The organism is Pantoea sp. A4 (genome assembly GCF_000295955.2).
In the GTDB taxonomy this organism is placed as follows: domain Bacteria; phylum Pseudomonadota; class Gammaproteobacteria; order Enterobacterales; family Enterobacteriaceae; genus Pantoea; species Pantoea multigeneris.
On the sequence record NZ_ALXE01000047.1, the window covers coordinates 1 to 97,424 of the forward strand.

A 97,424-nucleotide genomic window follows, 5' to 3' on the forward strand; every position below is an offset into this window, starting at 1 on the left:
TCCCTGGAGGCTCTGCCGCTGCATCCATGCAGCGGAAGCTTTACTCTACTCCCCGCCATCCCCGCCTTCATGTTAGTGAGGTGCGTGCCATTGTCCGTGCCTGAATGTGAGTGAGGTGCGTGACATAGTCCGTGCGATTTGTGGCTGCACAGCTCACAGACTTACCCACATAAAAAATGAGGAAAAGTCCGACATCGCGATGTGAAATTATCCCTGAAGGAAATAGCATTATATTCAGCAGGGATTTTTACGATTTATTCAACCTGAATGGAATATTAACGACACCTCATCAAGTGTCGGTGGTATCATGCACTTCAGGTATATTTTTCAGCAGATATTATCTGTGGCTGATATTCACCTGAGATGATAATCAACGTGTAAGCTGTGATGGCAAGGATACAAGACATGTACGATACCATTTTGTTTGATTTTGACGGCACGCTAGCCGATTCCTCTTCATGTTCGGTCATTGCGACGCAGCAAGCGTTCGTGGCTCATGGCCTTGCAGCTCCTGAGGCCGCAGCTATCACTGACTGTATGGGCATTCCCATTGAGGTTTCATTCCGCCAGATGGGGGCGGAAGCCTTTTCGGAAGCGCAGTTTACCCAGCTATTAACCACTTTTCGTGAATTGTATCGTGACCATGCGGCAACCCATATCACGGCATTTAACGGCGTTGCTGAGATGCTGGGAAATTTGAAAGCCGCCCAGAAAAAAGTGGCTGTAATTACCAGTAAGAAAACGGCCGTGGCTGAAAGTAATATCGAAAAGCTGGGTTTGAAAAGCATGATTGATATTATTATTGGCTCTGACCTGGTGAAGCAATATAAACCTCATCCTGAGGGGATCTATATTGCATTACAACAGTTGTTTACTGATGGTCCCTATTCACGCCATGCGATTATGGTCGGGGATGCCGTAACCGATATCGAGATGGGAAAAAATGCCGGTGTACACACCTGTGCCGTCACCTGGGGAGCACACAGCGAAGCGCGTTTACGCGCCAGTGAACCTGATGCTATCGCCCATGATGTGGCAGCGCTGAGTCAGCTGTTGCTGGCCTGAGGCAAAAAAAACCGCGCGATAAGTCGCGCGGTTTAATCGATTAGGCGTGAGTCATTACCAGCCTTTAATGATATCGCCTTTGTAGATCTGGTTCGCTTTTTCCAGCACTTCAGGTGACTGGAACGCTTCCTTCAGCTTCAGCACATTCGAGCTGTCTTTATTGTCTTCACGCGCCACAATTGCATTCACGTAAGGCGAGGCTTTGCCTTCCATAAACATGCCATCACGGGAAGCAGACAGGTTAGCCAGCGCGGCAAAGTTATTGTTGATCACGGAAACGTAGACCTGTGGGTCGTCTAGTGTGCGCGCTAACTGTGGGGTATCCACTTCAACAATCTTCAGGTTTTTCGGGTTTGACGTAATATCCAGCGTAGTTGGCAGCAGGCCAGCCTCTGGCTTCACAGTAATTAATCCCTGAGCCTGTAACAGCAGCAGGCTGCGGCCCAGCGTTGTGGCTTCGTTAGAGATCGTTACCGTTGCGCCATCTGGCAGATCTTTCAATGATTTGATCTTGCGAGAGTAGCCTGCGATCGGGAAGACAAACGTATTGGTCACCACGGCGAAGTGATAGCCACGCTCTTTCATCTGCATGTTCAGATAAGGCAGGCTCTGGAAAGCATTGGCATCCACATCTTTGTTGTACAGCGCTTCATTTGGCTGCACGTAATCGTTGAACGCAATCACGTCTACATCAAGATGATACTTATCATGGGCAACTTGTTTAACGGTATCCCACAACGCCTGATCCGGGCCGGTGTTAATCGCCACCTTAATGGTGTTGTCATCTTCTTTTTTACAGGCGCTCAGCAGCGTCACAGAGGCTGCTAACAGGATGGATAATACTTTTTTGTTCATGACACAGGTCCCTTCTTAACGTAGGGAACGGACTATAATACACATCTAGACGTCTGTACATCCATTCTGGTGCGACTGCCGAAAATTGCAGCGCCGGACGCGCTGCGACAAAAATCATGCTTCCAGCGTCTCCTGCACATGTCGCCAACGGACTTTTTCATTCTCAAGACTGAACAGTGCGGTAGCCCAGCGTACATTGCCGCTGTTGCCATCCCAATGCTGTAATTCGCGATAATGCACCACCGCGCCCTGATCCCATTGGTGAAGAACCGATACCCGATCAACGCTAATGTTTAGACCCGGACGGCTGGCCTGCTGCGCCTGTAAAAATGCCGCCAACCCGTTGCGGTCGAGCTGTGCACCACTGGGCACCGTCATCGAAAAATCCGCTGTAAACCGGTCAATCAGTTGCGCAAACTCCCCTTCGGCAGATCCTAACCAGTGAGCGAGTGCGTCCAGGCCTTGATGCAGTTCGGTAAGATAAGGGTTCATTTTTGTCTCTCCTCAGTAAGTAAATGCAGTTTGATCGCCTGACTGTTCAATCGCAGGCTGACGAGGGCGGGCAGCAGGGTGACACCGGCCGCGACGATAAAGCACAAGGTATAAGCCTGTGTCTGCGGGAGGTGTTGTTCCAGCACATTCAGCAACAGGCTTAACAAGGCAACCCCCAGGCAAAAACTAAGCTGGCGATTAATATTCCACAGCGCACTGGCATCTGCCATTTCTGCCGCATCAATCTCCAGCATGGCGCTGTTTTGCGCACTCGAACTGCACAATGAACCGCCAAATCCCATCAAGGCGTACGCGCAGTAAAGCACCAGATGAGGAGTTGAGAGGTTCACATCGATTAGCCAGAGAATGCCAGCGGCCTGACACAAACAACCGCATATGATCATCGGCTTAGGGCCGACGCGATTAAACCCTCTGCCGCTGGTGTGAATGGCGATAAACGCGGCGACAGACCATGCCAACATCAATGCGCCATTTGCCGCTGCACTGAGGCCAGCCATCTGCTGCAACCAGAACACCGCAATCATATTGACACCAATAAAAAAGCCTGGTGTGCAGAGATAAACCAGCATTGAGAAGCGCAGCAGTGGCATTTGCACCAGATGTAAAGCCAGCAGTGGAGCAGGGTGGCGACGGCTGCGGGAAATAAATGCAGCCAGTAGTAACAGCGCGGGAAGCAGCCATAACAGGCCTGCGAGCATCTTGTCGGGTTCGCTCAGCGCGGTGAGGCTCAGCAACAGAAACAGCAATCCTCCTGCGCTGGTCAGAACGCTGAGAACATCTAAAGTGCTGCTGGGGGAAGACGTCGGCGCATCACGCAGCCAGATAAAAGCGCAAACCAGCGCAATAATTGCCATCGGTAGGCTGACCAGGAAGACCGCATGCCAGCCAGAATGCTCGACTAGCACTCCGCCCAATGCCGGTGAGGTTGCGGGGGCTAACAGTGCCACCATCATCACCAGCGTGGAGATCCGGGTTCTCTCGGCAGGGGCGTAAAGCTGCCAGGTCAGCGCCTGACCGACCGGAATCAACAGACCACCTCCTGCGCCCTGAATCACCCGCCAGCTCACTAGGCTGGTCAGACTTTGCGCATGACCCACCGCCAGTGTCGCGAGCGCAAACAAGCTCAAAGAGAGTAAAAACAGACGTCGTGCGCCAAAGCGATGCGTCAGCCAGCGACTGAGCGGCACGACCAGCGTTAAGCCAATAATATAACCGTTACTGACCCAGGCTAACTGTGCCACTGAAGCGTGTAAATCGGCGGACATCGCGGGAAGGGCGACGCCTGAAATAAACATATTGATCAGGTCCAGAAACAGGCTCAGTAAATAGACGGTAGCCACTTTGCTGCGATAGGTCATGATTGTCTCTCCGTGAAGTGGCGACAATCTAGCGTGAACACCTGGCGGGATAAACGGGGACGGCGGTGATAGACTGTCAAAATTATTTTGACAATCATGGGCCATTTTAATGCTTAGCCTACAGCGGGTGGCGATGTTTATCGCCGTGGTGAGTCAGGCAGTTTTACCGCTGCGGCAGCGTCATTACGCCAAACCAAAGCAGCGATCAGCGTTAACATCCGTCAGTTAGAGGCCGAGCTGGGCGTCTCGCTGCTGGTGCGTTCAACCCGGCGTTTAGCGCTGACCCAGGCCGGAGAGGTCTTTTATCAGCGCAGTAAACAGCTGCTACAGCAGGCAGAGAGTCTGGTGGGGGATATCCAGCTGACTCACAGTGGATTCAGCGGGGAGCTACGTATCACCAGCACCCCGGAATATGGCCAGGCGCGGGTGATCCCTGCACTGGCGGCTTTTACGCGTCTTCACCCGCACTTGCAGGTGCGGTTTGTCTCTTCCTCTCACCATGCGGATTTAATTTCTGAGCGTTTCGACGTCGCGATTCGTCTCGGCACCCTGGCGGACTCCAGCTATCGCGCGGCGCTGATTGATCGCTTTTCGGTCTTCGCAGTAGCGGCACCGCAGTGGCTGGCCGAACATCCAATCGATTCACTCCAGGCATTAGCCACAACCCGCTGGATTATCCACAATCGCCTCGCTGATCCCCTTAACTGGACGTTGCACGGACCCGAAGGTCAGCCCGAGCCGTTGGCCATTCGCAGCCCTATCCACTATTCCGCTGATAGCTCATCTGCACTGCTCGGGTTTGCCCTGACCGGGTGTGGCGTCACACTGCTACCTGAATGGCTAGCCGGGCCACATATTGCGGCGGGGACATTGCAGCGGGTGTTACCGGAGTGGCAATTTCCGCCTCAGGGGATTTATGCGGTCTATCCGGATACCCGACATGTCCCCGCACGCGTACGCGCCTTTATCGATTTTTTACGCCATTTCCATCTGTCGCATCCGGCGATTACGCAGGGTGTTGAAAGGTAAAGAGGGCGCGCAATCTCCGCGTCATCTCACGATGCTATATTTTTCGCGGCGCATCGCATGGTCAATATTTAACCTCTTCGCTGTGTTGTGCATTCGGCGGCGTCCCAACAGATTTATCCACAGGCTTATTCGGCAGATATCCCGGTAGTTTGTGGATAACTGCGTTGATTAGCAAACGGTTGCGCGCCTGAGTAATGCACCACAGCCCTCAGCAGATGTGGTACAAAACAGTATCCAAACCAGAAGGGAGTCGTTGATGCGTACGCAAAAAAGAGCCATGGGATACATCGCAGTGGTAGTTGATGATTATGATCGTGCGATTGAGTATTACACCGACAAGCTGGGGTTTACGCTGGTAGAAGATACACCTCAACCGGGTAAACGTTGGGTTGTGGTGACGCCTAATCCTGAGAGTGATTGCAATCTTCTGCTCGCGCGCGCTTCCAATGAGAGGCAAGAGCGTTTCATCGGCGATCAATGCGGGGGCAGAGTGTTTTTATTCTTACAGACGGATGATTTCTGGCGTGACTACCAGGCGATGAAGGCGAAAGGGGTTAACTTTGTTCAGGAACCCCGTGAAGAAGAGTATGGCACGGTAGTGGTGTTTGAAGATCTGTATGGTAACCGCTGGGACCTGTACCAGAATAAGCAGCTGTAGCCTGTGGACAGGTGAAAAAGTGAGAGAACGTTATGTTCTCTCACGGTTATAGCAAAACTCAGGATTCAGTGTTTTTTTGCTGCTCGCGCATCACCTGGTGGCGATAGAGGAATTTACCAATGTCTTCACTAAACTCCGTAAATTTTTTGCGGATACCCGGTAAAAACACCATCTGCACTTTTTTACCGTTGTCCTGTTTTTCGTGGAAGTAGAAAATGACATAGGTAATGCCCAGGTTACTGTTAAAGCTTGCTGTTCTAATCGCATCCCAGCTCCATACCTTGCCATGCTTCGGCTCGGTGACGCCCTGCCAGCCAACGCTGATCGCTCTGCCTTTGCGCAGTTTGTAGGTCACAGGCGGGAAGTATTTTTCGACTAATGCAATTTGCTCTTCACCTACCGGCTCATAGCGCCAGGAGAGGCTCTCTTCGTGCGCGGAAGAGAAGTCACTTTCATAGCGTTGCCACAAGGTTTGCTCAATCTCATCGGCATGCGGGACTAAATCCACCCAGCTATGTTGCGGCATCAGAGTGGCTACGGCGGCAAAATCACGTTCATCGATCACGTGGCCAACGTTCTGCATCCTTTCACTGAGCGGTGGGTGGGAGTCAAACGGGTGTGGCACGTTTTGCTCGCGCATCATGCTGGTGAAACCGTCGGAATGGGCGTAGTCAGTTAACCCCTTTGCAATCGCGTCACGCATGTTCAGGGTTTCGTCATGGCGTTCGTTGTGCGCAAACATCTCATGTTCTACTTGCCCCCAGTAGGCGGAGTAGGCCGAGATTTTAACCAGCGATTCTACAATGGTGGCCGGCCCGGCAACTTCTGCCGCTTTACGGTCGGCAATAAACTCTCGATCGCGGCTGTAGCGTTGCCATGCCAGTTCAAACAGCATGCGATACACGGCCAGTGGATAGTAGACCGCCAGCGTGAAAGGGTTCTCGCCCATTAGTTCGATATACAGATCCAGATGGTGCAGCTTTGGTCCCAGCGCCGCGCTGGATGTGGTATCGCCTTTTTGCAGGTGAGTCAGTTCATGCACCATGACACCATCGGCCTGTTCCGGCGTAAGGTGGCGCAGTAGAGGAAGGCTGACGTAGAGTTTACGGCCACGCAGTTTCTGCTTTTTAATACTCAGCGGCGCTTCGGTAACGTAAAAGCTGGCATCAATACCGGCGATAACGTGGTCAGGTGCCGTGGTACCCAGGCGCGCGGCCAACTGATCCAACCGCGCCCACAAGGCGGGAGCATGGGTGCGAGTGACCTCAATCCCTTCGGTATCGTCCGGCGGGGGCAGACGACGGAAAATCCCTTTGAGAATGCAGAAGACGCCCACCACCACAGCAAGACCAATCAGCAGGATGAGTTTCGGGTAATAGCTGTTGGTGAAGAAGGCCGTGATCCAGAATGAGAGCCACACCAGCAGCAGCCCCTGAACCAGGACTTCAATCAGCGTTACTACAATCAGGATCGGGCGGGCCAGACGCAGGCTAATGCCCTGAATAGCGGGCCCCGCGAACGCTAAGCCACTTAACGCGGCGATCAGCAGCAGGACAAACACGCCAAAGACAATAAGCGCGACCGAGAGTTTGGTAAAGGCATGGAACTGCCACAGCTCAGAGCCCTGGGGACAGACGGAATTTTGGTAATCTTGCAGGTCAGAATCGACAGGGACACAAACACTCTGTGGCGGATGCTCATTGAGGAACGCTTGTACCTCCGTCACATCCTGATTCTGCTTACGGGCATTATCAATAATGATGCTGGCAACCTCGTTGCCAAATCTATTACTGCCGTATTCGGTGAAAATCAGGGTGATAGCAGGGATTAAAAACAGCGACAGCAGCAGGTAGATCAGGATTCGAGTAAATCCCTTTTTCATGGTGAGGTTTCCTTGTCTCATAAAAATACAAAGGCCAGAGTGGCAATGCAGGCAAGGAAAGTTCAGGTGGGCAGAAATCCTTTTCCGCATCGCCGGGGCACCGGCGTCAGGTTTTGTTATTCAGGTCCATTTCTTTCCGGGACCGCTGGTGCGCTACTTTACGGAAACCACTCCCCAGATCAACCCATACATCAGCCAAAGTGATGCATTTTTGGATTATTCCGAAAGTGGTGCGCACATTTGTGCTGGAGGTGCAGCAACGAAGAGGGGGGGGTGTGAGCCTGCTCGAGGGAAAACCTCATATTTTGCAATACGGACATAAAAAGAAAAGCATGAGTGTTACTGATGTCAGGATGGCTGCTTTTGCTGATCGGGCTCGTAGCGCTGGACCTCAATTTCCGGTAACGGTCGGGTTGAGGTGCGGCCACAGAACTCACTTTGTCCGCTGTCGGCAAAACGAAAGAAGGTGGCATCATCTTCACTGTCTTCCAGCAGTTGATCTCCGTTGACGAACGCGGTTATCGTCACGGGATCGCCATTTGCCAGGTGAGAGAATTTGGTGCCAGCCGCCATGATCATCTGCTGTTCAGGCGGCCACAGCAGGAAATTAACACCATACTGTGCCATCACCATCTCCATGGGGGGATGTCCGGCACACTGGATTTGATACTCGCCTTCGCTCCAGGCGGGGGCTAGCCAGCCACAGCTAAGCAGGCCGATGAGGATTTGCGTTTTAATTGCCATTTTATTCCCGATACCGGTGAAATATCACGCGCAGTGCGACGGTATGGCAATAAAATAGTCTGAAATATCAGCAAAACCCACGAGTAAAATGTAACGTCCACCGGAATTAAATGAAGAAAAATGAAATTTCACATATTTCATTCACACCCTGTTTGTGACGCGTTATTCAGGACAGGTGCGTAAAAAATAACAAAGATGCCTGGTGTATTTTCCACCTCTAGCGAGGTGTAGGTATAATGTTTCATCTCGCTGTTGATATCCAAAATGGCTTTATTTCCAGCCCCCATACGACTCACTTCATGCCGTTGCCACAGCGCGACAAAATCAGCACTGCGGGCACTCAAATCACTCACTATGGAGTCGAAATCGGCGGAGTTGCGTCCCGCTGCCTGATAATTGCGAAATGCCGCGATGGTATGCAGTGCCGCGCTTTCCCAGTTGCCAATACGCTGCTTGTAAGCGGGATCAATAAACATAAGTTTCAGAGAGTTACGGTCAGAGAGGGGGACCTGCGTCCAGTCAAAGATATTCTCCTGTGCGGCACGGTTCCAGTACAAAATGTCCATGTTTTCCCGCCGGACAAAAGCAGGATAGGGGTGCAGGGCATCCACCATCACCTTAACCTCTTTGGGAATGTCGGGACTCTGTTCTGAGGGCAAAGTATGACCAAAGACAATCGCGGAAAAATAGTTCTGCTCTACTGGGGTGAGTTGTAATACTTTGCCAATGCGCTGAATTGCCGCCGGGGAGATGCGAATATCCCGCCCTTGTTCCAGCCAGGTGTACCAACTGACGCTAACGGCGGCCAGTTGAGCCACTTCTTCACGGCGTAAGCCCGGCACGCGCCGCTGTTGACTGTCAATGCCATACGCTTCAGGTTTAACCTGCGCGCGATGTTTATGCAGAAAGTTTTTAACATCTTCGTTTCTGGCCATTATTTCTCCTGGGTATGAGTTTTAATCATAGGATAACCCGCCCCATTTTTACTTTTTTTCAGCCTGGTATTATTGCCGCCAAGAATACGTTAATCCAGACGAGGATAAAAAGTACAAATGTCTTCACAGCAGTTATTCACACAAACAACACAGCGGCAGTCAGCCAGCGCGTTGACAATTATGTTTACCGGCATCCTGACGTTAGTTGCGGTAATGGGTATTGGGCGTTTCGCACTGACGCCACAAATTCCTTTAATGATCCGTGACGGGCAACTGTCTCTTTCTAGCGCCGGGGTGTTAGCCGCTATGAACTATGTCGGCTACTTGCTGGGGGCAATCTATGTCAGCCGTTTACGGCAACATCATGCGCTCTATCTGAAAAGCGGGCTGGCAATCACGGTGGCCGTTACCCTCGCATCAGGGGCCACCACCTCCTTTATATTGCAATGCCTGTTTCGTTTTCTGGCGGGGGTAGGCGGCGCCTGGGCGCTGATTATCGTGACCTCCTGGACACAGCTGATGCTGGCCGAACGTCAGGCTCCGCGCCTGTCTGCTCTGGTGTTCGCCGGACCCGGAATAGGGATTACCCTGAGTGGCTTGCTGGCATGGTCAATGGCAGGATTTTCGGCCTCATCAGCATGGTACATCTATGGTGCGGTTGCATTGGTCGCGGCGATGGGGATCTGGCGGACGTTACCCGCTGCGGTTGCAACGCCTGCCGCGTCAGCGCCTAAAGCTAAGATCAGTAATAATTTAAAAGTCTTGCTGGCGGTGTACTCATTAGCGGGATTTGGCTACATCCTACCGGCGACATTTCTGGCCCAGATGGCGCATAGCCAGTTTCCTGCTGGTAGTCCGATGGTCTCTCTTTTCTGGCCGCTGTTTGGTCTTTCTGCGGTGGCGGGGGTGCTGTTGGCGGTCTTTGTTGCCGGTAAGTACCGTCCACGTTACTGCCTGGCGATAGCGCTGATTTTGCAGGGCATTGGCGTGGCAGCATCGGTGGTTTTGTCAAATACAGCAGGGCTGGTGATCTCTACGCTGCTGACGGGGTTAGGTTTTCTCGCCATCATGCAGTTCAGTATGCGCCTGGCACGTCTGTTCTCAACCGGATCGTTGGCGCGCACTGTGGGTATGCTGACCTCGGGCTACGCCAGCGGTCAGCTAATTGGACCGCTGATCTCTGCGGCCAGTGTTGCACTGCTGGGTTCGCTAGCCCCGGCGATTCTGTTGGCGGCGGCTATGTTGGTTCTGGCGGGGCTGGCCGTGCTCGGTCTGATGCGTGAACAGGCCTGACTGGGCGATATCGCTAAGCGGCGGGATTGTGATCCCGCTGTTGTATTTTGGTTATTAAATTTCAAATCGGACATTATTTGGAATAAAAACTTCAAAATTTACCCTTCAGCGATTGCTACCGGTAGCAATTGACGTTATGCTGCACGGCAGAAACACATTTTAATAATAATATAAGTAGTACCTGTAGGTAGCCGTCTTGAATGACGGCATTTTTTTGCCCGCGATTCTGCATCATCCCCGCTGTTATCCACTGGCTAAACCGGTTAATCTTTACACGGTTAACAACTGTAATTAGACTAGGTTTTGGGCGTTAACCTGAGGCAGGTATGTCTCACCTTTTGAGCGAAGTACTCCAGTGCACATGGAGGACATCATGCAACCCTATTTAAAACAACAGAAAATGCCACTACTTATCCCATCAGCTGGATTTGATGCCAAACTGAGCATTACCGACAAGAATGTTGATCACACTCAGGCCTTTATTTCATCAGGCGTAAAAGACTTTTCTCTACCGGGCTTTGTGACACCCCATGGCTATCGTTTACTGGTCTCGGTGAAAGGTGGGCAGTACCGGCTGGTGACAGCAAGTGCTACTCCTGAAACCGTGTATGCAGTCAAGCTGGAACTGCTTGACCACATTGTTCCAACCCGTAAAACCTGTACGCAAATTTTGGTATGGCGCACTGTCCAACCACAGCATGATAGGGCTGTCAGCGGCTTACCACAGGAGTTTTTCCGTTATTTCTTAACGCAATATTCCATTGTTGTTTCTGACAGTGAGCAGACAGGAGATGGGAGACGTTTTTGGGAAAGAATGATCGCCTGGGCTATTCAGTCTGAGGGGTATCATGTCTATGTCTCAGACGGGACACAGGAAGATCGGCCTCTGACATTTATGCAAAACTGGGATGAGTTCTACGGCACATGGGCTGATTTCTGTTGGGGTTATGACAAAGAGAGCCATGTCCATAGACTGTTTGTGATAAGTACAGAACGCTTACATTAACCTGGCGACTTGAATGCAAAAAATACTCAGCTTATCGGCAACGCAAATTGAAGCACGTCAGGATGAACTGGCCGAGGTGCTGCATAACTGTGTCAATCACGGGGCTTCTGTGAGTTTTATGTTGCCGTTTGAACATCAGCGCGCGGTGGCTTTTTGGCAGAAGACCCGCCAGAGTGTCGCCCGGGGTGAAAGGGTGGTACTGGCGTGTGAAGATGTTGATGGTCAGATTGTGGGCACGGTGCAACTGATTACCGATCAGCCGGAAAACCAGCCGCACCGTGCGGATGTGGCGAAACTGTTGGTGCATCAACGCGCACGACGCTCAGGCGTTGCCAGTGCCTTGATGCAGGCACTGGAGCAGGAAGCAAAACAGCACGGCATTCGCTTACTGGTGCTGGATACCGCAACGGGCAGCGGAGCCGAAACCTTTTATCAACATGCAGGCTGGCAGAAGGCCGGTGAGATCCCGGATTATGCGCTGATGCCCGACGGTGCGTTAACCCCAACTTCCCTGTTCTACAAACACCTTTCAGCCTAATCAGACTGCGTATTTGCGCGCGCCGAACACACAACCTACGGCGGCGCAGGTCACTAACAACATCGGCCAGGTGACGGCCTCGTGTAACAGCAGAGCGGCCAGTGCCATGCCAATAAACGGTTGCAGGAGCTGAAGCTGGCCAACGGCCGCAATGCCTTGCTGTGCCAGACCGTGATACCAGAAAATGAATCCCACCAGCATACTGAACACGGAAACATAGATAAATCCACCCCAGGCAGTAGCGCTCACCTGAGTGATGTCATCAGGCAGGGTGAACAGCGTCAACGGCAGCATTACCGGCAGGGAGAGAATCAACGCCCAGCAGATCACCTGCCAACCACCCAGACGGCGTGACAGGGTGGCACCTTCCGCATACCCCATGCCACACAAGATCACCGCAGCAACCATCAAACTGTCTCCGGTTAACGAGCCTTCACTGCTGTTAAACAGCGCAAATCCGCCTACAAACAGCGCGCCACTGAGGGAGAACAGCCAAAAAACCGGACGGGGTCGTTCCCCTCCACGCAACACCGCGAACAGCGCGGTGCAGAGCGGCAACAGCCCGACGAAGACAATGGAGTGGGCGGAAGTCACGTGCTGTAGCGCCAGTGCAGTCAGTAGCGGGAAGCCTACCACTACGCCTGCGGCGGTGATGATGAGTTTGCCGATATCGTGTTTTTTCGGGCGGGACTGCCTGAGTAACCTCAGTAATAATAACCCCAACACCGCCGCGACCGTTGCGCGCCCGCCGGTCAGAAAAAGCGGGTTGAGATCCGCCACCGCCACGCGGGTAGCCGGTAACGAACCGGCAAATATCACCACGCCTGCAAAACCACTCAGCCAACCATTCACTCTCATCGATACGTCCATCTGTCAGAATTGAAGCCATAAGTTAACCATTGGCGCAGGGCTCAGAGACAGATACACTTCAGTACAGTTTTATAAAACTGTATTGGTACTGTGACCAGTACAGTTAGGGGGAAACAGATGAGTGAGCACAATAAAACCGGGCAGGTCATGGCCGTTATTCGCCGCCAAATTGCGGCACGCGCCCTGACGCCGGGGATGAAATTACCCTCGGTCCGGTTACAGGCGCGACTCTCAGGCGTTTCGACTTCAACCATCGTGGAGGCCTATGCCCGGCTGGCGGCAGAAAACGTCATCAATTCACGACCGGGAGCCGGATTTTTTGTTGCCGGGCCCATCGCTCCCCTTGACCTGACGCACATGACAGCCGTGAAAGAGCGCGATATTGACCCGTTATGGATCTCGCGCCAGGCGTTAGATGCGGAAGATGGCAAACTCAAACCCGGTTGCGGCTGGCTGCCCTCTGACTGGATGTATGAAGAGGGGATGCGGCGCGCACTGCGCAAAATGGCACGCGCGCCTGCAGCTACGCTAGCAGATTACGCTACGTCGGCGAATAGCCTGCCACTGCGGCAGCTTTTAGTTCGGCGCATGGCAAATCAGGACATTAAAACCCAGGCCGACCAGGTGATGTTAACCGAATCGGGCACACAGGCGATTGACCTGATCTGTCGCTTTCTGCTGCAGCCGGGCGATACAGTATTGGTGGATGATCCCTGTTATTTTAACTTCCACGCTTTGCTGCGGGCGCATCGCGTGAATATCGTTAGCGTGCCTTACACGGCCAATGGCCCGGATGTCGTTGCATTCGCTGCGGTATTACAGGCTCATTCACCGCGCCTGTATATTACCAATTCAGCGATCCATAACCCAACCGGCGCGGTGCTGTCGCCACTGGTGGCGCACCAGGTGCTGAAAATGGCGGAAGAACACGATGTGATCATCGTTGAAGATGATATTTTTGCTGATTTTGAACATCGTCCGGCTCCGCGGCTGGCGGCGTTTGATGGCTTATCCCGCGTGATTGCGATAGGCAGTTTTTCCAAAACCGTATCAGCAGCGTTGCGTTGCGGCTATATTGCGGCCAGGGCAGAGTGGGTTGAGGCATTAATCGATTTGAAAATTGCCACCAGCTTCGGTGGCGGCAGATTAGCCGCCGAAATGATGCTGCAGGTGTTAACGGACAGTGGCTATCGTCGCCATCTGGAAGGGTTAAAACTGCGGCTGGCGCAGGCGATGAAAAACACCCACGGCCGGTTGCAACAACTGGGCATTCGTCCCTGGCTAATGCCTCCGGCCGGACTGTTTCTTTGGTGTCAGCTGCCGGATAACATCGATGCGGTTGAACTGGCGCGCCGTTGCCTGCGTGACGATGTGGTGCTGGCTCCCGGCAATATTTTCAGCCAGTCCGGCAGCGCCAGCACGTTGATGCGGTTTAATGTGTCACAGTGCAGCGACGAACGAATCTATCGCTCGCTGCAACAGGCTTTAAGCGACCAACTGCGCTAACAGCGCGGGCAGGGCAGCGGTAGTGGAGTAATGTGTCGCTTCAGCAAAATAGTCACGCTCGCCAATAAACACGGAACGGCTGGCGTTACGCAGCATCTCAAAGTCGTTGCTGTCATTGCCGAATGCCACGGTGCGGGACATATCCACCTCCAGACGCTGTAACGCCAGGTATTTGCTCTCTATCCGTGGGCTGATATCAAACACGTTGTCGTGACGGTGGTGATAAAGCGTAAATGTGAGCTGCTGTGCGGCGAGGAACGCATCAAACTCACTGCGGAAAGCGCCATCGAGGATCAGGATTTTCACCACGCCCTGGCCGATTAACCGTGACTCTTCAATTTCATGCTGTGACAAACTGCGCATGTAGTCGTGGAACGGGTGCGCCAGGCGAGAAGTCGAAAAGCTCCATGGCCCATCCAGCACATAAGGCACCTGGCTTTGTTGCAGGAAGGTGATGATCAGATCGGCGTATTGGGCATCAAACTGGCTGCTAAACAAGCATTCCCCAGCCTGCCACGCCATGCCGCCGTTACAACCAATCATCAGACATGACTTCAGTTCTGCGGGTAACAGTGGCAGCATGTCGCGCACCGGGCGGGCCGAAGCAAAAATTACGCGATGACTTTGCATCAACTGCACAATGCTCTGCGCCAGTTGCGGTTCCAGCGGCGCGCCATTGGTGATAATGGTTCCGTCGAGGTCAAACACACAGTTGGGTAATGTGTTCACGTTGCATCCTTTCTTTTCACTCTGGTTTGAAGCGCGAAACGTTAACACAACCCTCCCCCTGACGCGACTGCACAAAGCGAAGCATTTCAGATTGTTCTGAATCACGATCCATAAACATCGTTTGATATTGGGACGCTTCTTGCACAGAATGAGCCGTGATTTTTTTCAACATAAAAAGGATCTTTTATGTGGAGCACCCCTCGAGCGATAGCTTATGCTCGCCAGCACGCGTTAAGCCGTAGCCACGGTAAATGCGCCCACTTCGTGACTGATGCCTTAAAGCACGGTGGCGCGCAATTGCAACTCACCCCGTTTGCCAAAGACATGGGCCGCAATTTAATCGCGGCAGGATTCACAGCGGTTTCTGGCAATCCACAGCCCGGGGATGTTGCGGTGATTCAACCGATTCCCGGTCATCCTTATGGTCATGCCTGTATTTATGATGGGCGTGAGTGGATCAGTGATTTTGTCCAGCGCACCATGTATCCCGGTCCGGGTTATCGTGCAGTCCATCCCGGCTATGTTATCTACAGGCACAACTAATCTATGAAAAAGCTTTTGATTGCAGCGTTGCTACTTGCGCCGCTGGCTGCGTCTGCCCAGGCATCTTCACCCGCAGAACTGGCCGCACTTCATTTCAACCAGTGGTATGTGGGGCAGTTAATTGCTAAGAAAGAACCCCTGGAGGATTACGTAAACCTGGGCCGTTACGTCACGGCAGATACCGTGCAGGCCTTGAAGAAAATCTACCAGGCCGACAGCAATGACGTGGACGTGCCGGATGCGGACATGTTTATTAAAGCCCAGGACTATGCCGCAGACTGGAACAAAATCAATGTGATCTCGTCCGATTACGATGCCGCTTGCACCAACGTGTATGTTGCCTTTGGCAAGAAACAGGAGCACGTAGTCGCTGACTGCATGGTTCAGGAAGCGGGCAGCTGGAAAGTTCGCTCAGTGACGTTGATTAAGTAATGCTTTTGGCCCTCTGCACCCAGGGGGCTTCTACTTTTCCCACCTGAAAAAATCCATTCCTACCCATGCTGGACACCGCTAATTGAATGGCGGTAGCATCATGCCACTTTTGTCTTTCAGGGATTTACAATGACAACGCAGAAAATCATTCTCGATGGCGGTATGGGCCGTGAACTGGCGCGTACAGGTGCACCTTTTCGTCAGCCGGAGTGGTCAGCGCTGGCGTTATATGAAGCGCCAGAACAGGTGCGAGCCGTGCACAGCAGCTTTATTACCGCCGGGGCGGAAGTGATTACCACCAACAGCTACGCCGTGGTGCCGTTCCACATTGGGGAAACACGCTTTCAGCAGGATGGTGCCCGTCTGGCGACATTAGCCGGTACATTAGCGCGTGAAGCCGCCGATCAGGCCTCGCAACCGGTGCGTGTCGCGGGTTCGATTCCGCCAGCACTGGGCTCATATCGTCCCGATCTGTTTGAAAAGCAGGCCGCACAGAAAATCCACCAGGTGTTAATTAACGCGCAGTCACCGGCCGTTGACCTGTGGCTAGGCGAAACCATCAGTTCTGTTGCCGAAGCGGAAGCGATTGCCGAACTGCTGACCTCACACCCTCAGCCATTATGGCTCTCTTTCACCCTGCAAGATGAAGATGACGCCGCTGAGCGCGACAGCGTATTACGCTCCGGTGAACCTGTCTCTGCCGCCGTCGAAGCGGCAATTAAGCTGGGCGCAGAGGCGATTTTGTTCAACTGCAGCCATCCAGAAGTGATGCGCTCTGCGGTGCGCACAGCGAAAGCCGTGCTGCTGGCGCATAACAGCGCAATCGCGATTGGTGTTTACGCGAATGCGTTTGAACACAACAGCAACAGCGGCGAAGCGAACGATGGTCTGAGCACGTTGCGTAAAGACACCGACCCGGCAGGTTATCTGCTGTGGGCGCAAGAGTGGATCGCCGAAGGGGCTTCCATGGTGGGCGGCTGCTGTGGCATTGGGCCGGAAAATATTGCGGCTCTGGCTCAGGCGCTGAAGTAAGCTGCAAGCCCTGCCACCCGCTGCTCACGGGTGGCAAAAGTTACCCTCCCCAACGGTTGATTAACGCCTGAAGTGCCTCTAGCGTCTTTTCCGCATCGCTCATATGCTGCTGTTGGCTAGCCTGCGCTTTCTCACCCTGCTGTAACAGGGATGCATCGCCCGATGTATCCGTGTAGGAAGCGCTGGAGAACGAAGAGTCACTGCTTGCCAGACTCAAGGTTGATGTGCTGGATGACAGAGTCTCTGTTACAGGCTGTTCGATGCGATTGCCCGAGGGGTTCTCAGGTGAAACTGCAGGAAGCGATGCCTGAGCGTGCAGGCGCTGTCCCACCTGTTTTTGTTGCTGTGTTAATGCCATGCGTTCCGCCTGATAGTCCGATTGGCGCTGCGCCCGGCTGGCAGCCATGCTCTCTGCCAACTGTTGGCGGTTCTGCTCGCGTTTATGTATCGAGGCCGCATAAGCCTGATTGGCGGCGATAAGGCCACGAGCGAGGTGTTGCGCCGCTTCAATTTTAATACGTTGCTTGCTGGCACTCTGGCTGGCTTGCCATTTGGCGATCCGCTGTTCTTCCTGCTGCCACGCGATTTTTTTCTGTTGTGACGCTACAGCATCGCTGAGCTGATGCTGCATCTGACGCCACTGACGTTCATCCTGTGCGCCCAGCTTACCGGGCAATGCCATTAAGGGTTCAGACCCGGCTTGGGTAAGCTCAGGGGATGGCCATTTTCTCCGGGCAATCCGTTTTGCATAATGTGCCCGCTGCACTTTTCCCTGAAGGTTATCTAACAGCGTATCACTCAGCAGCGAAATCGCCTGTTGCCAGGGCACGATAGTGTCGCTGGAAGGCAACGCAGTAATGAAGGTCGTGAGGCGCGCATCCAGCAGTGCTTTCAGCGCATAGCCATATTGAGGCTGAGCTTGCTGCGCCTGTTGCAGAAAATGAGCGCGAAAACGCTCCGCCAAAATGAGATTTAGCTCAACGGGTGTGTTTGCACCGGTGATTGTCGCTAGCATTTTTCCACCGTGGGGCGTTTGTAGTAAAGCCACCAGCGGCAGCAGGCTATCCAGCTGTTGGATCAGATGTGGCGTCAATGCGGTGGCACTCAGGGAGAGTTCCTTGCTGGCAGGTAACATCATCAGTTTTTTTAGAGCCTCAAATGCCTGCATTTCGGCGAGTGGGGCGGGCATATCGGCAGTAATTTTCTGGTGTATTTTGTCCGAGGTGGCAGTGAGTGAAGAGCGGTACCAGAAACGAGAGAGCAGAGAAGGCTTGCTGCCGCTGCAATAGCTATCGCCACCTGACCGTTGAGGATCTTCTGGTGTGGAAACCTTATAACCCAGCGCCTGCATCGCGGCCTGTGCCTGGGCTAAATAGGGCGGATGCCAGTTGTAAAAGTGAATCTGCCCGGATGATTTCAACAGCGCATCCGCGTTTTTAATCCAGCTTTCGATATGTTGTGGAGTAAAAGGGTGTTTAGGCCCCCGACTAAGGTATTCAAATTCTATGCTATCAAAGCGGGATTTACCGTGCAGATAGATATCGCTGCCGCGCACCATCACGAAATCCATCACGCAGTCCGCCCCGGCATCTGGGCTGATATCGAGGGTGAAATCCTGAGCGTGATTGCGTTGTCGGGAGCACGGGGTGCCACCTAAACTGCCCATCGTGACGTTTTGCGGCGATTGTCCACATCCCACCACCAGCCGTTTAACGGGAATGTTGGGGTCATTCAGGTAACTCTGGATGTTTGGCCAGCGTGCTGTAGGTGTCGCGGAGCATGGCGCGTGGGCCATAGGCACGGGTAAGGCATGAGTAGAGAGACTTTTCGGCATAGGAGGCGCTTTACAGGGCAAACGCTTTGAGTCGCCCCAGCAGCGTGGAGGTTCAGTCTATTGCACGAGAAGTGTTCCCTGGCCTGAAGGCTCAGACCAGGGAGCGGAGATTAGAACAGAGCGAATGGATACTCAACGTAAACGCGGACTTCTTCACCGCCGACGTTGTAGTCAGACGCATCTGAGGAAACGCGCAGGGTAGAGAAGCGCAGTTTCACTTTCAGATCTTTCGCCGGGCCTTGTGGCACTTTATAGGTCAGCTGGTTGAAGAACTCGTGCTCGTGACCGTTATCGGTAGCGGCGGTTTTAATGTTATCACCACGCACGTAAGCCACATCGTAGCTCAGGCCGTTAACCCCGATGCCGCTCAGGTCAACAGAGTAAGCCAACTGCCATGAACGCTCATCTTCGCCGTTAAAGTCTGACCAGTAGGAGTTAGACAGCCAGATGGTATTGCCGCCGTCGCCAACGCCACCTTGATTACGGTAACCGCCGTAGTGATAGCCGGTGCTGCCACTGCTCTGCTGATAGGCAATCTTGAAGGTGTGGATACCGAAGTTATAGCTGGTCGCCAGGCTCCAGATGGTGTTGCTGCGACCGGTATCCTGTGCTTTCGCATAGTTAGGGTCGAGGCGCGAATTATAGCCGTTGAAATCGAAGTCCAGTGACTGATCGCCCGCCAGCGGCTGCTTGTAGTTCAGGCCAAGATACTGCTTGTTAAGCACGTCCTGGACGTTTGAAGCGTAGAATGCACCGCGCAGCTGGTCATTGAACTGATAGCTGGCACCGCCAAACATCAGGTTTTTCAGGCCAGAGTTATGGCTGTCATCGCTTTTACGCTGTTCATCAGTGAAGTAACCTGCGCTGACGTCCAGGCCGTCTACTTCCTGCGAATCAAGCATAAAGCCCGTATAAGTTTCAGACAGCAAGCGCGAATCATCACTGGTGATGATTGGCAGAACCGGACGCTGGGTACCATAGCTCAATACGGTATGAGAGAAGCGCATTTTGGCGGTTGCGCCAAATTTCGCGAGATCGTGCTTAGCTGTGCCGTCATTGTCCTGAGAGAAGAAGTCGATACCGCCAGCACCACTGCGCCCACGACCACCGTCCAGACGTACCGCATACTGCGCCAGACCATCAATACCAAAGCCCACTGGACCCTGGGTAAAGCCAGAGGTGAAGTTGGCAATAACGCCCTGGCCCCACTCACGGCGATCGCGGGAATCACCTTTATAGTCACGGTTAATGAAGGCGTTGCGCAGCAACACGTTCAGGTGGCTGTCATTAATAAAACCGCCATCGGTCTGATCGGCAGCAAAGGCTGCGCCAGAGGAGAGGGTCAGTGTTGTCAAAAGCGCAAATGGGAAACTCTTTTTCACGTTGTGTATGCCTGTGTTCTGTGACTTATTTTGTTTAATTATCAACCTGTATGCAGGTTACCCTTTTTGAGGGGGCATCACCTTAACATTGAAAACCTGCCATTTCGTGCGTTTCTTTAACCATTCGTGCTAAATGGCACTCTTTTGCCTGGTTTTTGACCAGGGTGTGGATTTCTTGTTGTCGCCTGTATAAGGCACCAGTTATATCGCATTATTTGTCCATAATAACAGGGATAATAACCTGCTGTTTCTGGCGAAAATTACGGGGTGAGCTATGCTGGATTTATTATCGATTTTTTGTCTGATATTGACTAAATATCCTGGCTTTTCGGGAGATGTTATTTGGATATAGGGTTGCATCATGCCGTTCTATTGGTTAAGGTGGCCCGCATCTGGCGGTCTTGCACTGTCGGAAATTAAAACAATGTAATGGCGACTTATAGCTTTCCAGCCCAGCTGTGGTGATGACGGAATTGAAAGCTATGAGCACGCTCTTCACGCAATATTGGGGAGTCTATGAGCACCAGAATAACACCTGCGCAACATCCAGATAAAAGCAATCTCACGGTGGATGATATTACCGTCGTCGACAATAAATTACTGAAGCGAGCGGTAGGAGCCGCGGCGCTGGGCAACACCATGGAGTGGTTCGACTTCGGAGTATATAGCTACCTTGCTGTGATCATCGGTAAAGTGTTTTTCCCTGATGCCAGCAATACCGCCCAGTTAATTGCTTCCTTCGGAACCTTCGCCGCAGCCTTTTTAGTTCGACCGATCGGTGGGATGGTATTTGGCCCATTGGGCGATCGCTATGGTCGGCAGAAAGTGCTGGCCTTCACCATGATAATGATGTCAATCGGGACGTTCTGTATTGGTCTGATCCCTGATTACAGCAAGATCGGTATTATGGCACCGATCCTGCTGTTATTAGCACGGCTGGTGCAGGGCTTCTCCACCGGCGGAGAATATGGCGGAGCAGCAACGTTTATCGCTGAATATTCAACGGATAAACGCCGCGGTTTCACCGGGAGTTTCCTGGAATTTGGTACGATTCTTGGTTATATCCTCGGTGCGGCGCTGGTAACGGGCATGACATCACTGCTGTCCAGTGAAGATATGCTGAGCTGGGGCTGGCGTATTCCGTTCTTCCTTGCGGCGCCGCTGGGCTTGTTTGGCCTGTTTGTGCGCCTGAAGCTGGAAGAGACCCCGGCGTTCCAGAAACATATGGAGCAGCAGGAAGCGCGTGAACACGCGAAGCCCAGCCTGACCCTGTGGCAGATGCTGCATAAATATCGCCATCAGATGCTGAAATGTATTGGCCTGGTGCTGGTGTTCAATGTGTCGAACTACATGTTGACCTCCTACATGCCAAGTTACCTCACTGGCGTGTTGCACATGTCTGAACTGACCGGCCTGTTGTTGGTGATGGTGGTGATGATCCTGATGATGCCGCTGACGCTGCTGTGGGGCCATCTGACGGACCGGATTGGTCGTCGCCCGGTGATCGGTTTTGGTGCGGCAGGTCTGGTGGTGCTGGCGATACCAAGCTTCATGCTGATTGGCAGTGGTAATATCGCCCTGGTGCTGGCGGGCCTGGTGGTATTGGGCATTCTGCACACCACTTTCAGTGGCGGTACGCCATCGACGCTTCCTGCTCTGTTCGTCACGGATATCCGCTACAGTGCGCTGGCGATCGGTTTTAACGTTTCGGTTTCCCTGTTCGGTGGGACAACCCCGCTGGTGACGGCATGGTTGGTGGATACCACCCAAAACGTCATGATGCCGGCATACTACATGATGGGGGCGGGTGCGATTGGCCTGATCACGGTGTACACGCTGCGCGAAACCGCACGCAAACCGCTGAGTGGTTCGATGCCTGCGGTGGCAACCCGCGCTGAAGCCCATAGCCTGATCAAAAAGCTGCGTGGTCAGCACGAGCGTAAGAAAGCGGTAGCCCGCGAACTGGCGCGCACCGCCGCAGACTAAGCCCCTTTTCGACGAAATACGCCGCGTTACCATTGGTAGCGCGGCTTTTTTATGCGTGTTATTTCACGGTAAACATATATTTACCCTGCGTTTTATGGCCATCTACCGACAGGGCATGCCACTCGATCTGATAATCACCCGCTTTGAGAGGGGTAGTGATTGGGATAATCAGGTTCTTCTTGTCCGCAGGTGCCAGCTCGGCTTTGCCTTCTTTCACGGTAGCACCGCTGGCGTCAGTGATTTTTACCCCACTGAAACCCACTTCCAGATCTTCAGTAAAAGTGAGCGACAGCTTGTCCGGTGACTGGGCCACGCTGCTCATATCCGCGGGTACGGCAGAAGCCAGGTGCGCATGCGCCATTGCCTGCTGGCTGCAAAGCAGACCCGCGACGACGGTTGCTGCAGTGAATGCCATCTTCATTTTGTAAAACATATCGAACTCCATTGATTAACGTGGTCCCGCACCGGGACAGGAAAAGTGTGCGTTGTGCGCAGCAGTAAGACTTCCCTCTGCATAACAGAGGTCATGCAGACGTAAAGCGGATAGCGCGCAAATAAATAACCCCGATAAGGCTGCTGAAAAATAAAAGACTCAGGGTGGACACATCCACATCGAAATAGTGGCGTGCCTGCGATGATATTTAAAAGGCGTCAGCAACCCTACACAAAGTGCAAAATGCAAATAACCATTTTCAACATCAGCATTAAAACGAAACTGATGAGCCGAAATCAGGCGGAATAGGGTGGCGCACGGGGCTGAACCAGACCCGGGAAATATAAGGGGAAAAAGGAGAGGATTTGTCGAGGCGGTGGGGAAATAGAGGCCCGGAGAGTCAGCCAGACAATGGCCGTGAAAATCCACAGCATCAGCGGCAGATGCGTCAGGACCAGGCAGTAGCCGCAGGCAATGTCATCGAGCATATTGCTTCCCGACATCATCCCTGGCATGCCAGCCATGCTTGTTGGGTGCCCGACGTTGTGCTCCGCAGAGGATGAGGCCATGGCCTGATGCGCTTCGCCGGACATATCCATACCCGGCATGTCATCGCTGTGCATCGACTCTGACGATAATGCCGCATGGTGAGCCGCGATAACGTGTGGCTGAGCCAGCCGCCAGTGCTCAAGCGTTCTCGACACTTCCGGTGCAATAAACAGCATCAGGATCGCAAGAATCGCGATCGCGGCGGGCTGTTTTTTGCGGGAGAGTCTTATCAGAAAACGCACAACGAGTGTCCGGCAAGGATATTTATGGGGTGCCAGTGTAATTAAAAGGGGCGTGCTTGTTAATGTTTTTTTAAAATTAAAATCGCCAGCGCCATCATGCCGCAATAATCAAACCGCTGCGGTTTGGTTCTTTGCAACCCTATTTATTTGGGGGTTTTACGGTAAAAGGTTCACGCTACTTACTGATTGACACATTTGTTGTTTTCCCCGCTGTTTTACATCATCTATACTCGCCGACTAAAAAAATAGCATAGCGCACCATTTTGGCATCCCTACAGCATGATTGACGGGCTGAATGTGGTTTCCACCACCGACTACGCCGCCGAGCAGTTTGATCATATTGAAAGCGGGGGAGCTCTATGGTCCGGCTAACATTGTCCCTGGCGGCCTGAATGGCTACAGCGGCGCGGGGAATGCCAGCGCTTCACTGGGCGATCCGCGCATGATTGAGCTATCAATGAAACTGGACTTTTAACATGCGTAGAGTATTAGCGTTACTGCTGGCCACCAGCTCGCTGATGTATGGCACACCCGGTGTGGCTCAAACCATTACCGATGATGTCGGCAATCAGGTGATTGTGAAGCATGCGGTGAACCGTATTGCCGATGGCTGGTTTGCCCATCATTCGCTGCTCATGGCGTTAGGCGCAGGGGATCGCATTGTTGCCACCGTCAATCACCCTGAAGATCATCCCTGGATGTTCCGTCTACAGCCCTCTCTCAATCAGGCATTGCAGGTGCGTGGCAAAACCTTTGACAGTGAGGCGCTGGTGGCACGCCAGGTGGATGCGGTCTTTGTCCCGGCAGGCGATCCTGATGCCGCCGCCTATCGCCAGGCCGGACTGCCGGTGTTTGAAATGCGCTTTGATGATTTCCCGTCGATGGAGCGCTCCATGCTCACTACTGTTCAGGTGGTGGGAGGAGAGCAGGTCGAGCAGCGTGCAGTGGCTTACAATCGCTATCTGGATCAACAGATTGCGGCCATAAAGCAAAAAACGGCAGGGCTAACGGCACAGCAGCGCCCCTCGGTGCTGCACATTGAGTCTCTGCATCCGTTGAAAGTGGACGGGCGCAATACGCTGATCGATACCTGGATTACGCTGGCAGGCGGGCGCAATGCTGCCGCCTCTGTGGATGGCAACATGAAGCCGGTCTCACCAGAGACCATTCTGAAGTGGCAGCCGGATGTGATCATTATTGGCGCAGGTGCGGGAGAACTAGCAAACTCGGATTACGCCAGCCTGCTTGCGCCGCTCAAGGCGGTACAGCTTCATCAGGTGTGGCAGAATCCGGCCGGCGTGTTTCCCTGGGATCGTTATGGGGTTGAAGCGGCGTTACAAATTCAGTGGGCGGCTCAGTTGCTGCATCCCGGGCTATTTCCACGCAGTAATATGATCGCCGAAACCCAGGACTTTTACCGTCGCTTCTTTAACTACCCCCTGAGTGCGGAAGAGGCGGCGCGCATTCTCCATGCGCAACCGCCCGCTACGCAGCCTTAACGGGCAACGTGCACCTGTGGGCGCGTATGGGGCATAAAGCGTCCCCCCATTGCGCGCTCCAGTTGCGCGGCCAGTTGCAGTAACTGGCCGTCATTCGCCTGGCGCGTCTGGAAGTGCATCCCCAGCGGCAGTCCAGAGGCCTGGCGCGCCAGAGGAACAGAGATGCCCGCCGTGCCGGTCAGGCTGGCCAGTGGCGTGTAGGAGAAGATTTCCCACAGATCGTAGAACCAGCTCAGCACATCCGGGTTGTCACTGAGCGTCAAATAGCGTTTTTCACCCATCAGCGGCGTGGGTTTGGCAAAGGTTGGCGTCAGAACCATATCCCACTGCTGATAAAACTCACCCAGCTTGCGTGACACGCTGTTAAACACATCCTGCATCTGCCAGCGCTCGCTGTAAGACATGTTCAGCCCTTTTTGCCAGATGCGGATATTGATGGGTTCGACTTTATCTTCAGGCGGTGCGGTTAAGCCTTTTTTCTCCAGCAACCGCTGAATAAACTGCGCAAAATTACTGATGTAGCAGGTGGTCTGGGCCGCAAAAGCGGTTTCGAAGTCGATATCTGGCGTTACCCACTCAACCTGATGACCTAATTCCTGCAACAGCGTCACGGTGCGTTCCAGCTCGCTGACAAAGTGCGGATCGGCAGAGTAGTTGCCCCATTCGTGTGACACTGCAATGCGTAAAGGCTGAGGATCGCGATTGATGAGCGTGGCATAGGGTTCACTGCTGTGCCAGTAAGGCATAAACTCACCCGGCGCGCCGCCGCGACAGCGATCGATAAAGTTTGCCGTGTCGCGCACGCTGCGACTGACACAACCCTGAGTCGAGACGTAGCCGGTAATATCACTGAGCGCCGGAGCGATGGAAAACACGCCGCGCGTGCTTTTCAGGCCAATTAACCCGTGTGAACCCGCAGGAATGCGGATGGAACCCCCGCCGTCCGTGGCGTGAGCTAACGGCAAGACGCCGGCAGCCACCGATGCACAAGCCCCGGCAGAGGAGCCAAAGGTGGTGTATTCCGGGTTCCACGGATTATGCGCAACATAGACCGCCGGGTTTTCTGCCGAGCCACAGACGCCAAATTCGGGTGTAGCGCTGCGACCAATGATATTCAAACCCGCTGCGCGAATCTTCTGGGTGAGAAAGCCGTCTTCCGCTGGGCGGTTACCCTGCATAAACAGTGAACCCTGCTCCTGTAAACGGCCTTTAACACCAGGGCCGAGATCTTTCATCAAAAACGGTACGCCGTTAAATCCACTGTCCAGCTGCGTGCCATCGGTGGCGGGGTTGGTAATGGCATCATCGAACAGTTCCACTACCGCATTTAGCGCAGGATTCACCTTCGCCACGGCCGCAGCGGCCTGTGCTGCCAGTTCGGCGGCAGTCACTTCTCGCTGTTGCAGGCGCTCGGCCAGTGCGGTAGCGTCGTGGGCGGCCCACTCTTCCCAACTCATCACTGTGTTCATGTTTTTCACTCCTGTGGATTGGTTTAGCGGTTAACCAGGGGCTTGAGCGTTACCGGTCTGGCAGCGCGCGGCCTTTCCCTGAGCAGGGCCACTGAAATCAGACATAAAATATTGGCGGCGATCAGGTAGTAGCCCGGTGAGACCGGATTACCGGTGGCTTTAATCAGCCAGGAGAAGACGATCTGTGCTGTGCCGCCGAACAGCGTGATACCGAAGGCGTAGGCAATCGAGAAACCGGTGGATCGGATGTAGCGTGGGAAGTTCTCACACAGCGCCACCAGGACGCCCGAGCCACTGATGCACTGTAATGCCGCAAACAGGGTGATGACGCTGAAGAATACGGCTGGCGTCGGGAAGGTATTGATAATTTCCAGCCCGGGTAGCAATAACAGCAGCAAAATCAGGCGTGGCACGATAATGGTAAACTTGCGACCAAAACGGTCGGCCATCCACCCGCCAACCAGTGAAAACACCACCACGCAGACGCCGATCAGAATGGTAGAGACCATTGCCATGCCTGGGGCAAAGTGCAATTCGCTGAGCGCGTAGGTAGTCATGTAATTCAGGAAATACTGCGTAATGGTGCTACCGCAGAGGATAAAAATACCCAACAGCACCAGGCGACGATATTTGCTAAACACCTCGGTGAGCAGGCTGCGGGTGCTGGTGGCGACGGTATTCTCCTCCACATTGAAGGTTTCATTCAGGTTACGGCGCAGATAGATAGCCATGGGCAGGACCAGCAAGCCAAAGGCGAACGGAATACGCCAGCCCCAACCGGCCAGTTGCTCTGGGGTCAACAGTTGAGTCAATGTAAAGCCAATCACCCCAGCGCTGATCCCCGCCAGCCCCTGTGCCACGATCTGCCAACTGGTATAGAACGCCCGTTTGCCCTGCGGTGCCGCTTCCATAATAAAGGTGGTCGCCGGGCCGGCTTCACCGCCCCAGGCCAACCCTTGTAACATACGCAACACCACCAACAGTATCGGTGCGGCCAGCCCTAACGTGGCATAACCTGGCAAAAACACCAGTCCACCCGTACCGATAGTCATGAAGAGCATGGTCAGCAGCATGGCCGGTTTACGTCCCACCCGGTCAGCGTAGCTGCCGATAAATATTGCGCCGAGCGGACGTACCACAAAGCCAATGCCAAATACCGAAACGGACAACATCAGGCTGACAAATGCATTGTCGGAGGGGAAAAAGGCATTGCCAATCATTACTGCAAAAGTGGCGTAGGCACTGAAATCAAAAAACTCGATTGCGGCACCAAGCACCACGGCGAAAACTTCTTTTCGCGTTGCCTGGCGGGGAACTGTTTCATTTACCATGTCGTTTTCCTCGAACGGGTGATATGGGCAATCGTGTGATGACTCTTTTTATGCCGTTATCATAATTTCCGGGAGATTTATTGTTATTGGCCCTGATGGGCGTATTCAGATATAGCAAAGCACTTTGGCAGTGACTATCACAAATCAGCTTGCCCGGTGCACACAAAATGAGTGCACTTTATATGCCCGCCTGACATAGGAAAAATCAATAAAACAACAAATTTGTTATAAATCATGGCATTATTGTTTTTTCCATCAGGGGGAAACCCAGGCTTTATGCTAGAGAGAAAACATATGCACTCAAAATGTGCGTTCTGTCATGTTTTTAGCAAATAATTTGCCGTACGAATTTGATTGTAACTTATTGATTTTAAATAGGCGTAATAAATCTGTGATCGCGCTCAGTGACTGGGAAAATAAATTGCACGCTTATGGTTCAATCATTAAACACGGCTGCGCTAATTGCCCCAATAGTGCACCAAAATGTGCCAACTGGTTTATTTCTCCCACTCCGGTTATGTTGATTATTAGATATGCAGTGTAAACAGCGGAGCCTGAAAACCTAATATGCAGTTACGAGCCTTGCGTTATTTCAGTCAGGTGGCGCAGTCCACTTCATTACGTGATGCGGCAGAAAAGCTGTTTGTCACGCCTACCGCAGTCACGCGGCAAATTGAGCAACTGGAACACTATTATGGTGCACAACTGATTGAACGCAGTCCGCGCGGGATCAAACTCACCAAAGAGGGTGAGTATCTGGCTCAGGCGGTGCAGGCGACGTTACGTGAACTGGACGTCGTTAAAGAGAAGATTGCGGCGACACAGAGTATTGTCACTGGCATTGTCCGCATCTGCTGTGCTGAGAGCCTGGTGGGGCCGTTTGTTGCCCCCACAATAGCCGATTTTCGTAAGCTGCATCCCCATGTGGGTTTCGAAATCGATGTGGGCAGCGCACCTTTAGTCGCCGAAGCGCTGGTCAATGGGCAGGTTGATCTGGCCCTCACGTTTTATATGCCGGTTACCAGCGAATTGAGCGTGACCCACAGCTGCGAACTGCAACATAAAGTGATGATGGCCGCTGACCATGAATTAGCGGGGAAAAGCTTTCTTACGTTGCGGGATATCGCACAACATCCGATTGCCATCCCCCCGGCTAACTATTCAATGCGTCAGTCGCTGGAATCCGCGGCCAGACGCGAAGGGCTACAGTTTGATTTGCGCTTTGTCACCAGCTCTCTGGATGTGCAGAAGCAGCTGGCACTGCTAGGCCAGGCGATCATTATCCAGCCGCAACTCAATGTAGATGACCATCAGGAACAGGGTCGATTGATTGCCACGTTACTGACCGATCTCCAGCTTGGCGTAGTAAAAGTCGATCTCTGCATGCCGCGTAAGCGCAGCGTGTCGATAGCCAGTCGGCTGTTTCATGACATGCTGGCGGCGCGTATCAGGCGGCAAAATCAGTAGGCGATGCGCAGCAATCGCGCTATACAGTAATGAGAATTATTATCATAATAAGGTCTGGCATAAACGGGAGACACGCGATGCAGCCACAACCTTATGAAAACCTCTCAGCAGATTGCTGTATTGTCGGCGGCGGCCCAGCCGGCCTGATGTTAGCCTATCTGTTTGCCCGCGCGGGCCTGCGCGTGGTGGTGGTAGAAAAACACGCTGACTTTCTGCGCGATTTCCGTGGCGATACCATTCATCCTTCCACCCTGGAAGTCATGCATCATCTCGGCCTGTTGCAAGAGTTGCTGCAACTGCCGCATCAAAAAGCAGAAAAATTACAGGCAGAAATCGGCGGGCAGGAAGTGACGATGGCCGATTTTTCGCGCCTGCCCGTACAATGCCGTTTTATTGCTTTTATGCCGCAGTGGGATTTTCTCAACTTTCTCGCCCAGAAGAGCGCGCAGTTCCCCGGCTTTACGTTACTCACCTCAACGCAATTTGACGATCTGATAGAAGAGCAGGGTGCGGTGGTCGGGATTAAAGCACTGCGCGCAGGGCAACCGATGGAAATTCGTTGCCCGCTGGTGATCGGTGCCGATGGCCGACATTCTCAGGTCAGGGCGAAGAGTGGGCTGGTGAGCCAGAGTTTTGGCGCATCGCGTGATGTGCTATGGCTGAAACTGAGCAAACACGCAGGCGATCCGGACTGGGGAATGGGCCACAAAGGGCCACGCCATAACTTTATTATGATTGATCGCGGCGATTACTGGCAGTGTGGCTACACCATTGATAAAGGCCAGTTTGAAAGCCTGAAGCAACGTGGCTTGCCTGCGCTGAAAGCGAGTATTGCGGCTGTTGCCCCGTTCCCGGTGGAAAAGCTTGAGGAGATCACCGCGTGGGAGCAATTAAAGCTGCTGGTGATTAAAATTGATCGGCTGGACAAATGGATGAAGCCCGGCGTGCTGTGTATCGGCGATGCGGCCCATGCTATGTCACCCATTGGGGGAGTGGGCGTGAACCTCGCCATACAGGATGCCGTTGCCTGCGCGAATTTGTTAACCGAGCCGCTACGCCAGGGCACGCTAACGTTGAATGATTTAGCCCGTGTGCAAAAGCGCCGTCATTTCCCCACCGTTGCCACGCAGTTCCTGCAAATTAAAATGAGTGGCAAGAAAAAGAGCAGTGGGAAAAAAAGCCCGATACCCGGCATCATTGCCCGTTTCCCCTGGCTGCGTTTTGTCTTTGGCCGCCTGATTGGCCTCGGTTTTCGTATGGAAACACCTCGTCTTTAAACCCCTTCGCCTCAGCATCACGCTGGGGCTTTTCCGTCTATATGCTTTTTCTGACATAAGATATAAGAAATCCATCGGTCAAAAACCCAGCGCGTCCCTTGACTGATTTCTGGCGTCAGGTGAGTATGCGGCCTCCTGTTTTTATTATGCATATTATAAATTATAAGCATTTCATCATAATCAATATGAATAATAACGACTCCCTTATTATGCTCAGTGGCGCGGCCTAAAGCGCTTTGATCAGGACATGATTGCATGAATTCATCCACCGGATTACAGGCACTGGAAGCCCGACTGCAACAGGATCTCGACTTGCTGGAGCTGCCGGCGAAAGCCTGGGTGCCGCCGCGTCAGTATCAGGGCGAGCAGGTGCGTGATGTTGTGGTGATAGGGGCGGGTATGTGTGGCCTGGCGGCAACCGCCAAACTCCTGCTGAGCGGCATTGACAACATCGTCACTTATGATGCCGCCGCAGCGGGGCAAGAAGGGCCGTGGGTCACTTTTGCCCGCATGGAAACATTGCGTTCGCCCAAAACGTTGCACGGCCCGGCTCTGGGATTACCGCAACTGACTTTCCGCGCCTGGTTTACCGCGCAGTGGGGCGTCGACGCGTGGGAAGCGCTGGATAAAATCCCGAAAGCACAATGGATGGACTATCTGGTGTGGTATCGCCAGGTACTGAACCTGCCGGTACACAATGGCGTGCGTATCACGGCTATTACGCAACAAGAGAGCCTGATTGCGCTCGAACTCAGTGGTGCTGAGACGGGACGGGTGTTAACGCGCCGCCTGGTGCTCGCCACGGGCCGTTCAGGTCTTGGTGGAGCCGCCGTGCCGGAGTTCCTGCGTCATGTTGATCGCCATCTGTGGGCGCACTCTGCCGACCCGATTGACTTCGCACAGCTTAAAGGCAAGCGGGTTGCGGTGATTGGTGCGGGGGCCTCCTCGATGGACAATGCCGCGACGGCGCTGGAAGCGGGCGCGGCCACGGTAGACTTGCTGATCCGCCGCAAAGAGATGCCGCGCATTAACAAAATGACCGGTATTGGTAGCCAGGGCGTGGTCCACGGCATGTTCCAGTTGCCTGACAGCTGGAAGTGGAAGTTTGTTGATTACACCGCAACCACGCAAACACCGCCTCCACGCGCCTCAACCCTGCGCGTGTCGCGTCATGCGAATGCACATTTCTTCCTCGACTGCGCCATTAAAGCGGTGACTCAGCAGGGCGATGCGCTGCGGATTGACACCACGCAAGGGGAGATGACCTACGATTTTCTGATTGCGGCCACCGGCTTTGCCAATGATTTTCATGGCCGATCTGAATTTGCCGCCCTTGCGCCGCATATCCGCAGTTGGGCTGATGGACGCTATCGTCCTGAGATGGGTGCACCGCGTGCCAGCCTGCTACAGGCTCCCGATCTCGGCCCCGATTTCGCCTTCCGCGAACGCCAGCCCGGCGCGTGCCCGATACTGGCCCACATTCACTGCTTCAACGATGCCGCAATGCTGACACACGGCAAGGTCTCTGGCGACATCCCGGCGGTAAGCGCAGGGGCGGATCGCCTGGTGCGCGCGCTGGCTGCCTCACTGTTTGCCGAAGATGTTGAAACGCATTTCGCCAACCTGCAAGCCTTTGATAAACCGGAATTGCTGGGTGACGAGTGGATAGATTCTACCCCCTTACTGAAACAGGAGAATGGCTTGTGATTGACGCCATTGACAAGGCTGCTGGTCTGACACCGCAGGATCAACTTTACGCCGCGCGCCGTTTCCGTCCGGAATTTGTCTCGGGAGCCGAACAGTGCCGCGACGCGGTGTTGCAACCCGCCAGCGATCAGGGGCTCTCTTCCGCGCTACGTTTGGCCCTGGCACAACGTATTGCGGCACTGAATAACGATGCCGCATTAGTGGCGGAATACCGTGAATTACTGGCAGCACAGCAGCCAGACGCCACGCTGTTAGCGCTGGCCGCAGGAGAGACTGAGCTGGCACAACCGCTGGCCGCCGTGGCTCGTCAGGCGGATCGAGTGACCTTAACCCCGTCGCTGGCGGAAGCCAACGATATGGCGCTACTGGCTGAGGCCGGGTTGAACAATCCACAAATTGTTGCGCTGTCGGAGCTGATTGCATTTGTTAATTTCCAGACGCGCGTCGCGGCTGGCCTGCGTTTGTTGAGGTCCTTATGATCCCGTCAGTGACGCTAAAACCCCTGAACTGGCATCCCTACATTACGCCAGTCAGCCTGGATGAAGCCAATCCAGAACAGTTGGAGGCGATGAAAGTCACGCCCTCCAGCAAGAAGATATCGGAGTATGTGCGCACCCTGGCGCACGACCCGGAAAGCTATGTCGCGCGGACGGTGTTGTTCAACGCCATTATGTACGTAGAGGGCGGCCTGGACCGTGCCGCACGGGAAGTGGGTGCGCTGGGCGCTTCTGTGACCAACGGTTGTAAGTATTGCGCCGTGGTGCATGCGCGCCGCCATGCGCAATTAGTGAAGAGCGATGCGCTGGTGAGCGCGCTTTACTTCAATCTGCCTGAGCGGCTTAACGCGCGGGATGCGGCAATGTATCGCTTCGCACAGCGTCTTTCGGTCACCCCCGCTGAGGCCACGGCAGAAGATATGGCGGCGCTGCGTGCAGCGGGCCTGAGTGATGAAGAGATTATTGACCTGATTCATGCCATTGCGATTTTTGGCTGGGCCAACCGTCTGATGCATGTACTGGGTCATGCTGAACCCGGCAAAGGAGATTAACCATGCTTGAACTGAATAATATTACGCTCTCCTATGGCAGCACGCCGATTCTGCGTGGCGTCAATTTGTCGGTAAAACGGGGGGATGTGGTGTCGATCATCGGCCCAAGCGGCACCGGTAAAACCACGCTGTTGCGCTGCATCAACCATTTGGCCAAGCCTTCGGCGGGCACGGTACGTCTCGACAACATCGAGATGCACTATCCGTCACCCACCAAAGCGGCGGTTCAGGCGGTTCGTCTGCGCACGGCCATGGTGTTCCAACAGTTCAACGTGTTTAAAAACATGACGGTGCTGCAAAACGTGATGGATCCGCTGGTGGTGGTGCAGGGGAAATCTCGTGATGAAGCGCGGGAAATCGCGCGTCAGGAGCTGGATCGCGTCGGTCTGGCCACCAAAATGGATCACTATCCGTCACAGCTTTCGGGCGGTCAACTCCAGCGTACCGGTATCGCCCGCGCGTTGGCCGTGCGTCCAAATGTGATTCTGTTTGATGAACCCACCTCATCACTTGACCCTGAACTGGTGGGTGAAGTGCTGAAAGTGATTAAAGACGTCACCTCTTCGGGGATCACCTCGCTGCTGGTGACTCATGAAATGCAGTTTGCCAAAAGTATTTCCAACCGCATCGTGTTTATGGATCAGGGTGTGGTGGCCGCAGAAGGGACGCCGGAAGAGATTTTCGACCGCCCAACGCTGCCACGACTGGCCCAGTTTCTTAATGCTGAACACGTTCTCTGAGAATAAAAGGAAACCATCATGCCTGCTTTGACTACCACTTTTCGTCGCCTTGCTCTGGCCAGCGCTGCTGTGTTAACGCTGGCTTCAGCCAATCTGAGTTATGCAGCCGATGCCGTGCGCACCATTAAAATTGCCACTGCCGCTGAATCTAAACCGCTCTCCTGGGGCGCGATTGGTGTCGAGCCGCAGGGCTACGAGCCAGACGTGTTACGTGCCATCAATGCGAAACTGCCACAGTACAAATTTGTGATGGAAGGCGCAGCGGATATCGCCCAGGAGACCGGTCTGGTCACCGGTAAATATGACATCGCTACCGGCGGCTATTACAAAGCGCCTGCGCGCAGCAAACAGTTCCTGATCCCGGACAGTCCAATTGGGGCAAGCCTGATGAAGATCTACAGCCGCAAAGACAGCAACATCAACGGCATGAAAGATCTGGTGGGCAAAAATATTGTTCCGGTGACGGCGGGTGGCGGCGTGTACAAGTTTGTCATGCAGTGGCAGCAGGAAAACCCGAACGATAAAGTGGATATCAAGGCCTCCAGCGCCGGTATTCCTTATCCGGATCGCCTGAAAGAGGTTCAGAGCGGTAAATATGACGCGCTGATTCTGCCTTCAAATCTGGGTGAGCAGACGGTAATTGATAACCAAAAACTGGATATCAAGGCCAGTGAGCCGGTCTCCATCAACAACACCTATGTGCTGATCCACAAATCTGATGAAAACAAAGTGTTGAGCGAAGATATCAACAAGGCACTGCAACAGCTGAAAGCCGACGGCACCCTCGACAAACTGTCGCAAAAATGGTTTGGCGAAGATGTGGTTAAGTACATGAAATAAGGCGTTCTATCGCTTTAAACGTCAGGCCTGCGGGCACGGCTGAATATTTTGTCTGGAGTGTTTTAACGTGAATCTTACGCTAATGATTCCCGAGCTGCTTGCGGCATTACCGCTGACGCTCGCCATTGTTTTTGTCGCCCTGATTGCAGGTTTTATGCTGGCCCTGTTAGCGACAACCTTTCGCGTGCGTCGGGTACCGGTGATCAGCCAACTGGCGGACCTTTACGTCTCCTATGCCCGCAGCGTGCCGGTAGTGTTGCAGTTGTTTGTCGCGTTTTATGGCCTGCCGCTGGTGGCAGGTCTGTTTGGCGTCGAGGATTTTCTCTCCGCGACCGTGGCTTCGATGGTGGGTTTGAGTCTCTATCACGGCGGCTACTTATCAGAAGTGATGCGTCCGGCCTACCTGGCGGTAGAGCGGGGCCAACATGATGCGGCGGATAGTCTTGGCTACGGTTTCTGGCGCAAGCTCACCAGGGTGATTGTGCCGCAGGCGCTGCACATTGCCTTACCGGGCTACGGTAACGCGATCATTTACCTGATCCACAACGTGGCGCTGGTGATGTATATCGGCGCGGCAGACGTGATGGCTACGGCACACCTGATTATGGAACGCGCCTACAACCAATATCAGTTCGGTACTTATCTGGTGCTGGCGGTGATCTATTCACTGCTGTGTCTGATTGCGTGGCTGATTGTGCGCGCCTTTGAGCGCCGGGCCGGTCGTTTCACACAGAAAAGCGCGGCGGCAAAAGCCCCGTTAATGCCAAATATCTGACAGGAGCATGACCATGTTTGATTCTTCTCTGCTGCTGGAAGATTTCTGGAGCATTCTGGATGCGGTACCCGTCACGCTGGCGATGGCGGTGACGATCTTTATCTGCGCCACGCTGTTGGGTGGGCTGCTGGCTTTTATCGAGCACAAGCGTATTCCGCTGCTGCGTCAGGCGGTACTGGCCTACAAAATTGCCTTTAAAGGCGTGCCGATGGTGGTGGTGATTTTCCTGGCTTATTACGGCCTGCCGGCGGCGTTACAGTTCTTCGCAACGCAGTTTGGGGTGGCGGTCAATGCCCACTCCATGCCGAACTGGGTGATCATTATTGTGGCGCTGAGTGCCTGCGTGGCGGCGTTTCAGGCGGAAGTGGTGAAAGGGGCATTGAACGCGTTTGATAAAGGGCAGGCAGATGCGGCCTATGCCTTTGGTTACAGTGGCTGGCAGCTATTCCGCCGGGTGTTGTTTCCACAAATCATCGTGTCGGCGATCCCCGATTTAGCCAATGCGTTTATGGTGATCATGAAGGCGCTGTCGCTGGCGTTTGCGATTGAGGTGGTGGATATCTTCGCGCAGGCACAGCTCACCGCCGCGCTGAACTTTTACTACCTTGAGGCCTTTGGCGTGGCCGTGGTGTTCTATATGGTCATCGCGTGGGTGGTGACTAAAGTGGCCGATAAAATCGAATCCGCCTTGCGAGTGCGCACCTGATTCGGCTCGTGACGCCACACTCTGCCCGAGCCGATGCTCGGGCTTTTTTTTCAGTGCATCATGGCGATGGGCCTTTTAAAATGGCGGCTATCGCACCTTCAGGGAAGTAAGATTATGAGCGCATTAAACGATCTGGACCTGCGCCAGCTTGAGGCCTTTGCGGCAGTGATTGCCGCAGGCAGCGTCACGGCAGCGGCAAAAACGCTGAAACGTTCGCAGCCCATGGTGTCCCGGCAGATTCAGGAACTGGAGCAGTCTCTGGGCTATGCGCTGTTTATGCGTAACGGGCCGCGCATTCATGCCACTGAACAGGCGCTGCAACTGCATCAGTATGTACACAAAGCGCTGCTCTCCCTGGAACAGATTCGACAGCAGGCGCTAGAGATTGGCGTGCAGCAACATCGTCCGCTGCGTATTGCAGCGACGCCCGCCCTGGCCGCAGGATTATTACCCCGCGCGCTGGCGCTGCTGGCAGACCAGGGGTTGCAGAACAAAGTCCAGATTGTGAATGAATCGGCCGAGCAGACCGCACATGCGGTGATCACGGCGGATGCGGATGTAGGCCTGTGTAGTTTGCCCCTTGAACACCACGCTTTCGAACTGCACTGGATTGGTGAGTCTCGCTGCGTGGTGGCGCTGCCACAGGAGGATGCATTGGCTGCGCAGTCGCAATTGACGCTGGCGTGCCTCGCCGGGCGCAGGCTGGTTGCACCGCTTGATCCCCTGCGTTTGCGCGGACGCTTTGCCAAAGTGTTGAAAAAGCTGAACGTGGCGCCGCACGAGATGATCGAAACCAACGCCTCGGCCAATATTCTTGCCTGCGTACGTGCCGGACTCGGCGTCGCTATTCTGGAGCCGGTCACCGCATGGGGCATGCCGCTGGAAGGCGTTGCTATTCGACCGTTGGTAGAAGTTGTGCCTTATTTCTTTGGCGTTATCACCCCACAAGGACGTCAGCTGTCGCCCGCCGCGCAGGCCTTGATCAGCGCGCTGAATACCGCCGCCCAGGAGATGCTGCCTGACTTTGTCTGCTTACCCGGTTCAGAGCACCCGCGCGTTATGCGGCTGCTGAATCAGGATGAAGCCTGATACTTAAGTGACGTTGTCACTATTTGCTGTGTTGATATAGCGCTCCATACCGCTTATCAATGCATCGAATACGGTTTTGCACGCCGGATTGCTGCGCAGATCCTCATGCATGGTGACCCAGGTGGGGAATTGCAGACTGAACAGCGTGGGCAGCACGCGGATGAGTTCGGGGTTTTGTCGTGCTAGCCCCGCCTTGCACATACCGATGCCTGCTCCCGCACGGATCAGGGCCAGATGCGCAAGGTCGCTATTGCTGCGCAACGTAAACATATCGGGCTGCAATTGTGGCCAGCGGCGGCTGATGCTGCGGATAAAATGTGTTTCCTGATCATAACCAATCACGCTATGTCCGCGCAGTGCTTCCCAGCTCTCTGGGGGCGGGCCGTAGCCGCTGAACAGCGGGCCTGCGTAATGCTCCCCGGCACGGTCTATAACTTTGATCCCCACAATTCACCCTACATCAAGGAACAGGCGGCACAGCAGCCGAAAACGCGCAAAGGTAAGATTAGAGTAACGATGGAGCAGCGGCTCCAGCAGTTTGCTGATGCAGGCGGGAAAGCCATCGTGGTACGTGCCGGGGACTATTTTGGTCCAGGCGCTGGCAACAGCTGGTTTGCTCAAGGCCTAATCAAACCGGGCAAGCCGGTGCGAAAGATTTATAATCCCGCACGTCCCGGCATTGGGCATCAGTGGGGATATCTGCCCGATGTGGCGGCGACCATGGTGCAAGTACTGGAACAACGCCAACGGCTGGACAATTTTACCAACCTGCATATGGCCGGGCACTGGGATGCGGATGGTCGCCAAATGGTGACAATGATTCAGCAGTTTACCCAGCAGCAGGGTTCGGCTGCACCCATTGTCTCTTTTCCCTGGTGGCTCATCTCTCTGATGGCCCCGTTCAACCTGACGCTGCGTGAGATGCTAGAGATGCGCTATTTGTGGCAGCAACCGCTGCGCCTCGATAATACCCGGCTCATAGAAATGTTGGGTGCAGAGCCACATACCCCGCTAGAGCAGGCGGTAAATGACACTTTGAACGGTTTGGGGTGCGGGATTTAAGGTTCTTTACTTTCGCATAGCTTAGCTCATTTGTTTCTGCCATAACGTGAATGGTATTCTTGGCCACCAAAAAATTATTAACTTGTTGATATGCCTCTATACCTTTCAACTATTTACTACTAAAGCCGATATCGGCGAAGGAGGAATGGGTTATGTACTCAAAACGCGATATTTCAACAATGAAGAACATGACAATTGCCGAACGCAAAGCTGAATCTATGCGTCAACTTAAGGCATCTTTCTCAGCAGCTGCTCGTAATGGAACACTACGTTCCCGAGAGTCAACGCAAAGCTGATCTAACTCCTCCGCCAAAACCCGTTTTAGCGGGTTTTTTTGGCCTCGTTATCTCTTCAATCCGAAAAACTCACCGTTCAACAGGCACTTTTCCCTCAGGCTGATACACTTAGCGGCGCAAACTGAGGAGGCGTAATGAAATTTGGTTTTGCCTGTAAGTATTTGAATTCCGCGCTACAACAGCCTTTCCCGTTTAAGGGAACCACGCGCACCCGCTTTCTTGCGCTCGACCATGCAGCGCGGGTTAGCGCCATTGCGCCGCTGGCGCAAAATAACCTGTTACAGCTGGAAAATGTGCTGCGTGAACTGGCTCTGCTGCCGCCAGCGCTGCGGATGATGCGTATCGGCAGCGATTTATTGCCGTTATATACCGTGCCGGAAGCGGGGCCGGTGTATCAGGAACTGATGCCAGATTTGCTGCCGCTGTTTACGCGCTGCGGTAATCTGGCGCGTGAGCAGTGGATCCGCCTCTCTTTCCACCCTGGACAATATACGGTTCTGGCATCAGACAACCCGGATGTTGTGACGCGTGCGCTGGAAGATGTGGAGTATCACACGCTGTGCGCACGTTGGTTGGGATATGGGCGTGCATTTCAGGATTTCAAAATCAATATTCATATGAACGGCAAGGCGGGTTTTGCCGGATTTGCCCAGGCATTTGGTCGTTTAAGCCCGGAAGCGCGGCTGATGCTGACCGTAGAAAACGATGAAGTGTCTTGTTCGCTGGATGATGTCCTTCAGGCGCAAAAGCTCTGCCCGATTGTGCTGGATATTCACCATCATTGGGTTAAAGAGAACGCGTTTATTCGACCTGATGATGCGCGCATTGAACAAGTGATCGCCTCGTGGCGCGGCGTACGGCCGGTGTTGCACTATTCGATTTCTCAGGAAGGGCTGATCCCGACAGAAGGGTATCCTGACCAGGAGATGCTGGGGTTATCTAAAGCCAAATTGCGTGCCCATTCGGATTACTATTTCAATCCGACGCTCAACGACTGGGCGCTCTCTTTCCGCCAGTTTGACCTGATGTGTGAGGTGAAAATGAAAAATATCGCCAGCACGCAGCTCTATTACCATAGCCTGCAACAGGCTTGAGAAACAGCCCGGCCAGCGCCGGGCTCACGCTATCAGGCATACGCCGCATCAAAGAATTGTTCTTCGAGAACCACGGCACGTTTGAAGAAAGCTTCGCAAATATCTGGCGCGTTCGGCCCGGTGCGATCCAGCTCGCTGCGAATAAACGCAACAAAGGCATTGAAATCCGGGTTGTCGTGAAGCGTCACCCATTCTGCATAAATGAAATTTTCCGGCAGGGGCTGCGGTGCAGCCGATGCCCACTCGTAATAGAGCCACTCCGCCACGTTGAGCACGCTCAGGATCACCGGATAAGAGCCGGTGGCCGCCGCTTCACGCATGATCGCTTTGAAACCTGCGGTGGGGGCGGTATCAGGGTTCTTCGCCGCTTCTGCTTCGTTAATGCCCAGTGCAGCAAAGGCGCGCTGGAAGTAGGTATCTTCATCCGAGGAGATCATGCCCGCAAAGCGACCAAAGCGTAACCGGGCTTCCAGCGTATCCGCCTGAGTGATGGCCGCCCCGATCAACACCAAAAAGCTATCAAGAAACCGGTAGTCCTGAATCAGATAGTTTTTCATTGCGGCATCAGGTACTTCTCCGGCATACAGAGCGGTAATAAAGCGGTGGTTAACGGCATTTTCCCAGGTGGGTTGTGAGATGGCGCGCAGGTGATCGGTGAAACGTCCAGTCATGTTATTCCCTTGAGGTGTAGAGTGCAGGTGCGAAATTTTTATATCACAGGTGTTTTTGCGCCGCCAGCAGGGTACGCCAGTCGCTATTTTTTAACGCGCGACAGAACGGGGCGACCTGTTGGTGTACGTGAGCAAACAGCGTTTCATCACTCATGCTGTCGGCTTCCGCCTTGGGGTCATAATTTTGATCATAACCGTCGAACAGGTAGCGATAGAGACGACTGAGTGAACGACGCGTCTTTCGCGTGAAGCGGGTATGCGAAAGATCCAGTAAATAATCGTCGAAACGAAACAGCAAATTCATCAGCACAGCACGATTGCGCGTGTCGAGAATAAAGCCCAGCTCTCGCCGTAACCACAGCGTGGCGGCTAAATTGTCATCCAGCTCGGCAATTTGCTGCTCTTGCAGAAACTTATCCAGGTAACAGGCCAGTTCATGCTCATCTGGCGGGCAATCGAAATTCAGCGAAGCCAGAATCAGCAGATTATCGCCCGGATTGTCCTGGCTGAGTTGGGCTTCCGCCCAGCCGGTAATGGCCTGATTATCTTCGGCCACGCGTTCGGATAAATAGCACTGATCAAAACGTCGAATGGCCAGCAATGCCTGAAGCTCTTGCACCGCAACAGAATGTAGCGTCGTCATTTAATACCCACTGTTTAAAATCCTTTTAACGTCATTCAGGGGAGCACATCAGTTACGCTTAGCGCTGGTTTCCTGCCACAGGCAGTTTTGGTGCCCGCGCCTGATGCCATGCCTCCCTTATAGCAAAAAATACCGCCCCTGTGGTAGCCCGTCACCGCGTTATAACCTTGTTGGCATTGGTAAGACTATTTTCATAGTTAGCCTGCAAATCCTGTTGTGTGATTCTGCTTTTCTACTTACGCCTGTCCCGGTATTGCGACCACTCTATGCCGGATTCTATGCCAGAAAACCGCCGCTTTGCAGGCCGGGAACAGGTTCTACGGAGAGAAGCTGATGAGCAAAAAAATCCTAAAACTCGGTCTGATGTTACAGGGCGCTGGCGGTCACATGCATAGCTGGCGTCATCCCAAAGCGCCAGCGGATGCCAGCGTCAATATTCGCTATTTCACCGGGCTGGCGCAGCAGGCAGAGGCCGCAGGTTTTGCCTTCCTGTTCGTGGCAGATGGGCTGCATATCAATGAAAAATCACTGCCGCACTTCCTCAATCGCTTTGAGCCGATTGCGCTGCTTTCCGCGCTGGCGTTGGTAACGGAAAAGATTGGCCTGGCGGGAACGGTGTCCACCTCCTACAGCGAACCCTTTACCGTTGCGCGTCAGCTTGCCACGCTGGATAACATCAGCGGAGGTCGCGCTGGCTGGAATGTGGTCACCACACCGCTGGAGAGTGCTTCCGGCAACTTTGGTAAAGGGCCGCTGGAACACAGCCGTCGTTATCAAATCGCGGAAGAGTATATACATGTGGTGCAGGGGTTGTGGGACTCATGGGAAGATGATGCCTTTATTCGTGACCGCGCCAGCGGCGTATTTTTCGATGCCACTAAGCTGCACAAGCTGAATCATCAGGGGGAATTTTTCTCGGTTTCCGGGCCGCTAAATATTCAGCGCTCGGTACAGGGGCAGCCGGTGATCTTCCAGGCTGGCGCATCTGATACCGGCATTCATCTGGCAGCGAAATCGGCGGATGCGGTGTTTACCAATGCCCGCACCGTGGAAGAGTCGCGGATTTATGCTGATAAGTTACAGAGTCAGGTGGCCCAGAATGGCCGCCATCCCGTGGGTATTTTCCCCGGTATCACGCCGATCGTTGGCCGCACTGAAGAGGAGGCCGAAGAGAAATATCAATATCTGCTCTCGCTGTTGTCCGTGGATGATGCGCTGGCCTATTTGGGCCGCTTTTTCGACCATCACGATTTCAGCCAGTACCCGCTGGATGAACCTTTCCCGGAACTGGGCGATTTGGGGAAAAACACCTTCCGTTCCACAACCGATGACATCAAACGCCGCGCCAAAGCGCACAATCAGACACTTCGTCAGGCGGCCTTTGAAGCCACATTGCCGCGCGGTGAATTCTTTGGCACGCCTGAACAGGTAGCTGACACCTTTATTCGCTGGGTCGAGGATGGCGGGGCCGATGGCTTTATCATCAGCGGGCCGGTGCTGGCCGAAGCGCTGGATGATGTGATTGAGCTCGTGTTACCGATTCTGGCCGAACGTGGCTATTGGCAACCTGCCAGCGCCAGCACACTGCGTGAGCGACTGGACATTCCGTTCAAACGCAACCGTTACCAAATCGCCACGGCTGAAACACTCAAGGCATAACAGGAAATAGCATGCAGAAGAAAACCTTTAAACGGGCGGCACAGTTACGTCGCTCTTTGTACGGCTTTTTGATCACTGGGGTACTGGCTGGCGGGGCGCATGCGGAACAGGCCGCAACCACGCCGCAAAAAGGTGGGAATTTGCTGGTGGCGATTGATACCGATCCCAACTGTCTTGATCCGCAACAGGCAGGTAACAACAACTCACTGAATATTGGTCGCCAGTTAACGGACTCTCTCACCGATCAAGATCCACAAAGCGGCAAGATTGTGCCCTGGCTGGCAACGCACTGGCAGGTTGATGATAACAACCGCCGCTTTACGTTTACGCTTCGTGACGGTGTCACGTTTAGCGATGGCACCCCCTTTACTGCGCAGTCAGTCAAAGACAACTTTGAAGCGATTATCAAACTGGGGGCGAAAGCCTCACTGGCCTCGACCTACCTTAAAGGCCTGAAACAGATTGATGTGCCTGATGCCCATACGGTGGTGATCACTTTTGACCAGCCAAATGCACAGTTCCTGCAAGCCACCTCAACTATGAGCCTTGGCTTCTTTGCACCCAAAACGGTTAATGCCACCTCGGAGGCCCGTTGCCAGGGAGAGTTAACCGGCACCGGCCCCTTTGTGCTGAAAAAGTTTATTCATAACCAAAAGGTGGACTTGGTACGGCGTACGGGATACCAGTGGCCATCTTCCATCGCGGCGCATCAGGGAGAGAGTTATCTTGATGGGGTGGAATATCGGGTGATCCCGGAAAGCGGCGTGCGCTTCGGTAGTCTGATTTCCGGTCAGTTGGATGTGAATGTCGGCGTCACCCCACAAGATGAAGCGCTGCTGTTGGCGAAAAAAATCAACCTGATTGCCCGCGCCAACCCAGGGCTGGTCTACAGCCTGTTCCCTAATCAGTCCAACCCACTGATGGCTGATAAACAGGTGCGTAGTGCACTCAACCTGGCTATCGATCGCGATGCGCTAAAACCGGTGTTATCTCGCTACCAAAACGTGGCGACTTCGGTGCTGGCGAAAACCACACCGCTGTATCAGGACCTGAGTGCGCAGTTGAAATACGATCCGCAAGAGGCGGAAAAGATACTGGATCAGGCGGGATGGCAACGGCAGGCCAACGGGGTTCGCAGTAAAAATGGCGAACCGCTGCGCTTCACGATCTCCTACTGGCAATCTGCGCCGTTCCTTGAAGTGGTGCAGCAGCAGCTGAGAAAAGTGGGTATTGATCTGCAACTGGAGAAAGCGCCGATAAGCCAGGTGGTCGCCCGCCAGGCCAGCGGGAAGCTGGTGGTGGATTTCTATAACCTGACGCGATCCGATCCGGATGTGCTGCGCACGGTGTTTGATGCTAATGGCCGCAACGTGAATAAACGCGCACCCGGTGAAGTGGATAAGCTGCTGGTGCAATCCAGTGAAACTCTGGATGCACAACAGCGCCAACAGGACGTCACCAAAGCGTCATCGTTGTTGATCAGCGAAGGCGATGCGATACCGCTGGTGGAACTGGCGACCATCATCGGGACCGGGCAGAACGTGCACGGATTCCATTTTGATGCGTCATCCCGTTTTCAGCTGTATGACACCTGGCTGAGTGCGAAGGAGTAGCGTATGACAGAGGCAACGCTCACCGCAGTGCCAGCGGCACGTCGCCGTACGAAATTACTGTTGCGGCGGCTATTACAGGGCATCATCGTACTGTGGGCCGCGTGGAGTCTGACGTTCCTGATCCTCTATATTTTGCCGTCGGACCCCATCACCATCATGTTAAATCAGGGTGAGCAGAGCACCGTGGACCCGGCTCAGGTGGCCGCGTTAAAAGCGCAATATCATCTCGATTTGCCACTGTGGCAACAATATGGTCTGGCGCTGTGGGACGTGTTGCATCTGCATCTTGGACAATCGATTGTCAGTGGTGACAATGTCACTTCTTTAATTTGGCAGTCCTCTCCGGCCACGCTGTTACTGGCGTTATGTGCACTGGTTCTGGCTTTACTCATCGGCGGTGGTTTGGCGGCGGGCGTCAGTGTGCTACCGCCTGGCAGGCTAAAATCTGGCCTGCTGTCACTGCCTTCTTTTGGCGCGGCATTACCCACCTTCTGGCTGGGGCTGCTGCTGTTACAGGTCTTCTCCTTCAATCATCCCTGGTTTCCGGCGATGGGCAACAGCGGCTGGCAGTCGCTGGTGCTTCCCTCGGTGGCGCTGGCGATCCCTACCGCAGCGACCATTGCCCAGGTGATGAACCGTTCACTGTCTGAGGTATGGCGTCGTCCGTTTATTGATGCGCTGCGGCTAAAGGGGGCCAGCACCGGTTATCTGTTGTGGCGTCATGTCGTGCCCAATGCCGCCATCCCACTGCTGACGCTGAGCGGGATGATTTTTGGTCATCTGCTGGCGGGTTCAGTGATCACCGAAACCATTTTCTCCCGTGAGGGGCTTGGCCGGTTGGCGCAGTCTGCGGTATTGACGCAGGACATCCCGGTGGTGCAAGGCGTAGTACTGACCGCCGCGACGGTGTTTGTGGTGATCAATCTGCTTACCGATCTGCTTTATCCCTTGCTCGATCCCCGCATCGTGTTGGGAGAAAAATCATGAGTCTGGTGTTACTTGCGCCTGTACGTCGTCGTCGTTTCGCCGTCACCTTATGGCTGAGTGCCGTGATGCTTCTGCTGGTGGTGCTTTGGGCGCTGTTCCCGGCGCTGTTTGCCCATGGCGACCCGCTGGTGGGCGATCCACGGCAGGCATTGCAGCCGCCGTCCGCGCAGTTCTGGTTCGGTACTGACCATTTAGGCCGTGACCTCTGGAGCCGAACGGTGTACGGCACGGCGTTGACCTTACAGGCTACGCTGTTTTCGGTATTGATTGCGCTGGTGGTGGGTTCGCTGTCCGGGGTGCTGGCGGGGTACTGTGGAGGAAGGTTGGATAGCTTATTTATGCGCGTGATCGACGTGTTGATGGCCATCCCCAATCTGCTGCTGGCGATGGCGATCATCACCGTGCTGGGTTTTGGCACGTTGCATATTGCGGTGGCGGTGGGCCTCTCTTCGGTCGCCACTTTTGCCCGGCTTTCTCGCGGTGAAGTACTGCGTAGTCGCACCCAGCTATTTGTCGAAGCGGCACGCGCCAGCGGAGTCGGGCATTTCAGCGTGGTCCGTCAGCACATTTTACCTCACGCCCTGGGGCCGGTGCTGTCACTGGCGGCGCTGGAGATGGGGTTTGCCTTATTGTCCGTTTCCTCCCTGGGTTTTCTGGGTTTTGGCGCACCGCCACCGACGCCGGAATGGGGACTGCTGATTGCCGAAGGGCGTAACTATATTGCTGCCGCCTGGTGGTTCACCTCACTACCTGGGGTGGTGATTATTTTGACGGTGCTGGCAACCAACCGCATCGCAGGCTTTATTCAGGATGCGTCGGAGGAACGATGAGTCAGGCACTGTTAACGGTGGACAAATTGTCGGTGGATTATCACCGTAATGAGGGCGGGATCATTCAGGCGGTGAAAGGGCTGAGCTTCTCCGTTCAACCGGGGGAAGTGGTGGCGATTGTCGGGGGTTCAGGTTCTGGCAAATCCACCACGGCCGGGGCTTTAGTCGGGCTGCTGAGCCGTCAGGCTGTGATTCGTAGCGGTGCGATCCGCTTTAATGGCCAGGCGTTAGAGCAGGCCAGCCAGCGCCAGTGGCGGCAGCTACGTGGGCTGGAAATCGGTTTTGTGCCGCAAGATCCGGCTCTGGCGTTTAACCCGATTCAGACCATCGGTAAACAACTGCTGGAGGCTTATACCTTACACGGCGTGCCGAAGAAGGTGGCGGCCACGCGTTTGCCCGCATTGTTAGCTGATGTTGGCTTAACGGACAGTAGGCGCGTGCTGGCAAGTTATCCGCATCAACTGTCCGGGGGAATGCGGCAGCGCGTGTTGCTGGCGATGGCCATGTGCCATCACCCACAGTTGATTATTGCCGATGAGCCGACCAGTGCACTTGATGTCAGTATGCAGAAACAGGTGTTAGATACTCTGGCAAGTGTCGTCGTGAGTAAGGGCATCGCGTTGCTTTTGATTACCCACGATTTAAACATGGCGCTGGAACGCGCCGACCGGGTTCTGGTGATGCATGAAGGCCATCTGATTGAAGACACTGCGGCACATCAACTGCGCCAGAGCCGTCACGCTTATACGCAACGACTGCTGGCAGCGTCACCGGCCTTTTTACAGGTGCCTTTTCGCACTGCACCGTTGAGCTGGCAGCCACTGCTGGCGGCTCAACAGCTACACAAGCGCTTCACACTGCCGGACGGTAACCATTTCACGGCGGTGGCGGGGGTTTCATTTCCGGTGTTTCGCGGCGGAACCACCAGCCTGGTGGGGGAATCTGGCTCGGGGAAATCCACCACGGTGCGCATGTTGCTGGGTCTGGAAACGGCGGACGGCGGCACGGTGCAGTTTGACGGCGACGAATATTCAGGCCTGGCCCAATTCCAGCGCCCTGAGTTTCGCCGCCGGGTGCAGGTGGTGTATCAGAACCCCTATGCTTCACTGAATCCTAAAATGACGCTGGCGCAGATTATCTCGGAGCCACTGCGTGCGTTTCGCATCGGGAATAAACACAGCCAGCGTCAGCGTGCGCTTGAGCTGTTGCAGGCGGTGGAACTTGCCGAAACGCTATTGGATGTGCGTCCCACGGCCTTGTCCGGCGGGCAGCGCCAGCGTGTCGCCATTGCACGCGCACTGGCTATTGCGCCTGAGTTGTTGATCCTGGATGAGCCGGTTTCCGCACTGGATGTGGCAGTACAAGCGCAAATCTTGCAGCTTTTGGCCCGCCTGCAACGTGAACAGGGCTTAACATACCTGTTTATCTCCCACGATCTGGCAGTAGTGCGGCAGATTTCCGACTATGTGGTGATCATGCAGCAGGGAAAAATAGCGGAACAGGGGAAAGTCGCGGAGATTTTTTCCACTCCACAGGCGGATTATACCCGCCAGTTGCTGGAAAATATTCCACGACTGACGGCGGAGCCGCGTAGGGTTAGCGGGTGATGAACGTCAAAACGCAAAGCCCCTTATGGGGCTTTTTATCTGTTACGGAATGTCCACTACAGGGCGGCTTCGGTTGCTTAGGAGATTAAGAAGGCCAGGCCTTTTTTCTCGATAAGTTCGAGCATTGCAAGCGCCGGGCCTTTGGGGTGTGTTACCCCGCGTTCCCATTTCTGTATGCAGTTCGCGGTGAGGTACATATGTGTTGCCAACTGACTTTGACTGAGTTGCTCGCGCTTACGTAACTCACGAATTTGATCCCCGGTCATTGTCGCTTTACCTTTGGCCTCCGCAACGATGGAGTTGATGTCAGCCAGCGCTTCATCGGAAGCCGTACCACGCTCGTGCTGGCGCATGATGTTTTCCTGGATACGCAGAATGCGCTTATCAACCATCAGTATTCTCCGGTTTAGTCAGGATTATCTCTACCAAATCCTTACTCTTAATATCAATGGTGCGTTGTTTTACCGTCTGATTTTTATAGACTTTAGATTGTATTTTATAGGCACTGAGAAGGTCTGGCGGAATCTCCTGCCCACTCTGACCAACTTGATTCTTTTCCCATCCATCATAATAAAAAACGTTGTCATCATGATGGTAAAAAATGACTGTTCTGGCTCCACCACTTGTTCCAGAACTCAGCTCTATACGTCTTTTGTAAACACCACCACCTAATGCTCCTCGGTGCGGATTGGCAATCACATCTTCGGCGAGGAGGTAGAGCTGTGTATCAGTGATCTGTGATTTTTTTCTATCCTTATTATAACCTTTTTCAATAAACACTCTGACTGCCATCCATGCTCCTGGATTGTGATCCTATAGTAAGATTTACTACAGTGCTATCCGCATGGAGATAAGTTCACACCCAATCCACTATTTTCTGCCTGTTGGCGATCGAGGCCAAAGATTTCCCAGCTCACTCCCTGTGTCGTCAGGTGGAAAATAGCGGTAGCCAGCGTGTTCTCGTCGTCTGGGTCTTGGGGATCAAGGCGATACACAGGCAGTTGCGCATTCTGTTGGCTGGAGAGAACCGTTAAGGCGGCGTCTGGCGTCAGGTGGGCGGGCTGCGTTTCCAGCCAGCGTTCTAAACACGCCTGGCGCTCGCCGGAACTGGCGGTGATGGTTTGCAACGTCGCGGCCTGCTCTGAATGGATCAGGTGATTGGCATGTCCGCTCACTGTGTTAATGACCGCGACCGAGCAGCCGGTGCCGCAGGCTTCAACGCTGACCACACCAAAGCCAGCCTGACCTAACGTATGGTGAAATGCGCCAGCGCGGGGGGAGGATGTCAGGATTTCGACTGCCTCTTGCAGGGTTTCTGCATTAAGCGACGCTCGAGCAAGAATTTGACGCGGTAATCCAACCGGACGTACCTGGGCGCGAATATTGTTGACCGTATTGACCAGGCCTTTTTCGTTGAGGGCAAAAGTGTGGCCACACAGCGACCCAGGGTAGGCAAAGCTGAGAAAAGCCAGCCCCTTTTCTGGCCTGACGCGCACCAAAAAGCAGGCGCTGCGCAGTTGCGGAAAACCATCCTCATTATGAGCAATGATCCACTCATCGCGCCCGGCTGTGCCAGTAACGGTCGTACACCCATCGGAGGTGGAAGGAACCAGATCGCCGCGACAGTTCCAGGCAAACACCTCGCTGACTGGGGCATCCAGCCCGGCCGCCAGACCTTCGATTTCCTGCCAGATAGCAGGAAAACGCTCACGCACCCGCTGCTCCATAGCCAGCAGTTCGCTGCTTTGACCCATGGCGGTAACCGTCTGCCACAGTGAAGTCTGACGGAGCTGCTGATGCCAGGCTTCACGACCAGTCAGGCCCAGTCCATGTCCAATGTCCCAGGCTGAACCACTCAGGTTGATTGTTTTCATTGATTAATCTCTTTTGACATCAGGGCAGTACAGCGTATGTGAGCTGGCCGGTGCGGGGGTGCGTGCCGCATTCATCACCATGGAGAGCAGGCTGTAATAGCCATTGATACCGATCAGGTCAACCACCCCTTTTTCGCCCCACAGCGCCACAGCCTGCTGCCATGTCTCATCAGAGACCTGCTGGTTTTGCTGTAACTGCTGACAAAAGTGGTAGATGACCCATTCGTCATCCTGTAATTCCGTGGGCACTTGCCGTTGATTGATCGCCTCAATGGCGCTGGCGGAGATCCCCTTTTCCAGGGCAATCGGGGCATGAATCGCCCATTCCACCGTTTGTGACCAGTGGCGAGCGGTTAGCAAAATCGCCAGCTCGGTCAGACGTTGACCGATGCTGCTGCGATAGCGCAAATATTCGCCCATCCGTTGGGTGTGTGCCATCAATTCCGGGCTGCGTAGCAGCGGCTCAAACGGCGGCAACAGTGCACCGCGCGGGCCGTTGATGATCTCTTCTGCCAGTGTACGCTGTTCGTCATTCCAGGCTTCTGGCGCTAAAGCGGGCATACGATTCATGCTGAATATCCTGCGGCTTTATGCGTTTCGGTTTGAATCACTTCGCGCAGGGTTTCTGCGACAAAATCGAGTTGCGCCGGTTCAATAATAAACGGCGGAGCAATCAGAATATGGTCACCAGACCGCCCGTCAATGGTGCCGCCCATGGGATAGACCATCAACCCTTTTGCCATACAGCTCTGCTTGATAGCAGCATGAAGTTTACAGACCGGATCGAACGGGGCTTTAGTGTCACGATCGCGCACTAATTCGACGCCCGCAAACAGCCCACGCCCGCGCGTGTTACCGACAAACTCTAATCCGCCCAGCTGTTGTTGCAGCACCTGAGCCAGATAGTCACCCTGTTGCTTAACCCGTGCGAGCAGGTTATCGCGTTCGATCACCTGTTGCACCGCCAGTGCGGCGGCAGCGGCGGTAGGGTGGCAAATATAGGTATGACCGTGCTGGAAGAAGCCGCTGCCGTTTTGCAAGGTCTGGACAATGTGGCGACGAGCCAGCACTGCACCAATCGGTTGATAGCCGCCACCCAGCCCTTTGGCGATGGCGACAATATCCGGCACGATGTCATCCTGTTCAAAGCTGTGCAGCGTCCCGGTGCGGCCCATACCGCACATCACTTCATCTGAAATCAGCAAAATGCCGTATTTATCGCACAGCTGGCGAATACCGCGAAAATAGCCAGGCGTAGGCGGCGTGGCACCGGTAGTGGCACCGGACACCGTTTCTGCACAGAAGCCGATAATGGTGTCTGCGCCTTCGCGCAAAATCGTCTCTTCAAATTCAGCCAACAGGCGGTCGGTGTACTGTTGCTGGCTCTCATCGGCGCGGCGATCGCGGTATTCATTACAGGCGGAAACGCGCACCACATCGATCAGCAGCGGGGCAAACTGGCGACGACGCCACTCATTTCCGCCGACGGCCAGTGCGCCGAGGGTATTGCCGTGATAGCTCTGACGGCGCGCCATAAATTTGGTGCGCTGCGGCTGACCCGATTCCACCGCATACTGGCGAGCCAGCTTAAGGGCGGTTTCCATCGCTTCTGATCCACCGGAAACGAAGTAGGCGTAATCCAGATCGCCCGGCGCTGTGCGCACCAGCGTTTCTGCCAGTGATTCAGCTGGATCAGTGGTGAAGAAACCGGTATGGGCATAAGCCAGGCGATCAATCTGTTGGTGCATCGCTGCCAGCACGTCTGGGTGAGCGTGACCAAGGCAGGACACCGCCGCACCACCACAGGCATCAAGATAACGTTTACCGTGGTTGTCCGTGATCCATACCCCTTCGGCAGAGACAGCGGTAGGAGGCGTGAAACGAAGACTGCGATGAATGATATGGCTCATGACGATCTGGCTCCTGCGCGACAGCGAGATGCTGGCGATTCTCCTCGCATCATGCAGGATTCATTTCGATCCGGTCAATGAGAAAATGATAAATATGTATCCTCTGCATAATCCAAAGATACAGTTATATCTGCATCACGATTTTCCCGGCGGCACATAGGCTCCGGAGGCCTTGAGATAGCGCTCCGCGTTTTCAATCTTTGTCACGGCTTCAGTGCCATGGCGTGCGACCAACATTGCCATCAGACATTCGGAGATACTCAGGCCAGCCACAATCGAGGGGAAAAATGAGGGGCTGTCGGTGGAGAACAGCAGCACACAGTCTGCCGCCTGAGCTAAAGGGGACAGTGGGGAATCCGTCAACGCGATAATTTTGCTGCCCGCGCTCTGCGCAGCCTGAAGCATCTGTAAGGATTCACGCGAATAGGGGGCGAAGCTGGCGATCAGCAGGCAATCTTCAGCGGTAAATTCGCGGCTGTAGATTTCACTGTCGCTGGCGAGGCCATCGATTAAAGTCACCTTGCGATTAAATAACCGATAGACGTAGAACAGTGACCATGCCACGGGGAAACTGGCGCGATAGCCGCAAATATAGGTGTGTGCGGCAGCTTCAAGGAGATCCACCGCATGCTGCATCTGGCGCTGATTTTCGTCATGAGTACGCAGCAGGTTGCTTTCATGCGCGGTGATCATTTCGCTATACAGGCTGCTGGTTTTGCCTTGATCCACGAGTTTTCGCGCTTTCGCGACATAGGTATCATCATGCAGGCCCAGCTCTTCAATCAGCGCCTGTTTCAGCTCTCCCCAACCCTGATAACCGAGGCGCTGCGCAAGGCGCATAAATGTGGCCGGTTTAAATCCGGCGCTCAGCGCAAACGTACGCATAGAGACCACCACCAGCTGGCTACTGTTTTGCAGTGCGTATTCGGCAGCGCGCTGCAATTCTGGCGACAGCTGATTAAAGTGAAGGGTAATCAACGCCTTCAGGTTCATAACATTATCCTTTTTTGACTTCTTTGCGCTTACTGTAAAGCAACTGAGCAGGAAAAGCGCCGCCCAACGGTGAGAAAACAAAAAGGGGGCTAAAAGCCCCCAGAACAGACACTCGCGAGATTACTTCAGACGGAAGGCCACCAGCGTATCACCCAGTTTGGTGCCGAGCGAACCGTGGCCGCCTGCGGCAACCACCACATATTGCTTACCATCTTTCCCGACAAAGGTGGATGGCGTGGCCTGGACACCGGCTTGCAGCTCGGTCTGCCACAGCAACTGGCCGGTGGTGCTGTCGTAGGCGCGGAAATAGTTATCCGCCGTTGCGCCATGGAACACCAGATCGCCAGCCGTTACCAACGGCCCTCCGTGCGCGACCATGCCCATCGGGAAGCCAATCGGGAAACGTCCCGGCAGGAAGCTGGTTTTGAGGTTTTTGGTGGTCCCAATGCGACGCAGCCACTCTGTTTTTCCGGTTTTCAGATCGACACCGACCATCCGGCCCCAGGGAGGCGCGATACAAGGAATGCCCAGGTCGGACGCGAACTGCTGGATGTGAATCGCGTATTCACCCTGGAAGTTTTCATTCCAGAACGGCTGCCCGTCTTTACTGAACAGGCGGCTGTTCTCTGTTTGTGCACTGCGTTTAATCAGGTTGTACTTGTAAGCCAGACGAACCGGCGCAGCAATCAGCAGCTGGCGCTGTGGATCTACCGCTACCGATCCCCAGTTGAATACGCCGATGTTGCCAGGGAGAATCAGCGACCCTTGTTCCGTTGGCGGTGTCCACGGGTTGCCATCGTAACGTAAGTGGCGGAAATCAATGCGGCAGCTGATCTGATCAAACGGCGTGATGCCCCACATCGATTTTTCCGTGATCGGCTGCGGAATGAAATTGAGTGCGGAGACCGGTTGCGTTGGCGAGTATTTTTCACCAGCGATCGGGCTTTCGGTGGAGACATTCACCTCATTGACCGGGTAAATGGGTTTGCCGGTCAGGCGATTAAGCACAAAGAGGTTGCCGGTTTTGGTTGGCAAGATCAGTGCAGGCTGGCGGCTACCCTGGTAGTCGATATCCAACAGCGAGGGTTGAGAAGGATTATCGCGGTCCCATAGGTCATGATGAGAACTCTGGAAGCGCCATTTGAAACGGCCGGTTTGCAGGTCGAGTGCCACCAGGTTATCGCGGAACTGCTCTGCGGTGCTGGTTTCATCACGGTGGGTGCCCACTTCATCTGGCGAGGCGTTGCCAAACGGCACGTAGACCAGGCCATTCTTCACATCGGCACTCAGGGTTGCCCAGGCCAGCGGTGTGTCCTGCGGGTAGATCGCATCAGCCGCGATGGGCTGCGTCTGATCGGGATTAGCCGGATCGAAATTCCATACCAGGCGGCCGCTTTGCGCATCATAAGCGCGGATCACGCCGGACGGGTTGCCCTGGTTGTAACCATTGTCCATCACCGAACTGCCCACAATGACCAGATTTCCAGCCACCAGCGGCGCTGAGGTTTCCATCAGGGCATGCGGGCGCAGTGTGCCGAGGTTATCGTGCAGGTCGATCGAACCGTTGTGGCCGAAATCACTACACACTTGCCCGGTATCGGCATCCAGAGCCACCAGATGTGCGTTGACGGAAGCATTAAAGATCCGTTTGCGGCACAGGGCGGGTTGTGCCGCAGTGTTGTTCGCAGCGCTGTTACTGCCGTCGTAGTAGCTTACGCCGCGACAGGTTTGATGCTGCCACAGGTATGATCCGTCATGTGGCGGTTCATATTTCCACTTCACCGCGCCGGTTTCCGGATCCAGCGCGTGAACTTCGTTGTGCGGAGTACAGATGTACAGCAGGCCGTTGACCTTGAGCGGCGTTGCTTCGAACGTATATTCCGAAGCGTCGCTATCCTGACGCAGATCCCCGGTGTGATAGGTCCAGGCAACTTCGAGGTTGCTGACGTTGTCTTTGGTGATCTGTTTCAGGGTGGAGAAACGTTGGCCGTTATCGTTGCCGCCGTAGGCTACCCAGTCATCACCCGCACCGCTGACATCGCTGTTGCTGCGCTCATTGGTAATGGTGCCCTGTTGCGGTACCGGATCGTAGAAGCACAGGCCAATGACCAGCGCAATCATCACGATAACCGTGCTGCCGAGGAAGGGATGAAATTTACGCTCGGCGGAATAGAGACGGCTGACCGTCCACGGCAGGGCTAACCATACCCCGATTACGCCAAACAGGTCGCCGCGCGGGATCCACTGCCACTTGTCGAAACCGACCTCGGTAATGATCCAGATAAGCGTGACCCACATCAGTAAAGCATACAGGGTTAAGGCACTGCGCTTATTGAGCAACAGCAGTACCGCAGTTGCCAGCACCCCAATGGCAATCACGGCATAAAATGCGCTGCCTCCCACCAACAGCAGTTTGCCGCCCATATACAGTAACGCCAGCCCAAACAGGGCGATGACGATGCCGGATAACTTATTCAGCATGATTTTTCCTTTTTCCATGAATTGATAACAAACGGATTAAAAACAGAATTAATTATTTTACTTAACCATTTCTTAACAAGGTGGCAGGGTACCAGCTTCACGGCTAATGGGAATGGATTTTCTCAGTGAAAAGCGAATTATCCTGGGAGACAGGCGTGTTTCAGTGGGGGAATCGTGGGGGCAGGCCAGCGCTGGTACTGGCCGTGAAGGACAAGGCTATGGGAACAAAACGTAGCCCGCCAGGCAGAACGCCAGTACACCGGCGAGCACGGTGGCAAATAATCCACGGGTGATTACGCCCACCACGGTGGCAAACACCGCTGCCAAAAGCGAGATACTGATGCCGGAATGGGTCATTGCGGGTTTACTCAGCAGTTCAGAGGTGACCAGTGCGGCCATAATGGCGGTGGGAATAAAGCTCAGCCACTGCTGCACCCCCTCTGGCAAACGAAAGCGGGATAACAGTAAAACAGGCACCGTGCGCATCAGCGCCGTAACCAACGCGGAGGCAGCAATCGCCAGCAGAATGTTTCTTTCCATTTTATTTTCCTTTCTGCGCGCGGGTTCGTAACAGGCATGTTGTCAGCGTGGCGGCAACGGATGCGGCGACAATGACCACGATACTGAGCGAACTGCTCCCGGCAGAGAACAAAGTGATCGCCAGGGCCGTGACAATGTTCAGGGTTTCCAGCGCCTTTCGCTGGCTGGCAAACCACATCATCAGTATCAAACCGATGAACATTGCAACCAGACTGAAGCCCAGCCCCTCCATTAAAGACGCTGGCAGCGTAGTGGCCAGCCCGGCACCGATGACACAGGCAATAATCCAGTTCAGCCAGGCGGCAACATTCAACCCCAGCATCCAGGAAAAACTGATTTTACCTTGTGGGCCGCCGCGCTGGACCGCAACGCCAAAGGTTTCGTCAGTCAGCAGCAGCCCGCTCACCACTTTTTGCAGGGTGCTGTAGTCGCGGAAAAACCCACTTATTGCTGAACTCATCAGTAAGTAGCGCAGGTTCACCAGTAATACGCTAAGCACGACGGACGCCATTTCTGCCCCTGCGGCCCACAAGGAGTAAAACAAAAACTGCGCTGATCCGGCGTACAAAGCTGTGGCTAGCAGGGCGATTTGCCATGGCGTAAAATCAGAGAGCGTGCCAATCGCCCCGGCTGCAAAACCAATACTCCAATAGCCAGGAATGGTGGGAAGGCAGGCAGTAATACCGGCGCGAAACTCGTCTTGCATGAAACTGGGGTGCCCGGTATTCATCTTCATTAACATCTTAATTTCCCTTATATTGATTAGCTCAGTAACGATTTTAAGAATCGACGGGCATTGAGATAGTAGGATCCTGCTCAACAGCGAAATTTCCGAAGATGATGGGACGGTGGGGCACGTGGTAGCAGTAAAACGCGATGAGATTAGCCTGTGGCGTGATAGCCAACTGCATGGCGGAATGGAGATTTTGCAAGCCACTTGCTACGAGCATGCCTACCCGCCACATTTTCATGATGAATTTGTTATCGCCGCATTTGCCCGAGGTGCGCAGCGCACGAGAGTGTGTAGAAAAACCGGTATTGCTGCGGCTGGCACCATCATGATCATCGCGCCGGGTGAAGTTCACACCGGAGAAGCAGTACAGCGTGATGAAGGCTGGGATTATTGTGCGTTTTATCCGGGTGATAACCTGGTTAACGAAGTGGCACAAACGGTACTTAGCGGTAAAGGTGAGGTGAATTTCGGCCAACAGGGGATTCGCTATGATCCCGCAATGGCGCGTCGCATGTTGCACGCGGCGAGTGTGATTAAACAGAGCCATGACATTTTGGAAAAAGAGTGCGTGATATATCACATCCTCAATTTACTGGTTAGTCGTTATGGCGAGCGCACCGTTAAAGGTTCGGTTCAGGGCGTTGCCCGGGCCGATATCCGTAAAGCGATTGATTTTTTGCACTGTGCCTACACGCAATCCCTTTCGGTAAAAGAGATTGCGCAGGTCGCGGGGTTAAGTGAATTCTATTTTATGCGCACCTTTCAGAAAACGACCGGGCTCTCGGTGCATCAATATCTGACGCAAATCCGTTTGATGCGGGCAAAAGGGCTGCTGGCAACAGGGATCGGCGCAGCACAGGTTGCCAGTGACGTGGGTTTCTTTGACCAGAGTCACTTAATCAAACATTTTCGCGTACATTTTGGGACAACCCCTGGTCTGTTTGCCGTCGCCTCCTTGTAGTGTTCATTTACCGCAAGTGGTTTTTGCGCTTGTCTGGCCGCAGGGAGATCTCTGTGATATTGGCTACTCTCACTGTACAAATAATGGCAATATTATCTTTATTAGAGAAACTGGAGAAATAGCAGTACTCGATATTCGATCTGAATGCACACAGGGATGCCGCGCATACAAATAAGGGATTATATGGTTTCGATTGAGATAGCAGGTGTAGATAAAACCGCACAGATCAGTGACTGGAAAATTTACTGGTGTGACAAATCCAAAGCCCTGCGACTTACTTGTTTTTTCCCCTCAAAAAAAACCTATTCCAGCCCGCTCAACGACTGTCGTCTCTCTCCCATGCGGGAGTTGGGTGAGATGTTCTTAACCAAACCCGGCAGTTCGATTGTCACGCCGATCGCTAAAGCGACGATCTACGGCGAACGGTATGCGGTCGTGCACTATCCGGATGTCGACAAACCTTATGTTTTCAAGATGGAAGGTTTAGGGTTTGCAACGCCGACGGCGATAAAGGACGAGGCGATCTTTCACTATTTCCTGGCTGTGGCGAAGGCTCGACAGGATAGCGCAAAATCAAAGACTGACCGTGACATCGCGGCAAATGTGGTGCGTCAACTGGGAAAACTGCCCGCGAGTGATGATACGGCCTTGCAGGCCTATTGCACTGGCCGCAACGGCATGTTGGCACCTGGTCAAGGGCTGATCTATCCATTCGGGCTGAACGAGAGCCAGCTTGCGGCGGTCGAACAGGCTTTCAGTTCGCAGGTCAGCGTGATTGAGGGGCCTCCGGGCACCGGCAAGACCCAGACAATCTTAAACATTATCGCGAATATCCTGCTACGTGGGCAGACAGTGGCGGTGTTGTCCAATAACAATGCGGCGGTGGAAAATGTCTACGAGAAGCTGGAGAAGTGCGGTCTGGGCCACTTGATTGCCAAACTCGGCAACCAGAAAAATCGCAAGGACTTCTTCGCTGACCTGCCGGTGTGTCCATCGCATGCGCCTGAACCCGCCCCAACTCTGGAAGAGATTCAAGTTTTGTTATCCCGCGTGAAGCTGCATTTGCACAATCACAATCGGGCAGCGCAACTCCAGGTAGAAATAGATGAGCTGAGTATCGAGCAGCGCTACCTGGAAAAATGGCAGGTGGAGAGCGGCGTACAGGTCACTACCTCATTAGAAAAATATGGGCTATCGCCGCGCAAAACGGCAGATCTTATGGCTTATTTGGCCCATCTGGGCGAGCAGCGTATCAGGCTCAGAGAACGCATCAACCTGCTGTTTAATTTCAGGATTCTTCGCGCTAAACCGTTTGATCAAACCGACGCGCGTCTGTCGGTTTTCTACGCCCTTCAGATGCACTATTACGACAGGGCACTGCAAGGCAAACAGGCGGAACTCCAGGCGTGTCGGGCGTCACTGGCTGAGGGGCACTTTGAGGCCTCGCTGGAGACATTGAAGGCAGAGTCGATGAGCCACCTCAAGCAACATTTGCAAAGTCAGACACGGCCACTGAATAACTTCGATGACAAGACGTACCGATATGCACAAAATTTCGATGCTTTCCTTCAGCGTTTCCCGATCCTCGGGAGTGGTACCCACTCTATTGTTAATTCAATTGCACCGGGGGCGATCCTCGATTATGTGATTATCGACGAGGCGTCGTTGCAGGATATTATTCCTGGCATTTTACCGCTTGGCTGTGCAAAAAATCTGATTGTGGTTGGTGACAACCGCCAGCTGGCGCATATCCCTGTGGCGCTAAACTTATCCGCGCCCGCTGAGGTTTACGATTGCGAGCGCTACAGCCTGCTCGATTCGTGCATTGGTGTGTTTAAGGAGACGCTCCCGAAAACGTTGCTGAAAGAGCATTACCGCTGTCATCCAAGAATTATTCAGTTCTGTAACCAGCAGTTCTACGATAATGCACTGGTGCCAATGACGGAGGACAAAGGCGAAGCTCCCCTGCGGCTGGTAGTGACTGCAAAGGGCAACCACACCCGCCATAATACCAACTTGCGCGAGCTGCGCTCCTTGAACAAGCTGTTGGAAGAGGAGGGTGATCCTGTCGGCCTGGATAGCGACGGGCGCGGCTTTATCGCGCCATTCCGGGCGCAGGTCAATCTCTCCGACACGCAATTACCCACGGATTTCGTTAAGGACACCGTGCACAAATTTCAGGGGCGGGAGTGCGACGAAATTGTGTTCTCAACCGTGTTGGACAAGAAAGGCTATAACCAGGCACAAAAACGTCTGAACTTTGTCGATGATGCGCGCATGATCAACGTGGCAGTGTCGCGGGCTAAGCACGGCTTCACGCTTCTGACCGGGGATGAGGTGTTCACCAATAACAACAGCCACATCTCCGCCTTGATACGCTATATCACCTATTACGCGCAAGACGAGCAGATTGTGCGCGCACCTGTGGTGTCTGCTTTCGATCTCTTATATCGCGGGTATGATCAGTCCCTGGATCGCTTAAATGCTCGCTTGCGGCCCAAGGATTCCCGCTTTAAATCTGAGCAAATCGCGGCGGCATTGTTACGTGAGGCACTCTCTAAACCGTCGTGCCAGGCATTGATGTACCACGCCCAGGTTAAACTGAATCAGGTCGTGTCACCCACTAATCCGGACTGGACGCCACGCGAACGTGCATTCATGGCGCGTGCCAGCTGCGATTTCGTCATCTATTTCAAAGTGGGCAAAACACCGCTCGGGGTAATAGAAGTTGATGGGGGGTGCCATGACCGGCGCGAACAGAGGGCACGAGACGAGTTAAAGAATGGAATTTTGGCGAAAAACGACATTCCCATTTTGCGTCTGCGTACCGTCGAGGATGAAATCGAAACAAGCATCAATAACTTTATTGCCCAGTGGAGCAGCCCGCCAAATTCTGATGAAGCTTCATCAACCTCAACGGCTGGAGGCCAGTAATGACAATTTCAGCTAACCAAGTCCGGTTCGGCAAGCATTAATCCTGAGGTTTGTTGCCGCTCCAGTTCGCCCACGGATTTTCAGCATCATCCTGCGTGGGTTCGGGCGCTTCCAGTGAATCAAGATACAGGGCTTCTACTTCGGCCCGTGCCCACGGGGTGCGGCGAAGAAACTTCAGGCTCGATTTCACGCTCGGATCGCTGTTAAAGCAGTTAATTTTAATTAGCTGCCCCAGTTTTACCCAGCCGTAGCGTGCTACCAACGCGTTGACCTGCATTTCCAGCGTGATGCCGTGCAGAGGATCTTTTGAGGTGTGGCCAGTCATAACAATTCCAGGGGTATACAAACAATGGCGCTCACCATACTGAGCGCCAGCGGGATGTGCAAGGGCAGGCAGAAAGGAAAGCGACCTTTACCGCCTATTGAACGGGGTTGTTGCCCCAACGGGTTTTCAGATAACTCACCGCCTGCTGCGTCTGTGGCTGATTGAGATAGTTCTCGCGGAACAGAATGGTGCCGTTGATCTCCGGCACGGACTGATTCAGGTCAAGCTGCTTTTTCAGCTCCGGCACACCGCCTTGCACCATCCAGTCAGGTTCGTTCCTCGCCGGTTCACCCACTTTATACAGCGCAATACCGATATACAGCTGAGTATGTGTGGGTTTCACCACGTTTGCCCACCAGTTAGCTAACACATCGTAACGTGCGGCCTGGCGAGCAAACGGCCAGTAGAGCTGCGGCGCAATGTAATCAAGTAACCCCTGCTGCACCCAGCGCCGGGTGTCGGCATAGGCTTCGTCATACGCGGCTGCACCACTGGTGGCCGAACCGGCGGGGTCGTGAGAGATATTGCGCCATACACCGGCCGGGCTGACGCCAAACGCCACGCCTGGCTTCAACTGTTTGATGGTCCGTGACACCTGCTCAATCAGCTGCTGCGTGTTATGCCGCCGCCAGTCGGCTTTATTACTGAAGCCCTGACCATATTCGCGGAAGGTCTGGTTATCGTTCAGTAACTGCCCCGGCGCTTCGGCGTAGAAGTAGTCGTCAAACTGCACGCCATCCACCGGATAATGGGACACAACTTCAGCCACGATGCTGGTTATCCAGTCGCGTGCGGCAGGAATGCCGGGGTCGAGCACATAGCGATCGCCCGCGGTACGAATCCAGTCCCGATGCAAGACAAACACGCTCGCCGGGTGAAGTGACAAAGTGCGATTGAGCGCAGCCGTGGTGGCGGATTTGGTATTGGTAGAAACGCGGTAAGGGTTAAACCAGGCATGTACCTTCATGCCACGCCTGTGTGCTTCATCCAGCATAAATTGCAGCGGATCATACCCTGGGTCGTTACCGATGGTGCCGGTGAGCATATCTGACCAGGGCAGAATTTTAGAGGACCAAAGCGCAGTGCCATCCGGCTTAACCTGGAAAAACACGGTGTTCACGCCAAGGCTCTTGAGTTTATCCAGCGTTGCGATCAGCGCCGCTTGCTGCTGTTGGATACGGTTACTGGCGTATACCGAACTGGGCGGTGGCCAGTCAAGACGGGAAACCGTGGCTAACCACACGCCACGCACTTCAGCCGTAGGTTGTGCAGGCTGAGCGGGCTGAGCCACCAGCGGGGGTTTGGTGGCCGTTGGAACAGGCGTAACCAGTGATTTAGGCGGCTTTGAGGCGCAGCTTGCCAGTAGCAGAGCCATCGCCGTCAAGGTTGCGTAGGGCAAAACGCGGGTTTTTAACAGAGAACGGGCGATGATGAACTCCATGTTGTCAGGTCGCAGCGCTAAAGAGCCATTCTCATCTTATCGCAGACAAAGTCAATTAGGGGGAGTGCAGCCGCTGCGTATCACAGCGGCTGAAAGGGGGTGTTACCAGTTATCCAGCACGCGCTGTTTCACCTCTTCCGGGTAGCCCTGGTCAAACGAGGCATGGCGATGACGCTCAGACTGGAGCGTATCAAACACCACTTTTGGCCCTTTACCCGCCACATACTCCTCTTCGGTGTAGCACTGCGGCAGGCGGATAACACGCTCGTTTTCGTAGATCACACGTTTGCCGGTAGGGTGAACGCGGGTAGAGATAACCCAGGCCACTTCACGCAGATTCGTGGGATCGAAATCGTCATCCACCAGATACACGGTCGGCAAGAAGACCATCGCATCGGTTTTAAACAGAATTTCAGCCACTTGTTCTGCTAACTGCTGGCTGCTCACCCCCGGCAGCTGTTCGCGCCAGTTCTCTGGCATCACTACCAGCAGCCAGTGTACGGCGGAATCTTCCGGTATCCAGGTGGTTTTCACCGGCAGATTGGCAGCGCGCAGATAGGTTAAGGCATCCGCGGCGAGGCCAATTGCCCACAGGGTATGTGACTCATCGGTTGGACGACCGGTAACCGAAATCGGCCAGATCGGGTTATCGCGATGGGTAATCACATCCACGGAGAATGTCGGTTGCATTGAAGAGCCATGTCCGAGATAACCGCCGTATTCGCCATACGGGCCTTCCGGGCAATCACGCTCAATGGAAACGTGCCCCTCAATCACAATCTCCGCCGTGGCAGGCACGTCCAGATCGAGGCTGATGGCTTTCACCACCTCGACCGGTTTGCCCGCCAGCGTGCCAATATAGTCCGCTTCATCAGCGTGCGCGGGAATAGGAATACCCGACACGCAGGAGATGGCCGGAGCCGGTCCTTGCACCAGGGCGTACGGCATCGGTTGACCAAGCTTCACCCATTCCGTCCAAATCTGCCCAATATGCTGGCTTGGCACAATCAGCGTCACCATGCGCTTGCCGTCTACCTTCATGACGCGTGCAATCGACCAGTTAATCCATTTGCCGTCCGGGGATTTGACGATCAGCGTGCCCCAGGTGTTGGCATACCGGCCACCGTCTTTGTCATGAATAAACGGAATCGGGAAGCGATCCAGGCTGGCGGCCTCGCCCTGTAAAATATTTTGCTGGCAGGCCGCGGCGGCGCGCTCTACGCGTACCGGCGGAATACCTGGCTGCTGGCGCGCGTCGTAGAGGGCTTCAATGATCTGCTGGCCGGTGGATTCCGCTGGCAGGCCAAATGAGAGTGCCACGCGTGCATAAGGCATTTCTGGTCGTGATGAGAGTGCCGCCGGGGCACCGAAGATACGGAAACCGGCTTCAACGCCGCTGATATGGTGGAACAGCGGGGCAGGCGACTGAATTTCGCAACTGCGGCGGGTGATTGCCGAGGGTTCAAAGTCACCGTCGACTTCACGTTCCACGTGCATGATGTCACCCAGTGCATCAAGGGCATCAATGTAACTTCTCAAATCGTCGTAATATTTCATCAGGCTCTCCTTAAGCCGTAGCGGGAATCAGGCAGCGTGTAATGCAGGTTAAGCGTCAAACTTTGGCCTGCGCCACACAATTGCTTTATATTTTGGGTATACAAAAAATGTGCGATCGGTATAACCTCACACCCCTTGAGATCAAAAACATAAAAAAAGTGACATTCTTTGCAGGAGGCGGTTGTGAGTTCAGGTAAAGCAGCACTGTACGAAGACCTAAAGCGCATGATTCTGACCATGGAAATCGATCCCGATGATGTCCTGGATGAGTCGGGACTGAGTGCGCAATATGGGCTCTCCCGCACCCCGGTCAGGGAGGTGTTTCAGCGTCTGGCGGGTGAAGGGTATCTGGAGATTATTGAGAAGCGCGGCGTCAGGGTGATCCCGATGAATCACGCCACGCTGCGTAATTTCTTTCAGGTTGCTCCGCTGGTCTATGCCGCTATTGGTCGGCTGGCGGTGCAAAACTATCGACCGGCGCAGCTGAAGGCGCTGAAAGAGACGCAAAAACGGTTCCGTAAGGCGGTACAAACCCGCGATCCACTGGCGCTGGTGCTGGAGAACAACCGTTTCCATGAGTTGATGGGCGAAATGGCGGGCAATCCCTACCTGCAACCGAGTCTGGGCCGCTTGCTGATCGACCATTCGCGCATTGGTCACACGTTTTATCGTCCCCAGAACGAGGACATGGAACATCGCCTGCAGCTTTCTGCCCAACACCACGACGAATTCATTACGGCACTGGAAAATCGTGATGAAGAGGCGGTAGTCACACTGGTCATGGAACACTGGGAACTCTCCCGCGCGAATATGGAAATGTTTATTGCCCCACAAGGTCTGAAAGCGGACACCATGCCGTTCTGATCCTTTCCTGGATGTAACCCCTAAATACTTACCTTGATGCACGCTCTCCAACTGCGGTTGGAGGGCGATTCCGCGCCTTTTTTTCGTACTCGCTCACAGTTCTGTTACGTGGCTATTTCATTACATTGACGCAACATAACGCTGGCGATATATTCCGAACACATATCGTATACGCAAAGTATACATAAGATATATCTATTTTACACAGGTCTAAGCGTATGGAACAGTACCCCAACGGCACTGTTCCGCCGCTTTTCAGAGATATGCTTCACCCCCCTTATGGAGTATTACCGTGCAAAAGATCACTTCACTTCCCGCTGATGATGCGCTACCGGGTTGGTATCACACCAGCCGAGCGCGTACCCCTCGTCCGGCCCATGTCGGGCAGAAAAAAGCCCGCTGGGCGATTGTCGGCGCGGGGCTAACCGGGCTGGCTGCGGCGCGCCAGCTGGCGCTTAATTTCCCCAATGATGAAGTCGTGTTGATTGAGGCTCAGGAAGTGGGGTTTGGTTCTGCCGGACGTAATGCGGGCTTTGCTATTGATGTCCCGCACGATATCGGCGCAAAGGACTACATTGGCGATGTGGGTATTGCCAGTAAGGTATTGAAGCTCAATACCGTGGGTCAGGATTACCTGAAAGCCATTGTGGCTGAACACCAGATTGAGTGTCAGATGGTGGATGCGGGTAAATATCAGGCAGCGGTGGGCGCGCCGGGTATCGCGATTCTGGAGGCTTATCGCAGTGGCTTAGCCAAAATTGGCCGTGAAACCGAAATGATTGCGGGCAAAGATCTGCCAGAGCATCTCGGCACCTCTTACTACAAGCAGGCGCTCTATATTCCCGGTACCGTTCTGCTGCAACCCTCAGCCTTGGTAAAAGGGCTGGCGGACAGCTTGCCGTCTAACGTCACGCTATATGAAAATACGCCGATCACCGATATTGATTATGGCGATAAGGTCACGCTGATCCATGCCAATGGCAAAATCACCGCCGATACGCTGATTCTGGCGAATAACGGCTTTGCTTCGCACTTTGGTTTCCTGAAAGGGCGTTTGCTCCCGACGTTCCTCTATGGCAGCCTGACGCGCCAGTTAACGGAAGATGAGCAGCGCCGCCTGGGCGGTAAGCCGGTATGGGGCGTGATTCCTGCCCATCCGTTTGGCAGCACCATTCGTCGCACGCTGGATAACCGTATCCTGGTGCGCAACAGCTTTAGTTTCTACCCGGATGGTCGTCCACGCGCCAAACAGCTGGAGAGCTATAAACGCAATCACCGTAAGTCGTTTGCACGTCGCTTCCCTATGCTGAAAGGTGTTGATTTTGAGTACTCGTGGAGCGGTGCAATTTGCCTCTCGGACAACCACGAAGGGTTCTTTGGCAAGCTGGCGCCAAACGTCTATGGTGCGCTGTGCTGTAATGGTCTGGGGATCACGCGCGGTACTGCGACAGGCAAGCTGCTGGCGGATATGATTGCCGGAGAGCGTAATGACACGATTGACTTCCTGTTAGCCTCGCCAGGCCCGAATAAGACGCCGCCTGAGCCGTTCCTCTCCATTGGGGTGAACTCGGTCCTGAAGTGGGGTCATTTCAGAGCCGGTCTGGAAGTCTAGTCCAGCCACCAGACAGCAACCGTCGCACATCGCGGCGGTTTTTTTATGCCTGTTAAACCTCAGACGTATAGGGAGTTTGCGGGAGGTAAGGCCTGACGGGATATTCTGGCAGGGGGGAGATAAATTGCTGCCGGTTAACCCGGCAGCAGGGACGAACAGGGGGGAATTACTGTGTAGCGATGTTGAACCAGATAGTCTTCAGCTCAGTGTACTGATCGTGGGCATAGATAGACTTATCACGGCCACCAAAACCTGAATGACGATAACCGCCAAACGGTGTGGTTGCATCGCCTTCGCCAAATCCATTGACGGTGACGGTACCTGCGCGAATAGCACGGGCAACGCGTACGGCTTTGTTTAGATTGTCGGTATAGACCGATGCCGCCAACCCGTATTCCGTATCATTAGCCAGTTCAATGGCCTCTGCTTCGGTTTTAAAGGTGGTGACACACAGGACTGGACCAAAGATCTCTTCCTGGAACAGGGCACTCTGCGGCGTCACGTTATCGAAGATGGTCGGTTGCACGTAGATATCGCGTTCCGTTTTACCGCCGTGCAGCACTGGCAGTCCTTCCGCTTTAGCAATCTCCAGATACTCACTGACTTTGGCAAAATGCTCTGGGCTGATCATGGAGCCCAGGCGATTCTCCGGGTCCAGCGGGTTGCCTAGCGTCCAGCCAGCGATTTGACGGGCAATGCTCGCCAGCAGTGGCGCTTTAACGTCTTCCTGCACTAACAGGCGAGAGGTTGCGGAGCAGTTCTCACCCATGTTCCAGAAGGAGCCGTTCAGCACCTGCTCGGCAACGGCATCAATATCTTCCACATCGGCAAACACCACCGCTGGGTTTTTGCCTCCGCACTCCAGTACCACCTTCTTCAGGTTCGAGTCTGCGGCATAACGCAGGAAACGACGACCCGTCACGGTTGAGCCGGTGAAACTCACCATATCAATATCCGGGTGCAGGCCAATCGGTTCACCGACATCTTTACCGGTGCCGGTAACGATATTCAGTACACCCGCAGGGATGCCCGCTTCAAAGGCCAGCTCCGCGACGCGCAGGCTGGTCAGTGACGTCTGTTCTGCCGGTTTCACAATCACCGAGCAACCTGCCGCCAGCGCAGGGCCAATTTTCCATGCCAGCATCAGCAGCGGGAAGTTCCATGGCAGCACGCAGCCTACTACGCCAATCGGCTCACGGACGATCAACGCCATCGCTTCACGTGCGGTAGGTGCAGTCTGGTCGTACAGTTTATCAATCGCTTCCGCATGCCATTTCAGGATATGAATGGTTTCCGGCACGTCGACGCTGAGGCATTCGCCCACGGGCTTGCCGCTGTCGAGGCTTTCCATTACCGCCAGCTGTTCACTTTCCCGTTCCAGCAGCTCCGCCAGCTTCAGCAGCACCTGCTTACGTTCAGCGGGGGCACGTTGACTCCAGCTACCGTCTTCAAATGCAGCTCGCGCTTTGGTAACGGCATATTCCACATCTTCCGCGTTACACGCAGCGATATCCGCCAGGATTTCACCGGTCGCCGGATTGGTGGTCGCAAGGGTACGACCACTGGATGAGGACATGAAGCGACCATTAATAAAGGCTTTATTGGGCAGGTTAAGATCCCGCGCCATTGCCGCCGCCTGATTCAAATTCTGAATTGTCATGCTGACTCCTTACTGGGCGATAGCCGCTGCCACGTTACGTTTCACTCCTTCGATCACAGCCTGCAGCTGCTCTTTCTCGCTCGCATCCAATGCTTGCAGTGGCGCACGCACCGGACCGGTGTACAGGCCAGCCAGTTCGCAACCGTATTTGATAGACTGTACAAACTTGCCGCCGTCGAGGAAGTGCATCAGTGGCATCATGGCAGCCATAATGCGGCGACCTTTAGCGAAGTCTTTCTCCACCACGCACGCCTGATACAGCGCTACGTGCTCACGTGGGATGAAGTTAGAACCGGCACAAACCCAGCTCGGTGCGCCCCAGGCGAAGAACTCCAGCGCCTGATCGTCCCAACCACAAGAGAGGGAGATGTTCGGGAATTTGCACGCCAGCAGGTGCAGATTGTTGAAATCACCGGAGCTCTCTTTGATAGCCACAACGTTTGGTGAGCTGCTCACCGCATTGAAGTAGGTTTCGCCCATAGAGATACCCATACGGCCTGGGTAGTTGTAGAGCATAATTGGCAGCTGAGCGGCTTTATCGACGGTCAGTGCGTGGTGTGCGTTCTCCAGCTCGGTTGGCAGAGCGTACGGAGGAGAGGTCACTAAAATCGCGTCGGCTTTGATTTCACGCGCATGCTTAGCGTAGGTCACTGCGTCTTCAGTACGGATTGCACCAGTACCGATGATCAGCGGCAGACGGTCGCCAATCACTTTACGTGCGTGTTCTGCCAGCGCCAGGCGCTCTTCTGTGGTCTGAGCGTAGTATTCGCCGGTAGAACCACCGATGATAATGCCGTGAACGCCGCCCTCAATCAGGGATTCCAGCACCTGGGAAAAGCTCGCGAAATCAATGCTGCCATCGGCTGCGTAAGGGGTAATAGCTGGGGTATAAATGCCTTCAAATTTAAACACGATTCTCTCCAGGTTTAGATGCAGATGGACGTCTATCATCGGGTGCCATCTTGCGGCGATAAGTTGCGATTTAAGCGCTGTGTCATCCCTGTCACTTGCGGTGCAGAGTGCGGGTGGTTGTTAAAAATTTGCATAGAGTGGATAGCGGGGTCAACGGGGATAAGAATTTTGTATACCTGAAAAATACAAGGTAAATACAAAATCGTAGGAGGATTTTACCGGGTAAAATTATTTTTTTGATAATAATCATTAAGTTATATCGTAAATTTTGGCGTGATAATTTTATAGCTGAAGTTTAATAACGATCACAATCTGTGAGAATTATTGCGTGGAGTCTCTTTACACTGCGGTGGGAGAAGCATACTTTTAACGCTGAATTTAACCTGTTTTTAACAGCTTTGCTGCGCGTAGCCAGGCTGTAGTGATACCGAGGTGGTAGGAATGACAAACCGCAAAGCGACACTGATTGGACTGATGGCAGTCCTGCTGTGGAGCGCAATTGTAGGGCTGATTAGGAGTGTTAGCGAAGGGTTCGGCCCAATTGGCGGCGCAGCCATGATCTACACCTGTAGCGCGATACTGCTACTGTTTACCGTGGGTTTTCCTCGCCTGCGTGAATTTCCACGCGCTTACGTTATCTGGGGAAGCCTGCTGTTTGTCAGTTATGAACTCTGTCTTTCACTCTCACTGGGGTTTGCCAATAGCGCACAACAGGCGATTGAGGTGGGGATGGTGAATTATCTCTGGCCCAGTATGACCATTTTGTTCTCCGTGGTGTTTAACAAACAGAGGGCCAGTTTGCTGATCATCCCAGGTATGCTGTTAGCGATTGCCGGAATTGGTCAGGTGCTGGGCGGCAGCCATGGGTTATCGCTGCATGAAATTGGACTTAACCTGCAATCAAACCCACTCAGTTATGGTCTGGCATTTGCTGGCGCAATTATCTGGTCGGTATATTGTATTGTGACCAAGCGTATTGCGAACGGAAAAAATGGCGTGACGCTGTTCTTTATTCTGACGGCATTGACACTGTGGATTAAATTCTCCTTTTCACAACAACCGGACTTTACTATTAATACGCACGTTGTGATTAGCCTGTTGTTGGCCGCTATGGCGATGGCCTTTGGCTATGCCGCCTGGAACGTGGGGATTCTGCACGGTAATGTGACGGTGCTGGCCTCGGCCTCTTACTTTATTCCGGTGATCTCTTCCGTTATTGCTGCCACGATTTTGCAGTCTGGCCTCAGTATCCAGTTCTGGCAGGGCGCGGCACTGGTGTGTATTGGCTCCCTGATTTGCTGGTGGTCAACCCGGACACGGTCATTGTCAAAAGTATCGCAAGAAACGCAATAAGTACCTGACGCTGATGCCGTTACCCATCGGCATCAGCCCCTTTTAATCATGATTACACTGTTTTTATTTTAATATTTGATAACGGAGAAATTATCAGCCGCTTAATCTGATTAATCTCTTTATTTATCGCAACCAGGCCGTCAGGCTGATCGCTTAATTATAACTTCATAGTGTCGCCCGTTTATTTTCGGGTTGCATTCATTCGCCTGCTTAGTAGCAAAGTATTAGAAAAACGGGAGTTTTTATGTCTCACCCAATTTCTGTAGAAGATGTCGCTTTCAGTCGTTTTCATCGGCTGTTAACCCTCCGTTCCGGCGGCGGTTCTTTCGTTGATGGCTATGTGTTAAGCATTATCGGTATCGCGATGACGCAAGTATCACCCGCGCTGGGGCTGACGACCTTCTGGGAAGGTATTATTGCCGCCTCCGCGCTGATTGGTATTTTCTTTGGCGGCTTCTTCGGTGGCGCCTTGACCGATCGCTTTGGCCGCAAACGTATCTATTTTGTCGGGCCTACCTTGTTTATCCTCTGCTCGCTGGCGCAGTTTTGGGTACAGAGCGGAGAGATGCTGTTTACCCTGCGTTTTCTGAGTGGTATCGCCATTGGTATTGAATATCCGGTGGCTACCGCCTTTCTGGTGGAGTTTCTGCCTAAGAAATCACGCGGACCTTGTCTGGCTACGCTGACGCTGCTGTGGTTTGCTGGCGCGGCCACCGCCTACATGGTGGGCGAAGCGATTATGCAATCTGGCGGGGCGGATGCCTGGCGCTATACGCTGGCAAGTACGGTGGTGATTGGTGTGCTGCTGTTTATTATTCGCCTGGGCACACCGGAATCTCCGCGCTGGCTGATCAGTAAAGGGCGTCAGCAGGAAGCGGAAGTCATTATTAAACAAGTCTACGGCCCGGAGTTTAGCCTGCGCAATCTGCCGGTGCAGCCTGCCTCAAAGCATCTCTCCTTCAAAAGCCTGCTGCACTCGGGTTACGGCAAACGCATGGTGTTTGTCAGTCTGTTCTGGACCTGTTCGGTGATCCCGGTGTTTGCCGTCTACGCCTTCGCGCCAAAAGTACTTCAGGCACTGCACCTCGATGGTAACTGGGCTTCACTGGGTTCGATCGCGATTACCTTGCTGTTTGTGGTCGGTTGTTTGATTGCCACCAAATTAGTCAACGTAGTAGGGCGTCGTAAACTGCTGCTGCACAGCTTCCTGTGGTCTGGGTTGGCGCTATTAGCCCTCGGTTATCTGCGTGATGGGTCATCCGCGATGATTCTGCTGATGTTTGGCGCTTATGCCCTGTTTATTGGTGGTGCGCAGGTGTTGCAGCTGGTCTATCCCAATGAAATCTTCCCGACCGCGATCCGTGCTGGCGCAGTAGGTATCGGGACGTCTTTATCTCGTATTGGTGCGGCGGTGGGGACGTATCTGGTGCCGATGTCGCTGGATACCATTGGCATCGGCCATACCATGTATATTGCGGCAGGCATTACCTTTGTGGGACTGGTGGTTTCCTGGTGGCTGGCGCCAGAAACCAATGCCATGAGCCTGGAAGATGCTGCGTCTTTATCTGAAGCGCGTCCTGGGCTGAGTGAAAAAACTGCGCCGCTCACCCGACGCAGTAATATCTGAAGCTTAAGGCTTCACTAACTTCTCCACATCACGCCGGCGCTTCCTGAAGGAGCCCGGCGTTTCGCCATACTGCTTACGGAACCAGTCCACCAGATGCGAGGCATCGCTAAAGCCACAGGTGGTGGCAATGGCGTGAATGCTGCTGTCTGTATCTGACATCAGTTTGCGCGCGTGTTCCAGGCGCATCCGCCGCCAGTACACTGCGGCGGTATAACCGGTATTTTTGATAAACAACTGGTTGAGCTGGCGCACCGTCAGCGCGGAGAACTCAGCGACCTCGCTTAACGGCAGCGGTGAGTCGAGATGATGACGCATAAAATCAATCACTTTGCGTACCGCCGGGTTGTCATACAGCAGGGTTGCCGCCTCACCGGTCGCTTTCTTAGTGGAGCGAGATTTACCGTTATCGACCAGCAGATATTGCAATCCTTTCTCCGCGCGCATCTCGCCACAATGTTTACGAATCAGGTCTGCTGCCAGGTCTATAGCCGTGCCGCCTGGGCAAGAGATGATGCCGCCATCCTTGATATAAGTTTTATCTATTACCGGTATTGCCTTGGGAAAACGCTGGCGAAATTCATCACGGGTTGTGAAGTGAATGGCACAGCGCTTACCGTCTAGCAGACCCGCATTTCCCACAATAAACGCGCCGCTGCACAGGGTGATAATGGGAATATTGCGCGCGTGGATTTCGCGCACGGCATCCAGTAACCACGCGGGGGGATTTCGCGTCTCTTCCAGCAGTCCACCGGCCAGCACCAGATAGTCCCAGTGTTGATTAAAATCCAGCGTTGCCGTTGGGCTGACGGGCAGACCACAACTGGCCGTTACCGGCTGATTGTCGCAGGTCATCCACTCCCACTGACAAAAAATCTGCCGACTGGAGAAGGACTCATCGGCGGCGAAACGCAGCGATTCCACTAATCCGGCAACCTGCATCAGGGTGAAATGATTCATCAGCAGAAAACCGATACGGAGTTCGGGTTTCGGTTGGGCAATTTCGTCGGGCGATACGGCGGAAAATGTCATAAATGCTGGCCCATTCGGGGAAATATTCACTGTCTTGATGATCGCCCAAATACGGCAAAAATGAAATGCAATGGTGCAGATTTGCCGCGATATAACACAATTTTTTTCGGCTATTCACTCCCCGTTTGGCTAAGCAAATCTGCGGGTGAAAAGGGGCCATTTTCTTCCTGCTGAAAAGGGCGATTTTCTGATGACTAACCGGTGAATTTTCAGGCAAAAAGTTGCGGCGAACGTTAAGTAATTCTACTAGAATAATCGATTCAGCTTAAGCGCATCCGTCAGGTAACGGCGAGTGGTTAAGGTATTTATTGATGAATTCTGATGCATGGAGAGAGAGTGATGTTGAATAAAGATACCCAGCTGTGTATTTCGCTTTCAGGCAGGCCAAGCAACATTGGCACGCGTTTTCATAATTATCTGTACCAAAAACTGGCGTTGGACTTCATCTATAAAGCGTTTTCAACTGACGACATCGAGCACGCCATTAAAGGCGTACGCGCCTTGCAGATTCGCGGTTGTTCGGTTTCTATGCCGTTCAAAGAGAGCTGCATCCCGTTCATTGATACGCTGTCTGACTCCGTAAAGGCGATTGATTCTGTTAATACCATCGTCAACGATAACGGTCACTTAACCGCCTACAACACGGATTACATTGCGGTAAAAGACCTGATTGACCTTAACTTCAAAGATAAACAACAACGGGTGTTGATTCAGGGCAGTGGCGGCATGGCAAAAGCGGTGATCGCGGCATTCCGTGACAGTGGTTTTAGCGATGTGGTGATTGCGGCGCGCAACCAGCAGCAGGGCCAGGCCCTGGCGGACAAATATCACTATCGCTGGCAGGCCACCCCTGAAGGCGTGACGGCAGATATTTTAGTAAACGTCACCCCAATCGGGATGAGCGGCGGTGCAGAGCAGGATCAGTTAGCGTTCTCTGAGCCTGCGATTGCCGCAGCGACATTTGTGTTTGACGTCGTGGCATTCCCGGCAGAAACCCCCTTGATTCAGCGGGCGCGCCAGTTAAATAAAACCGTGGTCACCGGGGCCGAAGTTATTGCGTTGCAGGCGCTGGAACAGTTTGCTTTATATACCGGCGTTCGTCCCGATCACGCGTTGATGCTGGAAGCCTCTGCCTGGTCTCGTGCCTGATACTCCTCTCTATCCTCTGCCAGAGTTGTGATTTTTTGTTAAGTAGGTAGACTGGTCTACCTACTTAAGATTCTGGAGAGTGTCCATGACTGACAGTGCCCATGACAAACTGTTGAATGCCGCACGCGCGCTGTTCTACAGCCACGGAATCAATAACACCGGTATTGATGCGATTACCAAACGTGCCGGGGTGGCGAAAAAGAGCTTATATAACAATTTCAGTTCTAAAGACGCGCTGATTGAGGCCTATCTGACCGCTCGCCATCAGGAGTGGTTAGATTTTTATTATGCGCGTGAGAAAAGGGCGAAAACCCCGCGTGACAAAGTGGTGGCGGTGTTTGAAGCCTACGCCGATCACGCTGAGTTCGCTTATGAAGAGGGCTTTCGCGGTTGCGGGCTATTAAATGCCGCGGCTGAGTTTCCCGCCGGTTCACCGGGTCGTTTGGCGGTGCGACAACATAAAGAGCAGGTTGAATCGATTCTTGCAGAACACCTTGCAGAGCTGGCCAACTCCACTGGCCAGGACACTCAACCACTGGCACGTCACTTCGCCTTTTTACTGGAGGGGAGCATCTCCCGTGCGGGCCTGGAAGGCGACAGTCGCTGTATTTTTCAGGCCAGTGAGATGGCTCAGCAGATGATGGAGGCGTTATGAGCCGCAGCAACGGGCAACAGGCCTTAGGGATGTCTGGCGTATTGATTGCTGCATTGCTCTGGGGCACCACGGGCACCGCCGCAACCTTTGCACCGGCGTTAAGCCCGCTCGCCATAGGCGCGGTAGCCATGGGGACCGGCGGTATTTTGCAGGCGCTGGTCGCCTGGTCTGCGATTATCAGGCAGCGCCGTCAAATCTGGCAGCAGCGACGCTACCTGCTGATGGGGGCGGTGGCGGTGGCGATCTATCCGCTCTCATTCTACGCATCGATGCATTTGGCGGGTGTCGCCGTGGGCACGGTGATTTCCATTGGCTCTGCGCCGTTACTCTCAGCGCTGTTGGAGTTTTGGCTGGAGGGGCATCGCTTAAGCCGCCGCTGGATGTGGGGATCTGCTGTCGGTGTGACCGGAATGGGGCTATTAACCTTCGCAGAAAGTCACGGAAGTCAGGCCGTCAATACCCACGCGCTGGTGGGGATCCTTTTAGGTCTGGTTGCGGGGTTAACCTATGCGTTTTACTCCTGGTCTGCGCGTCAGATGATGCAACAAGGAACGAGCGGCCGGGCGGCAATGGGCGCGACTTTCGGTATCGGTGGGCTGTTACTGATGCCGGTGCTGTTACTGACCGGAGCACCCTTGCTGCATGCCTGGGTTAATGCGGCAGTCGGTATTTACATGGCCCTGGTACCGATGTTTATTGGCTATCTCTGTTATGGCATGGGCCTGGCCCGGATTCGCGCCAGTACCGCCACCACCATTACCTTACTGGAGCCGGTAGTCGCGGCAATTCTGGCGGTGGTATGGGTGGGGGAAACGCTACCGTTGATGGGATGGGGTGGCATCGTGCTGATTGTGGGATGCCTCGTGATTATCACCGTACCGGCTTCGCTGTTGACCCGACGGCCCCAAACACAGGCAGTTTAAGCCTCGCGTAACGTTTATATACGCTTTTTTTGGTAACGCATATCCCCGGAAATGGCAGAAAATCACCGGGGTTTATGCGCAATAGCCCACATTATTACGTTTGCTTTCACCTTGCTTTTAACACCCCACTTTTTTTTCCCGCGATTGTGCTTATCATCCGGTTACGGACGATTTTATCCGTATATTGATCGGGGAATTTTTGTATGCGTAAGATGACGTTTATTGCCGTAACGTTCGGTTTGTTAATGGTAGCCACGACACAAGCTCAAGCGGCTGGCTGTATTAAGGGCGCGATTGTAGGGGGTGCCGCAGGCCATCTTAAGCATCATGCATTAGCCGGTGCGGCGGTGGGTTGCGTCGTCGGACATCATCTGGCGAGCAAAAAGCAGAAGCAAGAAGCTGAACAACGCCAGCAGCAACAGCAACAACACTAAGCGATACCCAACAGACCAGCGGCCGCATAAGCCGCTGGTTTTTGTCCCATCAGGCTTCGGTGATTTCAGGGTGACGTAGAATGCGCACTGGCGCTGACTTGTAGGAAGGCGTACCGCTCTCCTTATCGATATAATCCAGCGGCACCAACACGTTGGCTTCCGGATAATAGGCACCAATCGATCCCTGTGCAATGCCATAGCGGATCACCGTCATGCCCTCCAGTCGCATATGATGCCCCGGTACCGCAGACTCAAGATCCACCGTATCGCCGTGTTCAAGCCCGAGCCGCTGTAGATCCGCATCACACATGAACAACACATCACGGCGGCCAAACACGCCACGATAGCGATCGTCCAGCGCATAAATGGTGGTGTTGTACTGGTCGTGGCTGCGTAGCGTAATCATTCTGAGCACATCGGCTTCCTGCAAGGCCGGGTCTTCATCATCCCCTTGATACACCGAGAACATGGCTTTACCACTGGGTGTCGGCCAGATGCGTTGACGAGGCGGCAGTGGCATCTGGAAGCCACCGGGTTGGCGGATGCGTTGATTGTACTGCTCAAAGCCGGGAATGGTTTTTTCAATTAAGTCTCGAATGCGATCGTAATCTGCAACCAGTTCGTCATACGGTACCTGTGATGCCGGTAAGGTAGCTTTCGCCATCCCTGCAACAATCGCCGGTTCAGATCGCAACAGGGGCGAAGCCGGTTTTAGCTTGCCTGAAGAGGCATGCACCATCGACATGGAGTCCTCAACCGTGATGGCCTGGCGTCCAGTGGCCTGGTCATCGGCTTCTGTACGACCGAGGCAGGGAAGGATCAACGTCTCCTTGCCGGTGAGCAGGTGAGTGCGGTTGAGTTTCGTCGCCACATGCACACTCAGATCGAGTTTTTTCATGGCCGGGAAGCAGACATCGGAATCGGGTAGGGCAACGGCAAAGTTACCTCCGAGACAGATCAGTGCTTTAGCGCTGCCTTCAACCATCGCTTTCATCGCCTGTACCGCATCGTGCCCATGTGCCTGCGGAGGGGTAAAGTGAAAAGTCTGCTGGAGATTATGCAGGAAGGTGGCAGAGGGCTTCTCCGTGATCCCCACCGTCCGGTTGCCCTGCACGTTCGAGTGTCCGCGCAGTGGACAAACACCCGCACCGGGCTTACCAATATTACCGCGCATCAGCAGGAGATTGGTCAGTAAGCGGACGTTATCCGTGCCCCGGTTGTGCTGGGTGATGCCCATGCCATAGGTCAGGATGGTCGCTTTGGATTTCACGTACGCCTGGGCAACGCTTTCCAGTTCTGCGCGTTTAAGGCCGGAGACCGCCTCAATGGAGGCCCATGAAGTGGTTTCGATATCCTGCTTAAAGGCGGGGAAGCCCTGGGTATGTTCATCGATAAATGCGTGATCGAGCGCCTGGCCGGTTTCTTCCTCCAGCGCTAATACCGCTTTGGCAATCCCTTTCAATGCTGCTGAATCTCCACCTGCGCGCACCAGATAGTAGGTTGAAGCAATGTTGGTGGAACGATAGGTCGCCATTTCCATCACGTTTTGCGGATCGGCAAAGCGCTCCAGCGCCCGTTCACGCATTGGATTAAATACGATGATAGGGACATTTTTACGGGCCAGCTCATGCAGGGTGCCCATCATACGGGGATGGTTAGTGCCGGGGTTGTGCCCAATCGATAAGATCAGCTCGGCATGGTCAAAATCTTCCAGCGAAACGGTGCCTTTGCCGATGCCAATAGATTGCGGCAAGCCAACGCTGGTGGCTTCATGGCACATATTGGAGCAGTCCGGGAAGTTATTGGTGCCATATTCCCGGGCGAACAACTGAAACAAATACGCGGCTTCGTTTGAGGCGCGACCAGAGGTATAAAACTCAACCTGATGGGGAGATAGCTTTTTCAACTCTTCCCCGATGCGGTTAAAAGCCTCTTCCCAACTGACTTCCTTCAGGGTGTCCGTTGTGGCGTCATAGCGCAGCGGCGTGGTTAACCGGCCATAGCCTTCAATTTGGAAATCACTCTGACTGAGCAGACTGGACACCGTATTCTGCGCGAGAAACTCCGGCGTGACCCGCTTATTGGTCGCTTCCCAGGTGACGGCTTTGGCACCATTCTCGCAGAACTGAAACGTCGATTTGTGGTCTTTATCCGGCCACGCGCAGCCGGGACAATCAAAACCATCGGGCTGATTGGTGCGCATCAGCGTCTGAGGTGCGGCCAGCGCATCCATTTGCGTTTTTACGGCAATCGCTGTCGCTTTAAGTGCTCCCCAGCCTCCTGCTGGGCCATCATAAGGGTGAACCCCTGGGACATTACGCGGCTTGTTGCTCATATTGGCTCCGGGTGTGCTTCCTGAAAAAGACGGACAGGCGTAATTACCCCTGTAAAATGTACTGATAATTGTAGAGCACAACGGCGGTTTTGCTGTGATACACCGACAGGAGAGGAACGGGGAAGCCGTGGGGTCAGGCAGAGGCGGGGTTCATTGCTTCTGCCAGAAAATCAATAAAGGCTCTTACCCTGGCGTTCAACGCCGATCGTTCATTTACGCAGGCATAAATGTTCATCGGTAAAGACTGTATGGCGTGGGCGCTGTCGAATAAACGGACCAGGTGACCGCTCGCGATCAACGGTTGTGCAATAAAACTCGCCAGACGCGCAATGCCGCCACCGTTTTCTGCCACTTTTGCAATGACATCAATATCATCACTGATAAATTCCGGATTGAGCCTGGCGTTAACCGGCTGGCCATCCACCAGAAACGACCAGGGAAGAAAACGCCCATCGGTGGGATAGCGAAACACCAGGCAGGCGTGTTGGCTAAGCTCTGTAGGTGTCTGGGGAGTGCCTGCACGAGCCAGATAAGCGGGCGAGGCGCAAAAAATAAAAGGGAGCGAAGCAATCTGGCGTGCGATGAGTTGATCGTTCAACTGGGCTTCGATGCGTATGCTGACATCTACCCCTTCCAGGCGGTGATCAACATTGCGGTCGGTACTGATCAGTTCGATAGCGATATCAGGGTAGTGATGTTTGAAGGCAGGTATCAGTGGGGCGAGAACATGGCGGCCAAAGGCAGCCGTGGTGGCAATGCACAGCGGCCCTTGTGGCTTACTGTCTATCGCTGCTGCCTGTGAAGCGAGATCAACCTCCTGCGGAATATGTCTGACCTTCTCAAAGTAGCGTTTACCACTTTCAGTCAGCGTCATGCTGCGCGTAGTGCGCGAGATCAGCCTGACGCCCAAATGCGTTTCAAGCCGTGCAAGGCTCTGACTTACCGCCGCCGGGCTCATACCTTTTGCTTTGGCTGCCGCTGCGATGCTGCCACTTTCCACGACACGGATAAAAGTGCCGATTAACCCCAGTAAGTCCATCTGATCCCCATCCGTATATTCGTAATTTTTATTTAGTAATGATTCAAGCAAAGACGTACTACTCGGGTGCGGCCAGGCCTGATAGCTTAGCGGCTGTTGCGCTAATTATGGTTAAAAAGGACACCTTGATGACAGATGTTACCTCGAAAAGCAGCACGCGTATGCGGCTCCCCAGGCACGCATCACCTTACATCTTTGCGTTGTATATGGCGACGATTATGGCTTTCTTAATGAGTCTGGTGATTACTTTTTCAGAGTTTGGTGCGGGACCGCATTATATGGAAAATGTGATGAATGCCTATCAGGTGGCCATGCCAGCGGCCTTTGTTTGCATCCTGATTGTGCGTCCGATCGTGATTCGGCTGGTGGGGTTCACGGTTCATGGCCACTGAAAAGAGGCCTGTGAAGATCAATTCCGTGATTGAAAAGGGGATCTGGGTGGCTGAAAGTATTTTATAGACGACCGGTCGAATTGTTGCTACCTTAGCCGCATGAAAACTGCAACGCATCAACATAACCAGCAAGTCCGCGAACATATTCTGGCGGTCGGCCAGCGTATTATGGCGGGTAAGGGCTTTTCAGCCGTTGGCCTGAAAGAGATTCTCGACGAGTCAGAGGTGCCTAAAGGTTCCTTTTACTACTATTTCACCTCCAAAGAGGATTTCGGGGTAGCGATGTTGAGTCACTATTTCGATGCCTATTTGGCTGAGCTTGATCAATTGCTCGCTGAAAACGGGACGACGCACGCTCAACGGCTGATGAACTACTGGTTGTTGTGGGCTGAAACCCAGTCTTGTGAAGATTGTCAGGGCAAATGCCTGGCGGTAAAACTGGGCGCGGAAGTCTCTGATCTGTCAGACAAGATGCGCGCCGCTTTGATGCGCGGTACGGCAGGGATTATCTCACGACTGGCAGCGGCGCTGGAAGCCGGCGCAGCGGAAGGCTCTTTGCAGTTCGAAGGTGAAGCCGAAAGGGCTGCTGAAGCACTTTATCAGCTGTGGGTGGGGGCAAGTATTATGGTGAAGATTGTCCGTACGTCGACGCCGTTTGAAGCAGCGCTGAGCCTGACCCGACAGACGTTACGCATCTCCCTCTAAGGAGGGAGTTATTTTTTATCTGTTTTATAGTCGACCGGTCTACTTTTACTCGCTGCATTTATGAGCGTCCGGTCTACTATTAATTACCTATCGACAAACAGGAGTTAGACAATGAAAGTTCTGATGGTACTGACCTCGCACGACAAACTCGGTGATACCGGCCATAAAACTGGCTTCTGGCTTGAAGAGTTAGCAGCACCTTATTACGCGTTTAAAGATGCAGGTGCAGAAATTACGCTGGCATCTCCGCTGGGTGGCAATCCTCCGCTTGATCCGAAAAGTAACGAACCTGACTTCCAGACCGAATTTACCCATCGCTTCGAAGCCGATTCGGCTGCCAAAGCTCAGCTGGCCACCACCGTTAAGCTGGACAGCGTATCTCAGGCTGACTTCGATGCCGTATTTTATCCAGGCGGCCATGGTCCACTGTGGGATCTGGCGGAAGATAAACACTCCATTGCACTGATTGAGTCGTTCTTTGCCGCGGGCAAGCAGGTTGCTTTTGTCTGCCACGCGCCGGGCGTATTGCGTCATGTAAAAGCACCAGACGGTCAGCCATTGGTTGCTGGACGTAAAGTTACGGGCTTCACCAATACCGAAGAAGCGGCCGTCGGCCTGACTGATGTCGTGCCATTTCTGGTAGAAGACGAGCTGATTGCGAAGGGCGGTCTTTATTCGAAAGCCGCTGACTGGTCATCTTATGTCGTCACTGATGGTCTGCTGATCACCGGGCAGAACCCTGGCTCATCAGAATCTACGGCGGCGCAGCTGATTAAAGCGCTAACTAAGTAATTGAAATCACTGGCTGAGCACGCTTATGGCTCAGCCAGTTTGTATAGCAAAGGATACCTCCAATGAAAGCAGTAACCTATGTACAGCCCGGCGGCCCGGAAGTCATGCAGTTAGTCGACGTTGCTGAACCGGTGATCAAACCACATGAAGTGCTGATTGCCGTAGAAGCTATTAGCATTGAAGGCGGCGATATTATCTCGCGTAACAGCCAGTTTTTGCAGCCGGGTGAATACCTGGGCTACTCAGCGGCGGGCACGATTCTCGCAACCGGCAGTGATGTGCAGGGCCTGGCACCAGGGCAAAAGGTGGCTACTTTTAACTGGCGTGGAGCTTATGCAGAACGCCGTGCCGTCCCAGCCTATAACTGTTTTCCTGTTCCCGCAGGCCTTGATCCGCGCGTAGCGGCGGCCATACCGGTTGGACCTGGCACCGCTGCATGGGCGTACCATTTGGGTAAACTGCAACCCGGCCAGACCGTGTTGATTCTGGGAGCAGCGGGTGGCGTTGGCGTTGCCGCCGTTCAACTGGCATCACGCATGGGCGCGCGCGTTATCGGTACTGGAACACGAGCCGAATCACTGGAGAAGCTGCGTCAGTTCGGCCTGGATGACGCCATCGTGGTCGGTGAGAAGCAGGCGGGCGATCAAGTGCGTGAGCTGCTGGGCGGTAACAAAGTCGATCTGTTGATTGATACCATCGGCGGTGATGCGTTATCGGATGGCGTCGAAGTCCTGCGTGATGGCGGAACCGCAGTGATCATCGGCATTTTGGCCGGTCGCAATCATATGATTGATACTGAATATCTGTTGCTACATCGCATCACGTTGATTGGTTGCCTGTTAGGTCCGGAATGGGGTGAAAAACAGATTGCACGCGATCTGGTGAATGAACTGATGCAGATGGCGGCAAACGGTGAGTTAACCGTGCCCGTTGACAGTACGTTCCCGCTGGAAAAGGTGATTGAGGCACACCAGCGTGCAGAAACGCGCGGGCGTCTTGGTCGTGTGTTCATGACCCTGTAGTGAACAGGCCGGTGAAGCGATGTCATGCTGAGCCGGTATAGATCCTTATCTGTCATAGTCACCAACATAAAGTCTTCATCCTGAGCTAAGCCGGAGGAGATCTAAGGTTAGTTCAGGGACGACACTCAAACCATGCATGATTAGAACCATCCAGCTGTATCAGTTCGCCAAGACAGTCGCGCCTGTGTCGAGGCTGATAAATATGAACCTGACGACGTGAGTGAGGCCGCCAGAGTCCGTCAGAAATCATCCAGTTGCGGACAGTCTCAACCGAAAGCGGGATGCCATGGCGTTCTAAAAGCTTCTCCGTGGCCAGAGTTGGGCCAAAATCCACGTAATATTGCCGGATCAAATGCAGAGCGGCACAGCGCAGCTCATCGGGAATGCGGTTGTTGCCGGGGCGCCCGCGACGTTCTGATACAATCGATGCCGCGCCGTGTTCACGATAACGGCGCAGGATACGTTGAACTTGTCGGACGGTGAGTTCGAGAAGGCGCGCAGCCTCACGCTGCAGCAGAGTGTGGTCGTGAACGCGCTGAATGATGCCGAGCCGGTATAGATCTTTATCTGTCATAGTCACCAACATAAAGTCTGCATCCTGAGCTTAGCCTGAGGAGATCTAAGGTTAGTTCAGATACGACATCTGTGAATTGCTCCGTACGACATTAGCGTTTTGGAGCAACAATGAAAGTACGTACAATCATAATTATGTTAAATGATAGCTCTGGGTACGCACTCTCCATGGCTTTATGTTCCCTGCTAACGCATTCCCCCCACGTCTTGCCGGCATTATCATCTCCTTCTGCTGTTACAGGCTGAGTATTGCCGGCAGCGTTCTCGTAACGTTGACGATGTACAACTAACGAATGCACCCTGTGCCGAACTTGAGCATCTTGCTGCTGTGCTTTATCAGTAGCATGCACAGGCCGCAATGCGCTACTTCGTCTTGACATGACCTGGCAATGATAATGTTAAGCGATGCTCCCTTCTCAATCTCCGTGCCTTGTTCAAACAAGCAGCTGTGGATGAAGCTGTAAACTTGAGATCGAATTTTTACCTATTCAATTAAGCAGCGCGTTTACGCCGGTCACTCACAACCAGCCCAGCAATCATTAATACGATAGCAAAGCCGAAAATCAGACTGGTGAGGTTTGCGCCAAGGCCGATACCGCCGTCATCCACTTGCTGTGATAACAGATCGCCGCAGGCTGCGCCGAACGGTCGGGTCAGGATATACGCCGCCCAGAAGCAAAAGACCGGGTTGGCCTTAAAAATAAAGTGGGCACCCGCGATAATCACGATCCATGTACCGAAGAACACCGCCGCACCGTAATAACCGAGATTAACGTTTTCCGCTAGCCAGTCGCCCACTGCCGTTCCGAGAGCAAACGTCGCCAGAATTGCCAGCCAGTAAAATAATTCGCGCCTACGGCTGTCAATGTGATGAATCGACAGCGTCCCTTCCCGGCGATACCACAGGATAAAAACAGCCAGCAAAAGAAGGCTGAAGATCAGTGAAGAAATAACTAACGGCACATTCCAGGCATCGGTGAGGTTATCGGTGATTAGATTTGACAGCAAATTAGAGAGCGCGCGTTGTAGATGCAGCGCATCGGCCTGGAAAGAGACATCGCCTTCACAGGTTAAACGGATATTTTTCTCTTCCGCCAGAATGTCGTAATAGCCCATCAGACGTTCAAATTCTGTGACGCTATTAAGCGGTTCGCGATGCAACGGTTCGCGGCTGTTATCTGCTCTCGCCAGAAACAGCATTGAGGAAATCATGCGCGAGAGCCTTTCGCCCTCCTCGATGATCGCCGCCAGCGTCTCGCGATACTCTTGCGGGCTACGATCTTTACTTTGCGTCACGCTGGCAGCCGAGATGAGGTTGTTTATTGGGCTGCGAAGCTCATGAGCGATATCGGATGAGAAGCGGCTTAACTGTTTAAAGGACGCTTCTAACCGCGTCATCATACGGTCAAAGGAACTCGCCAGGGTGTTGAGTTCGTGCGGCCAGTGCCGATAAGCCAGGCGAGTATGCAAATCTTCCGCATCAATAGTCTCAATTTCCCGGCTGATCTTGCGTAGGGGCAGCAAACCGCGTCGGGCAAGCTAGTAACCAATGGCGGAAAAGACCACGATAGACAGCGCTACCGCAATCTGCATGCGCTGCCAGTAATCTTCAATAATTTCATTGTTCCGCGAGACATTAAGCGCCGCCTGAACCAGCCACGGTTGGTTCCCTTTCAGGATGAAGTTGGTTGAAGCGATCAGGTATTTTTCCTTGATCTCCCCTTGATGAAAGCGCCATGAGCGGTAGGTAAATAAAGGTGAGATCCAGGTGAGCCAGCCTCAGCGCCAGCAGCGCGCCTACCGCCGCCGAGGGCAAGCCCAGCAGAATGGTCAACGGGTGGATCCAGCTTTCATACAACACGCCAAGGATCACGTAAATAACCGCCAGCGCCATGACAATCAGCCAGATCTGGCTACTCTGCGACTGCTGGTAGAGCGCCGCCTGTCCAGCGTAGCTACTGAAGACCGAGGTAGGCATCTGCATATCGCTTTCCACCAGGGCGATCGCCGCGGTGGCATCTGACAGTGACTTACCGGGTGCAAGGTCGAAAGAGACGGTGATCGCGGGGAGCTGACCCTGGTGGTTAACGGCGGTTATGCCCTGCATACGAGAAATATGGGTGAAGGTTGTCACGGGTAACAGCGTGTTGGCGGCAGAACGGACATAGATCTTCGACAGATCGCTTTCGTTCTGACGGAACGGCTGCTTCACTTCCATAATCACTTCATAGCTGTCTTCCGGCGCGTAGATGGTTGAGACCTGCTGAGTACCAAAGGCGGCATACAAGTTGCTGCGGATCTGATCGGCATTGACGCCGAGCAGTGAGGCTTTATTACGGTCAATCTGCAGATCGGCTTCCAGTCCGTTGAGCTGTGAGTCACTGTTCACGCCCACAAACACACCGGTTTTCTTCATCCCCTCCATCAGTTTGTTTGCCCAGCTGTTCAGCGCCAGCGCTGTTTTGCGCCGCATACTGCTGCTGGGTACTGATTAACGTGTCCCAGTCAGAGGCGGAAATATAATTCTTCGCTTTTAAGCTGCGGCCACGGGCAACATCGTTTTGCGCTTTAGTCAACGCAGAGTGGGATTCCGCCAGTGCCGCCACCGCATGGCGTAACGAGGCCTGCTGTGTGCTGTCGTCCAGCGTAAATAACAGCTGTCCCTGCTTAACAAAATCCCCCTCCTTAAAAGCCACGGAGGCTACCGTGCCGGTCACCTGAGACTGGATATCCACCTGATTCAGTGACACCACATGTCCCTGAGTGGAAAGCCGCAGCGGCACGGACTTCACCTCAGCCTGACTCAGGCTGACAAGTGGCTCGGTTGCTTTTTGAACCGATGCTGCACTGCTGTATTGGCGAAAGAGGAAATAAGAAAGGAGACCGGCAGCCAATATCAGACCGATAACCAGCGAGGGTCTTGAGCGAAGTAATGTCATGGTTATTCACTGTGAATAAGAAATGAGGCCAGTCTACTGAGGGGATCTCTACAGAAAGGGGTTAGCAAGATGACAATCCTGTCATCTTGCTGTGGCTACCGATTTAGGGATGGTGTTTTACTATGTCCGGTACTTAACCGCGTCGATAAGTTTTGCGAAGGCTGCGGTGTGCTGTTTTCGGCTGGGGTAATACAAATAATACCCGCTAAACGGTGTACACCAAGCCTGCAGAATGCGCTGGAGTTTACCCTCAGCAATCAGTGATTTTACGCTGTCTTCCGGGACATAGGCGATGCCCATGCCAGAAACAGCGGCATCAATACGTGAGGACAAATTATTAAAAATCAGCTGGCCTTCAACTTTGACTTTGATCTCCCTATCGCCATCGCGAAATTCCCAGTTATATATTCCCCCCAGGGTGGGAAGCCGCATATTGATGCAGTTGTGATGTTGTAACTCATACGGCGTGGCCGGAATGCCGTGCTGGGCAAAATAGTCCGGTGTAGCCACGGTCGCCATACTCCAGTCAGGGCCGATACGGACGGCAACCATATCTTTCTCGACCTGTTCGCCCAAGCGGACTCCGGCATCAAACCGACCGCTGACAATGTCGGTCAGCGTATTATCCACCGACATTTCAACGTTCACTTCCGGGTACTGTTGCAGAAAAGGTTTGAGCAGTGGCCACAGCGTGGTGGTCAACGCGTGTTCACCGGCGGTAATGCGGATATTGCCGGAGATATTGCCCTGTTTCTCCTGAACACTAACCAGCGCTTTTTCAATGTCGTTGAGCATCGGTTCAACGCTCTGCACCAAACGTTCTCCGGCTTCCGTCGGCGCAACGCTGCGTGTGGTTCGGGTCAGTAAGCGTACATTCAGGCGTTCTTCCAGACCCCGGATGGCATGACTTAGTGCCGATTGTGAGACACCCAGTTTTGCGGCTGCACGCGTAAAGCTGCGTTCCTGCGCGACCATGACCAGGTAAATGAGGTCGTTAAAGTTTTCTTTAAGCATCTTACGCTTTCACCTTTGTAGCCTTCAGCGGCATACCAAAGGGGGAATATAGGCGAAATACGCCGGGGTTGAACAGGGAAAAATCTCTTTTCACCCGGATCGAAGCCGCTGAAATTTATCCATGTGAGACGAGATTGGCGAGATGTTAGCGGTTGCTCAGATTTATGGGCAGGCGCAACAGTAAATACTTATGCAGTAAATTGCCGCATAAGTAATGCAATATAAAGCATTACGAAATTGTACAAACATCATAAAAACTACCTTATTCTCGAACCGGAATAACATTGCCATAGCATCAATTAAAAATACCAACACAACAGGAAATAACAGATGAAAATAAGAACTTTGGGCTGGGTATTTACCCTGCTGACATTAGGGGCACAAAGTGCTATCGCCGCCCCCGATCTGAGCAAGACCACGCTGAGCGTGGCCAGTACCGGCTGGAAAGTCGAACAGGCAGTGTTAAAGCTGGCTAAACTGGACGATACACCCTATCGCGTTACCTATCAGACCTTCCAGGGCGGCGCTCTGGGGTTGGAAGCGATGGCGGCTAACAAAGTGGATTTCGCCGTCACCAGCGAAATTCCACCGGTATTTGCTTCGCTGGCGGCAAATAAGGGCAATTTCAAAATTATCGCCATTCAAAACAGCACCACGCTGCATCAGGAATTGATTGTTCCGCCTAATTCGCCGATTAAAAGCGTGGCGGATTTAAAAGGTAAACGCGTCGGCTATATTAAATCCACTACCGCGCACTATTTTCTCTATCAGATGCTGAAAAGCGCCGGTCTGAAGTGGGACGACATTAAGCGTGTGGAAATTACCACCGCCGATGGCGTCACCGCGCTGTTCGGTGGCGGCATCGACGCCTTCGCCAGCTACGGCAACTCGATCAGGGCCGCCGAACTGCGCGGTGCTCACCAACTGGCCAGCGCCGAAAATATTCTGTCCGGCAATTTCCCCATTGTAGCGTCACAAATTTCGCTGCAAGACTCCGGCAAACGTGCCGCCTTCGCAGACTACATCGGACGCCTGAATGCCGCTTACTACTATGCCCAAACGCACCCGGAAGCCTGGGCTAAAGTCTCCGCCGCCCCGACTGGCCGCCCCTACGACGTCGCACTGGCGGACACCAAAGCGGAGTTCGCCCAGCGCCCAACCCGCGACACCACGGTTTCACCTGAAGCGCGCAAGACCCAGCAGGACGTGGCCGATACACTTTACGCCACCGGATTGCTGGAAAAACCGGTCGATGTCGCCACATTCTACGACACCTCACTGACCGATGGAATCAATCAGGCCCTTGCCAGCTACCTACCTAAATAACTTCACGGAATGACCGCCATGCAGAAAAATCATCCCGTTTCACTCACCGGCGAGTCGGTGATTCAGTCGCCGCGCGTCATCTCTGCGTCGGGGTTCAAACCCGCGCTGGCAAGGCTGCTGCGCCTGCTAGCCCCCTGGCTGCTGCTCATTGCACTGCTGATCGTCTGGTACCTTTCCAGCCTGAACGAAGCCAGCCGCACTATCCTGCCGTCGCCGTTTGAGGTGGTAACGCGCGCGGTTACCAGTCTGGAGAGTGGCGATCTGTCCGAAAGCATGTACGTCAGCGCTCGGCGCGCCCTTGCTGGCTTCGTGCTCGGCGGCAGCATTGGCTTCGTACTCGGCCTGCTCAACGGCATATCGCGGCGGGCTGAAATTACCCTCAGCACCACGATCAACATGGTGCACAACATTCCGGTGCTGGCCCTGATCTCGCTGTTTATCGTCTGGTTTGGTATCGGCGAGGAAGTGAAAATCGTTATGGTGGCGTTCGGCGTGTTTTTCCCGGTGTACATCAATACCTTTCACGGTATCAGGAACATTGATCGCGGCCTGCTGGAGATGGGCAAGGTCTACGGCTTCACACCGATGGAAATGTTCCGCGACATCATCTTCCCCGGCGCGCTGCCTTCGATTCTGGTCGGTGTGCGGCTGTCGCTCAGCATCATGTGGCTGGTGCTGATTGCTGCCGAAACCATCGCCTCCGATGCGGGTATCGGCTACATGGCCATCACTGGCCGCGAGCTGATGCAAATGGACAAGGTGGTGCTCAGCATCATCATCTATGCGCTGCTCGGTAAACTGTCCGACGTCATCGCTTCGTCGCTGATGCGCCGGGTTCTGCGCTGGCGCAATCAATAGGAAATCCATCATGACAACACCCAACGGCTATGGCATTACCCTCGACAACGTCAGCAAGCGTTTCGGCGACGTGTCGATCCTCAACAACGTCAGCCTGACGCTGGTACCCGGCGAGTTCGTCGCCATCGTTGGCCACAGTGGCTGCGGTAAAAGTACGCTGCTACGCATGATCGCCGGGCTGGAGCAGCCCAGCAGCGGCACGATCGCCATCAACCATCTGCCGATCGACGGCGTCAACCCGCACGTCCGCGTACTGTTCCAGGAAGCGCGTCTGCTGCCCTGGCGCAGTGTGCTGGACAACGTGCGTTCCGGATCTCCAAACAGGGACAACGACGTGGCGCGGAGCGTGCTGGCCAAAGTCGGTCTGGCTGACAAGCAGCGCAGCTGGCCGGGCGTGCTGTCCGGTGGGCAGAAGCAGAGGGTGGCGCTGGCGCGCGCGCTGGTTGCCAAACCGCGCGTACTGCTGCTGGATGAACCGCTCGGTGCACTGGACGCCCTCACCCGCCTCGACATGCAGGCGCTGATCGAGAATGTCTGGTTGGAACAGCGCTTCACCGGCATTTTGGTTACCCATGACGTAGACGAAGCCGTGCGGCTGGCGGACCGGGTGATCGTCATGGCGCACCAGCACATCGCGCTGGATGTCCGTATCGAGCTCAGTCGCCCGCATACCACCGAAGAGGACCTGCTGCACTACAGGAAACTGATTCTCAGCAAGATCCTGCATCAGCCAGAAAATCAGAGTCCACAGGCAGAATTCACCATCTAACGGCATGCTGCCTTTTAATGAAGGTTGAACAGGGAAAAAACCGTTTTGCCCTGCTCTTTCCCGCTGAATATTATCGATATGAGATGGGTACAATTGTTCTGGAGTATCAGCCCGACAATGACGTCGGGCTGAGAGTGAGCCGTAAAGCATTATGCCAGGTCAGACAAAGTAGATCCCGCCATCTACCACAATGGATTGCCCGGTGACGTAGGCGGAATGAAAATCTATTCATTTCCCAGACAGGTCGGCACAAATCTCAATCAAATGTGTCATGACTGCACGAACAGCGGCCGATTGCCTCACATCTCCGTGAACCGACATCCAAAGCTTTCTGGCTGGCGGTTCGGGAAGTGTTTTGAGATTCACCAGTCCAGAATCAGCATCACCCAAAAGCCGCGGTAGTAAAGCGATACCCAAACCAGAGCGTGCGCCTTGAGCTTGAGTGACCACATCGTTAGTTCTCAGGGCGAATGGACGGTCCGCTGCAAACTCAGCCAACCAACGTTGCTGAGGGATGTCGTCCAAAGATGACTCGAATCCTATGAACATCCAACGATCTAATTGCTCATCAATGTAGCCATCTCTGGCATAAAGGCCTAAAGACAATTCGCCAATCTGTCGCACTACCCGACCGGGCAACGTCGGCCGCACAAAACCAATTGCGATGTCGGCCTCTGCACGCTCAAGCGATGCGACCGCTGATGTTGCCGACAGTACCATCTGGATTTCGGGATGGGTTTTAGCGAAGTCTGGAAGGCTGGGTGCAATGAGAAAGGCGGAGAGGATGGGCAGCGCACTCACCGTGACAGTAGCTGGCACACCATGGGGATGACACTGCAGATGACGAACAATCGCATTTGCCTGCCCTTCCATCGCCTGGCCCACCTTGGCGAGATCTTGCCCATCCTTCGTCAATTGCGTTGATCGAGGTAGGCGAACAACCAGCTTGCGCCCAATTGATAACTCAAGACGCGCGACGCGACGGCCCACGGTGGCGTGATCGACGCCCATTTCGGCAGCCGCAGCGGTAAATGAACCGAGCCTGGCGGTTGCCAGAAAGAAGTGGAGATCTTGCCAATCAAACAGATTTTCATTTTTAGACATGCTTGCATTTTTGCACGTGTCGATTGCATCGTCACGCGTTTCCAGGCGTGCAAAGCACGAGTAGCATCTTCTGCTTTCTAACCCTGGAGAAATAAGATGATACTTTTTTATGCGGCCGGAGCCAGTTCTCAGGCACCACATATCCTGCTCAGAGAAGCCGGGCTGAACTTCCAACTAGAGAAGGTTGATTTGGCCACACACTGTTGGTCCGGTGGAGACTATCGAACAATCAATCAAAAGGCTTGTGTGCCTGCGCTGAAATTGGATGACGGAGATGTGCTGACAGAATGCGCAGTGATTTTGCAATTCATTGCCGATCAAGCTCCCTCATACCGGCTATTACCACCAAAAGATACCCGTGAGCGCTATCATGCGTTGGAATGGCTCAACTTCATCTCGACTGAAATACACAAGAATTTTATCACTTCAGAGAGGCATGGTGGCGTTGCGGCGAACTTTCTCTCGAAAACGCTGCAGGGGCAGGCTCTGACTCGCCTGCAAGTAATGCCCCGGCTGGAATATGTTGATAGCAGGCTGACGAGTTCGCGCTATCTGGCTGGCGAACATTTCTCCGCGCCGGATGCTTACCTTTACACCATATTAAATTGGGCACGACGACTTGGGATAGATTTAGCTCAATTGCCTGCGCTTCAGGATTTCTTTGAACGTGTAAGCGAACGTCCTGCTGTACAGGAGACGATGCAGATTGAAGGTGCTCCGCATGCACTCCTGGAACATAACAGTGAATAAATAAACTGTGCCTCTCATCTTCTGGACCACACATCTTTCCTGGTGTGGGTGATAGCAAGACTGATTGAAAATAGAGCTATTTTTGGAGGAAATGCCGCCAAAATGGCCTTTATCACCATAAAACCCGTATGACCGCACGTAACGAAAAAGCATTGCTGGTTTTGATGTAGCTCAGAATAGGCAGATGTGGTATACCAACAGCATAACGCAGTTGAATACTTACTGGAAAAAAATGGTTTCGGAAGCCTTATGAAAAATTTGAAAATTGCATTCATTAAAGCCAACTGGCACAAGGAAATCGTCGGCAATGCTCTGGTTGGTTTTAAACAGGAGTTGCAGGAGAAGTCAGTCAATGCAGAACTGAAAGTTCTGGATGTCCCGGGCGCATTTGAAATGCCACTGTTAGCCAAACGACTGGCAGCGACTGGCGAGTATGACGCGATTGTTTGCGCCGCACTGGTGGTTGATGGTGGTATCTACCGTCACGACTTCGTCGCTCAGGCGGTGGTTGATGGCCTGATGAACGTACAGCTGGAAACCAACGTGCCGGTGTTCTCTGTGTCGTTGACGCCACACAACTTCCAGCCTATTGATGAGCACATTGAGTTCTTCCAGACTCACTTCATCAAAAAAGGCGCTGAAGCGGCGCGCGCAGTATTAGCGATTCATCAGCTGAGCAGCGAACTGTAATTGCCCTTCATGACCCGGCACCTTCACAGGGCCGGGTTATTTTATGGCTACTCAACGTCAAGCGCTGGACCCGTGGTATAGAAACGCTTGCCCGCGATGTAATGTAGACTGCGCCACTCTTCAGACATTTCCTCAAATACCCAGCGCCCCTCGCGAAACACCCTGCTGTCTGCCCATGCGGCTTTAATTTCGCCAATAAACAGATCGTGTTCGTTCTGGTTCTGCTCCAGAGGGATAAGCTCGCAGTAAAGCCACGCCGCGCAATCTGCAACCAGCGGAACGGGGATTTCTGGCAGCCGAAACAGCTCTACCCCTGACTGTTCCAGTTTATCCGGTTCGTCGTAGCGGGTATGCGTACCGAGATAATGCACCATTTGCGCCTGGCGAGCAGTCGGCACCTGAATCACAAACTGATGACTTTTTTCAATCAATTGACGTGTGTACGCCGCTTTATCCAACACCACCGTAAGTTTGGCCGGTTTAAACTCCAGGCCACAAACCCACGACGCCGACATAACATCTTCAATCCCCTGATACTGAGAAGAAACCAACGCCGTTGGGCCATGATTAATCAAACGGTAGGCTTTCTCCAGTTCGACAGGCGCAAGATAATGATTCATGAAAGGTGATTCCTTTGGTTTTTGATAGCGATCAGGCGGGAAATATTGATCCAGACAAATACCTTATCACTTAAGCGCGGCAACGGCATTAGTAAGAAGTGGCGGGGAAATATGGGGTGAGAATAAGTACTAGTATGAGGTGAATCCATCACGTCCCGATGCGGCTTTCGGGACGTGACATGCTGCAATTAACGGCTAACTTGATGTCCGATGATACCGCCGATGGCTGCGCCACCCAGGGTACCAAAGGTGCTGCCGCCGGTAAGAACCGCACCGCCTAACGCACCCACACCTGCGCCGATGGCGGTGTTTCTGCCGCGATGTGACATACCACAAGCGGTAACAGAGAGCGTAAGAAGTAATACTACCGAGATTTTAAAGCTGCGATTTACCAGCATGAAAGCCCCATTACCATTAATACTAATGGAATGTAAAAAGTTAAATGTGATTGTTTTTTAAACCTCAAAGCAGCGTTGGAACACACTACCCGGCGTAGCTAATTTAGATTTTTTCGTGTTTTACGCCTAGGTAAAAATTCCTATTTTTTAATGGTACTGTGATTGGCTGCCTGTAAATGGTGCACATTCACTCCCCATTGCACTGGCTAACAACATGGCTGTGTGTTTTGGTTATTATTGAGGCTAATAATGGTTAAATAAGCAGCGAAATAAGCTGGCACCGTTTTTGCTTTATCTAGTTGATTTTAATTTCTGGAGAAGCAAATAGAATGAAATATAAAGCCTTAGTCGCAACATTGTTACTGACTCTCAGCGCTGGCGCTTTTAGTGCCACAAAATTACCTCACATCGTTATCCTGGCGACGGGCGGCACTATTGCCGGTTCAGCGGCTAGCAGCACACAAACCACCGGATATAAAGCAGGCGCACTAGGCGTGGATACGCTGATCAACGCCGTTCCTGCACTGAAAGACGTTGCCAACGTAACCGGTGAACAGGTGGCGAATATCGGCAGTGAAAATATGACCAGCGATGTCATCCTCAAACTTTCCGATCGGGTTAACCAGTTACTGGCGCAAGATGATGTGGATGGCGTGGTGATCACTCATGGTACAGATACCTTAGATGAAACCCCCTACTTCCTGAACTTGACGGTGAAGAGTAACAAGCCGGTGGTCTTCACCGCATCAATGCGACCTGCTACGGCAATCAGTGCCGATGGTCCAATGAATCTGTTGGAAGCGGTTACCGTAGCGGCAGATCCTGATGCAAAAGGACGTGGCGTGATGGTTGTTCTTAACGATCGCATCGGTGCTGCTCGCTTTGTCACTAAAACCAATGCTACCACCCTGGACACGTTCAAAGCGCCCGAAGAGGGATATCTTGGTGTGATCGTGGGTGGGAAACCCGAGTTTGAAACGCGCGTTGAGAAGATTCATACGCTGCGCTCAGTGTTTGATGTGCGTCAGGTGAAAACCCTGCCTCAGGTAGTGATCATCTACGGGTATCAGGATGACCCGGAATATATGTATGATGCGGCAATCGCCCACCATGCCGCAGGCATTATTTATGCGGGGACAGGTGCGGGTTCTGTTTCAGTACGCAGCGCTGCGGGAATTGAGAAAGCAGAGAAAGCCGGTATCGTGGTGGTACGTGCATCTCGCACCGGCAGCGGCGTTGTGCCGGTCGATTCACAGCAGCCAGGTCTGGTCTCGGACTCGCTGAATCCGGCCAAGGCACGTATTCTGTTGATGACCGCACTGACCCAAACAAAAAATCCTGAACTGATTCAGCAATATTTCCATACTTACTGATCGGTTTTATCGCTCCGCAACTTAAGCGGAGCGATGTTCCCAGCGAATTAGAGCAGGCCGAACTTCCACGTGACGGACAGCATGTTTTGATCCTGACTGCGCGTACCGGTGATGTTGGTACGATAAGTCACATTTTTCCAGTCCAGCGTGACACCCTTCATCCACTCCGAAGGCAGTTGATAACTCAGCCCTACGGTACGCACCCACTCATTTTGATTGACCTGGCTGCCTGAAGCCCGGGCGTGATGCCCTGAAACATAGCTGCTGTTAAAACGCAGTCCGCTGGCGATCGCATCCAGCTTCACGCTGTAACGAATGACGAATGCCCGCTCATGCGCCGTTTTGAATTTTGACAGCGGAGATTCCGTAACTAAACCGGTTGAACCGCCGGTGGTGTCAGTTGAAATTCCGTCAACCGTCTGACCGGGGTCGAGATAGGGAAAATCACTGGAGCCGGTTAACTGCTGATAACCCAGACCGAGGCTGTTTCCCCACAGGCTGTAAGTCACAATCGCACCGTAGGCATTGTTATCCACACTGCCGCCATAGCGATTACCGTTGCCCTGGCTGTTGAAATAACGTAAATCGGTGGTGAGTTTCCCGGCACCCAGCGTTAAATTATGCTGGAGACCCAAATAGTTTTGATCATAAAAATCACTCAGTTGGGCGAAATAGTAACTCAGAGCCAGCGGTTTGATCGGTGTGTAGCGGCCCCCGGCATAACTAAAGCCCGAACTGAAGCCACTGGCTTTACCCGTAGATTTCAGCTTTTGATAGTGGGTTTGATTACGGCCTTCAACACGATCAATAAAACCGGCGTCCAACACCAGGTTATCAATATCATCGGAGTGTAGCGTGTAGCCGCGATACAAGGATGGCAGCAGACGACCGTTGTTGGTTTTGATTACCGGCAGATTAATGGTTTGATAACCCGCCCGGAGTTGCGTTTCACTGATCCTGGCTTTTGCCGCCAGACGCAACGCACCGAAACTGCCCGGTGCACTATTATCGTCATGTTGTGGGAACATGCCGGTGGAAATATTATTTCCTGTGGGGCCGTAAAGTTTTACCCCCAGCAGGCCAATCGCATCCAGACCGAACCCTACCGGCCCTTCGGTGTAGCCGGACTTTCCTTCCAGAATAAATCCTTGTCCTAGCTGTTCACCGGTTGGCTGATTTTTTGCCACTGAACGCGTGTCGTTATTGTAGTACAGCGTGCGGCTGGTTAAATCAATGTGGCTGTCATCGATGATGCCTGCCGTAGCAGTATGTGTGATTGCAGCGATGACCAGAGCCAGAGGGGTTAAGAGCAAGTGACGTTTTGCCGTTATTCGTTCCATGAGATTTCTTATGCTAATTAAAATGATAATTATTAGCATCAGCATTAAACGATAACTCAATAACGCACTGATTATTAAATAGTTTGTAAACAAACCCTCAACGCAGCAGCATTAGTCGCTCAAGACTTTTTGCATGGCATAACGATCAAGAGAAACGCCTTTTCTGATGACAACCTCTTTGGATAAGATTTCCCAACCTTGACGACTAAAAAAGGGCTGGGAAGCCAAGCTGGCGAATGCAGTCAGCTTTTCTACGCCTGTTTGCTGAGCAAGTTGCTGTGCCCTGGCGAGCAATTGTGCCCCGACCCCCTGACGTGCAAATGATGGCAGAACAAACAGCAGGTCGATGTAACCTTTTTCATCCATTGCCAGAAAACCAATGGGTTCGTCTTCTTTTACGGCGACAAACCCCTGCAACATTTCGCAGCGTTGTTGCCAGGCGGTAAGGTCGATAGTTTCACCCGCCCAGGCAAGACGCTGCTGAAAAGAATAGAGCTCACGCGTTCCTTCATACACGGCAATAAAATAGATGCGAGCCAGGTGAGCATAATCCGTGGCAGACAACGTTCTGATGCTGATATCCATAATTCCCCTGCTTTTTCCGGGCTGCAATGATCGCTTATGTGGTGCAAAGTTTATATCAATTCTGCACTTATCGTGTGATCGCATAAGCGGTTAACTGGCCCTCCTAAAGTGCTGTTATTCTCCTTCGCACACAATCGGAGGATGTATGAGTTCATTAAACGATATCTTCACCAGCCATAAAAGCGAGCGTAGTTTTACCGATCAACCCGTAGACGAAGCGGTGCTCGATCGTATTATCCAGGCAGCGTATCGCGCACCCACTTCAGTTAATTCGCAGCAGGTTTCAGTGATTGTGACCCGTGATGCGGCCTCACGCGCGAAAATTTCGCAGATTGCCGGCGGCCAACCCTGGATTGCTAAAGCACCGGTTTTCCTGACTTTTGTTCTGGATATGCACAAGAGCCAGCAGGCTATTGCTGCCGCTGGTAAAGAACAAGTGGCGCATGAAAGTATTGAAAGTATTGTTTCTGGCTCTACCGATGTAGGCATTGCACTGGGTACCGTTTTAGCAGCGGCCCGTGCCGAAGGCCTGGGTGTTGTACCGATCGGTGGGATCCGTCGCGTGCCTCAGGAGTTGATTGAACATCTGCAATTACCTCAGCACACTTTCCCGGTAGCGGGCGTTGTTATTGGTCACGTTGATGTTCCTTCTCATCAGAAACCACGTTTGCCGATTGGCACTTTCCGGCATGAAGAGCGTTACGATAACAGTAAATTAGCTGAAAGCATTGCAAATTATAATCAGCAAATTGTGCAGCACTGGCAGAATACCGGTCGCAATGATGGTGAAAACTGGAGCGATAGCGTTGCAGGTTACTATCAAAAAGTGTATTTCCCGGATGTGTTACCGGCGTTATTGAAACAAGGTTTCGGTAACGATAAATAAGTGACACCGGGCAGGGAAAAGGATCATATTTACCTGCCCAACCTGCCCAACCTGCCCAACCTGCCCAACCTGCCCAACCTGCCCAACCTGCCCAACCTGCCCAACCTGCCCAACCTGCCCAAC

At 53.6% G+C, this 97,424-nt stretch carries 94 protein-coding genes and 2 pseudogenes; 51 read left to right on the forward strand and 45 right to left on the reverse strand.

The genetic code is table 11. The features are described 5' to 3' along the window. The first annotated feature begins 405 nt into the window (after positions 1-405). Positions 406-1,065, forward strand: coding sequence for an HAD family hydrolase (locus B880_RS0119500; protein ID WP_017349141.1), 660 nt, complete (start codon positions 406-408; stop codon positions 1,063-1,065). 54 nt (positions 1,066-1,119) lie between these two features. On the opposite strand, the gene B880_RS0119505 is transcribed toward B880_RS0119500, so the two are convergent. From B880_RS0119505 to B880_RS0119515, 3 genes are all read right to left on the reverse strand, one after another. Beyond that, positions 1,120-1,920: a MetQ/NlpA family ABC transporter substrate-binding protein gene (locus B880_RS0119505; RefSeq protein WP_017349142.1), complete on the reverse strand. Its 801-nt coding sequence runs from the start codon at positions 1,918-1,920 to the stop codon at positions 1,120-1,122. 114 nt (positions 1,921-2,034) lie between these two features. Continuing rightward, the gene (locus B880_RS0119510) at positions 2,035-2,412 is read right to left on the reverse strand and encodes a DUF4440 domain-containing protein (RefSeq protein WP_017349143.1); all 378 of its coding nucleotides are present in this window, start codon (positions 2,410-2,412) and stop codon (positions 2,035-2,037) included. Next, positions 2,409-3,791: an MFS transporter gene (locus B880_RS0119515; protein WP_017349144.1), complete on the reverse strand. Its 1,383-nt coding sequence runs from the start codon at positions 3,789-3,791 to the stop codon at positions 2,409-2,411. The genes B880_RS0119510 and B880_RS0119515 overlap by 4 nt, the downstream gene beginning before the upstream one ends. Before the next feature lie 109 nt (positions 3,792-3,900). Between B880_RS0119515 and B880_RS25280 the strand changes: the two are divergent. Together B880_RS25280 and B880_RS0119525 are read left to right on the forward strand one after the other, a co-directional pair. Continuing rightward, a pseudogene (locus B880_RS25280) lies at positions 3,901-4,820 on the forward strand (LysR substrate-binding domain-containing protein). Between the two features lie 256 nt (positions 4,821-5,076). Next, a complete protein-coding gene (locus B880_RS0119525; protein WP_017349146.1) occupies positions 5,077-5,478 on the forward strand; it encodes a VOC family protein in 402 nt (133 codons plus the stop codon). 58 nt (positions 5,479-5,536) lie between these two features. Here B880_RS0119525 and B880_RS0119530 read toward each other — a convergent pair whose 3' ends face one another. From B880_RS0119530 to B880_RS0119545, 3 genes are all read right to left on the reverse strand, one after another. Continuing rightward, positions 5,537-7,360: a M48 family metallopeptidase gene (locus tag B880_RS0119530; protein WP_017349147.1), complete on the reverse strand. Its 1,824-nt coding sequence runs from the start codon at positions 7,358-7,360 to the stop codon at positions 5,537-5,539. 348 nt (positions 7,361-7,708) lie between these two features. Continuing rightward, a complete protein-coding gene (locus B880_RS0119535; RefSeq protein ID WP_017349149.1) occupies positions 7,709-8,104 on the reverse strand; it encodes a hypothetical protein in 396 nt (131 codons plus the stop codon). Positions 8,105-8,241: 137 nt separating this feature from the next. Beyond that, on the reverse strand, positions 8,242-9,039 hold the full coding sequence (locus B880_RS0119545; protein ID WP_017349151.1) for a helix-turn-helix transcriptional regulator: 798 nt from the start codon (positions 9,037-9,039) through the stop codon (positions 8,242-8,244). 117 nt (positions 9,040-9,156) lie between these two features. Here B880_RS0119545 and B880_RS0119550 point away from each other — a divergent pair, with 117 nt between their 5' ends. The 3 genes from B880_RS0119550 to B880_RS0119560 all read left to right on the forward strand — a co-directional run bounded on the left by B880_RS0119550 (position 9,157) and on the right by B880_RS0119560 (position 11,876). Then, positions 9,157-10,332, forward strand: a complete 1,176-nt coding sequence (locus B880_RS0119550) for a YbfB/YjiJ family MFS transporter (protein WP_017349152.1) — start codon at positions 9,157-9,159, stop codon at positions 10,330-10,332. 373 nt (positions 10,333-10,705) lie between these two features. Next, a complete protein-coding gene (locus B880_RS0119555) occupies positions 10,706-11,338 on the forward strand; it encodes a hypothetical protein (protein WP_026042789.1) in 633 nt (210 codons plus the stop codon). A 13-nt stretch (positions 11,339-11,351) separates the two neighbouring features. Further along, positions 11,352-11,876 carry a GNAT family N-acetyltransferase gene (locus B880_RS0119560; RefSeq protein ID WP_017349154.1) on the forward strand — a complete coding sequence of 175 codons (525 nt, stop codon included), beginning with the start codon at positions 11,352-11,354 and terminating at the stop codon, positions 11,874-11,876. Here the strand turns inward: B880_RS0119560 and B880_RS0119565 are convergent, their stop codons facing one another. Then, positions 11,877-12,734 carry a DMT family transporter gene (locus B880_RS0119565; RefSeq protein ID WP_017349155.1) on the reverse strand — a complete coding sequence of 286 codons (858 nt, stop codon included), beginning with the start codon at positions 12,732-12,734 and terminating at the stop codon, positions 11,877-11,879. A 129-nt stretch (positions 12,735-12,863) separates the two neighbouring features. Between B880_RS0119565 and B880_RS0119570 the strand changes: the two genes are divergently transcribed. Next, positions 12,864-14,252 carry an aminotransferase-like domain-containing protein gene (locus B880_RS0119570; protein WP_017349156.1) on the forward strand — a complete coding sequence of 463 codons (1,389 nt, stop codon included), beginning with the start codon at positions 12,864-12,866 and terminating at the stop codon, positions 14,250-14,252. Here B880_RS0119570 and B880_RS0119575 read toward each other — a convergent pair. Beyond that, positions 14,232-14,981, reverse strand: a complete 750-nt coding sequence (locus tag B880_RS0119575) for an HAD hydrolase family protein (RefSeq protein ID WP_071524424.1) — start codon at positions 14,979-14,981, stop codon at positions 14,232-14,234. The two genes, B880_RS0119570 and B880_RS0119575, sit on opposite strands and share 21 nt — an antisense overlap. A 186-nt stretch (positions 14,982-15,167) precedes the next feature. On the opposite strand from B880_RS0119575, the gene B880_RS0119580 reads away from it, so the two are divergent. From B880_RS0119580 to B880_RS0119590, 3 genes are all read left to right on the forward strand, one after another. Further along, positions 15,168-15,524, forward strand: coding sequence for a CHAP domain-containing protein (locus tag B880_RS0119580; protein ID WP_017349158.1), 357 nt, complete (start codon positions 15,168-15,170; stop codon positions 15,522-15,524). 3 nt (positions 15,525-15,527) lie between these two features. Then, positions 15,528-15,956: a DUF3828 domain-containing protein gene (locus tag B880_RS0119585; protein ID WP_017349159.1), complete on the forward strand. Its 429-nt coding sequence runs from the start codon at positions 15,528-15,530 to the stop codon at positions 15,954-15,956. 129 nt (positions 15,957-16,085) lie between these two features. Further along, on the forward strand, positions 16,086-16,988 hold the full coding sequence (locus tag B880_RS0119590) for a homocysteine S-methyltransferase family protein (protein WP_017349160.1): 903 nt from the start codon (positions 16,086-16,088) through the stop codon (positions 16,986-16,988). A gap of 40 nt (positions 16,989-17,028) precedes the next feature. Here the strand turns inward: B880_RS0119590 and B880_RS25685 are convergent, their stop codons facing one another. Together B880_RS25685 and B880_RS0119600 are read right to left on the reverse strand one after the other, a co-directional pair. Further along, on the reverse strand, positions 17,029-18,822 hold the full coding sequence (locus B880_RS25685; RefSeq protein WP_157060593.1) for a hypothetical protein: 1,794 nt from the start codon (positions 18,820-18,822) through the stop codon (positions 17,029-17,031). Between the two features lie 110 nt (positions 18,823-18,932). After that, positions 18,933-20,177, reverse strand: a complete 1,245-nt coding sequence (locus tag B880_RS0119600; protein WP_157060594.1) for an OprD family outer membrane porin — start codon at positions 20,175-20,177, stop codon at positions 18,933-18,935. A gap of 543 nt (positions 20,178-20,720) precedes the next feature. Between B880_RS0119600 and proP the strand changes: the two genes are divergently transcribed. Beyond that, positions 20,721-22,190: a glycine betaine/L-proline transporter ProP gene (gene proP, locus B880_RS0119605; RefSeq protein ID WP_026042790.1), complete on the forward strand. Its 1,470-nt coding sequence runs from the start codon at positions 20,721-20,723 to the stop codon at positions 22,188-22,190. Between the two features lie 58 nt (positions 22,191-22,248). Here the strand turns inward: proP and copC are convergent, their stop codons facing one another. Both copC and B880_RS0119615 read right to left on the reverse strand, forming a co-directional pair. After that, a complete protein-coding gene (gene copC / locus B880_RS0119610; RefSeq protein WP_017349164.1) occupies positions 22,249-22,623 on the reverse strand; it encodes a copper homeostasis periplasmic binding protein CopC in 375 nt (124 codons plus the stop codon). 296 nt (positions 22,624-22,919) lie between these two features. After that, positions 22,920-23,414 (reverse strand): DUF2946 domain-containing protein, encoded by a 495-nt coding sequence (locus B880_RS0119615; protein ID WP_017349165.1) that lies wholly within the window; start codon positions 23,412-23,414, stop codon positions 22,920-22,922. Positions 23,415-23,709: 295 nt separating this feature from the next. On the opposite strand from B880_RS0119615, the gene B880_RS0119620 reads away from it, so the two are divergent. Together B880_RS0119620 and B880_RS0119625 are read left to right on the forward strand one after the other, a co-directional pair. After that, the gene (locus tag B880_RS0119620; protein WP_017349166.1) at positions 23,710-23,889 is read left to right on the forward strand and encodes a hypothetical protein; all 180 of its coding nucleotides are present in this window, start codon (positions 23,710-23,712) and stop codon (positions 23,887-23,889) included. Position 23,890: 1 nt separating this feature from the next. Continuing rightward, positions 23,891-24,913, forward strand: a complete 1,023-nt coding sequence (locus B880_RS0119625; RefSeq protein ID WP_017349167.1) for an ABC transporter substrate-binding protein — start codon at positions 23,891-23,893, stop codon at positions 24,911-24,913. Here B880_RS0119625 and B880_RS0119630 read toward each other — a convergent pair. After that, on the reverse strand, positions 24,910-26,382 hold the full coding sequence (locus B880_RS0119630; RefSeq protein WP_017349168.1) for an amidase: 1,473 nt from the start codon (positions 26,380-26,382) through the stop codon (positions 24,910-24,912). The two genes, B880_RS0119625 and B880_RS0119630, sit on opposite strands and share 4 nt — an antisense overlap. 23 nt (positions 26,383-26,405) lie before the next feature. Further along, entirely contained in the window at positions 26,406-27,713 is a 1,308-nt protein-coding gene (locus B880_RS0119635; RefSeq protein WP_017349169.1) for an MFS transporter, read from the reverse strand. A gap of 567 nt (positions 27,714-28,280) precedes the next feature. On the opposite strand from B880_RS0119635, the gene B880_RS0119640 reads away from it, so the two are divergent. From B880_RS0119640 to B880_RS0119690, 10 genes are all read left to right on the forward strand, one after another. Beyond that, a complete protein-coding gene (locus tag B880_RS0119640; RefSeq protein ID WP_017349170.1) occupies positions 28,281-29,180 on the forward strand; it encodes a LysR family transcriptional regulator in 900 nt (299 codons plus the stop codon). A gap of 77 nt (positions 29,181-29,257) precedes the next feature. Then, complete coding sequence (locus B880_RS0119645; protein WP_017349171.1) at positions 29,258-30,457, forward strand: FAD-dependent oxidoreductase; 1,200 nt, start codon at positions 29,258-29,260, stop codon at positions 30,455-30,457. Between the two features lie 255 nt (positions 30,458-30,712). Then, positions 30,713-32,164 (forward strand): flavin-containing monooxygenase, encoded by a 1,452-nt coding sequence (locus tag B880_RS0119655; protein ID WP_017349173.1) that lies wholly within the window; start codon positions 30,713-30,715, stop codon positions 32,162-32,164. Further along, complete coding sequence (locus B880_RS0119660; RefSeq protein ID WP_017349174.1) at positions 32,161-32,643, forward strand: CMD domain-containing protein; 483 nt, start codon at positions 32,161-32,163, stop codon at positions 32,641-32,643. Before B880_RS0119655 ends, B880_RS0119660 begins: the two co-directional genes overlap by 4 nt. After that, complete coding sequence (locus B880_RS0119665; protein WP_017349175.1) at positions 32,640-33,212, forward strand: peroxidase-related enzyme; 573 nt, start codon at positions 32,640-32,642, stop codon at positions 33,210-33,212. Before B880_RS0119660 ends, B880_RS0119665 begins: the two co-directional genes overlap by 4 nt. Positions 33,213-33,214: 2 nt before the next feature. Next, positions 33,215-33,952, forward strand: coding sequence for an amino acid ABC transporter ATP-binding protein (locus B880_RS0119670; RefSeq protein ID WP_017349176.1), 738 nt, complete (start codon positions 33,215-33,217; stop codon positions 33,950-33,952). Positions 33,953-33,970: 18 nt separating this feature from the next. Further along, positions 33,971-34,792: a transporter substrate-binding domain-containing protein gene (locus B880_RS0119675; protein WP_017349177.1), complete on the forward strand. Its 822-nt coding sequence runs from the start codon at positions 33,971-33,973 to the stop codon at positions 34,790-34,792. An 82-nt stretch (positions 34,793-34,874) separates the two neighbouring features. Further along, entirely contained in the window at positions 34,875-35,567 is a 693-nt protein-coding gene (locus tag B880_RS0119680; RefSeq protein ID WP_017349178.1) for an amino acid ABC transporter permease, read from the forward strand. A gap of 13 nt (positions 35,568-35,580) precedes the next feature. Continuing rightward, a complete protein-coding gene (locus B880_RS0119685; RefSeq protein ID WP_017349179.1) occupies positions 35,581-36,273 on the forward strand; it encodes an amino acid ABC transporter permease in 693 nt (230 codons plus the stop codon). 114 nt (positions 36,274-36,387) lie between these two features. After that, positions 36,388-37,362, forward strand: coding sequence for a LysR family transcriptional regulator (locus B880_RS0119690; RefSeq protein WP_017349180.1), 975 nt, complete (start codon positions 36,388-36,390; stop codon positions 37,360-37,362). Between the two features lie 3 nt (positions 37,363-37,365). Here the strand turns inward: B880_RS0119690 and B880_RS25290 are convergent, their stop codons facing one another. After that, the gene (locus B880_RS25290; protein WP_017349181.1) at positions 37,366-37,809 is read right to left on the reverse strand and encodes a LysR substrate-binding domain-containing protein; all 444 of its coding nucleotides are present in this window, start codon (positions 37,807-37,809) and stop codon (positions 37,366-37,368) included. A 69-nt stretch (positions 37,810-37,878) separates the two neighbouring features. Between B880_RS25290 and B880_RS25295 the strand changes: the two genes are divergently transcribed. After that, entirely contained in the window at positions 37,879-38,424 is a 546-nt protein-coding gene (locus tag B880_RS25295; protein WP_017349182.1) for a hypothetical protein, read from the forward strand. Between the two features lie 430 nt (positions 38,425-38,854). Then, entirely contained in the window at positions 38,855-39,814 is a 960-nt protein-coding gene (locus B880_RS0119705; RefSeq protein ID WP_017349183.1) for a hypothetical protein, read from the forward strand. A gap of 32 nt (positions 39,815-39,846) precedes the next feature. On the opposite strand, the gene B880_RS0119710 is transcribed toward B880_RS0119705, so the two are convergent. Both B880_RS0119710 and B880_RS0119715 read right to left on the reverse strand, forming a co-directional pair. Beyond that, positions 39,847-40,485, reverse strand: coding sequence for a TenA family protein (locus tag B880_RS0119710; protein ID WP_017349184.1), 639 nt, complete (start codon positions 40,483-40,485; stop codon positions 39,847-39,849). 43 nt (positions 40,486-40,528) lie between these two features. Further along, the gene (locus tag B880_RS0119715; protein WP_017349185.1) at positions 40,529-41,128 is read right to left on the reverse strand and encodes a hypothetical protein; all 600 of its coding nucleotides are present in this window, start codon (positions 41,126-41,128) and stop codon (positions 40,529-40,531) included. Between the two features lie 333 nt (positions 41,129-41,461). On the opposite strand from B880_RS0119715, the gene B880_RS0119720 reads away from it, so the two are divergent. From B880_RS0119720 to B880_RS25300, 5 genes are read left to right on the forward strand one after another with little or no spacing between them, the layout of a single operon-like run. Further along, positions 41,462-42,787, forward strand: a complete 1,326-nt coding sequence (locus B880_RS0119720) for an LLM class flavin-dependent oxidoreductase (protein WP_017349186.1) — start codon at positions 41,462-41,464, stop codon at positions 42,785-42,787. Positions 42,788-42,798: 11 nt separating this feature from the next. Beyond that, the gene (locus B880_RS0119725) at positions 42,799-44,400 is read left to right on the forward strand and encodes an ABC transporter substrate-binding protein (RefSeq protein WP_017349187.1); all 1,602 of its coding nucleotides are present in this window, start codon (positions 42,799-42,801) and stop codon (positions 44,398-44,400) included. A 3-nt stretch (positions 44,401-44,403) separates the two neighbouring features. Next, complete coding sequence (locus B880_RS0119730; RefSeq protein ID WP_017349188.1) at positions 44,404-45,387, forward strand: ABC transporter permease; 984 nt, start codon at positions 44,404-44,406, stop codon at positions 45,385-45,387. After that, positions 45,384-46,217: an ABC transporter permease gene (locus tag B880_RS0119735; protein ID WP_017349189.1), complete on the forward strand. Its 834-nt coding sequence runs from the start codon at positions 45,384-45,386 to the stop codon at positions 46,215-46,217. The genes B880_RS0119730 and B880_RS0119735 overlap by 4 nt, the downstream gene beginning before the upstream one ends. Then, a complete protein-coding gene (locus B880_RS25300; protein WP_017349190.1) occupies positions 46,214-47,824 on the forward strand; it encodes a dipeptide ABC transporter ATP-binding protein in 1,611 nt (536 codons plus the stop codon). Before B880_RS0119735 ends, B880_RS25300 begins: the two co-directional genes overlap by 4 nt. Before the next feature lie 77 nt (positions 47,825-47,901). Here the strand turns inward: B880_RS25300 and B880_RS0119745 are convergent, their stop codons facing one another. The 9 genes from B880_RS0119745 to B880_RS0119785 form a co-directional block, all read right to left on the reverse strand. Then, positions 47,902-48,216, reverse strand: coding sequence for a helix-turn-helix domain-containing protein (locus B880_RS0119745; protein ID WP_017349191.1), 315 nt, complete (start codon positions 48,214-48,216; stop codon positions 47,902-47,904). Then, positions 48,209-48,616, reverse strand: coding sequence for a type II toxin-antitoxin system RelE/ParE family toxin (locus B880_RS25305; RefSeq protein ID WP_017349192.1), 408 nt, complete (start codon positions 48,614-48,616; stop codon positions 48,209-48,211). The genes B880_RS0119745 and B880_RS25305 overlap by 8 nt, the downstream gene beginning before the upstream one ends. 44 nt (positions 48,617-48,660) lie before the next feature. Continuing rightward, complete coding sequence (locus B880_RS0119755) at positions 48,661-49,698, reverse strand: C45 family autoproteolytic acyltransferase/hydolase (RefSeq protein WP_017349193.1); 1,038 nt, start codon at positions 49,696-49,698, stop codon at positions 48,661-48,663. A 3-nt stretch (positions 49,699-49,701) separates the two neighbouring features. Then, a complete protein-coding gene (locus tag B880_RS0119760; RefSeq protein WP_017349194.1) occupies positions 49,702-50,268 on the reverse strand; it encodes a carboxymuconolactone decarboxylase family protein in 567 nt (188 codons plus the stop codon). Then, a complete protein-coding gene (locus B880_RS0119765; protein ID WP_017349195.1) occupies positions 50,265-51,608 on the reverse strand; it encodes an aspartate aminotransferase family protein in 1,344 nt (447 codons plus the stop codon). Before B880_RS0119765 ends, B880_RS0119760 begins: the two co-directional genes overlap by 4 nt. A gap of 135 nt (positions 51,609-51,743) precedes the next feature. Next, entirely contained in the window at positions 51,744-52,601 is an 858-nt protein-coding gene (locus B880_RS0119770; RefSeq protein WP_017349196.1) for a MurR/RpiR family transcriptional regulator, read from the reverse strand. Between the two features lie 120 nt (positions 52,602-52,721). Continuing rightward, complete coding sequence (locus tag B880_RS0119775; protein WP_017349197.1) at positions 52,722-55,082, reverse strand: membrane-bound PQQ-dependent dehydrogenase, glucose/quinate/shikimate family; 2,361 nt, start codon at positions 55,080-55,082, stop codon at positions 52,722-52,724. A 216-nt stretch (positions 55,083-55,298) separates the two neighbouring features. Further along, on the reverse strand, positions 55,299-55,622 hold the full coding sequence (locus B880_RS0119780) for an AzlD domain-containing protein (RefSeq protein WP_017349198.1): 324 nt from the start codon (positions 55,620-55,622) through the stop codon (positions 55,299-55,301). Position 55,623: 1 nt separating this feature from the next. Further along, a complete protein-coding gene (locus B880_RS0119785; RefSeq protein ID WP_017349199.1) occupies positions 55,624-56,364 on the reverse strand; it encodes an AzlC family ABC transporter permease in 741 nt (246 codons plus the stop codon). 115 nt (positions 56,365-56,479) lie between these two features. On the opposite strand from B880_RS0119785, the gene B880_RS0119790 reads away from it, so the two are divergent. Both B880_RS0119790 and B880_RS0119795 read left to right on the forward strand, forming a co-directional pair. Beyond that, positions 56,480-57,316 carry an AraC family transcriptional regulator gene (locus tag B880_RS0119790; RefSeq protein ID WP_017349200.1) on the forward strand — a complete coding sequence of 279 codons (837 nt, stop codon included), beginning with the start codon at positions 56,480-56,482 and terminating at the stop codon, positions 57,314-57,316. Between the two features lie 183 nt (positions 57,317-57,499). Next, positions 57,500-60,250 (forward strand): AAA domain-containing protein, encoded by a 2,751-nt coding sequence (locus tag B880_RS0119795; RefSeq protein WP_017349201.1) that lies wholly within the window; start codon positions 57,500-57,502, stop codon positions 60,248-60,250. Positions 60,251-60,287: 37 nt separating this feature from the next. Here B880_RS0119795 and B880_RS0119800 read toward each other — a convergent pair whose 3' ends face one another. The 3 genes from B880_RS0119800 to B880_RS0119810 form a co-directional block, all read right to left on the reverse strand. Further along, positions 60,288-60,575: a VF530 family DNA-binding protein gene (locus tag B880_RS0119800; RefSeq protein WP_017349202.1), complete on the reverse strand. Its 288-nt coding sequence runs from the start codon at positions 60,573-60,575 to the stop codon at positions 60,288-60,290. Positions 60,576-60,669: 94 nt separating this feature from the next. Further along, a complete protein-coding gene (locus B880_RS0119805) occupies positions 60,670-62,016 on the reverse strand; it encodes a glycoside hydrolase family 10 protein (RefSeq protein WP_017349203.1) in 1,347 nt (448 codons plus the stop codon). A 102-nt stretch (positions 62,017-62,118) separates the two neighbouring features. Further along, positions 62,119-63,573 carry a UbiD family decarboxylase gene (locus B880_RS0119810; RefSeq protein WP_017349204.1) on the reverse strand — a complete coding sequence of 485 codons (1,455 nt, stop codon included), beginning with the start codon at positions 63,571-63,573 and terminating at the stop codon, positions 62,119-62,121. Between the two features lie 183 nt (positions 63,574-63,756). Here B880_RS0119810 and B880_RS0119820 point away from each other — a divergent pair, with 183 nt between their 5' ends. Further along, positions 63,757-64,437, forward strand: coding sequence for a GntR family transcriptional regulator (locus B880_RS0119820; RefSeq protein WP_017349206.1), 681 nt, complete (start codon positions 63,757-63,759; stop codon positions 64,435-64,437). Between the two features lie 292 nt (positions 64,438-64,729). Continuing rightward, on the forward strand, positions 64,730-66,049 hold the full coding sequence (locus B880_RS0119825; protein ID WP_017349207.1) for an NAD(P)/FAD-dependent oxidoreductase: 1,320 nt from the start codon (positions 64,730-64,732) through the stop codon (positions 66,047-66,049). 166 nt (positions 66,050-66,215) lie between these two features. On the opposite strand, the gene B880_RS0119830 is transcribed toward B880_RS0119825, so the two are convergent. Both B880_RS0119830 and B880_RS0119835 read right to left on the reverse strand, forming a co-directional pair. Next, positions 66,216-67,709, reverse strand: a complete 1,494-nt coding sequence (locus B880_RS0119830; protein WP_017349208.1) for an aldehyde dehydrogenase — start codon at positions 67,707-67,709, stop codon at positions 66,216-66,218. A 9-nt stretch (positions 67,710-67,718) separates the two neighbouring features. Beyond that, complete coding sequence (locus B880_RS0119835) at positions 67,719-68,621, reverse strand: dihydrodipicolinate synthase family protein (RefSeq protein ID WP_017349209.1); 903 nt, start codon at positions 68,619-68,621, stop codon at positions 67,719-67,721. Between the two features lie 441 nt (positions 68,622-69,062). Here B880_RS0119835 and yddG point away from each other — a divergent pair, with 441 nt between their 5' ends. After that, complete coding sequence (gene yddG / locus B880_RS0119840; protein WP_017349210.1) at positions 69,063-69,974, forward strand: aromatic amino acid DMT transporter YddG; 912 nt, start codon at positions 69,063-69,065, stop codon at positions 69,972-69,974. A 244-nt stretch (positions 69,975-70,218) separates the two neighbouring features. Further along, positions 70,219-71,601: an MFS transporter gene (locus B880_RS25310; protein WP_017349211.1), complete on the forward strand. Its 1,383-nt coding sequence runs from the start codon at positions 70,219-70,221 to the stop codon at positions 71,599-71,601. Positions 71,602-71,604: 3 nt separating this feature from the next. Here the strand turns inward: B880_RS25310 and B880_RS0119850 are convergent, their stop codons facing one another. Then, positions 71,605-72,630 (reverse strand): GlxA family transcriptional regulator, encoded by a 1,026-nt coding sequence (locus tag B880_RS0119850; protein ID WP_017349212.1) that lies wholly within the window; start codon positions 72,628-72,630, stop codon positions 71,605-71,607. A gap of 339 nt (positions 72,631-72,969) precedes the next feature. Here B880_RS0119850 and B880_RS0119855 point away from each other — a divergent pair, with 339 nt between their 5' ends. The 4 genes from B880_RS0119855 to B880_RS0119870 all read left to right on the forward strand — a co-directional run bounded on the left by B880_RS0119855 (position 72,970) and on the right by B880_RS0119870 (position 75,791). After that, complete coding sequence (locus B880_RS0119855; protein WP_017349213.1) at positions 72,970-73,779, forward strand: shikimate 5-dehydrogenase; 810 nt, start codon at positions 72,970-72,972, stop codon at positions 73,777-73,779. Between the two features lie 85 nt (positions 73,780-73,864). Further along, on the forward strand, positions 73,865-74,434 hold the full coding sequence (locus B880_RS0119860; protein ID WP_017349214.1) for a TetR/AcrR family transcriptional regulator: 570 nt from the start codon (positions 73,865-73,867) through the stop codon (positions 74,432-74,434). After that, positions 74,431-75,357, forward strand: a complete 927-nt coding sequence (locus tag B880_RS0119865; RefSeq protein WP_017349215.1) for a DMT family transporter — start codon at positions 74,431-74,433, stop codon at positions 75,355-75,357. Before B880_RS0119860 ends, B880_RS0119865 begins: the two co-directional genes overlap by 4 nt. A 203-nt stretch (positions 75,358-75,560) precedes the next feature. Continuing rightward, complete coding sequence (locus B880_RS0119870) at positions 75,561-75,791, forward strand: glycine zipper domain-containing protein (protein WP_017349216.1); 231 nt, start codon at positions 75,561-75,563, stop codon at positions 75,789-75,791. A gap of 49 nt (positions 75,792-75,840) precedes the next feature. Here the strand turns inward: B880_RS0119870 and B880_RS0119875 are convergent, their stop codons facing one another. After that, positions 75,841-78,126: an FdhF/YdeP family oxidoreductase gene (locus B880_RS0119875; protein ID WP_017349217.1), complete on the reverse strand. Its 2,286-nt coding sequence runs from the start codon at positions 78,124-78,126 to the stop codon at positions 75,841-75,843. Positions 78,127-78,259: 133 nt separating this feature from the next. Continuing rightward, a complete protein-coding gene (locus tag B880_RS0119880; protein WP_017349218.1) occupies positions 78,260-79,165 on the reverse strand; it encodes a LysR family transcriptional regulator in 906 nt (301 codons plus the stop codon). 128 nt (positions 79,166-79,293) lie between these two features. On the opposite strand from B880_RS0119880, the gene B880_RS0119885 reads away from it, so the two are divergent. The 4 genes from B880_RS0119885 (at position 79,294) to B880_RS0119900 (ending at position 82,076) form a co-directional block, all read left to right on the forward strand. Next, the gene (locus B880_RS0119885) at positions 79,294-79,557 is read left to right on the forward strand and encodes a DUF2798 domain-containing protein (RefSeq protein WP_017349219.1); all 264 of its coding nucleotides are present in this window, start codon (positions 79,294-79,296) and stop codon (positions 79,555-79,557) included. Between the two features lie 99 nt (positions 79,558-79,656). Then, a complete protein-coding gene (locus B880_RS0119890) occupies positions 79,657-80,262 on the forward strand; it encodes a TetR/AcrR family transcriptional regulator (protein WP_017349220.1) in 606 nt (201 codons plus the stop codon). Between the two features lie 111 nt (positions 80,263-80,373). Then, positions 80,374-81,054: a type 1 glutamine amidotransferase domain-containing protein gene (locus B880_RS0119895; RefSeq protein WP_017349221.1), complete on the forward strand. Its 681-nt coding sequence runs from the start codon at positions 80,374-80,376 to the stop codon at positions 81,052-81,054. A 62-nt stretch (positions 81,055-81,116) separates the two neighbouring features. After that, on the forward strand, positions 81,117-82,076 hold the full coding sequence (locus B880_RS0119900; RefSeq protein WP_017349222.1) for a quinone oxidoreductase family protein: 960 nt from the start codon (positions 81,117-81,119) through the stop codon (positions 82,074-82,076). Between the two features lie 112 nt (positions 82,077-82,188). Here B880_RS0119900 and B880_RS25315 read toward each other — a convergent pair whose 3' ends face one another. The 6 genes and pseudogenes from B880_RS25315 to B880_RS0119925 all read right to left on the reverse strand — a co-directional run bounded on the left by B880_RS25315 (position 82,189) and on the right by B880_RS0119925 (position 86,602). Continuing rightward, the gene (locus tag B880_RS25315) at positions 82,189-82,662 is read right to left on the reverse strand and encodes a helix-turn-helix domain-containing protein (protein WP_017349223.1); all 474 of its coding nucleotides are present in this window, start codon (positions 82,660-82,662) and stop codon (positions 82,189-82,191) included. Between the two features lie 479 nt (positions 82,663-83,141). Continuing rightward, positions 83,142-84,050, reverse strand: a complete 909-nt coding sequence (locus tag B880_RS27145) for a histidine kinase dimerization/phospho-acceptor domain-containing protein (RefSeq protein ID WP_337589589.1) — start codon at positions 84,048-84,050, stop codon at positions 83,142-83,144. Further along, a pseudogene (locus B880_RS27270) lies at positions 84,042-84,176 on the reverse strand (HAMP domain-containing protein); the annotation flags it as partial. The pseudogene B880_RS27270 and the gene B880_RS27145, both read right to left, overlap by 9 nt. Positions 84,177-84,285: 109 nt before the next feature. Beyond that, positions 84,286-85,122, reverse strand: a complete 837-nt coding sequence (locus tag B880_RS26215) for an efflux RND transporter permease subunit (RefSeq protein WP_237761031.1) — start codon at positions 85,120-85,122, stop codon at positions 84,286-84,288. After that, complete coding sequence (locus B880_RS25690; RefSeq protein ID WP_071524423.1) at positions 85,028-85,588, reverse strand: efflux RND transporter periplasmic adaptor subunit; 561 nt, start codon at positions 85,586-85,588, stop codon at positions 85,028-85,030. The genes B880_RS26215 and B880_RS25690 overlap by 95 nt, the downstream gene beginning before the upstream one ends. 120 nt (positions 85,589-85,708) lie before the next feature. Then, positions 85,709-86,602 (reverse strand): LysR family transcriptional regulator, encoded by an 894-nt coding sequence (locus B880_RS0119925; RefSeq protein ID WP_017349227.1) that lies wholly within the window; start codon positions 86,600-86,602, stop codon positions 85,709-85,711. Between the two features lie 330 nt (positions 86,603-86,932). Between B880_RS0119925 and B880_RS0119930 the strand changes: the two genes are divergently transcribed. From B880_RS0119930 to B880_RS0119940, 3 genes are read left to right on the forward strand one after another with little or no spacing between them, the layout of a single operon-like run. Continuing rightward, the gene (locus B880_RS0119930; RefSeq protein ID WP_017349228.1) at positions 86,933-87,928 is read left to right on the forward strand and encodes an ABC transporter substrate-binding protein; all 996 of its coding nucleotides are present in this window, start codon (positions 86,933-86,935) and stop codon (positions 87,926-87,928) included. A gap of 18 nt (positions 87,929-87,946) precedes the next feature. Then, positions 87,947-88,786, forward strand: coding sequence for an ABC transporter permease subunit (locus B880_RS0119935; RefSeq protein WP_017349229.1), 840 nt, complete (start codon positions 87,947-87,949; stop codon positions 88,784-88,786). Between the two features lie 10 nt (positions 88,787-88,796). Continuing rightward, positions 88,797-89,555: an ABC transporter ATP-binding protein gene (locus B880_RS0119940; protein ID WP_017349230.1), complete on the forward strand. Its 759-nt coding sequence runs from the start codon at positions 88,797-88,799 to the stop codon at positions 89,553-89,555. Positions 89,556-89,783: 228 nt separating this feature from the next. Here the strand turns inward: B880_RS0119940 and B880_RS0119945 are convergent, their stop codons facing one another. Continuing rightward, positions 89,784-90,659: a LysR family transcriptional regulator gene (locus B880_RS0119945; protein WP_017349231.1), complete on the reverse strand. Its 876-nt coding sequence runs from the start codon at positions 90,657-90,659 to the stop codon at positions 89,784-89,786. 96 nt (positions 90,660-90,755) lie between these two features. Here B880_RS0119945 and gstA point away from each other — a divergent pair, with 96 nt between their 5' ends. Both gstA and B880_RS0119955 read left to right on the forward strand, forming a co-directional pair. After that, positions 90,756-91,409: a glutathione transferase GstA gene (gstA, locus tag B880_RS0119950; RefSeq protein WP_017349232.1), complete on the forward strand. Its 654-nt coding sequence runs from the start codon at positions 90,756-90,758 to the stop codon at positions 91,407-91,409. Between the two features lie 249 nt (positions 91,410-91,658). Continuing rightward, positions 91,659-92,099: a 6,7-dimethyl-8-ribityllumazine synthase gene (locus B880_RS0119955; protein ID WP_026042797.1), complete on the forward strand. Its 441-nt coding sequence runs from the start codon at positions 91,659-91,661 to the stop codon at positions 92,097-92,099. Positions 92,100-92,146: 47 nt separating this feature from the next. Here the strand turns inward: B880_RS0119955 and B880_RS0119960 are convergent, their stop codons facing one another. Next, positions 92,147-92,719 (reverse strand): flavin reductase family protein, encoded by a 573-nt coding sequence (locus B880_RS0119960; protein ID WP_017349234.1) that lies wholly within the window; start codon positions 92,717-92,719, stop codon positions 92,147-92,149. A 188-nt stretch (positions 92,720-92,907) separates the two neighbouring features. Further along, positions 92,908-93,117, reverse strand: coding sequence for a glycine zipper 2TM domain-containing protein (locus B880_RS0119965; protein WP_017349235.1), 210 nt, complete (start codon positions 93,115-93,117; stop codon positions 92,908-92,910). Positions 93,118-93,446: 329 nt separating this feature from the next. On the opposite strand from B880_RS0119965, the gene fraE reads away from it, so the two are divergent. Continuing rightward, positions 93,447-94,490, forward strand: coding sequence for a fructose-asparagine asparaginase (gene fraE, locus B880_RS0119970; protein ID WP_017349236.1), 1,044 nt, complete (start codon positions 93,447-93,449; stop codon positions 94,488-94,490). A 47-nt stretch (positions 94,491-94,537) separates the two neighbouring features. Here fraE and B880_RS25335 read toward each other — a convergent pair whose 3' ends face one another. Together B880_RS25335 and B880_RS0119980 are read right to left on the reverse strand one after the other, a co-directional pair. Beyond that, entirely contained in the window at positions 94,538-95,830 is a 1,293-nt protein-coding gene (locus tag B880_RS25335; RefSeq protein WP_017349237.1) for an OprD family outer membrane porin, read from the reverse strand. A 111-nt stretch (positions 95,831-95,941) separates the two neighbouring features. Further along, the gene (locus B880_RS0119980) at positions 95,942-96,415 is read right to left on the reverse strand and encodes a GNAT family N-acetyltransferase (RefSeq protein WP_017349238.1); all 474 of its coding nucleotides are present in this window, start codon (positions 96,413-96,415) and stop codon (positions 95,942-95,944) included. Between the two features lie 145 nt (positions 96,416-96,560). On the opposite strand from B880_RS0119980, the gene B880_RS0119985 reads away from it, so the two are divergent. Next, positions 96,561-97,301 (forward strand): NADPH-dependent oxidoreductase, encoded by a 741-nt coding sequence (locus tag B880_RS0119985; protein ID WP_017349239.1) that lies wholly within the window; start codon positions 96,561-96,563, stop codon positions 97,299-97,301. The last annotated feature ends 123 nt before the right edge of the window (positions 97,302-97,424 follow it).

What these genes read in the sequence shown, in the direction of transcription:
- B880_RS0119500 (WP_017349141.1), top strand. Translation starts at nt 406, where the DNA reads ATGTACGATACCATTTTGTTTGATTTTGACGGCACGCTAGCCGATTCC.
- B880_RS0119505 (WP_017349142.1), bottom strand. Translation starts at nt 1,920, where the DNA reads ATGAACAAAAAAGTATTATCCATCCTGTTAGCAGCCTCTGTGACGCTG.
- B880_RS0119510 (WP_017349143.1), bottom strand. Translation starts at nt 2,412, where the DNA reads ATGAACCCTTATCTTACCGAACTGCATCAAGGCCTGGACGCACTCGCT.
- B880_RS0119515 (WP_017349144.1), bottom strand. Translation starts at nt 3,791, where the DNA reads ATGACCTATCGCAGCAAAGTGGCTACCGTCTATTTACTGAGCCTGTTT.
- B880_RS0119525 (WP_017349146.1), top strand. Translation starts at nt 5,077, where the DNA reads ATGCGTACGCAAAAAAGAGCCATGGGATACATCGCAGTGGTAGTTGAT.
- B880_RS0119530 (WP_017349147.1), bottom strand. Translation starts at nt 7,360, where the DNA reads ATGAAAAAGGGATTTACTCGAATCCTGATCTACCTGCTGCTGTCGCTG.
- B880_RS0119535 (WP_017349149.1), bottom strand. Translation starts at nt 8,104, where the DNA reads ATGGCAATTAAAACGCAAATCCTCATCGGCCTGCTTAGCTGTGGCTGG.
- B880_RS0119545 (WP_017349151.1), bottom strand. Translation starts at nt 9,039, where the DNA reads ATGGCCAGAAACGAAGATGTTAAAAACTTTCTGCATAAACATCGCGCG.
- B880_RS0119550 (WP_017349152.1), top strand. Translation starts at nt 9,157, where the DNA reads ATGTCTTCACAGCAGTTATTCACACAAACAACACAGCGGCAGTCAGCC.
- B880_RS0119555 (WP_026042789.1), top strand. Translation starts at nt 10,706, where the DNA reads ATGCAACCCTATTTAAAACAACAGAAAATGCCACTACTTATCCCATCA.
- B880_RS0119560 (WP_017349154.1), top strand. Translation starts at nt 11,352, where the DNA reads ATGCAAAAAATACTCAGCTTATCGGCAACGCAAATTGAAGCACGTCAG.
- B880_RS0119565 (WP_017349155.1), bottom strand. Translation starts at nt 12,734, where the DNA reads ATGAGAGTGAATGGTTGGCTGAGTGGTTTTGCAGGCGTGGTGATATTT.
- B880_RS0119570 (WP_017349156.1), top strand. Translation starts at nt 12,864, where the DNA reads ATGAGTGAGCACAATAAAACCGGGCAGGTCATGGCCGTTATTCGCCGC.
- B880_RS0119580 (WP_017349158.1), top strand. Translation starts at nt 15,168, where the DNA reads ATGTGGAGCACCCCTCGAGCGATAGCTTATGCTCGCCAGCACGCGTTA.
- B880_RS0119585 (WP_017349159.1), top strand. Translation starts at nt 15,528, where the DNA reads ATGAAAAAGCTTTTGATTGCAGCGTTGCTACTTGCGCCGCTGGCTGCG.
- B880_RS0119590 (WP_017349160.1), top strand. Translation starts at nt 16,086, where the DNA reads ATGACAACGCAGAAAATCATTCTCGATGGCGGTATGGGCCGTGAACTG.
- B880_RS25685 (WP_157060593.1), bottom strand. Translation starts at nt 18,822, where the DNA reads ATGCCGAAAAGTCTCTCTACTCATGCCTTACCCGTGCCTATGGCCCAC.
- proP (WP_026042790.1), top strand. Translation starts at nt 20,721, where the DNA reads ATGAGCACCAGAATAACACCTGCGCAACATCCAGATAAAAGCAATCTC.
- copC (WP_017349164.1), bottom strand. Translation starts at nt 22,623, where the DNA reads ATGTTTTACAAAATGAAGATGGCATTCACTGCAGCAACCGTCGTCGCG.
- B880_RS0119620 (WP_017349166.1), top strand. Translation starts at nt 23,710, where the DNA reads ATGTGGTTTCCACCACCGACTACGCCGCCGAGCAGTTTGATCATATTG.
- B880_RS0119625 (WP_017349167.1), top strand. Translation starts at nt 23,891, where the DNA reads ATGCGTAGAGTATTAGCGTTACTGCTGGCCACCAGCTCGCTGATGTAT.
- B880_RS0119630 (WP_017349168.1), bottom strand. Translation starts at nt 26,382, where the DNA reads ATGAACACAGTGATGAGTTGGGAAGAGTGGGCCGCCCACGACGCTACC.
- B880_RS0119635 (WP_017349169.1), bottom strand. Translation starts at nt 27,713, where the DNA reads ATGGTAAATGAAACAGTTCCCCGCCAGGCAACGCGAAAAGAAGTTTTC.
- B880_RS0119640 (WP_017349170.1), top strand. Translation starts at nt 28,281, where the DNA reads ATGCAGTTACGAGCCTTGCGTTATTTCAGTCAGGTGGCGCAGTCCACT.
- B880_RS0119645 (WP_017349171.1), top strand. Translation starts at nt 29,258, where the DNA reads ATGCAGCCACAACCTTATGAAAACCTCTCAGCAGATTGCTGTATTGTC.
- B880_RS0119655 (WP_017349173.1), top strand. Translation starts at nt 30,713, where the DNA reads ATGAATTCATCCACCGGATTACAGGCACTGGAAGCCCGACTGCAACAG.
- B880_RS0119665 (WP_017349175.1), top strand. Translation starts at nt 32,640, where the DNA reads ATGATCCCGTCAGTGACGCTAAAACCCCTGAACTGGCATCCCTACATT.
- B880_RS0119670 (WP_017349176.1), top strand. Translation starts at nt 33,215, where the DNA reads ATGCTTGAACTGAATAATATTACGCTCTCCTATGGCAGCACGCCGATT.
- B880_RS0119675 (WP_017349177.1), top strand. Translation starts at nt 33,971, where the DNA reads ATGCCTGCTTTGACTACCACTTTTCGTCGCCTTGCTCTGGCCAGCGCT.
- B880_RS0119680 (WP_017349178.1), top strand. Translation starts at nt 34,875, where the DNA reads ATGATTCCCGAGCTGCTTGCGGCATTACCGCTGACGCTCGCCATTGTT.
- B880_RS0119685 (WP_017349179.1), top strand. Translation starts at nt 35,581, where the DNA reads ATGTTTGATTCTTCTCTGCTGCTGGAAGATTTCTGGAGCATTCTGGAT.
- B880_RS0119690 (WP_017349180.1), top strand. Translation starts at nt 36,388, where the DNA reads ATGAGCGCATTAAACGATCTGGACCTGCGCCAGCTTGAGGCCTTTGCG.
- B880_RS25295 (WP_017349182.1), top strand. Translation starts at nt 37,879, where the DNA reads ATGGAGCAGCGGCTCCAGCAGTTTGCTGATGCAGGCGGGAAAGCCATC.
- B880_RS0119705 (WP_017349183.1), top strand. Translation starts at nt 38,855, where the DNA reads ATGAAATTTGGTTTTGCCTGTAAGTATTTGAATTCCGCGCTACAACAG.
- B880_RS0119710 (WP_017349184.1), bottom strand. Translation starts at nt 40,485, where the DNA reads ATGACTGGACGTTTCACCGATCACCTGCGCGCCATCTCACAACCCACC.
- B880_RS0119715 (WP_017349185.1), bottom strand. Translation starts at nt 41,128, where the DNA reads ATGACGACGCTACATTCTGTTGCGGTGCAAGAGCTTCAGGCATTGCTG.
- B880_RS0119720 (WP_017349186.1), top strand. Translation starts at nt 41,462, where the DNA reads ATGAGCAAAAAAATCCTAAAACTCGGTCTGATGTTACAGGGCGCTGGC.
- B880_RS0119725 (WP_017349187.1), top strand. Translation starts at nt 42,799, where the DNA reads ATGCAGAAGAAAACCTTTAAACGGGCGGCACAGTTACGTCGCTCTTTG.
- B880_RS0119730 (WP_017349188.1), top strand. Translation starts at nt 44,404, where the DNA reads ATGACAGAGGCAACGCTCACCGCAGTGCCAGCGGCACGTCGCCGTACG.
- B880_RS0119735 (WP_017349189.1), top strand. Translation starts at nt 45,384, where the DNA reads ATGAGTCTGGTGTTACTTGCGCCTGTACGTCGTCGTCGTTTCGCCGTC.
- B880_RS25300 (WP_017349190.1), top strand. Translation starts at nt 46,214, where the DNA reads ATGAGTCAGGCACTGTTAACGGTGGACAAATTGTCGGTGGATTATCAC.
- B880_RS0119745 (WP_017349191.1), bottom strand. Translation starts at nt 48,216, where the DNA reads ATGGTTGATAAGCGCATTCTGCGTATCCAGGAAAACATCATGCGCCAG.
- B880_RS25305 (WP_017349192.1), bottom strand. Translation starts at nt 48,616, where the DNA reads ATGGCAGTCAGAGTGTTTATTGAAAAAGGTTATAATAAGGATAGAAAA.
- B880_RS0119755 (WP_017349193.1), bottom strand. Translation starts at nt 49,698, where the DNA reads ATGAAAACAATCAACCTGAGTGGTTCAGCCTGGGACATTGGACATGGA.
- B880_RS0119760 (WP_017349194.1), bottom strand. Translation starts at nt 50,268, where the DNA reads ATGAATCGTATGCCCGCTTTAGCGCCAGAAGCCTGGAATGACGAACAG.
- B880_RS0119765 (WP_017349195.1), bottom strand. Translation starts at nt 51,608, where the DNA reads ATGAGCCATATCATTCATCGCAGTCTTCGTTTCACGCCTCCTACCGCT.
- B880_RS0119770 (WP_017349196.1), bottom strand. Translation starts at nt 52,601, where the DNA reads ATGAACCTGAAGGCGTTGATTACCCTTCACTTTAATCAGCTGTCGCCA.
- B880_RS0119775 (WP_017349197.1), bottom strand. Translation starts at nt 55,082, where the DNA reads ATGCTGAATAAGTTATCCGGCATCGTCATCGCCCTGTTTGGGCTGGCG.
- B880_RS0119780 (WP_017349198.1), bottom strand. Translation starts at nt 55,622, where the DNA reads ATGGAAAGAAACATTCTGCTGGCGATTGCTGCCTCCGCGTTGGTTACG.
- B880_RS0119785 (WP_017349199.1), bottom strand. Translation starts at nt 56,364, where the DNA reads ATGTTAATGAAGATGAATACCGGGCACCCCAGTTTCATGCAAGACGAG.
- B880_RS0119795 (WP_017349201.1), top strand. Translation starts at nt 57,500, where the DNA reads ATGGTTTCGATTGAGATAGCAGGTGTAGATAAAACCGCACAGATCAGT.
- B880_RS0119800 (WP_017349202.1), bottom strand. Translation starts at nt 60,575, where the DNA reads ATGACTGGCCACACCTCAAAAGATCCTCTGCACGGCATCACGCTGGAA.
- B880_RS0119805 (WP_017349203.1), bottom strand. Translation starts at nt 62,016, where the DNA reads ATGGAGTTCATCATCGCCCGTTCTCTGTTAAAAACCCGCGTTTTGCCC.
- B880_RS0119810 (WP_017349204.1), bottom strand. Translation starts at nt 63,573, where the DNA reads ATGAAATATTACGACGATTTGAGAAGTTACATTGATGCCCTTGATGCA.
- B880_RS0119830 (WP_017349208.1), bottom strand. Translation starts at nt 67,709, where the DNA reads ATGACAATTCAGAATTTGAATCAGGCGGCGGCAATGGCGCGGGATCTT.
- yddG (WP_017349210.1), top strand. Translation starts at nt 69,063, where the DNA reads ATGACAAACCGCAAAGCGACACTGATTGGACTGATGGCAGTCCTGCTG.
- B880_RS25310 (WP_017349211.1), top strand. Translation starts at nt 70,219, where the DNA reads ATGTCTCACCCAATTTCTGTAGAAGATGTCGCTTTCAGTCGTTTTCAT.
- B880_RS0119850 (WP_017349212.1), bottom strand. Translation starts at nt 72,630, where the DNA reads ATGACATTTTCCGCCGTATCGCCCGACGAAATTGCCCAACCGAAACCC.
- B880_RS0119855 (WP_017349213.1), top strand. Translation starts at nt 72,970, where the DNA reads ATGTTGAATAAAGATACCCAGCTGTGTATTTCGCTTTCAGGCAGGCCA.
- B880_RS0119860 (WP_017349214.1), top strand. Translation starts at nt 73,865, where the DNA reads ATGACTGACAGTGCCCATGACAAACTGTTGAATGCCGCACGCGCGCTG.
- B880_RS0119865 (WP_017349215.1), top strand. Translation starts at nt 74,431, where the DNA reads ATGAGCCGCAGCAACGGGCAACAGGCCTTAGGGATGTCTGGCGTATTG.
- B880_RS0119870 (WP_017349216.1), top strand. Translation starts at nt 75,561, where the DNA reads ATGCGTAAGATGACGTTTATTGCCGTAACGTTCGGTTTGTTAATGGTA.
- B880_RS0119875 (WP_017349217.1), bottom strand. Translation starts at nt 78,126, where the DNA reads ATGAGCAACAAGCCGCGTAATGTCCCAGGGGTTCACCCTTATGATGGC.
- B880_RS0119880 (WP_017349218.1), bottom strand. Translation starts at nt 79,165, where the DNA reads ATGGACTTACTGGGGTTAATCGGCACTTTTATCCGTGTCGTGGAAAGT.
- B880_RS0119885 (WP_017349219.1), top strand. Translation starts at nt 79,294, where the DNA reads ATGACAGATGTTACCTCGAAAAGCAGCACGCGTATGCGGCTCCCCAGG.
- B880_RS0119890 (WP_017349220.1), top strand. Translation starts at nt 79,657, where the DNA reads ATGAAAACTGCAACGCATCAACATAACCAGCAAGTCCGCGAACATATT.
- B880_RS0119895 (WP_017349221.1), top strand. Translation starts at nt 80,374, where the DNA reads ATGAAAGTTCTGATGGTACTGACCTCGCACGACAAACTCGGTGATACC.
- B880_RS0119900 (WP_017349222.1), top strand. Translation starts at nt 81,117, where the DNA reads ATGAAAGCAGTAACCTATGTACAGCCCGGCGGCCCGGAAGTCATGCAG.
- B880_RS25315 (WP_017349223.1), bottom strand. Translation starts at nt 82,662, where the DNA reads ATGTTGGTGACTATGACAGATAAAGATCTATACCGGCTCGGCATCATT.
- B880_RS27145 (WP_337589589.1), bottom strand. Translation starts at nt 84,050, where the DNA reads ATGATGACGCGGTTAGAAGCGTCCTTTAAACAGTTAAGCCGCTTCTCA.
- B880_RS26215 (WP_237761031.1), bottom strand. Translation starts at nt 85,122, where the DNA reads ATGCGGCGCAAAACAGCGCTGGCGCTGAACAGCTGGGCAAACAAACTG.
- B880_RS25690 (WP_071524423.1), bottom strand. Translation starts at nt 85,588, where the DNA reads ATGACATTACTTCGCTCAAGACCCTCGCTGGTTATCGGTCTGATATTG.
- B880_RS0119925 (WP_017349227.1), bottom strand. Translation starts at nt 86,602, where the DNA reads ATGCTTAAAGAAAACTTTAACGACCTCATTTACCTGGTCATGGTCGCG.
- B880_RS0119930 (WP_017349228.1), top strand. Translation starts at nt 86,933, where the DNA reads ATGAAAATAAGAACTTTGGGCTGGGTATTTACCCTGCTGACATTAGGG.
- B880_RS0119935 (WP_017349229.1), top strand. Translation starts at nt 87,947, where the DNA reads ATGCAGAAAAATCATCCCGTTTCACTCACCGGCGAGTCGGTGATTCAG.
- B880_RS0119940 (WP_017349230.1), top strand. Translation starts at nt 88,797, where the DNA reads ATGACAACACCCAACGGCTATGGCATTACCCTCGACAACGTCAGCAAG.
- B880_RS0119945 (WP_017349231.1), bottom strand. Translation starts at nt 90,659, where the DNA reads ATGTCTAAAAATGAAAATCTGTTTGATTGGCAAGATCTCCACTTCTTT.
- gstA (WP_017349232.1), top strand. Translation starts at nt 90,756, where the DNA reads ATGATACTTTTTTATGCGGCCGGAGCCAGTTCTCAGGCACCACATATC.
- B880_RS0119955 (WP_026042797.1), top strand. Translation starts at nt 91,659, where the DNA reads ATGAAAAATTTGAAAATTGCATTCATTAAAGCCAACTGGCACAAGGAA.
- B880_RS0119960 (WP_017349234.1), bottom strand. Translation starts at nt 92,719, where the DNA reads ATGAATCATTATCTTGCGCCTGTCGAACTGGAGAAAGCCTACCGTTTG.
- B880_RS0119965 (WP_017349235.1), bottom strand. Translation starts at nt 93,117, where the DNA reads ATGCTGGTAAATCGCAGCTTTAAAATCTCGGTAGTATTACTTCTTACG.
- fraE (WP_017349236.1), top strand. Translation starts at nt 93,447, where the DNA reads ATGAAATATAAAGCCTTAGTCGCAACATTGTTACTGACTCTCAGCGCT.
- B880_RS25335 (WP_017349237.1), bottom strand. Translation starts at nt 95,830, where the DNA reads ATGGAACGAATAACGGCAAAACGTCACTTGCTCTTAACCCCTCTGGCT.
- B880_RS0119980 (WP_017349238.1), bottom strand. Translation starts at nt 96,415, where the DNA reads ATGGATATCAGCATCAGAACGTTGTCTGCCACGGATTATGCTCACCTG.
- B880_RS0119985 (WP_017349239.1), top strand. Translation starts at nt 96,561, where the DNA reads ATGAGTTCATTAAACGATATCTTCACCAGCCATAAAAGCGAGCGTAGT.